Source organism: Corynebacterium pacaense, from assembly GCF_900169525.1.
Taxonomy (GTDB): domain Bacteria; phylum Actinomycetota; class Actinomycetes; order Mycobacteriales; family Mycobacteriaceae; genus Corynebacterium; species Corynebacterium pacaense.
In genome coordinates, this window is the sequence record NZ_LT821239.1 from 1,045,580 (window position 1) to 1,160,578 (window position 114,999).

At 63.3% G+C, this 114,999-nt stretch carries 102 protein-coding genes, 4 tRNA genes and 1 pseudogene (2 of these 107 only partly in view); 66 read left to right on the plus strand and 41 right to left on the minus strand.

Annotation, left to right across the window (positions count from 1 at the left end; all coding sequences use genetic code 11):
* The 7 genes from pglZ to B7E02_RS05040 form a co-directional block, all read right to left on the minus strand.
* Positions 1 to 703, minus strand: partial view of a BREX-1 system phosphatase PglZ type A gene (gene pglZ / locus B7E02_RS05010; protein ID WP_080793628.1) — the start only. Its footprint begins 1,793 nt before the window's first position; the window shows 703 of its 2,496 coding nt (coding positions 1-703); the start codon lies at positions 701 to 703; its stop codon lies off the left edge, out of view.
* Positions 700 to 2,184 carry an AlbA family DNA-binding domain-containing protein gene (locus tag B7E02_RS05015; protein WP_080793630.1) on the minus strand — a complete coding sequence of 495 codons (1,485 nt, stop codon included), beginning with the start codon at positions 2,182 to 2,184 and terminating at the stop codon, positions 700 to 702. The genes pglZ and B7E02_RS05015 overlap by 4 nt, the downstream gene beginning before the upstream one ends.
* 68 nt (positions 2,185 to 2,252) lie before the next feature.
* Entirely contained in the window at positions 2,253 to 5,771 is a 3,519-nt protein-coding gene (gene pglX, locus B7E02_RS05020) for a BREX-1 system adenine-specific DNA-methyltransferase PglX (RefSeq protein WP_080793632.1), read from the minus strand.
* 12 nt (positions 5,772 to 5,783) lie between these two features.
* The gene (gene brxC / locus B7E02_RS05025; protein WP_245802167.1) at positions 5,784 to 9,323 is read right to left on the minus strand and encodes a BREX system P-loop protein BrxC; all 3,540 of its coding nucleotides are present in this window, start codon (positions 9,321 to 9,323) and stop codon (positions 5,784 to 5,786) included.
* Positions 9,320 to 9,919: a DUF1788 domain-containing protein gene (locus B7E02_RS05030; RefSeq protein WP_080793636.1), complete on the minus strand. Its 600-nt coding sequence runs from the start codon at positions 9,917 to 9,919 to the stop codon at positions 9,320 to 9,322. The genes brxC and B7E02_RS05030 overlap by 4 nt, the downstream gene beginning before the upstream one ends.
* The gene (locus B7E02_RS05035; RefSeq protein ID WP_080793637.1) at positions 9,916 to 10,536 is read right to left on the minus strand and encodes a DUF1819 family protein; all 621 of its coding nucleotides are present in this window, start codon (positions 10,534 to 10,536) and stop codon (positions 9,916 to 9,918) included. The genes B7E02_RS05030 and B7E02_RS05035 overlap by 4 nt, the downstream gene beginning before the upstream one ends.
* Positions 10,537 to 11,385: 849 nt before the next feature.
* Positions 11,386 to 11,458 (minus strand) — tRNA-His (locus B7E02_RS05040).
* A gap of 246 nt (positions 11,459 to 11,704) precedes the next feature.
* Between B7E02_RS05040 and B7E02_RS05045 the strand changes: the two genes are divergently transcribed.
* The 6 genes from B7E02_RS05045 (at position 11,705) to B7E02_RS05070 (ending at position 19,711) form a co-directional block, all read left to right on the plus strand.
* Positions 11,705 to 14,536 (plus strand): AfsR/SARP family transcriptional regulator, encoded by a 2,832-nt coding sequence (locus B7E02_RS05045; RefSeq protein ID WP_080793639.1) that lies wholly within the window; start codon positions 11,705 to 11,707, stop codon positions 14,534 to 14,536.
* A gap of 101 nt (positions 14,537 to 14,637) precedes the next feature.
* Positions 14,638 to 15,129: a DUF1453 family protein gene (locus B7E02_RS05050; RefSeq protein ID WP_080793640.1), complete on the plus strand. Its 492-nt coding sequence runs from the start codon at positions 14,638 to 14,640 to the stop codon at positions 15,127 to 15,129.
* A 38-nt stretch (positions 15,130 to 15,167) separates the two neighbouring features.
* On the plus strand, positions 15,168 to 16,328 hold the full coding sequence (locus B7E02_RS05055; protein ID WP_080793642.1) for an MFS transporter: 1,161 nt from the start codon (positions 15,168 to 15,170) through the stop codon (positions 16,326 to 16,328).
* 134 nt (positions 16,329 to 16,462) lie between these two features.
* Complete coding sequence (locus B7E02_RS05060) at positions 16,463 to 17,542, plus strand: hypothetical protein (RefSeq protein WP_143336648.1); 1,080 nt, start codon at positions 16,463 to 16,465, stop codon at positions 17,540 to 17,542.
* Between the two features lie 14 nt (positions 17,543 to 17,556).
* Positions 17,557 to 18,615 carry a hypothetical protein gene (locus B7E02_RS05065; RefSeq protein WP_143336649.1) on the plus strand — a complete coding sequence of 353 codons (1,059 nt, stop codon included), beginning with the start codon at positions 17,557 to 17,559 and terminating at the stop codon, positions 18,613 to 18,615.
* A gap of 46 nt (positions 18,616 to 18,661) precedes the next feature.
* Positions 18,662 to 19,711 carry a hypothetical protein gene (locus B7E02_RS05070; RefSeq protein ID WP_080793648.1) on the plus strand — a complete coding sequence of 350 codons (1,050 nt, stop codon included), beginning with the start codon at positions 18,662 to 18,664 and terminating at the stop codon, positions 19,709 to 19,711.
* Between the two features lie 47 nt (positions 19,712 to 19,758).
* Here B7E02_RS05070 and B7E02_RS05075 read toward each other — a convergent pair whose 3' ends face one another.
* Both B7E02_RS05075 and B7E02_RS05080 read right to left on the minus strand, forming a co-directional pair.
* Entirely contained in the window at positions 19,759 to 20,958 is a 1,200-nt protein-coding gene (locus B7E02_RS05075) for a benzoate/H(+) symporter BenE family transporter (protein WP_179129659.1), read from the minus strand.
* A 65-nt stretch (positions 20,959 to 21,023) separates the two neighbouring features.
* Positions 21,024 to 21,096: transfer RNA gene (locus tag B7E02_RS05080), tRNA-Arg, on the minus strand.
* Between the two features lie 143 nt (positions 21,097 to 21,239).
* Here B7E02_RS05080 and B7E02_RS05085 point away from each other — a divergent pair.
* The 5 genes from B7E02_RS05085 (at position 21,240) to B7E02_RS05105 (ending at position 27,162) form a co-directional block, all read left to right on the plus strand.
* Positions 21,240 to 23,378, plus strand: a complete 2,139-nt coding sequence (locus B7E02_RS05085; protein WP_080793652.1) for a bifunctional copper resistance protein CopD/cytochrome c oxidase assembly protein — start codon at positions 21,240 to 21,242, stop codon at positions 23,376 to 23,378.
* Between the two features lie 170 nt (positions 23,379 to 23,548).
* Complete coding sequence (locus B7E02_RS05090) at positions 23,549 to 24,091, plus strand: single-stranded DNA-binding protein (protein ID WP_080793654.1); 543 nt, start codon at positions 23,549 to 23,551, stop codon at positions 24,089 to 24,091.
* Positions 24,092 to 24,182: 91 nt separating this feature from the next.
* Positions 24,183 to 25,853, plus strand: coding sequence for an energy-dependent translational throttle protein EttA (gene ettA, locus B7E02_RS05095; protein WP_080793657.1), 1,671 nt, complete (start codon positions 24,183 to 24,185; stop codon positions 25,851 to 25,853).
* A 218-nt stretch (positions 25,854 to 26,071) separates the two neighbouring features.
* Positions 26,072 to 26,533, plus strand: a complete 462-nt coding sequence (locus B7E02_RS05100) for an acyl-CoA thioesterase (RefSeq protein ID WP_080793659.1) — start codon at positions 26,072 to 26,074, stop codon at positions 26,531 to 26,533.
* Positions 26,534 to 26,535: 2 nt separating this feature from the next.
* A complete protein-coding gene (locus B7E02_RS05105) occupies positions 26,536 to 27,162 on the plus strand; it encodes a DUF8185 domain-containing protein (RefSeq protein WP_080793660.1) in 627 nt (208 codons plus the stop codon).
* On the opposite strand, the gene B7E02_RS05110 is transcribed toward B7E02_RS05105, so the two are convergent.
* Together B7E02_RS05110 and B7E02_RS05115 are read right to left on the minus strand one after the other, a co-directional pair.
* On the minus strand, positions 27,159 to 27,566 hold the full coding sequence (locus B7E02_RS05110) for a globin (protein WP_080794441.1): 408 nt from the start codon (positions 27,564 to 27,566) through the stop codon (positions 27,159 to 27,161). The two genes, B7E02_RS05105 and B7E02_RS05110, sit on opposite strands and share 4 nt — an antisense overlap.
* A gap of 11 nt (positions 27,567 to 27,577) precedes the next feature.
* Complete coding sequence (locus tag B7E02_RS05115) at positions 27,578 to 28,597, minus strand: mechanosensitive ion channel family protein (protein WP_080794443.1); 1,020 nt, start codon at positions 28,595 to 28,597, stop codon at positions 27,578 to 27,580.
* Positions 28,598 to 28,680: 83 nt separating this feature from the next.
* On the opposite strand from B7E02_RS05115, the gene B7E02_RS05120 reads away from it, so the two are divergent.
* From B7E02_RS05120 to B7E02_RS05140, 4 genes are all read left to right on the plus strand, one after another.
* Positions 28,681 to 29,460, plus strand: coding sequence for an ABC transporter ATP-binding protein (locus tag B7E02_RS05120; RefSeq protein ID WP_143336650.1), 780 nt, complete (start codon positions 28,681 to 28,683; stop codon positions 29,458 to 29,460).
* Between the two features lie 106 nt (positions 29,461 to 29,566).
* A complete protein-coding gene (locus B7E02_RS05125) occupies positions 29,567 to 31,264 on the plus strand; it encodes an FAD-dependent oxidoreductase (protein ID WP_080793664.1) in 1,698 nt (565 codons plus the stop codon).
* Positions 31,261 to 31,536, plus strand: coding sequence for a metal-sensitive transcriptional regulator (locus tag B7E02_RS05130; protein ID WP_080793666.1), 276 nt, complete (start codon positions 31,261 to 31,263; stop codon positions 31,534 to 31,536). The genes B7E02_RS05125 and B7E02_RS05130 overlap by 4 nt, the downstream gene beginning before the upstream one ends.
* A gap of 318 nt (positions 31,537 to 31,854) precedes the next feature.
* Positions 31,855 to 33,018, plus strand: a complete 1,164-nt coding sequence (locus B7E02_RS05140; protein ID WP_080793670.1) for a cystathionine gamma-synthase — start codon at positions 31,855 to 31,857, stop codon at positions 33,016 to 33,018.
* 3 nt (positions 33,019 to 33,021) lie between these two features.
* Here B7E02_RS05140 and B7E02_RS05145 read toward each other — a convergent pair whose 3' ends face one another.
* On the minus strand, positions 33,022 to 33,756 hold the full coding sequence (locus tag B7E02_RS05145; protein ID WP_080793671.1) for a TetR/AcrR family transcriptional regulator: 735 nt from the start codon (positions 33,754 to 33,756) through the stop codon (positions 33,022 to 33,024).
* Positions 33,757 to 33,891: 135 nt separating this feature from the next.
* Here B7E02_RS05145 and B7E02_RS05150 point away from each other — a divergent pair, with 135 nt between their 5' ends.
* Entirely contained in the window at positions 33,892 to 34,608 is a 717-nt protein-coding gene (locus B7E02_RS05150; protein ID WP_080793673.1) for an SDR family oxidoreductase, read from the plus strand.
* Here the strand turns inward: B7E02_RS05150 and B7E02_RS05155 are convergent.
* Entirely contained in the window at positions 34,559 to 35,263 is a 705-nt protein-coding gene (locus tag B7E02_RS05155; RefSeq protein WP_080793675.1) for a DedA family protein, read from the minus strand. The genes B7E02_RS05150 and B7E02_RS05155 overlap by 50 nt on opposite strands.
* A 113-nt stretch (positions 35,264 to 35,376) precedes the next feature.
* Positions 35,377 to 37,326: an FAD/NAD(P)-binding protein gene (locus B7E02_RS05160; protein ID WP_245802168.1), complete on the minus strand. Its 1,950-nt coding sequence runs from the start codon at positions 37,324 to 37,326 to the stop codon at positions 35,377 to 35,379.
* A 189-nt stretch (positions 37,327 to 37,515) separates the two neighbouring features.
* Here B7E02_RS05160 and B7E02_RS05165 point away from each other — a divergent pair, with 189 nt between their 5' ends.
* From B7E02_RS05165 to crtI, 7 genes are all read left to right on the plus strand, one after another.
* Positions 37,516 to 39,255, plus strand: coding sequence for a TIGR04028 family ABC transporter substrate-binding protein (locus tag B7E02_RS05165; protein WP_080793679.1), 1,740 nt, complete (start codon positions 37,516 to 37,518; stop codon positions 39,253 to 39,255).
* Complete coding sequence (locus B7E02_RS05170; RefSeq protein WP_080793681.1) at positions 39,256 to 40,197, plus strand: ABC transporter permease; 942 nt, start codon at positions 39,256 to 39,258, stop codon at positions 40,195 to 40,197.
* A gap of 3 nt (positions 40,198 to 40,200) precedes the next feature.
* Positions 40,201 to 41,052 carry an ABC transporter permease gene (locus B7E02_RS05175; RefSeq protein ID WP_080793682.1) on the plus strand — a complete coding sequence of 284 codons (852 nt, stop codon included), beginning with the start codon at positions 40,201 to 40,203 and terminating at the stop codon, positions 41,050 to 41,052.
* 5 nt (positions 41,053 to 41,057) lie between these two features.
* A complete protein-coding gene (locus B7E02_RS05180) occupies positions 41,058 to 42,704 on the plus strand; it encodes a dipeptide ABC transporter ATP-binding protein (RefSeq protein ID WP_080793684.1) in 1,647 nt (548 codons plus the stop codon).
* Positions 42,705 to 42,722: 18 nt separating this feature from the next.
* Entirely contained in the window at positions 42,723 to 43,964 is a 1,242-nt protein-coding gene (locus B7E02_RS05185) for an alkylhydroperoxidase domain protein (RefSeq protein WP_080793685.1), read from the plus strand.
* An 85-nt stretch (positions 43,965 to 44,049) separates the two neighbouring features.
* Positions 44,050 to 44,913: a phytoene/squalene synthase family protein gene (locus B7E02_RS05190; protein WP_245802169.1), complete on the plus strand. Its 864-nt coding sequence runs from the start codon at positions 44,050 to 44,052 to the stop codon at positions 44,911 to 44,913.
* On the plus strand, positions 44,910 to 46,415 hold the full coding sequence (crtI, locus tag B7E02_RS05195; protein ID WP_080793688.1) for a phytoene desaturase family protein: 1,506 nt from the start codon (positions 44,910 to 44,912) through the stop codon (positions 46,413 to 46,415). Before B7E02_RS05190 ends, crtI begins: the two co-directional genes overlap by 4 nt.
* A 53-nt stretch (positions 46,416 to 46,468) precedes the next feature.
* Here the strand turns inward: crtI and pepN are convergent, their stop codons facing one another.
* On the minus strand, positions 46,469 to 49,057 hold the full coding sequence (pepN, locus tag B7E02_RS05200; protein WP_080793689.1) for an aminopeptidase N: 2,589 nt from the start codon (positions 49,055 to 49,057) through the stop codon (positions 46,469 to 46,471).
* 171 nt (positions 49,058 to 49,228) lie between these two features.
* Here pepN and B7E02_RS05205 point away from each other — a divergent pair, with 171 nt between their 5' ends.
* From B7E02_RS05205 to B7E02_RS05215, 3 genes are all read left to right on the plus strand, one after another.
* Positions 49,229 to 49,849: a DsbA family protein gene (locus tag B7E02_RS05205; RefSeq protein WP_080793691.1), complete on the plus strand. Its 621-nt coding sequence runs from the start codon at positions 49,229 to 49,231 to the stop codon at positions 49,847 to 49,849.
* A 15-nt stretch (positions 49,850 to 49,864) separates the two neighbouring features.
* Positions 49,865 to 50,101 carry a hypothetical protein gene (locus tag B7E02_RS05210; RefSeq protein ID WP_080793693.1) on the plus strand — a complete coding sequence of 79 codons (237 nt, stop codon included), beginning with the start codon at positions 49,865 to 49,867 and terminating at the stop codon, positions 50,099 to 50,101.
* 95 nt (positions 50,102 to 50,196) lie between these two features.
* Positions 50,197 to 50,667 (plus strand): ribose-5-phosphate isomerase, encoded by a 471-nt coding sequence (locus B7E02_RS05215; RefSeq protein ID WP_080794445.1) that lies wholly within the window; start codon positions 50,197 to 50,199, stop codon positions 50,665 to 50,667.
* A 66-nt stretch (positions 50,668 to 50,733) separates the two neighbouring features.
* Here the strand turns inward: B7E02_RS05215 and B7E02_RS05220 are convergent, their stop codons facing one another.
* The gene (locus B7E02_RS05220) at positions 50,734 to 51,579 is read right to left on the minus strand and encodes a hypothetical protein (protein ID WP_080793695.1); all 846 of its coding nucleotides are present in this window, start codon (positions 51,577 to 51,579) and stop codon (positions 50,734 to 50,736) included.
* Positions 51,580 to 51,787: 208 nt separating this feature from the next.
* Positions 51,788 to 52,024 carry a helix-turn-helix transcriptional regulator gene (locus B7E02_RS05225; RefSeq protein WP_080793697.1) on the minus strand — a complete coding sequence of 79 codons (237 nt, stop codon included), beginning with the start codon at positions 52,022 to 52,024 and terminating at the stop codon, positions 51,788 to 51,790.
* Positions 52,025 to 52,417: 393 nt separating this feature from the next.
* Between B7E02_RS05225 and B7E02_RS05230 the strand changes: the two genes are divergently transcribed.
* The 5 genes from B7E02_RS05230 (at position 52,418) to B7E02_RS05250 (ending at position 55,646) form a co-directional block, all read left to right on the plus strand.
* Positions 52,418 to 52,492: transfer RNA gene (locus B7E02_RS05230), tRNA-Gly, on the plus strand.
* A gap of 192 nt (positions 52,493 to 52,684) precedes the next feature.
* Positions 52,685 to 52,758 (plus strand) — tRNA-Pro (locus tag B7E02_RS05235).
* A 103-nt stretch (positions 52,759 to 52,861) separates the two neighbouring features.
* Positions 52,862 to 54,220, plus strand: coding sequence for a trigger factor (gene tig, locus B7E02_RS05240; protein ID WP_080793699.1), 1,359 nt, complete (start codon positions 52,862 to 52,864; stop codon positions 54,218 to 54,220).
* Between the two features lie 169 nt (positions 54,221 to 54,389).
* The gene (locus B7E02_RS05245) at positions 54,390 to 54,989 is read left to right on the plus strand and encodes an ATP-dependent Clp protease proteolytic subunit (RefSeq protein WP_080793701.1); all 600 of its coding nucleotides are present in this window, start codon (positions 54,390 to 54,392) and stop codon (positions 54,987 to 54,989) included.
* A 30-nt stretch (positions 54,990 to 55,019) separates the two neighbouring features.
* Positions 55,020 to 55,646, plus strand: coding sequence for an ATP-dependent Clp protease proteolytic subunit (locus B7E02_RS05250; RefSeq protein WP_080793703.1), 627 nt, complete (start codon positions 55,020 to 55,022; stop codon positions 55,644 to 55,646).
* 47 nt (positions 55,647 to 55,693) lie between these two features.
* Here B7E02_RS05250 and B7E02_RS05255 read toward each other — a convergent pair whose 3' ends face one another.
* Positions 55,694 to 56,911, minus strand: a complete 1,218-nt coding sequence (locus tag B7E02_RS05255; protein WP_179129682.1) for an acetyl-CoA C-acetyltransferase — start codon at positions 56,909 to 56,911, stop codon at positions 55,694 to 55,696.
* Between the two features lie 6 nt (positions 56,912 to 56,917).
* Complete coding sequence (locus B7E02_RS05260; RefSeq protein WP_143336651.1) at positions 56,918 to 57,688, minus strand: IclR family transcriptional regulator domain-containing protein; 771 nt, start codon at positions 57,686 to 57,688, stop codon at positions 56,918 to 56,920.
* Between the two features lie 28 nt (positions 57,689 to 57,716).
* On the opposite strand from B7E02_RS05260, the gene B7E02_RS05265 reads away from it, so the two are divergent.
* Both B7E02_RS05265 and B7E02_RS05270 read left to right on the plus strand, forming a co-directional pair.
* Positions 57,717 to 58,460 carry a CoA transferase subunit A gene (locus B7E02_RS05265; RefSeq protein ID WP_080794447.1) on the plus strand — a complete coding sequence of 248 codons (744 nt, stop codon included), beginning with the start codon at positions 57,717 to 57,719 and terminating at the stop codon, positions 58,458 to 58,460.
* A complete protein-coding gene (locus tag B7E02_RS05270; protein WP_080793710.1) occupies positions 58,460 to 59,098 on the plus strand; it encodes a CoA transferase subunit B in 639 nt (212 codons plus the stop codon). The genes B7E02_RS05265 and B7E02_RS05270 overlap by 1 nt, the downstream gene beginning before the upstream one ends.
* Here B7E02_RS05270 and B7E02_RS05275 read toward each other — a convergent pair.
* Positions 59,067 to 60,170, minus strand: coding sequence for an SGNH/GDSL hydrolase family protein (locus tag B7E02_RS05275; RefSeq protein WP_080793711.1), 1,104 nt, complete (start codon positions 60,168 to 60,170; stop codon positions 59,067 to 59,069). The two genes, B7E02_RS05270 and B7E02_RS05275, sit on opposite strands and share 32 nt — an antisense overlap.
* Before the next feature lie 129 nt (positions 60,171 to 60,299).
* On the opposite strand from B7E02_RS05275, the gene clpX reads away from it, so the two are divergent.
* Together clpX and B7E02_RS05285 are read left to right on the plus strand one after the other, a co-directional pair.
* The gene (gene clpX / locus B7E02_RS05280) at positions 60,300 to 61,577 is read left to right on the plus strand and encodes an ATP-dependent Clp protease ATP-binding subunit ClpX (RefSeq protein WP_080793713.1); all 1,278 of its coding nucleotides are present in this window, start codon (positions 60,300 to 60,302) and stop codon (positions 61,575 to 61,577) included.
* Positions 61,578 to 62,510, plus strand: a complete 933-nt coding sequence (locus B7E02_RS05285) for an AEC family transporter (RefSeq protein ID WP_080793715.1) — start codon at positions 61,578 to 61,580, stop codon at positions 62,508 to 62,510.
* Here B7E02_RS05285 and B7E02_RS05290 read toward each other — a convergent pair.
* Entirely contained in the window at positions 62,507 to 63,271 is a 765-nt protein-coding gene (locus B7E02_RS05290) for a TetR/AcrR family transcriptional regulator (protein WP_080793716.1), read from the minus strand. The two genes, B7E02_RS05285 and B7E02_RS05290, sit on opposite strands and share 4 nt — an antisense overlap.
* Positions 63,272 to 63,676: 405 nt before the next feature.
* On the opposite strand from B7E02_RS05290, the gene B7E02_RS05295 reads away from it, so the two are divergent.
* A complete protein-coding gene (locus B7E02_RS05295; protein WP_080793718.1) occupies positions 63,677 to 64,648 on the plus strand; it encodes a malate dehydrogenase in 972 nt (323 codons plus the stop codon).
* Positions 64,649 to 65,211: 563 nt separating this feature from the next.
* Here B7E02_RS05295 and B7E02_RS05305 read toward each other — a convergent pair.
* Together B7E02_RS05305 and B7E02_RS05310 are read right to left on the minus strand one after the other, a co-directional pair.
* Positions 65,212 to 65,883: a MerR family transcriptional regulator gene (locus B7E02_RS05305; RefSeq protein ID WP_080793722.1), complete on the minus strand. Its 672-nt coding sequence runs from the start codon at positions 65,881 to 65,883 to the stop codon at positions 65,212 to 65,214.
* A gap of 44 nt (positions 65,884 to 65,927) precedes the next feature.
* The gene (locus B7E02_RS05310) at positions 65,928 to 67,376 is read right to left on the minus strand and encodes an Hsp70 family protein (protein ID WP_080793724.1); all 1,449 of its coding nucleotides are present in this window, start codon (positions 67,374 to 67,376) and stop codon (positions 65,928 to 65,930) included.
* A 283-nt stretch (positions 67,377 to 67,659) separates the two neighbouring features.
* On the opposite strand from B7E02_RS05310, the gene B7E02_RS05315 reads away from it, so the two are divergent.
* The 3 genes from B7E02_RS05315 (at position 67,660) to B7E02_RS05325 (ending at position 72,289) form a co-directional block, all read left to right on the plus strand.
* Entirely contained in the window at positions 67,660 to 70,368 is a 2,709-nt protein-coding gene (locus B7E02_RS05315) for a valine--tRNA ligase (protein ID WP_080794449.1), read from the plus strand.
* 86 nt (positions 70,369 to 70,454) lie between these two features.
* Positions 70,455 to 71,867 carry a bifunctional tetrahydrofolate synthase/dihydrofolate synthase gene (folC, locus tag B7E02_RS05320; protein WP_179129683.1) on the plus strand — a complete coding sequence of 471 codons (1,413 nt, stop codon included), beginning with the start codon at positions 70,455 to 70,457 and terminating at the stop codon, positions 71,865 to 71,867.
* Positions 71,864 to 72,289 (plus strand): DUF4233 domain-containing protein, encoded by a 426-nt coding sequence (locus B7E02_RS05325; protein WP_080793729.1) that lies wholly within the window; start codon positions 71,864 to 71,866, stop codon positions 72,287 to 72,289. The genes folC and B7E02_RS05325 overlap by 4 nt, the downstream gene beginning before the upstream one ends.
* Before the next feature lie 13 nt (positions 72,290 to 72,302).
* Here the strand turns inward: B7E02_RS05325 and B7E02_RS05330 are convergent, their stop codons facing one another.
* On the minus strand, positions 72,303 to 72,683 hold the full coding sequence (locus tag B7E02_RS05330) for a GNAT family N-acetyltransferase (protein ID WP_080793731.1): 381 nt from the start codon (positions 72,681 to 72,683) through the stop codon (positions 72,303 to 72,305).
* Positions 72,684 to 72,720: 37 nt separating this feature from the next.
* Here B7E02_RS05330 and B7E02_RS05335 point away from each other — a divergent pair, with 37 nt between their 5' ends.
* Together B7E02_RS05335 and ndk are read left to right on the plus strand one after the other, a co-directional pair.
* Complete coding sequence (locus B7E02_RS05335) at positions 72,721 to 73,035, plus strand: hypothetical protein (RefSeq protein WP_080793733.1); 315 nt, start codon at positions 72,721 to 72,723, stop codon at positions 73,033 to 73,035.
* A 48-nt stretch (positions 73,036 to 73,083) separates the two neighbouring features.
* Entirely contained in the window at positions 73,084 to 73,494 is a 411-nt protein-coding gene (ndk, locus tag B7E02_RS05340) for a nucleoside-diphosphate kinase (protein WP_080793735.1), read from the plus strand.
* Between the two features lie 47 nt (positions 73,495 to 73,541).
* Here the strand turns inward: ndk and B7E02_RS05345 are convergent, their stop codons facing one another.
* The gene (locus tag B7E02_RS05345; protein ID WP_080793737.1) at positions 73,542 to 74,273 is read right to left on the minus strand and encodes a hypothetical protein; all 732 of its coding nucleotides are present in this window, start codon (positions 74,271 to 74,273) and stop codon (positions 73,542 to 73,544) included.
* A 196-nt stretch (positions 74,274 to 74,469) separates the two neighbouring features.
* Between B7E02_RS05345 and B7E02_RS05350 the strand changes: the two genes are divergently transcribed.
* From B7E02_RS05350 to rpmA, 3 genes are all read left to right on the plus strand, one after another.
* A complete protein-coding gene (locus tag B7E02_RS05350) occupies positions 74,470 to 77,232 on the plus strand; it encodes an Rne/Rng family ribonuclease (protein ID WP_080793739.1) in 2,763 nt (920 codons plus the stop codon).
* Between the two features lie 209 nt (positions 77,233 to 77,441).
* Entirely contained in the window at positions 77,442 to 77,747 is a 306-nt protein-coding gene (rplU, locus tag B7E02_RS05355) for a 50S ribosomal protein L21 (protein WP_006768275.1), read from the plus strand.
* A gap of 35 nt (positions 77,748 to 77,782) precedes the next feature.
* Entirely contained in the window at positions 77,783 to 78,049 is a 267-nt protein-coding gene (gene rpmA, locus B7E02_RS05360) for a 50S ribosomal protein L27 (protein WP_080793741.1), read from the plus strand.
* Between the two features lie 41 nt (positions 78,050 to 78,090).
* Here the strand turns inward: rpmA and B7E02_RS05365 are convergent, their stop codons facing one another.
* Positions 78,091 to 78,705, minus strand: coding sequence for a hypothetical protein (locus B7E02_RS05365; RefSeq protein ID WP_080793743.1), 615 nt, complete (start codon positions 78,703 to 78,705; stop codon positions 78,091 to 78,093).
* A 64-nt stretch (positions 78,706 to 78,769) separates the two neighbouring features.
* On the opposite strand from B7E02_RS05365, the gene B7E02_RS14350 reads away from it, so the two are divergent.
* A complete protein-coding gene (locus B7E02_RS14350) occupies positions 78,770 to 78,907 on the plus strand; it encodes a hypothetical protein (protein WP_179129660.1) in 138 nt (45 codons plus the stop codon).
* 29 nt (positions 78,908 to 78,936) lie between these two features.
* Here the strand turns inward: B7E02_RS14350 and B7E02_RS05370 are convergent, their stop codons facing one another.
* From B7E02_RS05370 to B7E02_RS05380, 3 genes are all read right to left on the minus strand, one after another.
* Complete coding sequence (locus B7E02_RS05370) at positions 78,937 to 79,848, minus strand: dioxygenase (protein WP_080793745.1); 912 nt, start codon at positions 79,846 to 79,848, stop codon at positions 78,937 to 78,939.
* Positions 79,849 to 79,907: 59 nt separating this feature from the next.
* A complete protein-coding gene (locus B7E02_RS05375) occupies positions 79,908 to 80,984 on the minus strand; it encodes a maleylacetate reductase (protein ID WP_080793747.1) in 1,077 nt (358 codons plus the stop codon).
* A gap of 88 nt (positions 80,985 to 81,072) precedes the next feature.
* On the minus strand, positions 81,073 to 82,551 hold the full coding sequence (locus B7E02_RS05380; protein ID WP_080793749.1) for a sugar porter family MFS transporter: 1,479 nt from the start codon (positions 82,549 to 82,551) through the stop codon (positions 81,073 to 81,075).
* A 497-nt stretch (positions 82,552 to 83,048) separates the two neighbouring features.
* Between B7E02_RS05380 and B7E02_RS05385 the strand changes: the two genes are divergently transcribed.
* From B7E02_RS05385 to B7E02_RS05405, 5 genes are all read left to right on the plus strand, one after another.
* Complete coding sequence (locus B7E02_RS05385; RefSeq protein ID WP_080793751.1) at positions 83,049 to 84,596, plus strand: IclR family transcriptional regulator; 1,548 nt, start codon at positions 83,049 to 83,051, stop codon at positions 84,594 to 84,596.
* 189 nt (positions 84,597 to 84,785) lie between these two features.
* Positions 84,786 to 85,868 (plus strand): Gfo/Idh/MocA family protein, encoded by a 1,083-nt coding sequence (locus B7E02_RS05390; protein WP_245802170.1) that lies wholly within the window; start codon positions 84,786 to 84,788, stop codon positions 85,866 to 85,868.
* Between the two features lie 97 nt (positions 85,869 to 85,965).
* Complete coding sequence (locus tag B7E02_RS05395; protein WP_080793754.1) at positions 85,966 to 86,826, plus strand: sugar phosphate isomerase/epimerase family protein; 861 nt, start codon at positions 85,966 to 85,968, stop codon at positions 86,824 to 86,826.
* A gap of 95 nt (positions 86,827 to 86,921) precedes the next feature.
* A complete protein-coding gene (iolG, locus tag B7E02_RS05400; RefSeq protein ID WP_080793756.1) occupies positions 86,922 to 87,941 on the plus strand; it encodes an inositol 2-dehydrogenase in 1,020 nt (339 codons plus the stop codon).
* An 11-nt stretch (positions 87,942 to 87,952) separates the two neighbouring features.
* The gene (locus tag B7E02_RS05405; protein WP_080793758.1) at positions 87,953 to 89,038 is read left to right on the plus strand and encodes a Gfo/Idh/MocA family protein; all 1,086 of its coding nucleotides are present in this window, start codon (positions 87,953 to 87,955) and stop codon (positions 89,036 to 89,038) included.
* Between the two features lie 11 nt (positions 89,039 to 89,049).
* Here the strand turns inward: B7E02_RS05405 and B7E02_RS05410 are convergent, their stop codons facing one another.
* On the minus strand, positions 89,050 to 90,972 hold the full coding sequence (locus B7E02_RS05410) for a solute carrier family 23 protein (protein ID WP_080794450.1): 1,923 nt from the start codon (positions 90,970 to 90,972) through the stop codon (positions 89,050 to 89,052).
* A gap of 142 nt (positions 90,973 to 91,114) precedes the next feature.
* On the opposite strand from B7E02_RS05410, the gene obgE reads away from it, so the two are divergent.
* The 14 genes from obgE to B7E02_RS05480 all read left to right on the plus strand — a co-directional run bounded on the left by obgE (position 91,115) and on the right by B7E02_RS05480 (position 104,522).
* The gene (gene obgE, locus B7E02_RS05415) at positions 91,115 to 92,620 is read left to right on the plus strand and encodes a GTPase ObgE (protein ID WP_080793760.1); all 1,506 of its coding nucleotides are present in this window, start codon (positions 91,115 to 91,117) and stop codon (positions 92,618 to 92,620) included.
* Between the two features lie 213 nt (positions 92,621 to 92,833).
* Complete coding sequence (proB, locus tag B7E02_RS05420) at positions 92,834 to 93,943, plus strand: glutamate 5-kinase (protein ID WP_143336701.1); 1,110 nt, start codon at positions 92,834 to 92,836, stop codon at positions 93,941 to 93,943.
* Between the two features lie 60 nt (positions 93,944 to 94,003).
* On the plus strand, positions 94,004 to 94,918 hold the full coding sequence (locus B7E02_RS05425; protein ID WP_080793761.1) for a D-isomer specific 2-hydroxyacid dehydrogenase family protein: 915 nt from the start codon (positions 94,004 to 94,006) through the stop codon (positions 94,916 to 94,918).
* Positions 94,919 to 94,937: 19 nt separating this feature from the next.
* A complete protein-coding gene (locus B7E02_RS05430; protein ID WP_080793763.1) occupies positions 94,938 to 96,236 on the plus strand; it encodes a glutamate-5-semialdehyde dehydrogenase in 1,299 nt (432 codons plus the stop codon).
* Between the two features lie 46 nt (positions 96,237 to 96,282).
* The gene (locus B7E02_RS05435; protein WP_143336654.1) at positions 96,283 to 97,251 is read left to right on the plus strand and encodes an alpha/beta hydrolase family protein; all 969 of its coding nucleotides are present in this window, start codon (positions 96,283 to 96,285) and stop codon (positions 97,249 to 97,251) included.
* A 19-nt stretch (positions 97,252 to 97,270) separates the two neighbouring features.
* Positions 97,271 to 97,903 carry a nicotinate-nucleotide adenylyltransferase gene (gene nadD, locus B7E02_RS05440; RefSeq protein WP_080793767.1) on the plus strand — a complete coding sequence of 211 codons (633 nt, stop codon included), beginning with the start codon at positions 97,271 to 97,273 and terminating at the stop codon, positions 97,901 to 97,903.
* Between the two features lie 166 nt (positions 97,904 to 98,069).
* Complete coding sequence (gene rsfS / locus B7E02_RS05445; RefSeq protein WP_080793769.1) at positions 98,070 to 98,543, plus strand: ribosome silencing factor; 474 nt, start codon at positions 98,070 to 98,072, stop codon at positions 98,541 to 98,543.
* Between the two features lie 10 nt (positions 98,544 to 98,553).
* Positions 98,554 to 99,264 carry a histidine phosphatase family protein gene (locus tag B7E02_RS05450; protein WP_080793771.1) on the plus strand — a complete coding sequence of 237 codons (711 nt, stop codon included), beginning with the start codon at positions 98,554 to 98,556 and terminating at the stop codon, positions 99,262 to 99,264.
* Between the two features lie 15 nt (positions 99,265 to 99,279).
* Positions 99,280 to 100,104, plus strand: coding sequence for a DegV family protein (locus B7E02_RS05455; RefSeq protein ID WP_080793773.1), 825 nt, complete (start codon positions 99,280 to 99,282; stop codon positions 100,102 to 100,104).
* A gap of 64 nt (positions 100,105 to 100,168) precedes the next feature.
* The gene (locus tag B7E02_RS05460; RefSeq protein ID WP_080793774.1) at positions 100,169 to 100,801 is read left to right on the plus strand and encodes a ComEA family DNA-binding protein; all 633 of its coding nucleotides are present in this window, start codon (positions 100,169 to 100,171) and stop codon (positions 100,799 to 100,801) included.
* Positions 100,798 to 102,444, plus strand: coding sequence for a ComEC/Rec2 family competence protein (locus B7E02_RS05465; protein ID WP_080793776.1), 1,647 nt, complete (start codon positions 100,798 to 100,800; stop codon positions 102,442 to 102,444). The genes B7E02_RS05460 and B7E02_RS05465 overlap by 4 nt, the downstream gene beginning before the upstream one ends.
* Positions 102,445 to 102,457: 13 nt before the next feature.
* Positions 102,458 to 103,426 carry a DNA polymerase III subunit delta gene (holA, locus tag B7E02_RS05470; protein WP_080793778.1) on the plus strand — a complete coding sequence of 323 codons (969 nt, stop codon included), beginning with the start codon at positions 102,458 to 102,460 and terminating at the stop codon, positions 103,424 to 103,426.
* 11 nt (positions 103,427 to 103,437) lie between these two features.
* On the plus strand, positions 103,438 to 103,848 hold the full coding sequence (locus tag B7E02_RS05475) for an ankyrin repeat domain-containing protein (RefSeq protein WP_080793780.1): 411 nt from the start codon (positions 103,438 to 103,440) through the stop codon (positions 103,846 to 103,848).
* Positions 103,845 to 104,522, plus strand: coding sequence for a LysE family translocator (locus B7E02_RS05480; protein ID WP_080793782.1), 678 nt, complete (start codon positions 103,845 to 103,847; stop codon positions 104,520 to 104,522). The genes B7E02_RS05475 and B7E02_RS05480 overlap by 4 nt, the downstream gene beginning before the upstream one ends.
* An 88-nt stretch (positions 104,523 to 104,610) precedes the next feature.
* Here B7E02_RS05480 and rpsT read toward each other — a convergent pair whose 3' ends face one another.
* Both rpsT and B7E02_RS05490 read right to left on the minus strand, forming a co-directional pair.
* The gene (gene rpsT, locus B7E02_RS05485; RefSeq protein ID WP_080793784.1) at positions 104,611 to 104,874 is read right to left on the minus strand and encodes a 30S ribosomal protein S20; all 264 of its coding nucleotides are present in this window, start codon (positions 104,872 to 104,874) and stop codon (positions 104,611 to 104,613) included.
* A gap of 189 nt (positions 104,875 to 105,063) precedes the next feature.
* On the minus strand, positions 105,064 to 105,648 hold the full coding sequence (locus B7E02_RS05490; RefSeq protein ID WP_080793786.1) for a type II toxin-antitoxin system PemK/MazF family toxin: 585 nt from the start codon (positions 105,646 to 105,648) through the stop codon (positions 105,064 to 105,066).
* Between the two features lie 202 nt (positions 105,649 to 105,850).
* Between B7E02_RS05490 and lepA the strand changes: the two genes are divergently transcribed.
* Positions 105,851 to 107,698, plus strand: a complete 1,848-nt coding sequence (gene lepA, locus B7E02_RS05495) for a translation elongation factor 4 (RefSeq protein WP_080793788.1) — start codon at positions 105,851 to 105,853, stop codon at positions 107,696 to 107,698.
* 62 nt (positions 107,699 to 107,760) lie between these two features.
* On the opposite strand, the gene B7E02_RS05500 is transcribed toward lepA, so the two are convergent.
* From B7E02_RS05500 to B7E02_RS14640, 4 genes are all read right to left on the minus strand, one after another.
* The gene (locus B7E02_RS05500) at positions 107,761 to 108,630 is read right to left on the minus strand and encodes a hypothetical protein (RefSeq protein WP_143336655.1); all 870 of its coding nucleotides are present in this window, start codon (positions 108,628 to 108,630) and stop codon (positions 107,761 to 107,763) included.
* 269 nt (positions 108,631 to 108,899) lie between these two features.
* A complete protein-coding gene (locus B7E02_RS14630; protein ID WP_080793792.1) occupies positions 108,900 to 109,625 on the minus strand; it encodes an IS5 family transposase in 726 nt (241 codons plus the stop codon).
* Positions 109,588 to 109,776, minus strand: coding sequence for a hypothetical protein (locus B7E02_RS14635; RefSeq protein WP_245802125.1), 189 nt, complete (start codon positions 109,774 to 109,776; stop codon positions 109,588 to 109,590). The genes B7E02_RS14630 and B7E02_RS14635 overlap by 38 nt, the downstream gene beginning before the upstream one ends.
* Before the next feature lie 9 nt (positions 109,777 to 109,785).
* On the minus strand, positions 109,786 to 109,983 hold the full coding sequence (locus tag B7E02_RS14640) for a transposase (RefSeq protein WP_245802172.1): 198 nt from the start codon (positions 109,981 to 109,983) through the stop codon (positions 109,786 to 109,788).
* Between the two features lie 331 nt (positions 109,984 to 110,314).
* Here B7E02_RS14640 and B7E02_RS14495 point away from each other — a divergent pair, with 331 nt between their 5' ends.
* Complete coding sequence (locus tag B7E02_RS14495) at positions 110,315 to 110,545, plus strand: hypothetical protein (protein ID WP_218672376.1); 231 nt, start codon at positions 110,315 to 110,317, stop codon at positions 110,543 to 110,545.
* Positions 110,546 to 110,669: 124 nt separating this feature from the next.
* On the opposite strand, the gene B7E02_RS05515 is transcribed toward B7E02_RS14495, so the two are convergent.
* The 5 genes and pseudogenes from B7E02_RS05515 to B7E02_RS05535 all read right to left on the minus strand — a co-directional run.
* Positions 110,670 to 110,873 carry a cold-shock protein gene (locus tag B7E02_RS05515; protein WP_080793794.1) on the minus strand — a complete coding sequence of 68 codons (204 nt, stop codon included), beginning with the start codon at positions 110,871 to 110,873 and terminating at the stop codon, positions 110,670 to 110,672.
* A 128-nt stretch (positions 110,874 to 111,001) separates the two neighbouring features.
* Positions 111,002 to 111,719 (minus strand): annotated as a pseudogene (locus B7E02_RS05520) (IS6 family transposase).
* A 247-nt stretch (positions 111,720 to 111,966) separates the two neighbouring features.
* Positions 111,967 to 112,881, minus strand: coding sequence for an NADP-dependent oxidoreductase (locus B7E02_RS05525; protein ID WP_003859104.1), 915 nt, complete (start codon positions 112,879 to 112,881; stop codon positions 111,967 to 111,969).
* 56 nt (positions 112,882 to 112,937) lie between these two features.
* Positions 112,938 to 113,366 (minus strand): cupin domain-containing protein, encoded by a 429-nt coding sequence (locus tag B7E02_RS05530; protein ID WP_080793796.1) that lies wholly within the window; start codon positions 113,364 to 113,366, stop codon positions 112,938 to 112,940.
* Positions 113,367 to 113,422: 56 nt separating this feature from the next.
* Positions 113,423 to 114,999, minus strand: partial view of a heavy metal translocating P-type ATPase gene (locus B7E02_RS05535; RefSeq protein ID WP_080793797.1) — the 3' portion only. It continues 301 nt past the right edge of the window; only the last 1,577 of its 1,878 coding nucleotides appear in the window; the start codon falls outside the window, past its right edge; it ends in the stop codon at positions 113,423 to 113,425.

Below are 114,999 nucleotides of genomic sequence, written 5' to 3' on the forward strand. Positions count from 1 at the left end.
TGTTGCGTAGAGCTCCGGGTGTGTCTGACGCGAACCCATTGATTGCCTGCCGAAACATCCACAACACGAAGTCATCCACGCTGGGCTCGCCTACTTCGTACCCGTATATCTTGGCAACACCGGCCCAGTAGAAGCCTTCGAGCGACTGCTCGGCCAACGCGTCGTATCTGGTGTGTGCACCGAGCGAGTTCTCGATCAATAACGTGCGAGTGAGTTCCAACATGCTGTGCTCGCGCTGACCCAGCACTACAGCAGACATCTTCGCTCGTAATTTGTCGGCATCATCGTCAGCCGTGAGCATGGCCTTGAGGCTCTGGACTCGTTTGGCGGCACGGAAGAACTTCTCGTGCTCCCGCACTACCCCCTCGATCCCGCTACCGTTGAGACCGAGGTCCTGGCTCACGAGCGCGGTTCGATCAGCAGTGAAGACCCCGTAGGCCAACTCAAGATCTAACAGCCAGTTACCAGTATCTGGAGGTAAGGGGGCGCCTCGGTAAAGAAGAAATCTGCCTAATGGCTCTTCGTGGAGCACTCGGTTCTTCACGGCATATTCGTTGTTCTCCACTCGCACGATTGTGACGCCGTTGAGATCGAGTGCATCAAGCTCGTTGACATACTCACCGTTGGCGTCGTGCCAGAAGACGAGACGCTGTGACTCGAACCTTTGCTCCAGGTGAGGCTGAACAGAATTGAGTGAACTCATTCGGTATTCTCCTGTGCACCAAGAACAACAAGGCCTTGCTCTGTGATCACGTATCGTTGATTCTGACTGTTGGGTTTGTCGGGATTAGTACGTGCCAAGTGGCCTGCTTCGATAAGAGGGAGTATGTGACGGCGATAATTTCCGTATGCGTCAGACAAATTGATGCCAGCGAGCAATTCCGAGCGCGACATCGGTCCGCTCGAAGCTAGAGTGAGCAGCGCCAAAGCTTGCTCACCTACCTTACTCACTTGCTCATTCACTTGCGCACTCACTTGCTCACTTGGCGTGCTATTTCGGTACTTCGCATCGATACCATGACCCACGTCCGGTGCATGGGATGGTAGGTAGATGGTGAACCGGAGTCGATCCATGACTTCTTCAACTCGCGGTTCAGGCAACCCAGCCGCCGCGATCTGGTCGTAGACGCGCTGGACGCCGGTGCCCCATTGCTCCATGATCCCGGCCTCACGGAAAATACGCGCGAGCGAAGGGTTCCGCAGCCGGGAGGCGCGCCGCATCGACTCCACCGTCATCCCCGGCAGGAGCAAGCCAGGACTGTCAACCTGGATGCGGTCATCGTGAAACCCCACCCGGATGGGCGTCCCGCGCTCGGCATAGCTGGCATGTACGAGAGCATTGACGACGACCTCGCGGATCGCCTCGACGGGGATTGAGTAGGCGTCGCGCCGACGTACTTCGCCGAACACGGCGGACTTGTAGGCGTGCTTGAGGAGGAATTCCATAACCCGATCCACAGCAAGCGGCATCGGTCCGTGAATCTCGGTCTGATCGAAGATGTCGGTTCCACTGGGACCCCGTAACCGGCCGCACTGGACCCACGCGGACGGTAGGAATCGCGTGGGAGAGGGGCATGCGGCAAGGAGGCCCGCATACGTTGGGACGGTCTCTTCTCCTTGCTTGGCTGCGAGCCCGAGCGCGACAAGATCATCGGCATCGGTACTGCGCCCGCGTAGTTCCGACAGCGTCTTCAGATCGAGATCTTCGAGCGAGGCTCGTGGCTCAGGTAGGTCTTCGAATGCCATACCGCGCGCGTTGCGTTCAAGTTCTGCCACCAAGGCAGGGTCGGCTTGGCGTGTCGTCGATCCCAGACGGACATAGACTCCGTGCTCGGGACCCTGATCGGTCATGAAGTGCGGACGACGAGTGCTCAGAGGCACGTCGACGACGAGGATTGTCGCTTCGCCAATGCTTAAGAGGTCGATGGCCGGGACCAGCTGCGGTGAGATACGATCCGTGATCAGACTGCTAATCCGTTCTTCCTCTGCGAGGGGGTCGCTTACACCGACGACAGTACCGTCGTCGTTTACTCCGATGCCCAAGCGGCCACCGGCGGAGTTGGCGAACGCGACAATCGTGCGGAGTGGTTTCGTTGGTGACGACAGGTCACGCTTGAATTCCAGTGTCTTTCCTTCAAGTGCGCGCACCCGACCGCGCTCATCCAACTCAAACTCTCCAGACATAGATGGCCTCCACCGAATCTCGTCCTGGCGATTTGACAATCTCATTGTTCATCGAAGCCAACTTGACCTCAGCCACCGGTAGCTTCCAACCCAGGGATCTTCTTTAGAGCCGGGTAGAACTTGGGATAGTTGACCTTAACTCCATCATCGAGGTCAATGGCGACCTGCTGAGACGCTAACGGGTAGAGCACGTCATGCTCGTACTCGCTGAGCTCCACCAGCACCTTTCGAAGCCGCTCGGCTTCCTTCAGCGCCGCTGCCTTCTCGCGAGGCGTACCCTCCCCGGCGGCGAGACGCTCCTGGTGCTGGAGGTTCGCCTCCAGTTTCGACTCGAACTCGCGCAGGTACTCGTTCAGCACGGTTGAGACCGTGGACGGCGTGTAGCGGTGCATGTAGATCAGCGCATTGAACGATCCCTTCGGGCTGGAGAACAGCCAGTAGATCGGACGCTTCTTGTACCGCTTGACGTGATCGTCGTAGAACTTCGACCGGCCCGCTCGGGTGATGAAGTACTCCCGGAGCGACTTGACTCCGAGCGACTCCTGAACGAAACGCAAGTTGTCTTCGAAGTGTTGCTCTCCGAAGGCCACTCGCAGGAACTGACGAAGACGCGCCACGATGTCGTCCTCGAACCAGTCGCCATCGACGATCGGGAGAACGTTGTCTGCATCGGGCACGAACGACGGCGCCGACACCTTCGCGATGTAGTCCTGAGCCGTTGCCCCCTGGTCAGCGAGGATCAAGCCCGGCTTGTCGAGGCTGTACCGGCCGAACATACAGCCGACTGCGTAGGAGACGAGGTCTTCGATAGCAGACGCACGACTCATGTCCCGGTACTCCGAGTCGCTCTTCCCGCTGCCGAACCGGAAAATAGGATTCAGGTCGAGTGTGACTTGGTTGATCGACACCGACGTATCGACCTCGCCAATGAGACCCGTAGCAACCGCGACCACCTCATTGTTCGCAGATGCAAGCCGTCTGAACTCTTGCGTGAGCAGGCTGGACTCGTTGAAAAGGTCAGCTTCGAAGGCCCCGAGGAGCCCAGTGCCAGAACTCGCCAATGGCGACCCCGCGAAGTCCCAGCATGTCTCCTGACGCGCTTCGTCCTCCTTTGCGATATCAATCAATCCCCTGACAACGCCCTCGTCCCCGCCCGGCACATTCGGAAGTCTCGAAAGATCGCCGGTTTGAAACTCGATTGTGGGATTCAGTGCTCGCAAGAGATACGAAGCGGAGCTCGATGCGAGGTATCCCAAGCTGGACAGGAGCGATCCGCCGTCCGAGAAGCAGGAAGACCCCTTGGCGTCGAAGATAAACCCGGGCTCCGAGTATCGGATTGAGAGTGAAGTAGAGCCAGTAGCAGAGTAGGTGAGCGACTCTTGAAAGTAGCGCGCCCGACTTCTCGGTGTAGCTCGGCCCGTCGCGAGAATCTCTCGACCATCGTCTTCCCAGTTGACGTAGAAGTCTCTATTTCCAAACCAACTGCGTGCGCCGCCACCCTTGTTATAGGGGAACCAGCGGCGCCTGCTCTCAACTGCTTCGGATACAGATCGCGCGCTATGACAGGCCCGGCTCTGTGAGACCTCGAACCATCGCCTAATGAAGCGCTCGTTGTCGCCGGTAGTCATGCCGCCAGTAATGTGGAGTTCGTCTCCGAGTGACTTGTGCTCAGCAAAGAGGTTCCGCGCCGCCGGCGACAACCAATAGGCCACGGGCATCCCTGGGACTATCGACAGATCGAACGCATCAACCTCGTAGCGCCGCCCATCGGATGATTCCCCGGCGGCGAGAGATCGTAGGGTAGACGACTTTGCTGCTTCGTTGCGTCCAGCGGTCACGTCCAGGTAGACACCTTGTTGCCGTGGGCGCGCACACCTTTCGAGAACGATCGCGGCCGTCTGAACGATCTCGCCAGAGATCGTGTCAAATGCGCTAGCTCCGAGATGCGCGAGTGTCGCGATGGTTCCGTTAGCCAGGATCAATTCTCGTAGGTTCGCGTAAGTCGAGAGAAACATCCAGGACTGCATGGCGACGAGCGCGGCATAGCCCGAGGGGAGAGCAAGGCTCACACTCCGTTCCAAGAACATGGCGTACAGGTCGGACTTTGAGAACGGGTAGGTCTGCTTGCCGAACGCCGAGAGTGCTGCGCCCATGCTCTTGTTGCCCATGTAAGGAGGATTGGCAACCACGACGTGATACCGACGGCTCAGGTCTTCGGCCTGCCGCACCGTGAGCGCTGCGCGCCCCAACAGGTCGACTTTCAGTATGTCGTCAGCAGCGTCAAGTGTCTGAAGACGGCGCGCGAGCCGGACGGCCAACCCAGGATCGGGCTGAATGAGCGATCCAAGGGTGTCTGCGTCGGCGAACTGGTTCCAGAACAGCTCCTCTTCGTGCTTGTCGCCATCCTCGGTGACAAGGTAATCGAGCTCGTCAGGGCTGAACGAGATCGGTTCGAGCACGCAGATGTTCGGCCTAGCCTGCTTACTAAAGAAGGTGCGCTGCTTGGCGCGTGCCTTCATCGTGAGGGCGAAGGCCGCGAGGGCGCCTGCACGCGGGTCGATCTCAACGCCGTAGAGGTTGTGCGTAAGGATCAGGTCAGGAATCTCGGAGGGCGCGTAGCCTTCTTCCTCGTAGATCGCGTAGAGCAGGTCGAAGGCATACGTAACCATGTGGCCTGAGCCGCAGGCCGGGTCGATGATCTTCAGTTCCTCTGGGCTGCTGACCTTGAGGAAGTCTGTCTCCTCATCGAGAGGAGCGATGTAGTAGTCCATCTGGTCGATGAGCCGGGAGGAGGGGTGGTTGAGCATCCAGAGGCGCCCGAGGGAGTTCTCGACGAGGTAGCGGACGATCCAGTGTGGGGTGAAGAGCTGGGTCGCGCCGGGAATCTCGGCCGCGCTGGCCTTCTTTCCCTTCTTAAATCCGGCGAAGACCTCGGCTTTCCGCTCGGAGATGTAGAATTGGTATAGCCACCCGATGACCTCTACATCTTGGCAAACATTTTCGGAGAGCACCGCAGCAGCCTTGGCGAGGATCGAATCTGCGGCCAGGAGGTTCGCGGGGATGAGGAGTTCGGTGTAGTTGCCTTCGCTTTCGAACATGAACGGCATGGAGTGATTCCAGTAGCGGCAGTACTCGGCGAGCAGCAGCGTATAGGCCTCACCTTGGCCGTCGGAGCTAGGACGGGTTCCGTCGAGGAGACCGGTTACCCGCTCGCGGGTGCGCTTGCTGCTGACGACAGCGGGGTCGATGCTGCCACGCTTGGCATCTGCAAGTATCTCCGGCTGTCCGGTCTGTTGGCCGTGAGCTGGTGAGACCACGCCAACACCGGTGTAGCCGTTAGCGTCCATGAACCGCAGCGCAATGATTCGGTTGAACCAGGTGTAGGCGACTTTGTCGGCGACAGCATCTTTGCCTTTTACCCCACCGCCAGCAGCCGCAATGTCGCGTTCGAGCAAGTTTACGGCGACGTGGTTCTCAACTCGCTCAGATGACGCTGGCGCGAGCACGGCGGTCAGGCGGGCGCTGACCTGGGTGATCAGCTCGCGTCTGGCCCAAGTAGCGAAACTCTTCAGAGGTGCGGTTTCCATGCGTGTGATCTCCTAAAGCGCTATGCGCTTGTCGTCATTGAGAGCTCGGATAAAGGCCGTGCGCAGCGCATCGAGGTAACGGTCGACGTCCTCCTCGGTTTCCAGGACGCCGTGGATACCTTGTGCGTTGATGCTCTTAACCGAGACAGTCTGTTTTCTGACCGGTGCCGGGATCGGCTCATCATCGTTGTTCGTGTGACTGCTGCGGGGAGAGGCGGCGAGCTGGTCGAGGAAAGCGGGGTAGGTGTGTTCTTCAAAGGTGTTTGCGATCTCGCGGATGACTGCGATCTGGCTCTCTCTGCCGATTCGGTTGAGAACTGCGCTGACCTTCTGGGTCACACCGTGCTGCGCTTCGTGGGTGGCATCGAGATAGATCGTGCTCGTCTGCAGCGGCTCCCAGCGGGAGTCGATTTCTAGAGTCGCTTCGTCGCGGTTTGCCACGATAACTTCGTCGATACGTTCCTGAAGTTCGATGGCGGCAGCCTTGAGCTTGGTCATCCGGTTGCCTCGGAAGGCCTGCGGGTCGGCGAGGAACTGAGAAACCTCAAGGCTGCTGCCAGAGGGCAGGTAATTCAAGTTGCTCGCGTTGCGGGCGAGAAGCTCAGTTGCCTCGTCGTAGATCTTGCTCTGCGCTCCACCGAGGAATGCCTGGATAGGGTCGATGACGTCGCTCTTCGCATCGAGCAGATCGTCAGCGATCGCGAATTCGGTCAAGTACCAGTCATCGGGTTTGCCAACAACGGACTCCAGCAGCGCGATCGGCGCTTCGAGCTGGGCCATGAATGGATACTTCGAGCTGTTGATGCGCGCCTTGAGCTCCGCATACCTTGTGCGAAGCCGTTCGCTGGTGTGCCGGGCAAGTTCGAGCGGGTCTTTAGGCACAGCAGGTTCGTCGAAGAAGTCCGTGCAAAACGCTCGCAGTGCTGCGATCTTGCGCTGGTCGAATGTCTTCTGCGGAGCGACGATGAGGTGGGAATGCTTCTGCGTGTTGCGTAGTGCGGAAGCGATCTCGCTGCGCTTGAGCGTATTCGAGTCGACGGTGAGGGTGATCTTCGACGTGCCGACGAGCCAGGCTGTGACGCACTCGATGGAGATGAGGTCCCAGCCGTAGGGCTTGGCCTGGAAGTGTTCGACGATCTTCTTGACGGTGACTTTCTCGCCGAGTCGGTCTCGTTGCAACAGGTACGACAGCACCTCGTCTGCAGGTGCCGCGAGTACATGGAGCGAGGCATCGTCGATTGCAGTTCCGTCCAACAGCGTGGGCTGGTCGGGGTTGGCGAACCCGGCTACCTGCTGCTCAGAGTAGGTGTGCCCGTCAAGCAGGCTTAGCTGGGTGTAGGTCCGAGAGACGAGGTCCTGGAATCCGTCGGAAACCCGCGTGATAGCATCCTGCGATGCCACGCTGAGGTCCGCAGCATTGATCACAAGATTGGCATGCCCTACAGCACGACGAATACGCTCGGCTAGTTCCTTCTCACGCTGAGCGTTTTGGCTCGCCTTCGTGCGCAGAATCTGCTCTTCTATCGGCGACAGTGAGCTGGTCTGCTTGCGTTTGGTGTACTTCTCGGTCTTGATCAGCAGCCGCAGGTCGGCCAGTACCCGGTCGTCGGGAGCGAGGATTACACGGAGCTCGTCTTTGCCTGCCGAGTGCATCCGAATCTCTTCTGGTCCGTAGGGATACTCGGGAGTAATGAAGTGCAGCGAGAGTTCGCGCTGCTTGCCGAATACCTGGTCATCGAGTTGGAATCCGAAGGGGAAGTCCTGCCCGTTCTTGGCGTAGCGGAGCTTGGATGTCTTGATGACATCGCTGGACAGAATCTTGTTCAGTCGGCCGGAAACCTCCGAGGAGTCGATCTCGACGTTTTTGATCTCTTCCTCAATTACCTGCTCTTCGTTGGTCAGGTACTCGTAGACGTTGCCATTGCGCTGCACGTAGGTCTGCGTTTCTAGTAGCGTTAGCGCTTCCTGGACTTGCTTGGACAGTCTCGGTAGATCGAGCCCGAACCGTTGGTAGACCAGTACAGTCAAATTACGCGGAGTGGCCTGGAAACTCTCCACATATTTCACCAGGAAGAGCGCCTTGAGTAGCCGCACTGCGAGCTTGGTGTTCGAATAGTCGCTGTCGGGGAGGTCACGCTCAGCGCGGTCGATCGAGCGCTGTGCCGCGGATTTCAATGAAGCACGGATACCGGCGAACATCGCGTCGAAAGTTGCCAAAGACCCGATCTCGACGTCGCCAATGTCTTTGGCGACCTGTTGGACGACGCCAAGCATCGAGCGTTCTCCGACGGAGCTGTTACGGCCCTCAAACACGTTGTGGTCGGAGATACCCTCGATTGCGGCCTGAAATAAGGGAAACTGGTAGCTCACGAATGGATAAATGCCGACGAAGTGATCCTCGTCCGTGAAGTTGCGGTAAGTTTTCCCGCCATCAACGAAGTCGAAAAGGGTCCTAAAATTTGCTGATTCCTGAGCATAGACCGCTTCGAGGACCTGTGTACCTTTGTCATTCTTTTCCAACAGGCGTTTGCGAATGACCTCTTCAACGTCAGCGGAGGTGAGTTTCACACGAGTCTTGAATCGCGCCTGAATTTTCGAAAAGTCATTGCCTTGCTGTTTGGTGCGGTCCCCAACAACCTTGTCCATGTCTTCTTGCGAGGTCACGAACACCCAAGCCCGTCCACTGCATTTCGTGTTCAACGACTCGACAATCGTCTGGAGGTTCAGCATCAGGTGAGTGTTGGAACCGATGAACTGTCCGACCTCATCGACGAAGAAGTTTAGCCGGTAGCCAGCAGGCTGCTTGTCCAGCCAGTCGCGAACTTCGTCCGCGAAGTCTTCAATCGACACTGAGTATGTGTCTTGATAAGTCTTCAGGATGTCGGGCGCGGTCGTCACATCCACTCCGGTGATCTGTGCGTAGGCTTCGTTGACCTGGCGGCGCACGGTCGGGAGAGTGAAGCTCGGCCGACGCTCCACCCAGTCCCTGCCCGACACCTCAAAGAAGGCGTCTTTGAATTCCTCGAGCTGGCCTTCGTCGTCGAGCTGTCGCTCGAACCGGGCGATATGGCCCTGGTCGCCGTAGTAGCCGCGGGACTCGTCGAAGACCTTCACAAATACTCGCAGTAGGGCGTCGGTTTGGTCCTTGCTGATCAACGTTGCCTTTTGGTCGATGTTGAACAGCAGGCTCTTGGCCGGGATGCGGTCGGCTTTGTCGAGCAATGGCGGCAAGAACGCGTCCGCTGTTTTGGCATGGAAACTCTCCGAGACACGTTCCCGAGGGAAGCTGTCGCCTTCGACATCGCCAAGTAGGTGCGCCAGCATCTTCAACAGATGTGACTTACCGGAGCCGAAGAAACCCGAAATCCACACGCCGTTCGCATTTGAATAATTCGTGTACGCCTCAAGCAGTAATTCAAGTCCTTTGGCGGCCTCGTTGGTCAGGACATATTCGTCGACCTCAGTTCCGAGGTGGTCAACGTCGTCGGCTTTGATGACGCCCTCGATGGGACGTTGTACATCCTTAGCGAAAATCTCGGTGAGCTGCATCATGGTTCCTGTTCCAGAATGTTCTTGGCGCGGTAGTACTGGTCATCTTTCAATCTGCCGAACAGTACTAGCGATGAGCCGAGCGTGTCGGACTGTTCGTAGCGGCCGGGAAAGAACATGAGCATCGGCCGACCCACTACAACGCTCTGCAAGTTGTTGAGCACGTTGTGGGACCGGATATAGGGGAAGACCTCGCCGATCCCAGTCAGAAAGACGATGTCGGTCTCGTCGTCAGCAAGTCGTTCTCGGATCACCGGAGCCAGTTGCTGCTGTGGATTGAGCATTGACTGAAGCATCTCGGTGAATTCGGACTTGTCCAGTTCGGGCTCGACCTCAAGCACTTCGTCCCAGTCGCCGCGCTGCTTGAGTATGTCGACTGAGAGGTCGTAAAGGTTGATCTCGCGTACCTCGATGCCCCTACTTGCCAGGCGATTCTTGACCCGCTTCTTCGCCTTGGCCACATCGAGAGCATGCTCCGGCTCATAGGGGTAGATGAAGAAGGGGACCTCGTTCGACAAGCCCTCCATCTTCAAGAAGCGCTCGCCGCTGAGCACCGCGAACAGATGCTCTTCTTGGCGAGAAAGCTCATCGGTCGTCACAATGACACCGCCTTGTCTTCATGGGTGGGGAGGTAGCGAAGATCACTCGGCAATTGAGCATCCAGTGCATCCCAGACACGTTTGGACAAGGCCGCGTTGACGATCTCGCCGTCAATAAGCAGGCTGGCCTCGGTCAGCATGCGAAACACCGTCGATCGAAGTTTCTGCAACGTCGAGTACTTCACTTCTTCGAGCTCTGGGTGCCACAGCGTCTTTTCACGAACGAAGCTGTCGAAGTCGTCGTAGCTTAAGGTGGGCGTGAGCAGGAGGAAGCGCTCGCGCACTACATCCTCAGCGAAGTCACCTATGAATGCGTAGCGACGGCACGCTGCGACCCACATCAGGTGCCCACGTTCGCTGGGGCTGGCGTCTTGCAGTAACTCCAGCTCGGAGTCCGTAAGGACCGCCAAACGCTGGGCAACCTCGCGTGCCAGCCGGAATCCGGAGGAGGCTGTTCGCGCCTGAAGCATGTTCTCCGAGCGGAGCCGGCTTCGGACTAGGTTCCAGTCACGAGCTTCCAGGAAGAGCGGTACGACGATCACCGCCTCCCGAGTCAGGAGGGCACCGCTGGTGAATGACAGGGCATATCGGTCAAATCCCTGAGATGTGGCGCTCATCTGGTGCCTCCTTCCGGTTTGTGGGCAGTGAATCAGGCTATTGGGTGCTACCGACAGAATGCCAGTGGTGGCTAAGAATGGACGAAGCGTTCACCCAAGTGGGGCTGGTACGGAGACGGTGGGAGCACCGTCTTTCCGTCCACAATCGTCGATCTTGATGGCTTGGAACTACCAGAGGCATCAAACCTTGTGGGCGGGTAAAATCTGTTCAGCGATCCAGAGGTCTGCATTTTTTTGACCTTGAGATTGGCTGCGACATCGTCTGTTGGCATCCACGGCTCAGCCACGATGGTTCTCCCTCACTCGATGGCCCAAGCAGGCCGACACTAAAATTATGTTATCGCTTGGGACTCAGCGAATTCCTACTACCCCGGATCACCGGCGTGGCTGATGCAGCAAGTTCACTCAAGATGATCAGTGTGCCATGACCGAATGCGTGGACCAAGGCGCCTTTCGCTTAAAAATTACCGCTGAACTTGAGATTCCGCTCGTCACTGCAGCCGGATCGGTTCTGCGTTACCGGTAGGCGCATCTATACGCAGGGCAAAACCTCTCCACCCGGCTCAACCCGAACCTTTAGCACTAATTGAGCAATGAGGATTGCTGAACCAGGGATGCTATTTGTCGGTGATGTTGTGGCACATGAAAACTGGCCACAGTCTAAAGACTGTTTTCGAGGCTATCAGTGGTCATTTGAAGAGGGGAATCTTCTAAACTGTGATCCACAGGCAGAGGATTCTTAGTCTCAATTTGCCGCTCGTGCCGGTCCCATCACGATAAAACAAAGTCAGGTATGAACAGTAGTCGAAGTTAAAACCTCGATCACACGCTCATACCTGACTTACTCGGGGTGGCTGACGGGGCTCGAACCCGCGACACCCAGGATCACAACCTGGTGCTCTACCAGCTGAACTACAGCCACCATTGCCGCAATAACGTGCGTTACGCAGCACGTGCAATGTTAGTGCACCGGTGCTAGATTGAACAAAACAGCAGGTAGTTGCTTCATTTTGCGAAACCGATTCTCGGAGAAATCTCTGTCGTGGGCGATGGGGGCGCAGGCGGAGGGCGTCGCAAAGCAAGAGGCGAAAGACGGTGGGGCAGGAGGCTCCGTACCACGGGAAGAAATTGCTGTTCAGCGCGTATGCAGGAGTGCTAATCTGAGCCGGTGAACGTGCGGATCCGGGACCTTGGGCCCGTGGAGATTGTCGTCGATGGTGAGGCGATCAAGCTGGGAAAGCGTCCGCAGGCTGTCCTGGCCGTTCTCCTGTCGCGGCTCAATGAGCGCGTCTCGGTGGAAGCTCTGATGGAGGCGGTGTGGGGGGAATCTGCCGCGCGCGGTTCGCAATCGACACTGGAGAGTCACATCTGGCGCCTGCGTCAGCTCCTGGAACCCGGTCGCGATCGCACGACACCGCCGACGGTGCTTGTCACCGAGCCGGGAGGTTACCGCCTGGTGCTCGCCGCCGAGCAGGCCGATTCTCTGAGGTTTGTCAGTCTTGCCGAGAGCTCCCTGGCCCTGCTGCGCAGTGATCCTGTACGCGCCCTGCGCCAGTCCACCGAGGCGCTGGAGCTGTGGAGGGGAACCCCACTTGGCGACGCCGCAGACGCATGGTGGTCTGCGGCCACCGTCGGACGCCTGGTCGAGCTGCATGAACAGGTGCGTATCCGCAGGGTCGCGGGTCTGCTGGCTGTCGGTGAGGCGGAGGAGGCTGTGGTGGAAACCGGCATTCTCATCCGTGAGCTGCCTCTGAATGAGGAGGTATGGGCGCACCGGATGCTCGCACTGTACCGAGTGGGCCGCCCGGATGACGCGCTGGCAGCTTACCGGCAGGCCAGGGCTGCTTTCCTCAATGAACTCGGCCTTGAACCGGGAACCGAACTGCGCGCTCTCCATCGCCGGCTCCTTGACCGAGATGAAGGCTTGCGCGGGCCCACCCGCCGGGCGCGGCAGGCTCCGCACACCGTGGTGCTGCCGCGCAGGCACAACGTACTCATCGGGCGCGAAGCGGAAGTATCAGCATTGACCTCCATGCTCACCACCGATCAGCTGGTCACCATTGTCGGCCCGGCTGGGTGTGGCAAGACGAGCCTGGCCATCGAGGTTGCCCGCACGGTGGCTCCGAGCTTTAGCGACGGTGTGTGGTTCATCGATCTGGCTTCCATTGACGATGCGGACCTGGTCGGCGAGTTAGTGGCTTCCACGCTGGGAATCTCGGTTGGAGGTTCGGGCGACGCCGTCGAGCAGCTGCGGGCCTATACGAGTGAGCGGCAGATATTGCTGCTGCTTGATAACTGCGAACATCTCGCCGAATCGATTCATTCGCTGTGCGGAGAAATCCTCAGCAGCGAGTCATCTCTGCACGTGGTGGCGACCAGCCGCGAACCCCTTGCTCTACCCGGCGAGATTCTCTGGCCTTTGTCTCCTCTTTCCACGCCTGAAGTGGCGGGAGCGTCTGAATCAAGTGCATTGAAGCTCTTCATGGCCAGGGTGCGTGAAGCCGATCCCACCTTGGCGATCGGTCAGGAGGAACGGGTGTGCGCGGTGGAAATCTGCAATGCTCTCGACGGACTTCCCTTGGCGCTCGAGCTGGCGGCGGCCCGGGTGCGCACCGCCTCCCTGGACGAGGTGCGTCGCCAAGTGGAGAGCAATCCGGGGAGCTTGCGGCGACTCGGAAGGGGAATGCGCGAACCGGTCACCCTTCATGCCGTCATTGAGGGAAGCTACCGCCTGCTTAGTGAGCCGGAACGGCTGGTGCATCGCAGATTGTCGGTGTTGCGTGGCACCATCACGCGCCGATGCGCCGCTGAGGTGGCAGGCTTTGACCCGCTTTCGCCCGAAGAGGTCGAATCGATACTGGAGTCCCTGGTCAATCGGTGCATGCTCCATGTCGCCCGGTCCACTGAACCCGGGGTGGAATCGACCTTCCGCCAATTGGCCACCGTGCGGGCCCATGCCACCATCACGCTGGAGCAGTCAGGGGAGCGGGACGACGCTGTGGAGTCGCGGCACCGATGGCTGCGTGCCATGCTTGATCGACGGCCGAGGTCGGGACATGCCGATGCTGGCGGGTGGTACCGGACCTTTGACAGGGATTTCGGCAGCGTGCGTGAATCGCTGGAGACGCTGCTGGGGGATGAACCCGACGCCTTCGCGTACTTTGTGCTGTCGCGTATCACGAACTTCTGGTATTACAGCGCCCGGATGATCGAGGCGCAGCGATGGCTGCAGACTGCGATCCGGGTGGCTTCTCCTGGAGACGCGGATCCGATCGATCTGGCGATTACCACACTCAGCCTGGCGGGCAACTATGAAATGGCGGGAAGGAAGGATCTGGCTGAGCCGCTCCTGCGCGCAGGAATGGGAAACCTCTGCCACGTGCCCGGTGACCGCAGGGAAGACGTGGCAGATTTTCTCATTTCCACCGCTCTGACCGGCGCTTTGCACAATGACTTCGCCATGGTTGCCGATGTCGGGATCAGGCTTCGTGCGCTGGCCGACGAAGGTCCTGCGGACTTCGCCCTGATGGCAGAAGCGGTCGAGTGTTTCGCTGCGATGCCGCATACCCCGTTGCAGGAGAGCATTGAGATGGCGATCGACATCCACCGGCGAGCAGAGGACGCCGGTGTACTTCTCGCTGTGTGGGTGTGCTGCATCATCGGGGCCACCCTCTCCGTGCCCTATGGGGACCCGGAGAGCGGATTGGAGTGGAATCGCCGGATGACCACCGTGCAGCTTCTCCTCGGAGCGCGCCTTGAGGCGATGCCCATCGAAGGGCAGGCCTATCTCATGGCCGCCAGCGGCAGACACCGTGAGGCGGTGGCACTGTTCGCCGCATCGCAGGAGCAGAGCAGGCGCGCCGGGATCGGGTGGCCCAGCAGAAAGTACACGCAGGAGTTTCTCGACAGATCCCGGGCAGCGCTCGGTCCTGAAGAAGCCGAGTCCGCATGGTCTGAGGGCCTGGTCATGACAACGGCGGAGGCTCTCGGCCTGGACTAGAAGCTGATCCACTCCGATTGGATCAGTATTGGAACAGGCAAGCGCACTATAGCGCTACCGGGATCGTCCCGGTTCCAGTCCACGGAAAGGTGGGGTCCGTCATGTCCCCGTTTGAACTCGTCGGCATCCTGGCGCTGACGACCTACGCCATCTACCAGCAGACACGCCAGCATGAAGTCGTGGCCGCGACACGTTTCAAACTTCCCCTGATCTATGGAGTAGCAGGACTTGTGCTCGGCGGGATTCATCCACCCCAGACACGTCTCGCGGCCATCTTTCTCATCATCAGTGTCGTGCTGAGCCTGGTGGTTGGACAGATTCGCGGACGCCTGACACGGCTCTGGGTCGAAGAAGGAAAGGTCTACAGCAAGGGCACCGTTCTTACGGTCGGTCTTTTCCTCGGCCTGATCGCATCCAAATTCGTTCTGGGAACCGTCGCCTATTTCCTCCATGCCAGCGAAACGGGCGGATTCGGTGAAATCCTCATCATGCTCGCACTGATGATGATGATTCAGGCGGAGCTGATCCATCGCCGGGCCGGGGCGCTGCGCTCAACCATCCCCGCCACGCCCGTCGCAACGCTCGTTCCGTGAGCTTCGGCGCCCATAGCGAGCAACTGTGCAGGGCGGGAATGAGACCGCGGACGGCGGTTCTGATCGCGGCGTCCGCCGGCATGTCCGTGCTGGTGCTCGATTCCTCCATCGTGGGCACGATGATCCCCACGATGAGCGATGAACTGGCACTCAGCCCGCGGGATCAGACCTGGATGGTGGCCTCCTATCTCCTGAGCCTCGGAATCTTTCTGCCCTGCGCCGGCCCGACTGTGGATTACCTCAGTCCCCGGCGCTCCTTCCTGTGTGGATGCCTGGGCTTTGCCATCGCCTCCCTGGGATTGAGTACGGCCAGTTCAGCGACGGAGCTGATCATGTGGAGAGCCGTCGCGGGACTTGCCGCAGCGGTACTGATGCCCGCGAGCACCGCCCTGGTCGCCCTCACCCATCCCGATCAGCGCACCAGGGCGATTGCAGTGGTCACCGGGTTGGGGCAGACATCGGCGGTGATCGGCCCCGCTCTTGGCGGCGTGCTGGCGCAGTGTGTCACCTGGCGGCTCGGCTTCGGAGTGGGCGTTCCGGTCGGGTTGGCGGCGATGCTGATCGTCGCGGGCACGCGTGCCGGTGCACAGGCCTCGCAGCCCCCGGCCTCTGCACCGGTTCGAGCGGGCAGTTCCCGCAGGAGGGCGGTGCTCCCGCCCTTCGTCGTGTTGGCCGGCCTTGGTCTGTCCATGACCATCGCCACCGTCTACGGGGCATCCGAGGTGCAGCGGGCGCTGCACCTGAGCCCCACCTCGGCCGGCTTGTCACTGCTGCCCCTCATCCTGGCCATGCTCGCAACAACGCTCGTACTCACCAGATCCCGGTTCTCACCCGCTCCGCGGCGCAGTGGCGTGGCAGGAGCATCATCCATGGCGATGGGTCTGATGATCATGTCCGGGGGCTTTGCCTGGGGAATGCTTCCGTTGACCATCTTCGGCATGGTGCCTGTCGGATGCGGTATCGCGTTGCTGATGGCGCCCATGACCGCATATGCCCTGTCGCTGTACCCCGAAGGCCGCCAGGGACGTGCCGCTGCATGGTGCTCCACCGGCCGTCAGCTGGGAGGAGCTCTCGGAGTTTTCAGCTTTGCGGTCGTGTCCTCGTCATGGGGAAGCTCAGCGGGATTTCTGCTCGCTGGTGCCGTGATGCTGGCAAGTACCGCAGTCGCCTGGAGGATCCCGCGCGGGGTGCAAGCTTAGCTGCCCGGGCCGATGCTGCATTGGAGCGACCGTTGGAGCGGTTTTGGAGCGGTGCCGGAGATGATCTCCCATACCGGTTGCACCGGTTCAACATCAGGGTCCATGGGGGCTCGGAATTCGATGAGAGGAAGTACATGACTGTTCGAAGGATTGCGCGGTTCTGCGCACTGGGCGCCGTCACCGTCACAGCGGTGATGGGCATGACTGCGGGCACCGCCGGAGCTGTTGGTTCCAGTGCGGGCAGCTCCACTGTCAGGGATCATCTGCTGGGGAAGACGAGCCAGGGGATTCACATCTACAACAACACCCTGGGGAACATGGTGCTCACCGGTACCGGCGGGGACAGCGCAGGACATCAACCGGTGGGCGAGACCCTGCTTCCGGGCAGCGGCTACCACGATTTCGAGGTCGTGTTCCGTGCGGCGAAGAAGACCACGGACTGGGCCACCTATGACCTATATGATCCCGCAGGGGTCAAGATCGGCACCGCGACACTGCAGATGAGCGTCGATGCGATAGCTGATACCTCGGCGAAGGGAACCTTCACCGCCCTCGATGGGTCCGCCCTGCCGCTGAAGGTGTCCAGCTACAGTGATGGATTCCAGGTCGTGAGTAATTCGAGCACGCCGATCATCGTCGACGCGCAGTCGTCGACGGCGGCGGCACTGGTTGCCAACTACTGCGACAAGGCAGGGACAGCCGCGACCTGCACCTTCAACCCGACGAGCCGGACATCTGGCAACCGCGATGCGCTGCTGGCACAGGCCTATACGCAGGCGAATAGTCCCACGTCCGGCACAGTATCTGTGACCAGCGGCTATGATGCATCCAGCTCAACGAGCTGGTCGGTGACGGTATCCGCGGACACCGAAATCGGCGGGATTTTCGACGCGGGCATCGAGGGCACGTACGGCAGGAAGGCGACATGGACGAACACCTTTGATGCAGGTGTCTCGGAGCCGGTTGCCCCCGGATACACCGGATACATCTGGGGTTCGGTCCCGGTGACCATTTATCAGGGAACGATGAACGTCAAGCTCGGAAACTCCGCGTACCAGATCGTGAATGTTTCCCTGAATACCCCCGACTCGAGCCGGGGCATCAGCGAGTTCCGATGGGGATCGTGGCTGGGCAATGATCCCCTCAACAGCCCGGATTCTCCGCCGTCAACCGCGCAGGCGGTCAATCCATCTTCAGATAATCGTGCACGTTGAGTCAGGGAGAAACCATGAGTATTCACGCAATTGTGCGCCGCGGCGCAGTGTGTGCCATCAGCGCAGTCGCACTGATCGGCATGACGGTGGGACCGGCGACCGCGGTCGGCTCCAGTGAGGGCAGTTCCGCTGCCAGGGACCATCTGCTGGGCAAGACCAGCAAAGGCATCCATATCTTCAATAACACGCTCGGAAAAATGGTTCTCACCGGCACAGGTGGGGATAACGCCGGGCACCAGCCGGTGGGCGAGACGCTCCAGCCGGGAGTCGGATACCACGATTTCGAGGTGGTGTTCCGGGCAGCGAAAAAGACAACGGACTGGGCGAACTACGACCTCTACGATGCGGCGGGGAACAAGACGGGGACCGCTGTTCTCCAGATGAGCGTTGACGCCTTCGGCGATACCTCAGCAAAGGGAACCTTTACTGGCCTCAATGGCTCCGCGCTGCCGTTTACCGTCTCGGGGTACAGCAGTGGCTTCCAGGTGGTGAGCACCAGCTCGAACCCGGCTACGTACCAGGCCAATGATCCCATGGCCGCGAACATCGTCGATTCCTTCTGCAATAACCCGAGTACCACCTACACCTGTACGTTCATCCCTGGTTCCCGGGCTCCTGCAACACAGATGAAGCTGCTGGCCACCTCCTACAACAAGCCGGGTGGAAGCAATGAGCCGAGCAGCCTGAGCATCAGCAGCGGGTACAAGGCATCCTCTTCCGACACCTGGTCTGTCTCGGGGAGCATCAAGATCGGGCTCGAGGGGGTGTTCAGCGCCGGGATCAAGACGACCTACGGTGAGGGAACGAGCTTCGAGAACACCTTCACCGCCTCGGAGGCCATTGAAGTGGACCCCGGCTACACCGGATACATCTGGGGCAGTATTCCTGTCACCACTTTCGCCGGAACGATCCAGATCAAACTCGGCGGCTCCACGTACTCCGTGCAGCAGGTCCAGGTCAACACCCCTGATGCCTCGCGTCCGATGAGCAGTTTCCGTGCCGGTACCTGGGCAGGGGAGGACCCCCTCAACAGCCCTGACACCCCACCCGATGACGCGGTGGCACTGCCATGATTCGGCTCCATCTCAACACAACAACGATCCTCGAGGAGAATCAGCAATGAAAAGCATCACACGGGGAAAGCTGGCGGCCTCAATCGCGACAGCCGGGATCATAATACAGCTGGCGGCACCCGCCGTCGCAGCCCCGGTTCTCTCCAGCGACCTTGTCCAAGGCTCGTCGAGTTCATCGGGCGGTGGCCTTGAAGGGATTCCCAAGTCGAGCCTGAGCATTCCGCTCTACAACAACAGCCCCTATGTGATGGTGCTTCGCAGTGTCAGCGGCGATAACGCCGGTGTGCCGCAGCCCGGAACCATTCTGGATCCCGGCCAGGGATATCAGGACTTTGAGGTGGTGTTCCGAGCTGCGAAGACAACCACGGTCACCGCTGTCTATGACCTCGTCGACACCACCGGCATCAACCGGGGAAGCGCCACGATCAAGTTGTCGGTGAACGCCATGGGTGCACGCTCGGTCAGCTCCTCCTACAGTGCGGGGGTCGGACTTCAATCCAATTATGTCGGCAATGGCGCCTGGGAGGTGGAGAGCTCCACGCACACGGAGCAGACAATCGACGCCACCGATGCCCAGGCGGCGACCCTCGTGCAACGGTTCTGCACCAGTACGAACAATTCGGCGAGCTGCGCCTTCAAAGTCAACACAAAGGCCCCTTCAACCCAGGAAAAACTGCTGGCGTCGGGATATATGCTCCCCGGAGACGGCGAATCCGGGAGTGTCTCCCTGTCGAGCGGATATGAATCGGAGGTGAGCGTGACCACGGGAACCAGTGTGAGCGCAGGGTTGAAGCTCGGAGATATTCTCTCGGCCTCGATATCGGAGGACCACGAATCCGAGCTGTCCTTTTCTGAAGTGTTTCATGCAGAGCAGGAGGTGACGGTGGCGCCGGGGGACACCGGCTACATATGGGGAGCTGTCCCGATGATCACCTACACCGGAGCAATGACGATCAACGTCGGCAACACCACGTGGACGATCAACAACTTCGCGGTCAATAGTCCCGACATCCACACTCCGCTTTCTCGCTTCACCACCACGACCTATCACGGTGACTACCCGATCGGGCGTCCGGATTCCCCGCCCGCCTCATGATCCGATCCCCTGCAACAATGCGCTGAACACCGCCACGGCCGACCGGATCAACCCCCGGCGCCCCGACGGCGGAGACGTCCGCTGGAGGTGAGATTGATCAGCAGGGACATCAGCACACCGGCGACAAGGGCCCAGAATGCGGCACCGATTCCGGCGAACACCGCCCCCGAGGCCGCGACCAGGAAGGTCACCACCACCGGCAACCGCAATTGCGTTTCGGCCCAGGCGCCCTGCACGGCACCGCCGAAGGCACCCAGCAGAGCGACGCCCGCGACCGCCGCCAGCAGCCCAGCGGGTGCGGCACCGGCAAGCGTGACCACGGCCGCGGCTGACACGGCGAGCACGATGTAGCTGGCCCCGCACCACACGGCGTTGAGCCAGCGGCGTTCCGCGGCGACCCCGGTCTCCGGTGCGGCGGCGAGGGCCGCGGAGATCGCCGCGAGGTTCACCGAGTTGCCGCCGAAGGGTGCGGCGAGCAGGCTGCCCACCCCGGTGGTCACCAGCGAGTCGCGCCAGGGGGCCTGATAGCCGTAGCTGCGCAGCACCGCAACACCCGGAAGATTCTGCGATGCCATGGTCACCACATAAAGAGGCAGGGCGATGCCCACGATGGCGCCGAGGCTAAACGTCGGTGCGGTGAGCTCGATCGAGGGCACCATGTCGCCGGCGTGAACCTGCGCCCCGGAGGACGCCAGGTGAACGCCCACCACCATCCCCGTGGCGAGGAAGGCCAGGGGAACCGCCCATTTCGGCAGGAGGACAATCCCCAGCAGCCAGACGATCAGTACCGGGGCGACCGCCGCAGGGGATTCCTCGAGCCCCGTCACGGCGCGCAGACACAGCGGGAAGAGCACGCCGGCGAGCATCGCCTGGGCGATAGGTGCGGGGATGGCGGAGGCCAGACGTCCGAGGGCGGGCCATAGACCGGAGAGCAGGAGGAGGACGGCGCAGATGATGAATGCACCCACCGCGTCACCGAAACCGCTTGCCGACGCCCCGGCCGTACCGAGCACCGCTCCACCCGGGGTGGACCACGCCGTGGTCACCGGGACACGGTGACGCAGTGCCAACCAGAGCGTCGATAAGCCGACCACGACACACAGGGCGAGCAGGCCGCTGGCCGCCTGGCCGTCGGAGGCACCGACGGCGCGCAGGCCGGTGAGGATCACCACGAAGGAACTGGTGAATCCGACGATTGCGGTGACGATACCGGCTGCGGCCGATGCGGCGGTGGATGACTGGTTCACGGTTGATGCTCTCCAGGATCCAGCGCAGGAATGTCTGTCCTGCGACCTTGAAAAATTCGGATGGGTGCCCCCGATTGGATTCGAACCAACGACCATCGGATTAGAAGTCCGGTGCTCTATCCACTGAGCTACGGGGGCCGGGACGGCTCCGCCGGCAACGGCTTTCAGCACCGCGCCAACAACTATCGTCCGATTGGGAACTTTACCGTACACCCGGGTTGGGCTGCCAAATCGATCCGCCAACTATGGTTGCACCGGTGCCGGGAGTTAGATTAGGGGGCATGGATGAGCAGGCCGAAGTCGGAAGCCCGGGTGGCGGATCCGTGCCGATTCAAAAAACGGTGCCGGATCAGGAACGCAACGATGGCTCGACGGTGCGGCCCACCTGGCCCTTGTACCTCCTGTTCCTTCTTGTCGCGGGTACGGTCGGGGCGTGGATATCCTGGGGTTTTCTCTCCGGTTCCCTGGCGGCCCTGGGCATCCCCTACCCGGGCGCCTTCACCACGATCAGCCTGCCGTTCTTCCGGGCCGTGGGCTGGATGCTCGCGGCCCTGTCCGCGGGCAGCTTTCTGGCCTCCACCTTCCTCATCGGACCCCGCACCGTCGACGGGCACAATGACCTCCGTCGTGCCGCCCTCAACGCCGACGGCAGCATCGCGGCCAGGACCGGTGCGGTGGCGGCGGTCTGCTTCGGACTCATCGCACTGCTGATGATTCCGCTGGTCTTCTCCGATGTCTCCGGCCAACCCTTCTCCGTGGCGGTCCAACCGGCATCGTGGCCCATCGGCCTGGAGCAGCTCGCCGTTGCCAGGGCCTGGTTGTGGAGCGCGGTGTTCGCCTTCATCGTGGGACTGCCCGGCCTGTTGAGCAGGCACTGGATCACCCAGCCCCTGCTGCTTGTCGGATCCTTCTTCATGGTTGTCCCGCTGGGCCTGGAGGGTCACTCCGCGTCCGGTGGTGACCACGACTACGGGACGAACTCCCTGCTCTGGCACCTGGTGTTCATGCTGCTGTGGGTCGGTGGGCTCATGGCACTGATCGCGCACTGCCGTCGACTCGGCCCCAACCTCGATCTCGCGGTCAGCCGCTACTCGAAGATCGCGTCCTTCGCCCTCTTCGGAATGGCGATGTCCGGAGTGATCAACGCCGCGGTCCGGATCCAGTGGTCGGACTGGTTCACCACCACCTACGGTCTGCTCGTCGTCACCAAGATGGCCGGGGTCATCGTCCTCGCCGGCCTCGGTCTGCTGCACCGCGTACTCACCCTGCCCAGGATCGCGAGGGACCCATCCAACTCCCGGCTCTTCGCGCGACTGGCGATCGTGGAGGTGCTGGTAATGGCCGCGGTCACCGGAATCGCGATCTCGATGGGACGCACCCCTCCACCGCCACCGCGCAACCCGGATCTGTCGGTGATGGCCATTGAGATCGGATACGCCCTGGAGAAGCAGCCGACCCTGTCCAATGTCTTCACCATGTGGCGCTTCGACATCGCGCTGGGAACCATCGCCATCCTCCTCGCCGCGGCCTATCTCCGCGGCCTCTACCTCCTGCACCGCAGGGGCAAACGATGGAGCCACCTGCGCACCTTCTGGTGGATGCTGGGCTGTTTCACCCTGGCGGTGACGGTCTCCTCGGGTATCGGTATGAACATGCCCGCGACCTTCTCCATGCACATGGTCGCCCACATGATCCTGTCCATGGTCGTGCCGGTGTTCCTGGTTCTGGGTGCACCGCTCAACCTCATCCTGGAGGCCGTCGATCCGGGGGAGCCCGGGCGGCCCGGCCCCCATGAATGGGTACTGGCGATGGTCAACAACCCCCTGATGAACTTCATCATGCATCCCGCGGTGAACACCGTCCAGTTCATCCTCATCTTCTATTTCCTCTACCTCACCCCGCTCTACGAGCTCATGGTCTCCGAGCACGCCGGGCACCTGATCATGAACTTCGTGTTCGTGATCTCCGGATACGTCTACTACTGGGAGATGATCGGCCCGGACATCAAACCCGTCGAGCGGACACACATCTCCCGGCTCGCCTGGCTGGTCTTCTCCATGCCCTTCCATCTCTTCTTCGGCGTCTACCTGATGCAGCTGAGGGATATCCTGGCCGAGGACTTCTACCTCAGACTGGATCTGCCCTGGGAGGTCGATCTCGCCTATGATCAGCTCGTCGGTGGCGGCATCGCGTGGGCATCGGGGTCCTTCCCGCTGATCATCGTCTTCGGCTATCTGTTCCGGGGCTGGTTCAAGGAGGAACGCGTCAAGGAGCACGCCTATGAGAAGCGGGCCGCTGAAACCGATGACATTGATATGACGGAGTACAACGAGATGCTCTCCAGGATCAACCAGGGGCACGACCCCCAGGAGGACTACTTCAACTCCGAGTTCGGGCCACCGGGGTCCGGCAAGGATTAGGCCCTCTCCCGGCGGGCGCGGTCAAGCGGCCACTGTCGGATCACCGCCGATCTGTGGATGGAGTGGAACCATCCACAGAACGGCGGTGGTGCTGTTTTACGGCAACCGGATTTCCTGTCACACTTCGCGGTGAACGACCATCCACAACGAAGAAGGGCCAAGGACATCCCATGCAGAACAACCCGATCACCATCACCGGCAGAATCACCCACGATCCGATCTTCGATAAGGCGAAGGGGCACGGCGTGCTGAAGCTGCGCGTCGCCTCCTCCCGTTCCTATTACAAGGGCGATACCTGGCACAACATCGACCAGCTCTACATCGATGTGGAGGCCTGGGGCAGACTCGCCGTCAACGCCCACCAGTCGCTGGTGCGGGGCCTGCCGATCATCGCGCACGGCGTGCTCTACCTCAGCCAGTGGACAAGCGAGAACAACGAGCGGCGCAGTGCCGTCCGGCTGCGGGCCATCAACCTCGGCATCGACATGAACCAGCACATCCTCGGTTTCCGGGAGACCAGGGAGAGCACGCTCAAAATGCCCGACGGCGTCACCGTCCCGGAGGATCGCTTCGATGACTATCTGCCCGAGGAGGGGGAGGGGGATACCGGCCCCGGGAGGGACACCGGAGAAGATTCCGGGCATGAGGCCGGACAGGCCAGGGAGCTGGCACCGCTGGGTGCGGCGGGACAGTCCGAGAATCCCCCTTACTAGGACCGCGCCCACGGGTCCCCATTCTGAACCTGCTCATGTACCCTTTAAGCCTGAAGTCACTATCACGCAATTTCGCATTTAAGGGGATACATTGGGCGAGTTCATCTACACGATGAAAAACGTGCGTAAGGCCATCGGAGACAAGGTCATCCTGGACAATGTCACCATGGCTTTCTACCCGGGCGCCAAGATCGGTGTCGTCGGACCCAACGGTGCCGGTAAGTCATCGATTCTCAAGATCATGGCGGGCCTGGACCAGCCCTCGAACGGTGAGGCCTTCCTCGATCCGGGTGCCACCGTCGGCATTCTGCTGCAGGAGCCGCCACTGAACGAGGAGAAGAACGTACGCCAGAACGTCGAGGAGGGGCTCGGCGAGATCTTCGAGAAGAAGCAGCGCTTCGATGCCATCGCCGAGGAGATGGCCACCAACTACACCGATGAGTTGATGGAGGAGATGGGTGCGCTGCAGGAGGCACTCGACGCGGCCGACGCCTGGGAGCTTGATTCCAAGATCGAGCAGGCTCTCGACGCACTGCGCTGCCCTCCCGGCGATGAGCCGGTGACCCACCTCTCCGGCGGTGAGCGCCGCCGGGTCGCCCTTGCCAAGCTACTGCTCTCCGAGCCCGACCTGCTGCTGCTCGATGAGCCCACCAACCACCTGGACGCGGAGTCCGTCCTCTGGCTGGAGAAGCACCTGGCCGATTACAAGGGCGCGGTCCTGGCGGTCACCCACGATCGCTACTTCCTCGATCACGTCGCGCAGTGGATCTGTGAGGTCGACCGCGGCAAGCTGCACCCCTACGAGGGCAACTACTCCACCTACCTGGAGAAGAAGGCCGAGCGTCTGGAGGTCTCCGGAAAGAAGGACCAGAAGCTGCAGAAGCGGCTGAAGGACGAACTGGCCTGGGTCCGTTCCGGCGCAAAGGCCCGCCAGGCCAAGAACAAGGCCCGTCTCGCGCGCTACGAGGAGATGGTGGCCGAAGCCGAGAAGTACAAGAAACTCGACTTCGAGGAGATCCAGATTCCGACCCCGCCGCGCCTGGGCAACAAGGTCGTGGAGGTCAAGGACCTGGAGAAGGGCTTCGACGGGCGCGTCCTGATCCGAGATCTCTCCTTCACCCTGCCGCGCAACGGCATCGTCGGTGTCATCGGTCCGAACGGTGTGGGTAAGTCAACGCTGTTCAAGACGATCGTCGGCATCGAGGAGCCGGACTCCGGATCCGTGGAGATCGGTGAGACGGTCCAGCTGTCCTACGTCGACCAGAACCGCGAGAACATCGACCCTGAGAAGACGGTCTGGCAGGTCGTCTCCGACGGCCTGGACTACATCATCGTCGGTCAGAATGAGATGCCCTCGCGGGCCTACCTCTCGGCCTTCGGTTTCAAGGGTCCGGACCAGCAGAAGCCGGCGAAGGTGCTCTCCGGTGGTGAGCGCAACCGCCTCAACCTGGCGCTGACGCTCAAGCAGGGCGGAAACCTGATCCTTCTCGATGAGCCCACCAACGACCTCGACGTGGAAACCCTTGGCTCGCTGGAGAACGCGCTGCAGAACTTCCCGGGCTGTGCCGTGGTCATTTCGCACGACCGTTGGTTCCTCGACCGTACCTGTACCCATATCCTCGCCTGGGAGGGCAATGTCGCCGAGGGCCAGTGGTACTGGTTCGAGGGCAACTTCGAGGATTATGAGAAGAACAAGGTGGAGCGCCTCGGTGCCGATGCGGCGCGTCCCTCCCGCGTCACCCACCGCAAGCTGACCCGCTAAGGTCAGGGTCCAGCCCCCCGGCCCGCACACCTTCACGGTGTGCGGGCCGGGGTCGTTGATCGGCGTCCGCACCCGCCGCGGACCGGGTGTGTGGTGGTGGGGGCGTCGATAAGCGGAGGTGCGGCGCGTAACCTCGATGAAGTAGGCAGGTTCGCCGAGCGCAGGTAGAATGCTCCGAGACGAACGAAACTTTTTCCAGAAAGAGGCCAAGGCACGTTATGGCAGCCAGCGATGAGCAGGACACCAGGTCAACCCATATCAGCGAGGTGGATCTCCGGTGGTCCGACTTTGACCGATTCGGGCACGTCAACAACGCCGCATTCATTGAGATTGCGCAGGAGGCGCGTCTGGCTTTCGCGGAGGACCAGTTCCGCGAGCGCGGTTATGAGATCCCCGCGGTGTTCGTGCGCCATCTGGAGGTAGATTACCTGCGCGCCATTCTCCCCGACACCACGAAGGTGGTCGTGGAGACCCTTGTCACGCGACTGGGTAACACCTCATTCACCACCCGCCAGGAGGTCAAGGACCGCACCGGACGGGTGTGCTGCGTGGTCGAGTGCGTGCAGGTCACCGTCGATCTCCAGACGGCGACCCCGCGTGCGATCAGCAAGGTCGAGCGCAAGGTGCTCTCCAGGGTCGCCGAATCCTCGATCCGGGACAATGACGTGCTGGACAGTTAGAGATGGAATCTCTCTCGATTATCTCGGGTGGTCAGGGGCTCAGGGCACTGCTCGCACGGGCGGTGGGTCTTGATGCGACGGCCAGCGCGCGCTTCCGTCAGCTCGATCCGGACACCGTGGACATCTTTGTCACCACGCCGTTCACAGTCACCGCCTCCCGCCGGATCCTGGGTGCGGCGGGCCGCGACGGCGCCGCCGTGGGCGCCGCGGACCTGCTCGAGGCCCTCCGAGAGGGAAGAAGGGACATCGGCCCGGCCCGCGACGCGAGCTGGCCCGGTTCCCTGCCGCCCGTCGGAGGTTTCACGCTTGTCGACGTCCTGCCCACCCAGGTGGTCCGGACCCTTGCGGATCAGGGGCGGGCACTGGCCCGCCAGTTCTCCGGTCCCCTCGGACCACCCTCCTCGCTGATGGATCAGGAGGTCATAGCCGTCGACGGCAATGGACGTGAGGCCGCGATCCCGATGCGGATGGTGTTCACCTGCACCTCCCTCGGCCTGATCCCCGGTCTTGATACCCCCGAGGACATCCCGCGGCACCTGCGGGTGTCCACCAACGGCCGCTGGACGCGAATCGACGCACCCTTCGGCAGTGTCTACCATTCCTCCGGGCTCGGCCTCAGCATCTCCTAGGTGAGGTCGTGCGGATCGGGGTTGGAATTGATCAGCATGTCCGCCACCCGCTGCATGTGTTCCCACATCGCCTCGCGCTGTTCCGCGCGCAGCGTCGTCTCATCCACCTCGGCGATCGCCACCGACATCAACTGCAGCCACCTCTGCGCGGCTGTCACCCCGATCGGGAAGTGGGCATGGCGAAGACGCAGCCGCGGATGTCCCCGCTGCTCGGAATAATCGGTCGGGCCACCCCAGTACTGTGCAAGGAACATCCGCAGGCGATCCCGGGCGCCGTCCCAGTCATCCTGCGGGTACATCGGGCCCAGGATGTCGTCGGTGCGGACCTGATCATAGAAGCGCTCAACGATGCGGGAGAAGGTCTCCTCGCCCCCGACCGCATCATAAAAACTCTGCTGGCTCATGAATCCCAAGTCTATGCCCCGTCGGTGCTCTTTCCATCATGGAAGCCCGTCCGCAGGCCGCCGATTCCGTTGGGGTAGGGCGTTGTCACGCCCTCGCGCTGCATATCGGCCATGATCCTGGCGTAGACGTGACGCTGGATCTTCGCCTGGTAGCCGGGCAGCGTCTTGATCACGACGCGGAAGGAGAGGTAGTCCGGCTGAAAATCGGTGATCCCCTTGACCTCGGGATCCCCCAGCACATAATCGCGTACCTCCGGTTGCCTGACCGCCTCGCGCAGTGAGGTCTCGATGACCGACCACGCCTTCTCCGTGTCATTGGACAGCCCGACCGGGATCTGGACACGGACGATGGAGAAGTCACCGGAGAGGTTACCCACGCGCAGTATCTCACCGTTGCGGATGTACCACAGGGTGCCGTCGATGTCGCGCAGGGTGGTCACCCTCAGGCTGATGTCCTCGACCTCGCCGATGATGCCCTCGCCGACGTCGATGGTGTCACCGACCCCGTACTGATCCTCGACCAGCATGAAGATGCCGGAGAGGAAGTCCTTGACCAGCGATTGCGCGCCGAAGCCGAGGGCAACACCGGCGACGCCCGCGGAGGCGATCAGCGGCGCGACATTGACGCCGAGAGTGGTCAGTACCGCGAGTACCGCCCAGGTCCACACGAAAATCGCGGCCGCGGATCTGCCCACCGCGCCGAGGGTGCGGATCCGCGACTGCCGGCGTTTCTCCCGGGAGCGACGCATGATCCTCGCCTCCTCGGGGATCTCCGGCGGAGTGTCCTGCGCCCTGGAAAAGGGTGGTTTGATCAGCTTCGGCGGCGCCATGGGGGACTTCACGCCCCTGGCCACGGCCCTGTTTATCAGCTTGCGCAGCAGCCAGTGCCCGATCAGTGCCACCAGGATGGTCACGGCTATGGAGACGGGTTTGTCGATGAGCCAGTCCCGCGTCGCCGGGTTGTCCCACCAGGAGGACACGTCCGCGGTGAGGTCCGTTGTGGATGGTGTGGAGGTAACTGCGATAATCATCCCCGTCCACGCTACTGAGGATTCGGCCGTCTCGCCCGGGGACATTCCGGAAACCGGGGTGCGACGGGAGTATGCTGCCCTCCATGAGCGATAGCCTGATCCTTCACGATGTCACTGTTCGTCGCGGTTCGAAACTGCTGGTAGAGGACCTGAACCTGAGGGTTGCCAGGGGTTCGCACTGGGCGGTGCTCGGGCCCAATGGTGCGGGCAAGACGACGATGCTGAGGATCGCCGGTACCTGGCTGTATCCCTCTGTGGGCACCGTTGATGTTCTCGGATACCGTTTCGGCAGGGTGGATGCCCGTGAGCTGCGCCGACGTATCGGCTATGTGGACCCGAAGCAGCGCCTTGACGATATCTCCGCCTGGGAGGCGGTGCTCTCCGGCATCACCGCATCCAATGGTGTGCTGCCCCGCTGGACCGCGACACCGGAGCAGCAGCGGCGCTGCCGGGAGGTGATCGAACTCGTCGGGATGACGGACAGGTCTGCCAGGAGGTGGTCTGAGATGAGCCAGGGGGAGAAGGCGCGCACGCTGATCGCCCGTGCCCTGATCACCGAACCGGAACTCCTGCTGCTCGACGAGCCGAGCACGGGCCTCGACCTCCCCGGACGCGAGACGCTGCTGAGGGTCATCGACACCCTCCGCGCCGATCTGCCCACGCTGACCTCGGTGATGATTACACACCACGTCGAGGAGATCGCCGCCTCCACCACGGATGTGCTCATGCTCAAGGATGGCCGCGTCCTGTTCGCCGGTCCCGTTGCCGAGGTGCTGACGGCTGAGAACCTCGGTGCGCTCTATGACATGGACGTGCAGTTGGAGCGGGTGCGCGGACGCTGGTTCGCCTTCGGTGCCGGGTAGCCCGGAAGGGGGTGCCGGGGAACCCTTGTTCCGTGAATACCCCCCGGGGTATATTGGGCGATGTAGCAACAGCGCTGCATTCCCGAGTTGCAAGGAGAGGTCCGGGATGAAACTGGTAATCGTGGGGGGAGTCGCCGGCGGAATGAGTTGTGCCGCCCGTGCCCGCAGGCTCGATGAGGGGGCGGAGATCATCGTGCTCGAGCGTGGTGAGCACGTCTCCTTTGCCAACTGTGGTCTGCCGTACTACGTCGGCGGTGAGATCGACGAGCGTGAACGACTTCTCGTCCAGACCCCGGGAAGTCTGCGCGACTCCCTCAACCTGGACGTGAGAACCGGACACGAGGTCACCGCCCTCGATGCGGATGCGAAGGAACTGACGGTGCGCACCGCCACGGGCGAGGAGCGCATCGGCTATGACGCACTGGTTCTCGCACCCGGCGCAAGGGCCGTCCGCCCGCCGATACCGGGACTGGACTCACCGCGGGTGACCACCCTGCGCACCGTCGAGGACGCGGTTGGGCTGCGCGAACTCGTCGAGCGCGGAGCCGGGCACGCGGTTGTTCTCGGGGCCGGATTCATCGGGGTCGAGGCGGCGGAGGCACTCACCCTGGCGGGGGTGCGCACCTCCCTGGTGGAGTTGGGCGATCACGTTCTGCCGCCCCTCGATACCGAACAGGCCCGGCTGGTGACCGACGAGCTCGTCCGGATCGGGGTCGAGGTGCACACCGCCGTGGCGGCGCGGGAGATCATCCCCGGCGCGCAGGGGGACACCGTCGTGCTCTCCGACGGCCGTCGCCTGCCCGCCGACCTGATCATCCTTGCCACCGGGAACCGTCCGGACACCGCGGTGTTCGAACGCGCCGGGTTGGCGTGCGAGCGCGGGGCACTGCTTGTCGACGCCACCGGCAGCACCTCGGTCCCCGGTGTGTGGGCCGTCGGCGACGCCACGCTGAGCATTGACCCCGTCACCGGTGCGGGACGGCCGGTCGCGCTTGCGGGTCCGGCCAACCGGGCCGGCCGTCTCGTCGCCGATTGGATCCTCCGGCCCGCGGGTGCACGGGAGCTGCCCCCACCGCTGGGTACCGCGATCGTGAGGGTCGGCGGGCTCACCGCCGCCCTCACCGGAGCCAACCGCGACGCCCTGGACCGTGCCGGCGTGCCGGCGACCACCATTCATCTGCACCCCAACCAGCACGCGGGCTATTTCCCCGGAGCCAGCCAGATCCATCTCAGTGTTCACCTCGATCCCACCAGCGGGCGAATCCTCGGTGCACAGGCGGTGGGGCGTGACGGCGTGGACAAGCGCATTGACGTCCTCGCCACCGCGATCCGCGCCGGGATGAGTGTCAGCGACCTCATCGATCTCGATCTCGCCTATGCACCGCCCTACGGGCAGGCCAAGGACGCGGTGAATCTGGCGGGGATGGTCGGCTCGAACGTGGTCGAGGGCGTTCTCACCCTCTGGGATGCCAGGGATCTCGACGAGGTTCGGGCGAAGGCGCTGATCCTGGATGTCCGCACCGATGCGGAGGTGGCCACGGGAATCATTCCCGGGGCCGTCCACATCCCGCACACCCGGTTGCGGGATCGACTCGGGGAGGTGCGCGAGGTGGCCGCCGGACGCCCGGTGCGGGTGATGTGCGCCTCCGGGGTGCGTTCGGCCATCGCCCACCGGATTCTCGTGCAGTCCGGGTTCGACTCGGCATCACTGTCCGGCGGAATGCTCAGTCTGCGCGCATTCCTGGGCGACCGTGCCCCCGGAATTCTCCGAAGCGCGCAGAAGAAGGAGCAAATGATCTCATGAGTGTGGACAACAGGGACGCGCAGCGCAGGATTCTCAACCGGCTCCGCCGTGCCCGGGGTCAGCTTGACGCGGTGATCTCCGCGGTGGAGAACCAGGCACCGTGCAGGGATGTGATGACCCAGCTCTCAGCGGTCATCCACGCGCTCAACCGTGCGGGGTTCGTCGTGGTGGCCACGGCGATGCAGGAATGCATCGCCGACCCGGACGCCGCGGAGGAGCGGGACGGACTGACCACAGGGGAGCTGGAGAAGCTTTTCATGAACCTCGCCTGAGTGCGGGACTGAATCCTGGAAGGGGATAACAATGTGTAGAGCGGTAACGTGCGGGGTCTGTGGGAAAACCACCTGGGCGGGATGCGGTCGCCATGTCGAGGAGGTGATGGCCGGGGTGCCCACGGCGCAGCGGTGCCAGGGGCACGCGGACACCGGGCGCAGGGGGTTGTTCGCCGCCCTGTTTTCCAGGGGAGGAGACGGGAATCCGACTGCATAAAAATGCGCGGCCCGTTGTCGATCACTGGACAGCTTGGTCTAAGGTGGCAGTGGGTCACTATGACCCTGCGCCACCTCATGAAAATCAGGAGTTGATCAACCTTGTCCAGTGCCCCGAAGAATCAGGGATTCTCCACAGCCTCCATCCACGCCGGATATGAACCGGATGAGCTCTACGGGTCGATCAACACCCCGATTTACGCATCGACAACCTTTGCGCAGAATGCACCGAACGAGCTGCGCCACGGCTACGAGTACACCAGGGTGGGCAATCCCACCATCACCGCACTTGAGCAGACCGTCGCAGCGCTCGAGGGCGCGCAGTACGGTCGGGCCTTTTCCTCCGGCATGGCCGCCACCGACGTGCTCTTCCGGATCCTGCTCAAGCCCGGTGCCCATATCATCTTGGGAAACGACGCCTATGGCGGAACCTTCCGACTGGTGGATACGGTGTTCACCGCCTGGGGCGTGGAGTACTCGGTCGTTGACACCACCGACGTCAACCAGGTCAGGGAGGCGATCCGGGAGAACACCACCCTGATCTGGGTGGAGACACCGACCAACCCCGCGCTGTCGATCACCGACATCGCCGCGGTCGCCGAGCTGACCGAGGGCACCAACGTCACACTCGTGGTGGACAACACCTTCGCCTCTCCCTACCTGCAACAGCCTCTTGAGCTCGGTGCCCACGCCGTGCTGCATTCCACGACCAAGTACATCGGCGGGCACTCCGATGTGGTCGGTGGCATCGTGGTCACCAATGACGCGGCCCTCGATGAGGAACTGCTCTTCCTCCAGGGTGGTGTCGGCCCCATCCCGGGTGTGTTCGATGCCTATCTCACGGCCAGGGGTGTCAAGACCCTCGCGGTGAGGATGGAGCGGCACTGCGACAATGCGGAGAGGATCGCCGAGTTCCTCGACTCCCGTGCGGAGGTCTCCCGGGTTCTCTACCCCGGCCTCGAATCACATCCGGGGCACGAGGTGGCCGTCAGGCAGATGCGGCGCTTCGGAGCGATGATCTCGGTGCGTTTCGCCGGTGGTGAGGAGGCCGCGAAGAAGTTCTGCACCTCGACAAGGCTCATCTGTCTCGCGGAGTCCCTCGGCGGCGTCGAGTCGCTGCTCGAGCATCCGGCCACCATGACCCACCAGTCCGCCGAGGGCTCGCAGCTGGAGGTTCCCAGGGATCTCGTGCGCATCTCCATCGGAATCGAGGACATTGAGGATCTCCTCGCCGATGTGGAGCAGGCCCTGGACCAGCTGTCCTGATCCCTATTTCGCCAGTAGGGTCTCCACATAGGCGATGCGTGCATCGACCATGTGGTTGAAAAGCTCATCGGGGGAGGAAACTGATTCCCCCAACGCCCTCCGGCTCAAGGGGGCCTCCACATCGGGGTGGGAGTCCAGCCAGGTCTCGGGGACGGGCTGGAAGATGTCGGGCCCGCGGTGCCCCGCGGGGGAAACGTAGTTGAAATCCGATGTGAGCACGAAGCTGAAGAGATCGCTAATCATCATCTCGCGGACGATCGTCGCCTCCTTGAGGCTGAGACCGATCTCGGTGAAGAAGGTGAGTGTCTTCTCCGTGGCGGCGATCCGCAGCGGCGAGCCGCCCTCGGGGGTGATCTGCTCATCGAGTTCCATCAGCAGCACACGCGGATGTCTGCCGAACTGGGCGCGCAGCGAACTCCAGAGCTCGTGAATCGACTCCCGCCAGTTCCCCGGATCGAGATCGGGAAGCTCAATCTCCGCGATCATCTTCACCCAGACGCGGTCGATGATGTCCTGGCGGTTGGTGACGTGGTTGTACAGTGCGCGGGGAGTGACTCCCATTTCGCGGGCGAGTCGGTTCATGGTGACAGCGGAGAACCCCTCACGGCCGGCGATCTCGAGCGTGCGATCGACAATGGATTCAACCGTGAGAATCCTCTGGGTCGGTCGTCCGGGACGGCGGCCGCCAGCTGGTGAAACGGCTGGGTCGGCGAAGCTCTTCACTGTTTCGCTTGGCATGCTTAAGAAGCCTACGCTTCTCTGTTGATGAACTCCACAAATTAGCTGATGTGGCAACAAAGTATTTTCAGATGGCGGACCACTTATTTATTTACAATGGTCAGGGTCCATTCACAGGAAAGGAAACCGCATTCAATGAGCAAGCCGATAGCAGTGGTCACCGGGGCAACCGGTGGCATGGGAGTCGAGATCGTCCGCGAACTTTCACAGGATCACACGGTCTATGCACTCGGAAGAAATGAGGCCGTCCTGGCCGATTTGGGGAAGCTCGACAACGTCCACGCGCTGGGCACCGATGTGGTCGCGGATCTCCTGGACGGAGGGGGCGTCGAGAAGCTCGGTTCCCTCCTGGACCTCGGGCGCGTGGACGTCCTCGTCCACGCAGCGGCCATCGCGCAGCCCTTCACCGTCGAGTCCTCGACCGTGGAGGACTGGCGTGCCCACCTCGATCTCAACGTGGTTGTCCCCGGTGAACTCAGCCGGCGGCTGCTTCCCCAGCTGCGGGCGGCGCAGGGGCTGGTCATCTTCATTAACTCCGGGGCGGGCAGCGGGGCGTTTCCCGGGAACGTCATCTACGCCGCGAGCAAACACGCCCTGCGTGCGCTGGCGGACGCCTTCCGGAAGGAGGAGGCCAACGGCGGGGTGCGGGTGAGCACCATCAGCCCGGGTCCCACCGATACGGCGATGCTGCGTGGACTCAATGATTCAACGGATGAAGAGTACAACCCCGAGCTATACATCGATCCGGTCGAGGTTGCCAGGGCGATCCGCTTCGTGGTCCGGGCGGGCAGCTCGACCCAGATCACGAATGTGGACGTACGTCCACGGGTTGAGCTGGCTGATCGGGAGTAGGGGAGAGCAGCTTCCGGGCCACACCGATGATGCCGGGCAGGACCGAGACGAACACGATCGCCAGGAAGATCGCCTCGATGTTGTTGCGCACGAAATCGATCTGACCGAGCAGCGCCCCGAGCCCGACCACACCGGCGCCCCACATGATGCCGCCGATGACGTTGAAGGTGAAAAAGGTCCGGTAGCGCATGCCCGCCATGCCGGCGACCAGCGGGGCGTAGGTGCGCACAATCGGAACGAAACGGCACAGGATGATGGTGACGGGGCCGTGGCGGTCGAAGAAGGCCTCGGTCTGGGTCAGGTAGGCGCGCTTGAAGAAACGGCCGTCGGGGCGGTTCTCCAGGTAGGGGTGGAACTTGTGGCCGATCCAGTAGCCGACCTGATCGCCGAGGATCGCCGCCAGCGGGCAGAGGATCATCACCAGCCACAGCGGGGCGAAGGGATCAGGCTGATTCGCCAGCAGTCCGCCGGTGAACAGCAGGGAATCCCCGGGAAGCAGCGGAAAGAGCAACCCCGACTCGATGAAAACGATCACCAGCATCGCAGGTAGGATGAAGTCACCGAAGGGGCCGGATCCGGAGAGCAGGTACATGGGATCCATCCAGGACGGGCCCAGCGCCAGTGTGCTCACAGAATCTGCGAGAAAAACAGTCATACGCGCAACGATACTCCGGGCGCGCCCCATTTCCCCCAGCCGCTCAGCCAGCTGCGCTGAAAGTCACAGGCCGCTGTCAGTGGCGCGGGCGGGAAGGGGGCGACCCGGCCGAATCAGCGGATCAGCCCGACGACCCGCAGCGCATCGAGTGCGGTGCGGTCGGTCTCCTGGAGCATGAGCGGATCGGTGCCCGGCATCGGTGAGATCGTGGTGTCCGCCATCTGCGCATAGGTGGGGATACCTATCAGATGCACCCTCGGGTCGATTCCACCATCGGCATGGACGATCCGCCGCGTGCCGGGGTCAACCTCCGGTGAGCCGGACGGCGCCGCGGTTCCATCGGCGGTGTGGTGGCAGAAGGGCCGCGTTCGACCGGCCTCCTCCAGCGACAGGGCCAGGGGATCGCGGGGGCAGCGGGCGTCGGGGTTGTGCATCCACGCATCGACGAGAACCGTCGACTGGAATGGCTGTTCACCCGTGGTGGGTGTGGTGATCCGCCATACCGCGCCATCCCCGATGTCCTGGACGCTGAGCTGCGGATCGGCCCCGGCGAAGGAGGCGAATCCCGCATCGACGAGGGCGAGCAGCTCCCTGGTGCGGAACAGCGGCGGCCCGGAGCCGACCATCTGACCGATCGACATCACTGCGGCGAAGCGGTTCCTGCGGGACTCGTAGGTGAACCGGCCCCCGGCTCCGAGGATGCTGCTGGGCTTGCGTGAGGCGGAGATGGACCACAGGGCGGATTTCAGCGGGCTGTCCCACGCCTCCACCGCGTTGGCGATATCCACAGCCAGGCTGGAGGCGATCCGTGCGGTCAGCACCTCCACCGGTTCCCGCACGCCCTCGAGCGGATGCTCCCAGGCGTGGAGATCGAAGACCTCGGTGCTGTGCGCGGCGAGTGCGAGCGGGATCCCGTCGACCGGGGTGGAGTCGATGACGCCGACGATCTGATCCAGGGAGGTGATGATCGCTTCGGGCCGGACCCGGGCGAGGGTGGTGTAGAAGGCCTCGTGGGCGTCGCGGGCCACCGCCGGCCACACCTGGGTGTCGTAGTCGATGCCGGCGGGGGTGGGCGATGCAGACCCCAGCTCCGCGATCACGGCGTGCAGCCGGGAGAGCTTCGCCGCCGGTGGCAGCGAGCCGTACTCGGACTTGGGCAGATAGGGGTATCCGCGCCGGGAGGAGATCAGGAAATGGGGTTCGCGTCCGGAGGGCTCATAGCGCAGCCCGGAGCGGGTCCGGGGATCCTCGTGGAAGATTCCGCCACGGTTGATGGTGCACAGCGCCATGATGTCGAAGAATCCCATGCCGAGCCCGCGGACGAGCACATGGGCGCCCTCCGGGATGTCCGCGGCGTTCTGCTCGACGGGATTGCCCGGGCGCACCCACACCAGTTCCGGATGCCGCTCCACCGCCTCCGCCAGCTCCTCCTCCTCGGCGTTCGGTGCCGGTGTCTGCCATCCGACCGCGAGAATGGTGGTGTCCGCTGTGACCTCCGTGGCGTCGTCAAGCGTGATGATGTCCCTGTCGCCCTCGCCGCGCAGTCCCACGGCCCGGGACCGGTGGATCACCACCTCGACCCACTCGGGAAGCAGCGCGAGTGCGACGTCGAGGACCCAGCGCAGGTAGGCGCCGTAGAGGGCGCGCGAGGGATTGGACCAGGGCAGTGAGCGTGCGATCTCCGGGGTGAAATCCTCCACCAGAGAGGTTGCGGGAGGAAAGGCCTCGAAGAGTTCCACCGCGGCCGGGGCGATATCGTCCGGGGCATCGCCACGCGCCATGCGGATCCATTCATACTGCGTGGGACCCTCGACGACCGGGGCGTGCACCGAGGAGCCGGGCTCGGTGAACAGCGTCACCGCACCGGCGTAGGTGTTCATGCACAGGGTGCGGGTCTGATCGGTGCGCCAGATTCTGCCCGCGCCCACCTCGGAATCCTCAATCAGGTGCAGTGTCAGATTCCCGGCGGGGGCGGAGCGCAGCGCCGCGGCGATTCGCTCGATGATGGAGATCCCCCGGGGGCCGATGCCCACGATCGCAATGTCCGCTGACTGGCTGCTCACTTGAAAACTCCTGCTCGTCGACATCAACCATCCCTGACAGACTGTGCTGTCTAGGTGGATGATACTGATTAGTCTAATATTGTGACATGTTTCAGTGAATAAATTAGCTGATCCGGAAAGCATTAGACGAATCCTGGGAGGAATCCTCAATTGTTTGCTAAGCGTACGCGTGGCAACGCCCATGAAGGGGTGGGTGGACCGAGCCGTCGATCAGGACGCACCGCTCGGTACACCCGCGTGGCGGGGGCGGTGACGGCCGCGCTGACCACCCTGGCGCTCCTGGCGGGCTGCGCCTCCTCCGCCGATGAGGACCGGAAGGGGAACTCACTGACATTCCTCGAGCCGCAGTTCTTCTCCACCCTCTACCCGCCGTCGGCGGGGTTCTATCCCAACGGCGGCGTCGTCAACAACATCGCGGACCGCCTGCTCTACCAGGACCCGCAGACCCTGCAGCTCAGCCCATGGATCGCCACCGAACTGCCGCTGGTCAATGACAACGCCACCGAATTCACCTTCACCATCCGCACCGACGTCACCTACTCGGATGGAACGCCGTTGACCGCAGAGAACGTGGTGAAGAACTTCGATCTCTACGGCAAAGGGGCCAAGGATCGCCGGCTCACCGTCTCCGAGCAGATCACCAACTATGACTACGGCGAGGTGGTGGACCGGGACACCGTCCGCTTCCACTTCACCGAACCGGCACCGGGCTTCGCCCAGGCCACCAGCTCCTTCAATGCGGGCCTGTACTCCGATTCGACCCTCGATTTCGCCAATGAGCAGTTCGCACCGGGCAACGCCACCAACATCATCGGCTCCGGTCCCTTCGTAATCACCGCGGAGACACTGGGCACCAACCTGACCCTGAGCGCCCGCGAGGACTATGACTGGGCACCTCCCGCCCGTGAGCACCAGGGAAGGGCCAGGCTCGATGAGGTTGATTATGTGCTCGCCGGTGAGGAATCGGTGCGCATCGGCGCGCTCGTGGCCGGCCAGGCCGACATCGCCCGTCAGATCGAGGCACCGGTCGAGGCTCACCTCTCCGATGAGGGCATCAACGTGGTCTCGGCGGCGACAAACGGTGTTAACAACAGCTTCAACTTCCGTTTCAAAAACCCCATTCTGCAGGACATCCGCGTCCGCCAGGCCCTGATCCACGCAATCGACCGTGAGAAGATCATGCGGGTGCTCTTCAGCCCCTCCTATCCGCTGGCCACCTCGGTGCTCGCGCGCAACGCACTCGGATACAAGGAGCAGGTAAACGCCTACGTCCACGACGTCGACGCCGCACAGCAGCTTCTCGACGCCGCCGGCTGGACCGTCGGCGAGGACGGCTACCGGAGCAAGGACGGCACCCCGCTGGAACTGACCTTCAACGAGGCACTGCCCCAACCCCGCTCCCGCGAGGTGGTCACCATGGTCCAGGAGCAACTGGCCGAGATCGGCATCAGAGTCAACCTCAATCCAGGTGACCAGGCCGCCCAGGACGCAGATTCCAAGGACCCCTCCAAGATCCAGGTCCGGCATTCGATGGTCGGCCGCGCCGACTATGACGTGCTCAAGTCGATGTACTACTCCAGCAACCGCAATGAGCTGCTGAACATGACCATGGACGGCGATCTCAAGGACATCGGCGATCCCCACCTCGAGGAGCTGCTCATGGCGATCGCCTCGAGCCCTGATGAGAATGACCGCCGGGCGGCCTCCGCCGCGGCGCAGGACTACATCACCGAACAGGCCTATGTGCTGCCGCTGTTCGAGGAACCCGTCGTCTACGGTGTGCAACCCCACGTCCGCGGATTCAATCCGGATGTCATCGGCCGGCCGAGCTTCTACGAGACCTACCTCGACTTCTCCGATCAGCAGCCCGGCGCCGACCCGCAGGCGGCCGGGGACAATGACAACGCAACACGAGAAAAGGAGGACTAGATGGGCACCGCAGAAATACTACGCCGCATCGGCCAGGCACTCGTGGTGCTCCTGGTCACCTTCACCCTGGCCTTCATCCTGCTGTCCGCACTGCCCGGGGATGCCGTCACCGCACGGTACTCGAGCCCCGACCTCGGACTGTCCCCCGAGCAGATCGAGGAGATCAGACAGTCCTACGGGGCCGACGAAACCCTGTTGGCACAGTACTTCCACACCCTCGGTGGCTTCCTGGTGGGCAATTTCGGGTACTCCGTCCAGACCGGCACCGCCGTCTCGACGATGATCGCCGAGGCCCTCCCCGGCACCCTGGCACTGGCGGTTCTCGCATTCGCGCTGGCGGTGATCCTGGCGCTGGGTATCTCCATCCTGGCGACCCTGGACCGCTTCGCCTGGATCCGATCGGTCTTCCAGATGCTGCCTCCGCTGTTCATCTCACTGCCCAGCTTCTGGCTCGGCATCATCCTCATTCAGATCGTCTCCTTCCGTCTCGGCTGGGTCCCGGTGATCGGCACCTCCACGGCGCAGGCACTGATCCTGCCCACCATCACGCTGTCCGTTCCGATCGCCGCCCCACTGGCACAGGTGCTTATCCGCTCCATCGAGGAGGTCAAGGGCCAGCCCTTCATCGCGGCGGTCCGGGCGCGCGGCGCCGGGGAGATGTGGGTTTTCTTCCGCAACATTCTGCGCAACGCACTGCTGCCCACACTGACCATCGCCGGCATTGTCTTCGGTGAGCTCGTCGGCGGCGCGGTGGTGACCGAGGCCGTCTTCGGACGCGCCGGCATCGGTGCGATGACGGTCGCGGCCGTGGCCAACCGCGATATGCCCGTCATGCTCGCCATCGTGGTCATCGCCGCCGCCGTCTATGTTCTGATCAATCTCATCGTCGACCTCCTCTACCCGGTCCTCGATGCCCGTCTGCGCCGCAGGGAAAGGGCATAAGCCATGACCAACACCACCATCGCCCCGAAGAAACCCGCAACCGGACGCCGCCGCTACTCGGCGAACCTGTGGACCCGCCCCGGCACGGTCATCGCACTTCTCGTCCTCGGCACCGCCGTTGTCATGGCCGTGCTGCCGGGTCTGTTCACCTCCCAGAATCCCTACAGCGGTGATGCCACCGCGCTGCTTGGCCCGAGCGCCGAGCACTGGTTCGGTACGGATTCGGTGGGCCGCGACCTCTACAGCCGGGTCGTCTACGGCAGCAGGGAGACCCTGCTCGGGGCACTGATCGCCGTGCTGGTCGGCCTGGTCGCGGGCACGCTGATCGGTCTGATCGCCGGCACGCGGCGGGGAATCGTGGACACCGTGCTCATGCGCGTGGTTGATGTGCTGCTGTCCATCCCAGCGCTGCTGCTGTCGCTGTCGGTGATCATCCTGCTGGGCTTCGGCACCATGAACGCGGCCCTCGCGGTCGGGGTCACCTCGGTGGCCACCTTCGCCCGCCTCGCGCGGTCCCAGGTGCTCACGGTCGCCGGCTCCGATTTCGTGGAGGCGGCCTACGGCTCCGGCGGAACCCAGACCGAGGTCCTCTTCCGGCATGTGCTCCCCAATTCTCTGACACCGGTGCTCGCCCTCGCCGCGCTGCAGTTCGGCTCCGCCATTCTCCAATTGTCCGTTCTCGGCTTCCTCGGCTACGGTGCCCCGCCGCCCACGCCGGAATGGGGTCTGCTCATCTCCGACGCCCGTGACTACATGGCCACCTCCTGGTGGCTGACCATCCTTCCCGGCCTGGTCATCGTCATCGTCGTGCTCTCCGCGAACTATCTCAGCCGCATCATCCAGAAGGAGGTCTAGCAACGATGAGCACTCAGCCATTGCTGCAGATCGAGGATCTCGTGGTGTCCTACGGCACCGCGAAGGGCCTGGTCCACGCCGTCAACAATGTCAGCCTGGAGGTCCATCCGGGACAGGTGACCGCCATCGTCGGCGAATCGGGGTCGGGCAAGACCACCACCGCGCAGGCGGTCATCGGTCTGCTCGCCGACAACGCGGAGGTGGACTCGGGGGACATACGCTTCCAGGGCAGGTCGCTGGTCGGTCTGAGCCCGAGGGAGTGGGCGGGGATCCGCGGCGCCAGGATCGGTCTGATCCCGCAGGATCCCAACAACTCACTCAACCCCGTCGCCACCATCGGCGCCTCGGTGGGGGAGGGACTCGCGATTCACAAACGCGGAAACGCGGCGGAACGCAAGCGCCGCGTGATTGAACTCCTGGACCGCGTCGGCATAGACAATCCCGAGGTGCGCTACAGGCAGTACCCCCACGAACTGTCCGGAGGCATGAAGCAGCGAGCCCTGATCGCCGCGGCCATCGCCCTGGAACCGGATCTGATCATCGCCGACGAGCCGACCTCGGCCCTGGATGTCACGGTGCAGAAGATCATCCTCGATCTCCTCGAGGACATGCAGTCCGAACTGGGCATGGGCATCCTCTTCATCACCCATGACCTCGCGGTTGCCGGCGATCGCGCCGACCGCATCGTGGTGATGCGCAAGGGTGAGGTCCGGGAGTCCGGTTACGCCGCCGCGGTGCTCACCGATCCCAAGGATCCCTACAGCAGACAGCTGCTCGCCGATGCCCCCTCGCTGACCATCGGTGACATCCCCGCCCGGGTTCCGGCCGTGGATCCGGCGATTGCCGCGGAAAAGGGGCCGTTGCTGGTGGTGGACAAGGTCAGCAAGGAATACGCCCGCGGCAACTCCGATCCCTTCCGCGCAGTCGATGAGGTTTCATTCACCGTGCTGCCCGGAACCACCCACGCGGTCGTGGGGGAGTCCGGCTCCGGCAAAACCACCATCGGGCGTGCGATCTCCGCCTTCACCGACCCCACCTCCGGGTCAATCACCATCGGTGGCACCGAGGTGACCACCCTCGGCAGAGCCGAGCGGCGGGAGCTGCGCAGGAAGGTGCAGCTGGTATACCAGAACCCCTACTCCTCGCTCGACCCCCGTCAGACCATCGGCGCCACCATCGGTGAGCCGCTGCGCAACTTCACCTCTTTATCGAAGCGGCAGATAGCAGGGAAGGTCGAGCACTACCTGGATCTGGTGGCACTGGACCCGCAGCTGGCCTCCCGGCGCCCCAGCGAACTCTCCGGCGGTCAGCGCCAGCGGGTGGCCATCGCGCGTGCGATGATCCTCGAACCCGAACTGGTGGTCTTCGACGAGGCCGTCTCCGCACTCGATGTCACGGTGCAGGCGCAGATTCTCCGGCTGCTCGATGAGCTCCAGCGCGAGCTCGGTCTGACCTACGTCTTCATCTCCCACGACCTCGCCGTGGTACGAGAGATCTCCGATACCGTCTCGGTGATGAGCCACGGCAGGCAGGTCGAATCCGGACCGACCTCCGAGGTTTTCAACAATCCGCGGACCGACTTCACCAGACAACTCATCGACGCCATCCCCGGTTCGCGCTACCGTGGTGGGGATCTCAACCTTGGTCTATAAATAGGAGTTGTTCATTACATGCCCGATATCATAGATATGCTGGTGGGCGCGGATCTTCCCGAGCTGCGCGATAACCGACCCCAGGCCCGCGACAACGCCCAGAAGAGCTTCGAGGCGCTGCTCGAGCCGACCGACCCCGGCACCTTCACCTTCGGAGAGCGCTACGCCGTGGCCACCTATGTCTCCGGTCTGCACCGCTTCGACCCCGCCGTCGACCTGTATTCCGAGCTGCTTCTCGACGACGCCCCCGCCCACCTGGCCGCCGCGGTCACCGACGCCATCGGGGCGGGCCTCTCGGCCGGTCCCTACGGGACCTACCGCGAGCCCGGCCTGGCAGCGGAATCACGTCCCGGGGGTTCGCTGCGCAACGACGTCGACAAGCTCGGTGGGCGCCTCGCCGCGGCCTTCGACTACGCACACCTGCTGGTCTTCCACCCCCGCGATTCCCGCCCGGAGGTCCTGGGAAGGCTCTCGGCCGCGGGCTGGAGCGCCGATGACACCGTCTCCCTCGCGCAGCTGATCAGCTTCCTGACCTTCCAGCTGCGTGTCGCATACGGACTGCGTACCCTCAACGGCGAGAACATCGAGGTCACCGACTCCGCGAGGTTGAGCATCCCCGAAGCGGAGTGGACGCTCTCGGACGCAGGCTTTCCCATCACGACCTATCCCGCGCTCAACCGCCCGGAGCGTTTTGTCAACCACGCGCTGGGTTGGCGGCCGTGGGTGCCGCCGCTGGACAAGGCAGATCTGACAGCGGAACAGATGGACTCGCTCATTCAGCCCGAGCGTGCCGATATGCCCTATTTCCGCCTGCTCGCACGGGATCCGAGAGCCTTGAAGGCGCGCACCCTGACCGATCTGGACATCTTCTTCAACACCGAGGGCGAGGGTATCGGCCGCGCCGAGCGTGAGCTCGCCGCCACCGTCACCTCGCGTTTCAACGGCTGCGTCTACTGCGCCTCGGTGCACGCCGGACGTGCCGAGGAGGAGTCGGGGAGGACGGATGACATCAACGCGCTCATCGAGCAGGGTGTGGATGCCGATCTCGGCTCCGATCAGTGGAACGCCATCCGGGATGCGGCCCGTGCACTGACCCGCACCCCGATGCGCTTCAACCGCGAATCCATCAGCTCCCTGCACGGGGTCGGATTCACGGATCTGCAGATCGTCGATCTGATCAACTCCACGGCCTTTTTCAACTGGGCGAACCGACTCATGCTCTCCCTTGGGGAGCCCGAGGTACCCTGGCGCTTCCTCTAGGGTGCGGCCCCCAACCGTCGCCGACCCCGCTTTTTCCTCCCCATCCCCAAGGCGGTAGAGTGACTTGGGTGGATGGGAGGTTGATGTGCCAGGTCAGAGCGAGTTTCTAGAGCGCTTCACCCGGATGAGCAGGCGTTCGGCCGCCGGCGTCATCTCCACATATTCCACCAGTTTCACCGTGGCCAGCAGATTGCTCTCACCACGGATCCGCCGGGATATCGAGGCGCTCTACGCGGTGGTGCGCATCGCCGATGAGATCGTGGACGGCACCGCCGCCGCAGCCGGCTGCACGCCGGGGCAGGTGCGGGGCCTCCTCGAAAACTACGAGGAGCTCGTCCTGGGATCGCTGGGATGCGGTTTCAGTGCCGACCCGATCGTGCACGCCTTCGGGGCCACCGCCAGAGCCTGTGACTTCGACCCGGGGCTGTTGCGTTCCTTCTTCGCCGCGATGCGCCGGGATCTGACCAGGCAGGTCTACGATCCGCGCGAGCTGGGGACCTACATCTATGGCTCGGCCGAGGTCATCGGATTGCTGTGCCTGGACATCTTCCTGCGTGAAACCGACACCTCCCCGGCCGACCGCGCGCGCATGGAACAGGGGGCCCGCAGGCTGGGTTCGGCGTTCCAGAAGATCAACTTCCTGCGCGACCGTGCGGAGGACGCCCAGCTGCTCGGCAGGACCTACCTGCAGGCGGTCGGTGAGGAGGGTAAGCAGGAGCTGCTCCTTGACATCCGTGCGGATCTCGACGCCGCCCGGGCCAGCATCCCGCTGCTGCCCCTCGGCGCGCGGGCGGGCGTGCGGGCGGCAACCGAACTCTATGACCGTCTGCTCGAACTCATCGACGGTGCTCCGCTGGAGGAGCTGAGTTCCACCCGCATCCGGGTTCCAGCATCAACCAAGGCCGGTCTCGCGGTGACGGCCGTGTTCAAGGAGGTTCTCCGAAGATGAAGGTAGCCATTATCGGTGCGGGAGTGGCGGGACTGGCGACAGCTGCCCTGCTCACCCGCGAGGGACACGAGGTCGACATCATTGAGCAACGCGGGGAGGTGGGCGGACGCGCCGGATCCTTCGCCTCCCAGGGCTTCCGCTGGGACACCGGGCCCAGCTGGTACCTCATGCCCGACGCCTTCGAGCACTTCTTCCGGCTCTGTGGCACCTCCACCGAGGAGCAGCTCGAGCTGGTCGACCTGAGCCCCGCCTACCGCATCATCGATGAACACGGTGAGGTCGTCGATGTCAGGACAGGGGAAGCCGAGGACCTCTTTGAATCCAGGGAGCCGGGGGCCGGACAGCGGCTGCACGTCTACCTCGACTCCGCATCCCGCATATATCAACTGGCCATCGACGGCTTTCTCTACACCACCTTCAGTGATTTCAGCCCCTACTTCACCCTCGACATGCTGCGCCGGATCCCACAACTGCTCGCCAGCCTGTGCACATCGCTGAAGGTGAAGGTCAACACCACCTTCTCCGATGTCAAGCTCCGCCAGATTCTCACCTATCCGGCGGTGTTCCTCTCCACGCATCCCGAGAGCACCCCAGCGCTCTACCACCTGATGAGCCACACCGACCTGGTTCAGGGCGTGAACTACCCGCTCGGTGGGTTCGCCGCGGTGGTGCGCAGCCTCGCCGCGCTTGCCGACGCCTCCACCGTCCACCTCAACACCGAGGTGACGGGAATACGCACGGAGGGCTCCCGGGTCACCGGGGTGGACACCGATTCCGGATTCATCGCCGCGGACATCGTGGTCAGTACGGCGGATCTGCACTTCACCGAGACCCGGCTGCTCCCGGAGCACCTGCGCACCCTGCCGGAGCGCAGGTGGGCGCGGCGCCAACCGGGTCTGGGTACCGTGCTGATCCTCGCCGGCGTGCGGGGCGAGCTTCCCGAGCTGCTCCACCACACCCTGTTGTTCAGCTCCGACTGGGACGATGATTTCCGCACGGTTTTCGATGCCACCTCGGGTGCCTCCGAATCCATCTACATCTCAAAGACCTCCGCCACCGACCCCGGGGTCGCCCCCGAGGGACACGAGAACCTGTTCATCCTGGTGCCGGTGCCCGCCGAGGTCTCGCTGGGACACGGTGATCTCCATGGCCGGGCGGACGGACAGGTCGAGGCGATCGCCGAGGCGGCGCTCGCCCAGATAGAGCGCTGGGCGGGAATCCCCGACCTGCGGGAGCGCATCGTGGTCTCAAGGACCATCGGGCCCGCCGATTTCGCGGATCAGTACAACGCCTGGTCGGGAGGGAGCATCGGATACTCGCACACTCTCGGCCAGTCGGCCTTCCTCCGTGGCTCGAACAGATCGGCACGGGTGGACGGGCTCTACTACGCCGGCGCGACCACGGTGCCCGGGGTGGGTGTGCCCATGTGTCTGATCTCCGCGGAGAACGTGGTCAAACGCCTGCGCGGTGATACCACCATCGGCCCCCTCGGCACCGACTGAACACCCGGGATCCCCCGGGGTCGGGGACACCGGTTTACGGCCGCGGTGGGTGCTCAGCTGGCGTCGACCCTGCGCAGGCGCAGGGCGCGGGCCACGCGATCGCGTTCCTCGCTGACGATACGTGCCAGCCCGGTCGCGTGATCCCGGCTGAGGAAGAGATCGGCGCGCTCGAGTCCCGCGGCTGAGATGTCCCACGAGGGGTAGATGCCGGTGAGCGTGCGCAGCGCCATCTCACCGGAGAAGTCCGCCCACACCCCATCGGCGATCTCGAAGAAGCGCTCATTGAAGGGCTGGAGGAGCTCCCCCGACCCGGTGAAGGTCAGTCCCTCGATCTTGTGGCGCGACTCCAGGTTGCTGAGGCGATTGTCCAGGGCCGTGACCTCGGCGTAGACGGTGGCCTTCACCTCGGCGGTGGGAATCGCGGCGAGGGCGCGCAGCGAGGCCACGTATGAGGAGGAGGACCTGTCCCTGATGAGTTCCTCGGCGACGGCATCCTCGGGATCATCGATGTCCCCGTGGGCGATCAGGGCGGTCAGTGCCCACCAGCGCAGGTCGGAATCGACGGTGAGGCCGTCGATCCGGCCGTCGAGAAGCTGACGGAAGAACTCGGCCGCGGCGTCGTTGAGCCTGACCTTCGCCAGAGCCTGGATGAAAGCGAGCTGGGTGTCCGAATCGGGTTCGGCCTCCCGCGCACCGTCGAGAAGGGCGGTGGCGAGAAGATCGTTTCCCTTTGTCCGTGCCCATTCCGGGTCGGCGTAGTTGCGTACCGCGGAGGCGGCCTGCATGAGGATGCGCTCCAGCACCGCGATCTCGGTCTCGGCGCGGGCACCGCGGGCGACCAGCGCCACGAAGTCCCGGGCCTTCATCTCGCCCCCGCGGGTCATCTCCCAGGCCGCGGACCATGCCAGTGTTCGCGGCATGGGATCGGCGAAGCGGTCGATGTTGCTGACGATGAACTCCAGGGAGTCACCATCGAGACCGAGGAGCGCATAGGTCAGATCATCGTCGTTGACCAGAACGAAATCCGCCTGCTCGACACCGACGAGCTCGGCGATGCTTGTCGACGTCCCCTCCACGTCCACCTCGACGCGGTGCGTGCGGGTGACGGTGGCGTCGGCAAGCGTGTAGAGACCCACCGCGATGCGGTGGGTGCGCAGGACCTCGCCCTCCTGCACGACGGCGAAATCGGTGTACCGACCGTCACTGACCTGGAAACGCGCCGAGAGGGTGTTGATGCCCGTGGTCTTGAGCCACTGATCCGCCCAGTTGGACAGGTCACGTCCCGATGAGGCCTCGAGGGCGGACAGCAGATCGTCGAAGGTGGCGTTCCCCCAGGCGTGCCCGGCGAAATGGCGGCGGACCCCGGCCAGGAACTCCTCACGGCCGACGTAGGCCTGCAGCTGCTTGAGTACGGAGGCCCCCTTGGCGTAGGTGATGCCGTCGAAGTTCTGATCGACGGTCTCGATATCGTAGCCGTCGGAGAACACCGGGTGTGTGGAGGGCAGCTGGTCCTGCTGGTACGCCCAGGACTTCTCCACGTTTGCGAAGGTCACCCAGGCGGTGTCGTACTCCGTCTCCTCCGCCTGGGAGATGGCCGCGGACCAGGTGGCGAAGGACTCATTGAGCCACAGATCATCCCACCACTGCATGGTCACCAGATCGCCGAACCACATGTGCGCAAGCTCGTGGAGGACGGTGTCCGCGCGGCGCTCATAGCGGTAGCGTGTCGCCTTCGAGGAGAAGATGTATTCATCCCGGATCGTGACGGCACCCGCGTTCTCCATGGCCCCGGCGTTGAACTCCGGGACGAAGATCTGGTCGTACTTACCGAAGGGGTACGCGACCCCGAAGTTGCGGTGGTACCAGTCGAAGCCCTGTTTGGTCTCGGTGAACAGGCGCTCCGCGTCAAGGTGGGGGGCGAGGGAGCGACGGCAGTAGATCCCCAGCGGAACCGTGAGATCGGTGGGCTGATCGGAGGGGGTCTCGGGGTGGTGGTGGAGCGTGCCCGACCAGGTGTCGACGATCTCGTGGTAGGGACCCGCGCACACCGCCACCAGGTACGTGGACAGGGGATAGTCGATGCGGGAGACGTGGGTGTCAAAATCTGGATTCTGGGAGGAGACGGTCTGCTCCGCATTCGAGATCACCCTCCACCCCTTCGGTGTCCGGATCGACAGGTCGTAGGTGGCCTTCAGATCAGGCTGATCGAAGCAGGCGAACATCCGCTTCGCGTCGGCGGTTTCGAACTGGGTGTAGAGGTAGATCTCATTGTCTGCCGGATCGACGAAGCGGTGCAGGCCCTCTCCGGTGCGCGAATAGGGGATGGTCGCCGCGACCCGCAGCGTGTGCTGGCCGATGGTCAGACCCTCCAGGAGCAGTCCCGGGGTGTCGTCATATCCATCGGTACCGAGGGTCACAGCCGCATCGCGGATGCTCTCATTGTCCAGCCGCACCTCGTCGACGGTGGCGGCGCGGAGGTCGATGAAGGTGTCCCCCTGCTCCCTGACGGTGAAGGTGGCAACGGTGGTTGAACTGAAGAACTCCTCTCCCATGGTCAGATCCAGGGAGACGTTGTAGTTGTCCACCTTCAGCATCTGTGAGCGTTGCGCGGCTTCCTGCCTGGTGAGGTTGGTTGATGTCATCTGAAGCTCCTTGATGCGGGGGTGTTGTGGACGAGATTCCCTCCGGCCCGGGGCGCCTTACCCCTCCGGAATGAGTTTCTTCGATGACACCCACGATAGTTCCGGCCTACGCTGGAGTGCCACGTAGCATCGGCTATGAGTTCGGTACGGAGAAGAGAAAGAGAACAAGCAATGCCCGAAAAGGTAACACTCTGGTTTGATACCACCTGCCCCTTCTGCTGGGTCACCTCGCGATGGATCAAGGAGGTGGAGAAGGTGCGGGATGTCACCGTCTCCCTGATCCCGATGAGCCTCGCGGTGCTCAATGAGGGCCGGGATCTTCCCGAGTCCTATGCGGAGCGAATGAAATCAGCGTGGGGGCCGGCACGCGTGTTCGCGGCGGTAGCCACCGAGCACCCGGAGAAGCTCGACGCCCTCTACACCGCCATGGGAACCCGACTGCACAATGACGGGCGCGCCCGGGACGCCGTGGGCTACGGCGCGAACAACGCCGTGATCGAGGAGTCGCTCGCGGAGGTCGGACTGGACGCATCACTCGCGGCGGTCGCCGACACCGATGAATGGGACGGGGCGCTCAGGGCGTTCCATCAGAGCGCCATGGATGAGGTCGGCGATGACGTGGGCACCCCCGTGATCAAGTTCGGGGACACCGCCTTCTTCGGTCCCGTGCTCACCAGGATCCCGCGTGGGGAGGAGGCCGGAGAGATTTTCGATGGCGCCATCAAGCTCGCCGCCTACCCCTTTTTCTTTGAGATCAAGCGGTCTCGTACCGAGAATCCGCAGTTCGACTAGGCAGGAGGAGCGACCGTGCTCAGCACCACCATCACCGCGTGCATAATCGCCCTTCTCGGAGGTGCGGCGGCCTACTACAGCTGGAATGACAACCGGACGTTGTCGCTGATAGTGGCGGTAGTCGCGACCCTCTCCGCCGCCGTGGCCGTGGTCGCGGCGTTCCTCGGGGCCGTGATCATGATCTTCCGGCTCATTCCGCTGCTTCTCCTGTTCGGACTGCTGTGGCTGCTGTGGAGGAGGTTCGCTGATTAGGTTCCGGCGGCGGTGATGGTGGAAATCGGGTCCCCACCCCCGAAATCACTTAACTGGTGATGGAGGTGGTGCCCGAACCCGTTAGACTTGACTCCATGCGCGTATACCTTGGAGCTGACCACGCTGGATTCGAGACCAAAAATGCAATCGCTGAGCACCTGAAGGCCCACGGCCATGAGGTGATCGACTGCGGTGCCCACACCTACGACCCGGACGATGATTACCCGGCCTTCTGCATCGAGGCGGCAAGTCGCACGGTCAACGATCCGGGGTCGCTCGGCATCGTGCTGGGTGGTTCGGGCAACGGTGAGCAGATCGCGGCGAACAAGGTGAAGGGGGCGCGCTGCGCTCTCGCCTGGTCCGTGGAAACGGCCCGCCTGGCACGGGAACACAACAACGCCAATCTCATCGGCATCGGTGGCAGGATGCACTCCACCGAGGAGGCACTCGAGATCGTGGACGCCTTCCTCGATCAGGAGTGGAGCAACGCCGAACGTCACCAGCGCCGTATTGATATCCTCTCGGATTATGAACGCACCGGGGTCGCTCCGGTTGTCCCCAGCTAGATATCACAAAAAGGGGAAAAGGGCAGTTCGGTTGAACTGCCCTTTTCCCCTTTGGTGCACCGTGATCTAGAAGTCGAAGTCGAAGCCGCCACCGTCGAAGAAGCCGCCACCGTCCCCGCCACCGTCACCACCGAAGAATCCGCCGCCGTCGCCGCCTGCGTCCCCCATGTCGCCGCCTGCGTCCCCCATGTCGCCGCCGTCTCCCATGTCGCCGCCGCCGTCACCGCCGTCACCGGCGGCTCCGAGTCCATCCTCATAGCCCTGCCCGTACCCGTCCTCGAATTCCTGACCGGAGTAGCCGACGCCGGCCATCCCGTTGAAGAGTGCGGAGAACATGAACACCGATCCCGCGGTCCAGATTCCGGTGCGCAGGGCGGATGCCCACCACGGCTCGGAATACCAGCCGGCGGGAACCGGCCTGCCCGCGACGTTGCCACCGGGGTAGTAGTTCGGGGTCTCATCGGTGGCAACCGGGGATGCGGTGATTGTGCGACCGTCCTGGTCGATGGTGCGCTTTTCCGAGACGCGTCCGGCGTTGCGCTGTCCCTCCAGCGGAGGAAGCTCGGGACCCGCGGGCATACCCATGATCTCGCGGGCGGCGTTCATATAGTGCAGGCCCTCGAGTGCGGATTCCCGGGCGAGCTCCGCCTGGCGTTTGGTGGTCGCGGTGCCGATCTGCGAGGAGGCGGCGGTGTATCTTTCGGATGCATCCGCGATGGCCTGGGTGGAGGCGGCGTCGCTGCCTGCGAGGGTGAGCACCTGGGAGCTCAGCCGTTCGATCCAGCGCCGGGCATCGGCCTGGGCGTCCTCGAACTCCCGCTCCTCCCGTTTCTTGTTGTTGCCCCCGGAGATCCGGCTGGCGATGAACACGCCACCACCGATGACGATGGCGATCAGAAGTAGGCCTTCCACAGTTTCTTCAACTCACTCAACAGTGTCGCGTACCGGAACGAGATTCCGGCCTCATTTGTAATGTCAAGCATTCAACGGTCATGGAGGATTCAAAGTTCCCTGGGAGCGATCCGTGGCATGGGGAGAAGAAAAACCGGTGGCCCCCCAGTTCGGAGGGCCACCGGTTCAAACTTAAGGAAATATAAGAAAATCTCAGGACTAGGCTCTCTTAGAGAGCTCCCACTGAGGTTAGCCCCTTGTTTCCCGCTGCCCTCTCCTCGACCCATTCCCTGATGTTCTGTGAATCCCAGAGTGTGAGGCCGTGGAGTTTGGATACGGGCTTCGGTGCACGTCCGCGGCCGGCGTAGCTGGTAAAAGTGCCGCGGGCGGTGCCTGAGAAAGCTGCGCACTCGATGGCGGTCCAGAGCTCTCTTCCTGTTTCTTCATCGATGATCTTTGGCTTCATGCATGCTAGGTTACGTGAGAATACCAACAGCTGTCGAAAAGGCACTTAATAAAATGTGTGCAAACCGGTGTACGGCCCCATTATCCCGGGAAAAATTGTATTTAATGAGCGTGACCACTGTATATATGTGAACGTTTATTAATAGCGTGGCGGGCGGTTTGGCTGCGGTTTTTGGTTCGGCGTCGGAGTCGCAGGGCGGTAGCTTAAAATTAATTAGTAAAACTTTAACAGTTGACCGGAAGGTGTTCGGACCGCTTCGAACTGCCCCGTCGATGGGGGGCGAATGCCGGCGTGGCTCCGGTTCCCGGATCGGTGGTGTGGCCAGCGAATTTTTCAAAGTCGGGGGCGTCAGCTAACATGTTGATGCAGCGGCCAGCAGGCACGGGCCGCAAGGGGAATGTCGTATAATGGCTATTACCTCAGCCTTCCAAGCTGATGACGCGGGTTCGATTCCCGTCATTCCCTCCATTGCTTCGCGGGGTCCGTTTCACACGGGCCCCGCGTTTTTCTTTTCCGGGTCCAGGGGGAGGGATTGGGTGCGGGGACGTGGATGTAGACTCTGCAACTACGGGCATGCGGAACGAATCCGGCAGGGTGGTTTAACACCATCCGAAGGTTGTGTTGTAGTATCAACCCGGTTCGTTGTGAACAAAAGAATATCGGGGCGTGGCGCAGCTTGGTAGCGCACCTGCTTTGGGAGCAGGGGGTCGCAGGTTCAAATCCTGTCGCCCCGACTTGAGTACAAGCCCGGTTTCGGACGATTGACATCGGCCGGGACCGGGCTTGTTTCAGAACCTGACCTATTTTCAACCCCCGATCATTCCAGGAGATTTACTCGTGAAGAGTTCCGTCGAGCAGCTGAGCGAAACCCGTGCAAAAATCACCGTTGAGGTATCGTTCGACGACCTCAAGCCGGAGATCGACCAGGCCTACGCCGCTCTCGCGCAGCAGGTTCAGATCCCCGGTTTCCGCAAAGGTAAAGCTCCGCGTCAGCTGATTGACGCCCGCTTCGGCCGCGGCCCGGTGCTCGAGCAGGTTGTCAATGACATGCTGCCCAACCGCTACGCGGAGGCCATTGAGGAAAACAACATCAAGGCCATCGGTCAGCCCGAGGTTGAGGTCACCCGAATTGAGGACGGGGATCTGGTCGAGTTCACCGCCGAGGTCGATGTCCGTCCCGAGATCGAGCTTCCGGACTTCGCCGAGATCTCCGTTAAGGTCCCCGCGGTCCAGATCGACGATGAGGCGATCGACGCCGAGCTGGAGACCCTGCGGTCCCGCTTCAGCACCCTCAAGGATCACAACCACAAGCTGAAGAAGGGTGAGTTCGCCACCATCAACCTCAGTGCCTCCGTCAACGGCGAAAAGATCGATGAGGCGACCACCGAGGGGCTGTCCTACGAGGTCGGTTCCGGCGATCTGATCGACGGCCTGGACAAGGTCCTGGTCGGGATGAAGACCGGTGAGTCCGCCGAGTTCACCACCACCCTCGCCGGTGGCGATCACAAGGACGAGGAGGCGACGGTCACCGTCGAGGTCACCGCGACCAAGCAGCGCGAGCTCCCCGAGCTCGATGACGAGTTCGCCCAGATGGCCTCGGAGTTCGACACCATCGAGGAGCTGCGCGAGTCCGCGGCCAAGGACGTCGAGGCCCGTGTGAAGAATGAGCAGGCCTCCAGCATCCGCGACGAGGCTCTCAAGGCTGCACTGGAGAAGGTCACCTTCGCGCTGCCGGAGTCCATCGTCACCGAGCAGGTCCATTCCCAGCTGCACCAGCTGCTCGGCCAGCTCGCACATGATGAGGCCGCGCTGACCTCCGCCCTGGAGGCTCAGGGCACCACCCGTGAGGAGTTCGACGCGGAGAACCGTGCGAACGCCGAGACCGCCGTTCGCACACAGCTCTTCCTGGATGCACTCGCCGAGGCCGAGGAGCCCCAGGTGTCCCAGCAGGAGCTGACCGATCACATTCTGTTCACCGCACAGAGCTATGGGATGGACCCGAACCAGTTCATCTCGCAGCTGCAGGAGTCCGGTCAGATCGCGAACCTGTTCTCCGACGTGCGCCGTGGCAAGGCACTGGCACAGGCCATCTGCCGTGTCAGCGTCACGGATTCCGAGGGCAATGAGGTAGATGCCTCCGTCTACTTCGGTGATGATGACTCGGATGACTCCGAGGACGGCACCGACGAGGCATAAGCCTTCCCCGTCCGGCCCGGCAACGTCTGTTGCCGGGCCTTTGCCATGCTCACACGCTTTTCGACGCTGATAGCGAACAGAAGCGGTGCGGCGGAAATACGCGGGTAGTCTGGTGACATTGAACCTGATGGAACCTGATTGAACAAGAATATAGGAGTTGAATTTTTTCATGAGCGACATTCAGATGAACTCCGGCGGAGCGGGGCTCAACCTCGGAGATTCCGTCTATGAGCGACTTCTGCGCGAGCGCATCATCTTCCTGGGTACCCAGGTCGACGATGAGATCGCCAACCGCCTCTGCGCCCAGATCCTGCTGCTGTCCGCCGAGGACCCCACCAGGGACATCTCCCTGTACATTAACTCCCCCGGTGGTTCGGTGACCGCGGGCATGGCCATCTACGACACCATGAAGTACGCTCCCTGCGATGTCGCCACCTACGGCATGGGCCTGGCGGCGTCGATGGGGCAGTTCCTGCTCTCCGGTGGCACCCGGGGCAAGCGTTTCGCGCTGCCCCACGCCCGCATCATGATGCACCAGCCTTCCGCGGGTGTCGGTGGCACCGCCGCGGACATCGCGATTCAGGCGGAGCAGTTCGCGCAGACCAAGCGGGAGATGGCCGAGCTTATTGCGGAGCACACCGGCCAGACCTTCGAGCAGGTGACCCTCGACTCCGACCGTGACCGCTGGTTCACGGCCCAGCAGGCGAAGGATTATGGAATCGTCGATCACGTCATCGAGCACGCCACCGGCGGCTCGGTGGGTAATTAAGGCACACGAGAACTAGAAGGAGATATTTCAATGAGCAACGGATTTCAGATGCCTTCGTCGCGTTACGTGCTGCCGTCTTTCATCGAGCAGTCCGCGTACGGGACCAAGGAGACCAACCCCTATGCGAAGCTGTTCGAGGAGCGCATCATCTTCCTGGGAACCCAGGTCGATGACACCTCCGCCAACGATGTGATGGCGCAGCTTCTCGTCCTTGAGGGCATGGACCCCGATCGTGACATCACCATGTACATCAACTCTCCCGGTGGTTCCTTCACCGCGCTGATGGCGATCTACGACACCATGCAGTATGTGCGCCCGGATGTGCAGACGGTCTGCCTCGGGCAGGCCGCCTCCGCGGCTGCGGTGCTGCTGGCGGCAGGTGCACCGGGTAAGCGCGCGGCCCTGCCGAATGCGCGTGTCCTCATCCACCAGCCCGCAACGCAGGGGACCCAGGGCCAGGTCTCCGATCTGGAGATCCAGGCCCGCGAGATCGAGCGCATGCGCAAGTTGATGGAGAACACCCTCGCCTTCCACACCGGCAAGACCGCGGAGCAGATCCGGATCGACACCGACCGTGACAAGATCCTCACCGCCGCGGAGGCGGTGGAGTACGGGATCATCGATTCGGTCTTCGATTACCGCAAGCTGAGCCGCTAGGGTTCACACGGGGAAGGGGCGGAGGTGGGAACCTCCGCCCCTTCCCTTTATTCCGCCGGCTCCCCCTCCACCACCGCGGCCAGTCCCTGGCCACCGCCGATGCACATGGTTGCCAGCCCCAGCCGTGCATTCTCGCGCTGCATGCGGTGGGTCAGGGTGACCAGCATCCGGGCTCCGGTGGCGCCGACGGGATGGCCGAGGGAGATCCCGGAACCCTGCGGGTTCAGACGGGGATCCTCCGCGTCGATGCCCCATTCCTCCAGCACCGCCAGGGTCTGCGCGGCGAAGGCCTCGTTGAGCTCGAAGGCGTCGATGTCGCCGAGACTGAGCCCGAGGCGTCCGAGCACCTTCCTCGTCGCCGGAACCGGCCCGATGCCCATCGTCTCCGGATCGACCCCGGCCACGGCCCAGCCGCGCAGCGTGGCCACGGGGTGGAGTCCGAGTTCGACGGCCCTCTGACGGGTGGTCACGATCACCGCGGCGGCACCGTCGTTTTGCGTCGATGCGTTCCCCGCGGTCACCGTGCCGCCCAGCACCGGACGCAGTGAAGAGAGCTTCTCGACGCTGGTGCCCTCACGGGGCCCCTCATCCACGGTGACCACGGTCGCCTCAGCGCCCCTGCGGGCCGGGGGCACGGTGACCGGTACGATCTCGGCGTCGAAAAGCCCGCTTTTCGTTGCCGCGACGGCACGCTGCTGGGATGCTGCGGCGAGCCGATCCTGCCGCTCCCGGCTGATCCCGAACTGCTTCTGCAGGTTTTCCGCAGTTTCGATCATCCCACCGGGGATGGGATGGTTGCAGCCGCCAGCTGTCTCCCTGGCCTCGGTCAGCCGGTCGCGCAGCGCCAGGTCACCGGCGCGGACTCCCCAGCGGATATCGCTGCTGACCGTGAACTCGGTGCGTGACATCGATTCCGCACCGCCGGCGATGATCAGGTCCGCGGCGCCCGCGGTGATGTGGGCGGCGGCCGTGACGATCGCCTGCAGCCCGGAACCGCAGCGCCGGTCGAGCTGCATGCCGGGCACCGTGGCGCCGAGCAGCGAGTTGAGCGCAACGACGCGCCCGAGCGCCGGTGCGCTACCGTTCGGCCCGCCCTGGCCGAGGATGAGATCGTCGACGTCCGCCGGACGCAGTCCGCTTCTTTCGACGATCGCATTGACCACGGCGGTGGCCAGGTCCTCGACGGGGACGGACCGGAACACACCGCCGAAACGGCCGACGGGTGTGCGCAGCGGTGAGCAGATGACAATGTCCATTGTGTGAATCCTTCTTCAATAGGAGGCAGCGAGATCGGCCGAAATCGCGTGTGCGGTGGTGATCAGGTGGGGGAGGAAATCATCGAGGATCTCCCCGACGGTGTGGGAGGCGGACTGGGTGGACAGGTTGATCGCCGCTACGGTCCGGCCACCGCCGTCGACCACGGGTGCCGCGAGGGAACGCAGGCCGGGTTCCAGCTCCTGATCCACCAGCGCCCAGCCGCGTTCCCGCGTGGCCGTGATCTCCTCCAGCACCGATGGCGGGGTGCCCAGTGCGCCGAGCTCATCATCGCCGAGCCCGGCGAGCAGGACGCGGCCCATGGAGGTGGTGAAGGCGGGGAAGCGTGTGCCTATGGTGATATTGACGGTCATGATGCGGCGCACCGGAACCCTGCAAACATAGGTGATCTCCGTGCCGTCGAGGACCGACATGGAGCTGGATTCCCCGACGTCCCGGGACAGCAGTTCCAGCCGGGGCTGGGCGATGGCGGGCAGCGTGAGCGCCGAGAGGTAGCTCGATCCCAGCTCGAGAACCCTGGGGGTGAGCTGAAAATGCGGGCCCGTGGACACCGCGTAGCCGAGCTCGACGAGGGTGTGGAGGAAACGTCTGGCGGTGGCACGTGAGAGATCGGTGGCCGCTGCGACCTCGGAGAGCGTCTGGGCCGGCGAGCCGGCGCTGAAGCTGCGGATCACCGACAGCCCCCGTGCGAAGGACTGGACGAAATCTGATGACGGTTCATTCACGGGCGCCGACCCCTTCTGTTCGCTATGCGAACTCTTGTACATCTAGTGAACTCAGGTTAGCATGTTCCCCATGATTGACAAGACCTATTCATCCACGGCCGCAGCGGTGGCCGATATCCCCGACGGTTCCTCCATCGCCGTTGGTGGATTCGGCCTCGTGGGCATCCCGACCCTCCTGATCAACGCGTTGCGCGAGCAGGGGGCGGGCGATCTGACGATCATCTCCAACAACTGCGGAACCGACGGCCACGGCCTCGGCCTGCTCCTGGAGGCCGGCCGCATCTCAAAGACGATCGGCTCCTACATCGGTTCGAACAGGGAGTATGCACGTCGCTACCTGGAGGGGGAACTCACAGTCGAGTTCACCCCGCAGGGCACCCTGGCCGAGCGCATGCGCGCGGGCGGGGCTGGTATCCCCGCCTTCTACACCACCGCGGGGGTGGGGACGCAGGTGGCCGAGGGCGGACTGCCGCAGCGCTACAACACCGACGGATCCGTGGCGATCGTGTCCGAGCCGAAGGAGACCCGCGAGTTCGACGGGCAGCTCTATGTGATGGAGGAGGGGATCCGCGCGGACTACGCACTGGTCCACGCTCACACGGCCGATCGCTTCGGGAACCTGGTCTTCTACAAAACCGCCCGCAACTTCAACCCGGATGCCGCCATGTGCGGTGCCGTCACCGTCGTCCAGGCAGAGCATCTCGTCGATGAGATAGACCCGGATGACATCCATCTTCCGGGCATCCACGTCAACCGCGTGGTCCATGTCGGGCCGCAGGAAACAGGAATCGAGAACAGGACGGTGTCGAGCTGATGCCCTGGGATCACAATCAGATGGCGGCCAGGGTCGCCAGGGAACTCCGCGACGGACAGTACGTCAACCTCGGCATCGGCATGCCCACGCTGATACCCGGACATCTTCCGGACGGACTCGAGGTGATCCTGCACTCGGAGAACGGGGTCCTCGGGGTCGGCCCCTATCCGACCGAGGAGCAGCTCGACCCGGAGCTGATCAACGCGGGGAAGGAAACAATCACCGTCAATCCGGGCGCCTCCTACTTCAGCTCCTCGGACTCCTTCGCCATGATCCGTTCCAGGTCCGTCGACGTCGCTGTCCTGGGTGTCATGGAGGTTTCCCGGTACGGCGACCTGGCGAACTGGATGATCCCGGGCAAACTGGTCAAGGGCATGGGCGGCGCGATGGATCTGGTGCACGGGGCCGAGAGGATCATCGCCATGACCGATCACGTCACGAGAAAGGGAGCACCCAAGATCCTGCGCGAGTGTCGCCTCCCGCTGACCGGGGCGAGGTGCGTGGACATGATTGTCACCACGCACGCGGTATTCGACGTGGATCCGGTCGAGGGTCTCACCCTCATCGAGTGCGCCGAAGGCGTCAGCGTCGAGGAGCTGCGGGATATCACCGAGGCTGATTTCCGAACCGTGCGATGAGGCGCTGCGCGATCAGCGCATGCGAGGCCTCGTCCGGGTGCAGGTTATCCGGCAGCGGGGCATCGCCCCGCGTATACAGGCTTGAACCATCGATGTAGCTCAGATTCAGGTCCCCGCGCCTGTCCACGTATTCCTCCAACACCTCACGCACCGTCTCCAGGGTCAGGCGGCCAAGGTCATCCGGTTCACCTGTGGCAATGAACCTGATCTGTCCACTGCCGAAAGAGGAGGTGTCAAAGGCGCCTGGACCAGGGGTGCGCTCATGGATGGGGCAGTGGAACGGGGAGATGATCGTGATGGGTGTGGTCGGGTGGCCGTCCCTGATGGTGCTGAGAAAACCATCGACGGCAGCCTCCAGACCACGGCGGCGCATCACGTCACCGTTGACAATGTTGATTCCGATCTCGAGGGTGATCAGATCCGCCGGGCTGTCCCTCAGCAGTCTGGCCATGAATGGATCGAGCATCGCGCTGCCTCCGAAGCCGAGGTTGCGCAGGTTAAGGTCCCGGCTCCGTGCGAAAAGGGCCGGCCATGTCATTGAGGGGGATGCGGCGTTTGATCCCTGGCTGATGGAGCTTCCGTAGTTGATCCACACCGGGCGGGTATCCGTGACTGTGCGCAGTGGGGCGTCGCCGTCCAGGGAGATGATCTCGATTTCCTCATTGTGCGGCAGCCAGAACTCCACCAGCTTCTCCGCATCTGAAAGACCGTCCACGGTGGTGACCTGGGGCTCTCCGAGGTGCCGCTCCGTGGCGCCCGTGATGAAATTGATCTCCGTGGTCTCGCCCCCGGAGGTCGGTCCGGACAGCGCGGGGGAGCCGTCGACAAGCACATCGATCCTGCCGCCCGGCCTTCCTGAATCCAGGTAGACCACCCTGGTGGAAAACGTGCGGAGGGTGATGCTCGTCGCGGTGGTGCGGCAGACGACACGCACGCCCGACGGCTGGCGTTCCATCGAGCTAAACTGGGAATCGCAAAAGCGTTCCACCAATTCACTATTGAGCCTGTGCGGGCGAAGGCCCCTGTCGGTGGTCTCGATCTCGGTTGCACCGTGGACAAATTCGGGATTCATTGGTCAGAGAGTACCGCTTCGCGGAGTCGAGGGCGGAAACGCTAGGATGGAACAACCCATTACCAATGTTGTTGGTTAGAGTTGTACGCAGTAAATCTTTTCAATCGTGGAAGCGGGTCTCACAGTCTCATGGCACGTATGCAGGAAAGCGCCGATCTGCTCAAATGTTCCTTCTGTGGGAAGAGTCAGAAGCAGGTTAAAAAACTCATCGCCGGTGGTGCCGTCTATATCTGTGACGAGTGCATCGAACTGTGCAATGAGATCATCGAGGAGGAACTCGGTCAGGCACAGGAGCAGGAGGAGCAGGCAAATGAGCTCCCCAAGCCCTCTCAGATCTCCGCATTCCTGGACAAGTACGTCATCGGTCAGGATCAGGCCAAGCGCATCCTCTCGGTGGCCGTGTACAACCACTACAAGCGCCTCCGTGTCCAGGAATCGATCGGCCGACGCCGCAAGACCGACGAGGACACCGAACTGATCAAATCCAACATCCTTATGCTCGGGCCCACCGGTTCCGGAAAGACCTACCTCGCCCAGACCCTGGCGAAGCTGCTCGACGTCCCCTTCGCCATCGCGGACGCCACCTCCTTGACCGAGGCCGGATACGTGGGCGAGGATGTGGAGAACATCCTGCTCAAGCTGCTCCAGGCCGCCGACTTCGACGTCGAACGGGCCCAGCGGGGGATCATCTACATCGACGAGGTGGACAAGATCTCCCGGAAGTCGGAGAACCCCTCGATCACCCGCGACGTCTCCGGGGAGGGTGTGCAGCAGGCACTGCTGAAGATTCTCGAGGGCACGGTCGCCGCCATTCCCCCGCAGGGAGGGCGCAAGCACCCGAACCAGGATTTCATCCAGCTCGACACCACCAACATCCTCTTCATCGTCGCCGGAGCCTTCTCCGGACTGGAGAAGGTGATCGGGGATCGCCAGGGGTCAAAGGGCCTGGGCTTCGGCGTGGACGTGGCCTCCAAGAAGGATGCCGATGTGGTGGATATCTTCAAGGATGTCCGTCCCGAGGATCTGGTGAAGTTCGGTCTCATCCCCGAGTTCATCGGTCGGCTTCCGGTGGTGGCCACGGTGACCAACCTCGATCAGCATTCGCTGGTGAAGGTGCTCACCGAGCCGAGGAACTCCCTGGTCAAGCAGTACGAGCGTCTTTTCGAGATGGACGATGCCACCCTGACCTTCACCGAGGACGCACTCGAAGCCATCGCCGATCAGGCGCTGGAGCGCAAGACCGGTGCCCGCGGGCTGCGTGCCATCCTCGAGGAGATCCTGGTGCCGATCATGTATGACATTCCCGATCGCGAAGATGTCGCAGAGGTGATCATCAATGCGGACGTGGCCAACGGTAAGGCGGAGCCGGAGCTGATCCTGCGCCCTGCTGAGGAAAAAACCGCCTAGATGCAGGGTGTGCTCACCGGCTTTGCCATCATTTTCGCGGTGATTGCGACCGGTTACCTTCTCGCGCGCACCGGAGTGATCAACGGGGACCGCGAGAGGCTGGTGCTCAACCGGATCGCCTTCTACGCCGCCACCCCGGCACTGCTGTTCACCGTGGTCGCCGAATCCGACCCGGCCCAGCTGCTGTCCCCCGTGATCGTGGTGTCATTTCTTGCCACCCTGCTCACCGCGGCTGTCTACTGCGTGGTCTCCGTACTGTTCTTCCGCGCCGACCTGCCCCGAACGGCGATCGGCGCCGCAGCCTCGGCCTATGTCAACTCCAACAACATCGGCCTGCCGGTGTCCATGTACGTTCTCGGCACCGGAGCCTATGTCGCGCCGGTCCTGGTGATGCAGATGGTTGTTTTTGCACCGCTGATCCTGGCGGCCCTCACCTCCGGTGGGCAGGGGCGGTCGCGGGCGTCGAAAAGCTGGGGTGCACTCAAGGGATCACTGTTGAGCCCGATCGTGCTCGGCTCCATCGCGGGTCTGTTTGTCTGCCTCAGTGGCGTGCGTCTGCCCGCGGTCGTGATGGAACCCGCCGGTATCCTCGGTGGCGCCTCCATTCCCCTGATCCTGATCAGCTTCGGGGCATCGCTGCCGGCGACGAGGGTGCTGACCTCCAGAGCCGATCGCGCCGGGGTCCTCACCGCCACCGGCATCAAGATCGCGGTCATGCCGGTGCTCGCATGGCTGATCGGACTGGGGGCGGGACTCAGTGGAGATCAGCTCTACGCGGCGGTGATCCTCGCCGCACTGCCCACGGCGCAGAATGTGTACAACTATGCTGCGACCTATCGCAAGGGTGAGATACTCGCGCGGGACACGGTGTTCCTGTCAACCTTCCTCGCGCTGCTCAGCATGCTGGCGATCGCGCTGGTGTTCGGGCGCTAGGACTCGAAGAGATCGGTATCGAAGCCGTAGACGGCATCGGTCGAGGCGGATTCGGTGTCATCGGTGTCCTGCGTGAGATAGCTCGCCGAACCGTTGTTGGGCAGATTCGCGGTGAGGAAGGCCAGGACGGTGTCTACCACCATGCGCTTCATCCCCGCCGTGTTCGCATCACTGGTCAGGTCCACACCGTGGAGGTTGAGCAGCGTGGATCGGTTGGAGAGACGGAAGTAGCCGAGGGAGGAGATGAGAACCAGTACATCCTCCGCGGAGATTCCCGGGCGGAACGCCCGGGCGTCCTGGCCGAGCATGAGCAGCTTATCCAGGTTCAGCAGCACATTGGAGTGATCGTTGAGAGCCGCGGAGCCCTCCACCCCGGCGAAACCGTGGAGATTCTCCATCAGCAGCATGCGCACGGCATCGGGGTGGCTGATGATCTGGTTGTACACGGCCTCGACGATCTTGCGCACACCCTCGACCGGGACCGCGGAATCGAGCTGCATGGACTCCGCTGTGGGGCGGAGCTGCTTGAGCGCGTAGGTCAGGGTGGCGATGTAGAGACCCTTCTTGTCACCGAAGTGATAGTGGATCATGCGTTTGGACATCCCCGACGCCCTGGCGATCTTCTCGAGCTTGGCATCGTTGAAGCCCTGGTGGGCGAAGAATTCGAGAGCGGTGACAACGACATCTTCGGGGGTGGCAGTATGGGTTTCCCCGCCATCGCCGGAGACCGGAGTGTCTGACTCGAGGTCGGAAGGAGCCATGAGTGAGAACGATCCTTTCAATTGGCGGGGAAAACGACGCTTCGGGGGCGGTTCTACCGGGTTGGGATGCGATGACAATCGTGTCGGGGGCGGAGTGAAAAAGGTAACATCTTGCGAACCAATCCAACATACACTAACAAAGAGTGCCCGATATCCTGAGTAAATGCTTGGATATCGAATCCCCTCCGGCCCGCCCCTGATGTTTCCGCAGGAAACGGGTACATGATTCCACCCGTCGGGGGTAGTCTTTGCTGTCACTGTGCAGCACACGGGCATCCCGTAAACGGTGGAAGGTTGGGCCGTGCGTGGATACGATGGGGGACAAAGTGATGCTCGCTGCAGGATACGGGTTGAAGTCGGCCGCATTACTTTCATGTTGGACACCACCCCCCGAGAGGAACGTTGATGAACTCCCCGAAAAAGATTGCCGTTACCGGAGCCGCCGGACAGATTGCCTATTCACTTCTCTGGCGCATCGCCAACGGCGATGTCTACGGGGCGGATACCGCGATCGAGCTGAGCCTCCTGGAGATCCCCGAGGCCGTCGGTGCAACCCAGGGTGTGGCCATGGAGCTCTCCGACTCGGCCTTCCCGCTGCTGAAGAACATCACCATCACCTCCGATGCCAATGAGGCCTTCGACGGCGTCAACGCGGCCTTCCTGGTCGGAGCGAAGCCCCGCGGCAAGGGCGAGGAGCGGGCGGCGCTGCTGGCCAACAACGGCAAGATCTTCGGCCCCCAGGGCCGGGCCATCAACGATCACGCCGCGGACGACGTCCGGGTACTGGTGGTGGGCAACCCCGCCAACACCAACGCACTGATCGCCGCCTCGGCGGCCCCCGATGTCCCGGCCTCACGCTTCAACGCGATGATGCGTCTGGATCACAACCGTGCGATCTCCCAGCTGGCGGACAAGCTCGGTAGGGACTCCGTGGACTTTGAAAATGTGGTCGTGTGGGGAAACCACTCCGCCACCCAGTTCCCCGACATCACCTACGCCACCGTCGGGGGCAAGAAGGTAGCGGACCTGGTGGACCACGACTGGTACCTCAACGAGTTCATTCCGCGCGTGGCCAAGCGTGGCGCGGAGATCATCGAGGTGCGCGGCAAGTCCTCCGCGGCCTCCGCGGCCTCCTCCGCGGTCGATCACATGCGCGACTGGATCCGGGGCACCTCGAAGTGGTCCTCTGCGGCCATCGCCTCCACCGGCGCCTACGGCATCCCCGAGGGCATCATCATCGGTCTGCCCACGGTCTCCCGCAACGGGGAGTGGGAGGTCGTCGAGGGCCTTGACATCAGCGATGCCCAGCGGAAGCGTATCGACGCCAACGTCGCGGAACTCCAGGAGGAGCGCGCGGCCGTCAGCGACCTGCTGTAAGTAACACCGGGTTATCCAACCAAACCCTCGCCCGTTCCACCCGTTGGGTTGGGGGTTTGCGCCATGGCCCGGCGAACCCCGTTGCCTCAGTGGGGATGCAGCGAATGGTCACATTGGTCCCTTCTGGGATTCCCATCATCAGCGTTCCATCTGAAATGCTATGTGACTCTCGGTCGAAGGCGAGGTCGATGGTAGCGCTGAGGATCTCATCATTGCGCAGAACGAGCACCTGCCTCCGCCCGCTCCGGAGAATCAGGTGGGTGTCGGTGAGAAGGTGCGGATAGACGGCTCGACGCAGTAAGAGCGACCATACCCAACACAGTGAGTACAGGGACAGAACAAGGAGGATCGCCCTTATCCGCCAAGAGTCGACCAGGAGCTCCACCGCTCCCACCTCGATGGCTGTGGCCGCTGTCAGCGCAATGGGGGTGCTTAAGAGCCCCTGGTTGCGGTAAGTGCTGTGCTTCCCTGCGGAACATCGGTCAAGCCCCGCAGCCCCTTCCAGAGGTCGGCGAACATATCGATCTCGGCATGCACAGTTTTCCCGGCTAAGGCAACAGGGTTCATAGCATTCTCCGAAGAAGTGCCGCCTGGGAACGCGATACCGCCAAATCCTCTATGGTCAACGGCATGGTCCCCTTCGCCAAGGGGACATCGGCAAGGTATCCCAGGGGAGCCAACTGCAGATACTCTGTTATAAGTGCATCCTCCGAGGTTGATTCTAGTAGTTTCCAGATGCGGAGGCTACGCAGTGTTGCATCGATGGACTTAAGTGACTGCAGATTTCCCCGGATGCGTTCCCAGCTTTCATGTGTCGTCACATCGGATAGCGCCATGAGTTGGAGCATGGATAGCTCCTGCCTGATCAAATCTGCGATGTCCTCGTTGTGCTCGGCTAATTCCACGAAGATCCGCGCGATATCCGTTGGTACACCCATCGTGGTGGTCATGAGTTGGCGCAGCCGGTCCCGTTGAACCGTCAGCTTCTCGATCTTCTCCCCCAGCGAATCCAAGGCATCGCGAAGAGCAGAGGGGGATCGGTCTCCTGTAGCGGAGAGTGGCACCCCCGCCTGAACCAGGGCCCGTATCCGGAGGGTCTCGAGGATATCGTCCACTGTGTACTCGCGGTAGCCGGATCCCGTGCGCCGCGGTTCCGGTAGTGCCCCCACCTCGTGATAGTGCCTGATCGCCCTGACGGAGCAGTGTGCTGCTCGGGCGAGTTCACCGATTCTCATACTTCGAATTATCAACCCTCACGCCGCGTAAGAGTCAAGAGGTCCTACCCGGTGTGTTCCACCGTGACCCCGCCCTCCACCGAGATCCTGATCGAGGCGATGCCGTCGGCGTCGACGGTGATGGTCTCCTCGACCTCCGGCCCGTCATAGCTGGCGATCGGAACATCAACATCACTGATCGAGGGGTCGAAGGGGACCTTCACCTCCGCCAGCAGTGAGATATCGCCGGGAAAGCCCTCGGCATCATCGATGGCGGAGTACTCGACGAAACGGAACCAGCCGATGTTGTGGGCGGCCCGGTAGCGACGGGTGACCTCCACGGGACCGCTGGTGTTCGGGGGGATCAGCGGATCGAAGCTGACCGACTTTCCGCCGTCCTGCTCGCGGAACACACCGATGCCCCGCGACAGCCTGTCGCGCAGGTGGAACCCGGAGGTCGGGTCCGCGGCGATGGCCAGGCCCACCGCGGTGGAACTGGCGGGGTAGGGCGAGCGATGGACCCGGTGGCCGAAGCGTTCTCTCAACATCCGGGGGACCAGCGGCAGGGAGGAGGCGCCGCCGACGAGGTAGATCCCGGCGATGTCGGATTCCCGCAGGTCCTCGCCGACAAGCGGACTCATTGCCTCCAGTGTGCGTTCCACCAGGGGTGTCGCAGCCTCGTAGAAGGTGGTGACAGGGAGGGTGACATCGGCGTCGTTAAGCATCAGCAGGATGCGCCGTGACTGCGGAACCAGCGCCTCCTTGGCGGTGCGCGCCTCGTCGAGGAGGGTGCGTTTCGCGCGGGCGCCGAAGGCGTCGTGGGTGCGGCCGGAGGCCCGGAGGGCGCAGGTGGCGAGGATCTCATCGAAATCGTCTCCGCCCAGTCGTGAGATCCCGAGCGAGCCGAGCACCTCGTGGTGTTTGCCGTCGACACGGATCAGGGAGGCGTCGAAGGTTCCGCCGCCGAGATCGTAGACGATGATGGACTGGCGTTTCGAGTTCAGGGTGCGCGCATGCCGGTGCGTGTACTCGAAGGCCGCGGCGCTGGGTTCATTGACCAGACCCAGGACTGTGGCGCCCGCCTCCGAGAAGGCGGAGAGGGTGAGCAGGCGTTGGGCGCTGTGGGCGTTGGCGGGGACCCCGAGGACGACCTCGGGGACGGAACTGTCGCCGAGGTCGCGCTGGTAGGACTCGAGAATCCGGAGGACATGGCGGGCGAAGGCTCTCAGAATCTCTCCCAGCGGTCGCGTCTCGCCCCCCAGTTTGACGGGCGTGAGAGCCGTGACGGCCCGGTCGCTCATCACCCGTTTGAAGGAACGCGTCAGCGTCGGATTGTCCGGGCGTTTCATGGCATCCCACCCCGCGACGATCTGGCCGTCCTCCAGGGCAACCACCGAGGGGATGAATTCGTGGGAGTCGCCGAGAGAATCCTCGACGTTCACGGTCGGGTAATTGCCGCGGTCCACCGCTGCCGCGATGGTGCGCGTCGTTCCTACATCGATGCCGAATCGCATGGTCTTGACCCTAGCAGCATTTCCGGTGGCTGCAGGTCTGGGAAACGGGGAGTCACGGAGGAATAATCCGATCCTGGGTGGGAGAGGGTGAAACGGTCGGTTCCGGGGCAACTGCCGCAGTCCGTGCGCGGTGCCGAAGGGGGTGCGAGGGTGGCGGGGCGGCTTCGGTTCCCCTGCACACTGCGGAGTGGCATTGCCCTTCCTTCGTGCCCGAGGTGGTGCGTGACCGCCGCCGGTGGCGGGGTCTGACCTGCGTATAGAAAGAGGTGCTGCAGGGGTTATGATGGTCAGCGTGACTGAGCAGACTACAGAGAGTAACCACGACCGCGCAGACAAGTTGCCCAGGACCTGGGACCCGAAGGCGGTGGAGGCCGAGCTCTACCAGGGTTGGGTGGATGCGGGCTACTTCACGGCGGACCCGACCAGTAAGAAGCCCGGTTACTCGATTGTTCTGCCACCGCCGAATGTGACCGGTCAGTTGCACATGGGCCACGCTCTCGACCACACGCTCATGGACGCCCTCGCCCGGCGCAAACGCATGCAGGGCTTCGAGGTGCTGTGGCTGCCCGGAATGGACCATGCGGGTATCGCGACCCAGAGCAAGGTCGAGGCCATGCTCAAGGAGTCCGAGGGCAGGTCGCGCTACGACTATGACCGTGAGGAGTTCATCGAAAAGGTCTGGGAATGGAAGCGCAGGTACGGCGGCACCATCACCTCACAGATGCGCGCCATCGGTGATTCCGTCGATTGGTCGCGCGAACGCTTCACCCTGGATGAGGGCCTGTCGAAGGCGGTCCAGACCATCTTCAAGAAGCTTTACGACGCCGACATGATCTACCAGGCGAACCGTCTGGTGAACTGGTCACCGGTTCTGGAGACCGCGGTCTCCGACATTGAGGTGGTGTACAAGGACGTCGAGGGCGAGCTGGTCTCGATCCGCTACGGCTCACTCAATGATGATGAACCCCATGTCATCGTCGCCACCACGCGCGTTGAGACGATGCTCGGCGACGTCGCCGTCGCGGTCCATCCCGACGATGAGCGGTACCGCGATCTGGTGGGCACCACCCTGCCGCACCCCTTCCGTGGGGACCTCACACTGCAGGTCATCGCGGACGACTACGTTGATCCCGAGTTCGGTTCCGGTGCCGTGAAGATCACCCCCGCCCATGACCCGAACGACTACGCGATGGGCCTGCGCCACAACCTCGACATGCCGGTGATCATGGACAAGACCGGCCACATCGACGGAACCGGAACGCAGTTCGACGGACTCTCCCGTGAGGAGGCCCGCGTCCGGGTCCGTGAGGCACTGGCGGAGCAGGGTCGCATTGTCAAGGAGGTCCGCCCGTACATCCACTCTGTCGGGCATTCCGAGCGCTCCGGCGAGGCCATCGAGCCCCGGCTCTCGCTGCAGTGGTGGGTCAGGGTTGACGAGCTCGCCGCCATGTCCGGTGACGCGATCCGGGAGGGCGACACCACCATTCACCCGAAGTCGCTGGAACCGCGTTATTTCGACTGGGTCGATGACATGCACGACTGGTGCATCTCGCGGCAGCTGTGGTGGGGTCACCGCATCCCGATCTGGTACGGACCCGACGGCGAAGTCATCTGCGTCGGTCCCGATGAGCAGGCACCGGAGGGCTACGTCCAGGATCCCGATGTCCTTGACACCTGGTTCAGCTCCGCACTGTGGCCCTTTTCCACCATGGGCTGGCCGGAGCGGACCCCCGAGTTGGAGAAGTTCTACCCCACCTCGGTCCTGGTCACCGCCTATGACATCCTGTTCTTCTGGGTCGCCCGCATGATGATGTTCGGCACCTTCGCCGCGAAGACCACACCGGAGATCCTCGGCGAGGGGAGAAACGGTCGCCCCCAGGTCCCGTTCACCGACCTCTTCCTCCACGGACTGGTCCGCGACGAGCACGGAAAGAAGATGTCGAAGTCGCTCGGAAACGGTATCGATCCGATGGACTGGGTGGACAACTACGGCGCCGACGCGCTCCGGTTCACCCTGGCACGGGGAGCCAACCCCGGCGTCGATCTCCCCGTCGGTGAGGACTCCGCGCAGAGCTCCAGGAACTTCGCCACCAAACTGTTCAACGCCACCCGCTTCGCGCTTATGAACGGGGCCGTCTCCGAGGGACTGCCCGAACGCAGCACCCTGACCGACGCGGACCGCTGGATCCTCGACCGGCTCGAGCAGGTCCGCGCCGGGGTGGACAGCTACCTGGACGATTACCAGTTCGCCAAGGCAAACGAGGCGCTCTATCAGTTCGCGTGGAATGAGTTCTGCGACTGGTACCTGGAGATCGCCAAGGTTCAGATTCCCCGGGAGGGGACAACCGAGCGGGGAGAGACCACCAGGAGGGTGCTCGGTCATGTGCTCGACGCGCTCCTGCGCCTGCTGCACCCCGCGATGCCCTTTGTCACCGAGGTGCTGTGGAAGGCGCTCACCGACCGCGAATCGATCGTCGTGTCCTCCTGGCCCAGCATCGCGGACACCAACGGTGGCGCGGAGGTTGACACCGACGCCGAGCGCCGCATCACCGATGTGGTGAAGCTTGTGACCGAGATCCGCCGATTCCGTTCGGATCAGGGTGTCAGGCCCTCCCAGAAGGTTCCGGCGCGTCTGGATTTCGCCGCCTGCGATCTCGTCGATCTCGAGGACGCGGTTCGTTCACTGGTGCGCATCGAGGAACCCTCCGCCGATTTCCAGGCGTCGGCTAGCCTCGAGGTTCGTCTGGGTGCCGCGACCATCACAGTCGAGCTGGACACCTCGGGCACCGTCGATGTCGCCGCCGAGCGCAAGCGGCTGGAGAAGGATCTTGCCACGGCGGAAAAGGAGCTCGAGACCACCGGGAAGAAACTGGGTAATGATGCCTTCCTTTCCAAGGCCCCCGATGCGGTCGTGGACAAGATCCGCCACCGTCAGCGGATCGCCAGGGAAGAGGTCGAAAGAATCTCGAAGCGACTGCAGGAGCTGAATTAGTGTCAAAGAATGAGGAAGGCGAATTCGGGGATCTCAACCTCAACGAGGCCGGGCTCACCCTGCCGATCGACCTGGCGGGGGAGACCATGCCGCCGGCACCGGTGGAAATCGACCCGCGGGATCTGGCGGAGCTGGCCATCGTGGAGGCCGAGCTCGACGAGCGTTGGCAGGAAACCAACATAGACCCCACCCTCAGCAGAATCTCCTATGTGATGGATCTGCTGGGCCGTCCCCAGGACACCTTCCCCTCGATCCACGTCGCCGGCACCAACGGCAAGACCTCAACCACCCGGATGATCGAGTCCCTGCTGCGTGCCTTCCACCGCCGGACGGGCCGCACGACCAGCCCGCACCTGCAGCTGGTCACCGAGCGTATCGCCATCGACGGCCGGCCGATCCACCCGCGGGACTTCATCCGGGTCTATCACGAGATCAAGCCCTATATTGAGATGGCCGATGCACGCTCCCTGGCCGAAGGTGGTCCGAGGATGAGCAAATTTGAATGCCTGATCGCCATCGCCTACGCGGCGTTCGCGGACGCACCGGTGGACGTGGGAGTCATCGAGGTCGGGCTCGGCGGCCGCTGGGACGCCACGAACGTGATCAACGCCCAGGTCGCGGTGATCACCCCGGTGGGCATGGATCACACCGACAGGCTGGGTAACACCATCGCCGAGATCGCCGGTGAGAAGGCGGGGATCATCAAGGCCCGTCCGATCACCGATGATGTCATCGACCCGACCGAGAACATCGTCATCGTGGGCAGGCAGGAGCCGGAGGCGATGACCGTGATTCTGCAGCGGGCCGTCGAGGCCGACGCCGCGGTGGCCAGGCTGGGCACGGAGTTCGCGGTGGTGGATTCGACCATCGCCGTGGGGGGTCAGCAACTGACGCTCCGGGGTCTCGGCGGAGAGTACACCGACATCTTCCTGCCGCTGTCCGGTGCACACCAGGCCGAGAACGCCGCCACCGCGCTGGCCGCGGTCGAGGCATTCTTCGGGGCCTCGGCGGAGCGTTCACTTGATATCGATACCGTCAGGGAGGGCTTCGCCAGTGTGGAGTCGCCCGGTAGACTGGAACGGATGCGCTCGGCGCCGACCGTGTTCATCGACGCGGCGCACAATCCCCACGGGGCGAAGGCGCTCGGTGCCGCGCTTGATCGTGACTTTGAGTTCCGGAGACTGATCGGTGTCCTGGGGGTTCTCGGGGACAAGGATGTCCGGGGAATCCTGGAGAACCTCGAGCCGTATCTCAACGAGGTGGTGTGCACCCAGACCACCTCGGAACGCGCCCTGGATGCGTATGAGCTCGCCGAGTACGCCCGCGAGATCTTCGGCGATGAGCGGGTCCATGTCAGCGAGACCCTCCCCGGGGCGGTCGAGCTGGCGATCGAGTTGGCGGAGGACACCGACGTCCAGTCGGGGTCGGGTGTGGTGATCACCGGTTCGGTGGTCACCGCGGGGCAAGCACGTACCCTGTTCGGAAAGGAACCGGCATGAACAAGCGCGATGAAGCTGTGGAGTACGGCCCCCTCGGGCCGGGACACGAACCCGTCAAGGACCCGATGAAGGGCATCAGGGGGGTGATGGCGGGAACCCTGGTCATGGAGGCCATCACCATTGCGCTGGTGCTGACGGTGATCCTGCGTGTCGACGAGGGTGCCTACTGGACCACCTTCAACTGGATGTACGTTTCGGGGCTGGCCCTGGCTATGTTCATCGCCGCGTTCCTGCAGCGCCACAGCTGGTCCATGTCACTGAATGTCGCACTCCAGGTACTGGCTCTCGGAGGCTTCCTTGTCCATCCGTCGATGGGTATTGTGGCCATCATCTTTATCCTGGTGTGGCTCTACCTGCTGTACCTGCGCTCGAATCTCGTGGCGAGGATGAAGCGCGGTCTGCTGACCACCCAGCACATGTGAGGCGGGGGAGCGCTCAGTTCAGCCCCTTGTCCGGGATCACCCGATCCTCGATCCAGGCCCTGTCGAGATCGGTGGCGTCGCGCCAGGAACCCGCGTAGCCGTTTCTCTCAATGTAGCTCTTGACGAAGGGGCACACGGTGACCACGGTCAGGCCGGTGGGCAGGGTGTCACTGAGCGCCTCGCCGACGAGGATGGAGGCGAGTCCGCGTCCACCCAGTTCCTCGGCGATCTCGGTGTGGATGAACAATCGCTCATCATTGTCGTCGGTGGTTCTCGTGATGTAGTCGGCGAAACCGGCAGGTCGGGAGTCCCCGGGGTAGGAGATCTCGTAGCGACCCCGCGACTCATTGTTGGTAACGATGACTTCATTGTCGTTTCTGTCCAATAGGCTCATGGCCCCACTCTAGGCAAAGCTCGGTAAATTGGCACCCATGCGAAAAGCCCAGTCCCTCATCCCCTTCTCCGTCGCCGCCGTACTCTGCGTTGTCGCGCTGATCGTCCGTTTCGCCGGCGCACCGATGATCGTCCCCGTCCTGTGCCTGATCATCGCGGCGATCGCCCTGTTCATCGGTCTCCGCAACCGCGCTGGGACGGTGGACCAGCCGGTGGTGTTCACCGCGGAGCAGGTTCAGAAGCTCCGGGAACTCAAGGAACGCGGACAGGAGAGCGCCGCCATCCGGCAGGCGCAGCTGTGGAGCAGGGGATCATCGGCGGAAGCTGTGGCCGAGGCGGTGCGGAAGCTCTAGGAGGGTTGAGCGCGACAGGCCGGAAGCGGTTGGGTAGAATCTCACCTCATGACTGAACGCACCCTCATCCTGATCAAGCCGGACGGCGTCGCACACGCACACGTCGGCGAAATTATCGCCCGCATCGAACGCAAGGGCCTGAAGCTGGCCGCCCTGGATCTGCGCGTCGCCGACCGCGAGACCGCCGAGAAGCACTACGAGGAGCATTCCGACAAGCCGTTCTTCGGTGAGCTCGTGGAGTTCATCACCTCCGCGCCGCTGATCGCGGGCATCGTCGAGGGCGAGCGCGCCATCGATGCATGGCGCCAGCTGGCCGGTGGCACCGATCCGGTGTCCAAGGCGACTCCAGGCACCATCCGCGGCGACTTCGCACTGACCGTCGGTGAGAACGTTGTCCACGGTTCCGATTCCCCGGAGTCCGCCGAGCGCGAGATTTCCATCTGGTTCCCCAACATCTGATCACCACGCCTCAGGCCACCCGGCCCGGAAAGGATTCTTTTCCGGGCTCATCTGCCCGCGGAGAGCTCCTTCATCAGGACCACACCCTTCTCGGTCAACTCCACAAAAACCTTCCCCGGATCACCGCCCGCCATGATGGCGGAGCGTGAGATGATACCGCGTTTCTCCAGCGGTGCGACAACAAGGTGGATCTCCGCGACGGGGCGCTGCAGCACCCGTGCCAGCTGACGCGCCATCACCCGCGTACCGTCAATGGCGCCGTGGGCCAGCAGCGCGCGGATCAGCCTGCGGACCTCCGGCCTGTCGATCGCATCCAGATCAGGGGCGTCCACCGAATCCAGGGACGCCCGGGCGAGGATCATCCGCACCCGCTCCCTCGACCGGCGGTGTGCAAGTGTGGACATTCTCGAGGCGGAATAGACCACGGACAGCCCCCAGACGCCGCCGATGAGTGCGGCGCCGGCGGTCGGCGGCAGGGTGATCACAGTATCTAAGGTGGAGGCATCCACCGCCAGCACCGTGGCGGGAGCGATCAGCTGGACCACGCCGCGTTTCCTGTCGCCGTCGGTCACCGGTCCCAGCTTCCAGGAATCGATGTCCCTCGGCGCATTCCTCAGGGGTGGCAACAGTGCCAAGAGACCGAGTGCGAGCACAGCTCCCGCCAGCCAGGGTGAGGACGACTCCATCAGTGCACGGCCGAGGGCGATGAGCAGTCCCGCGGGAATGTACTGCCACACCGGTGCGGGCCGCGAACCGGATCGTCTCTCAATATCGTCCATGTTTCCGGAGAGTATCAAAGACCAATACGGGCACGGTCCCTAATCTGTGGAACAATGGCGTACAGGACATTTTCGTCATTGTCTGTGAGTTTTTGCATCTATGCCCACGGTGAGCGTTCCTGTGCGGCGGCGGCAGTGAGACATCCTGCCAGCGCCCGGGTCAGCGCTGACCACTACAAAGAAATAGGAGTTAGCCTTGGTTTCAAAGAAGGCAGCAAGTACAACAGTGGAACCCTCGGCCATTCTGGCCGCAGATTTCGACCGCTCCCAGCTGGGCGCTAAGACCAGGGTTCACTACCTGGCCAAACAGCTCGGACTCACCTCCAGGGACCTGGTCCTCGCACTGGACTCGATCGGGTTGGTCAAGGTCGCCCAGTCCAGCCTGAGCCTGGAGGAGGCCACCAGGCTTCTCGACGCCCTCTCCGCACCCGCCGCCGATGTCGATGCACCCGCGGAACCGGTGGAGAAGATCCGCCGGCGCGTGGAGAAGAACGTGGCCAATGAGATCCACCAGATCGAGGAGAAGGTCGACCGCGAGCTGGAGGCCGCGGTGGAGCTGGTCGTCGAGGATGATGAGCCGCTCGAGGACGTCGAGCCCGAGATCACCCCGGCCCCGGAGGTGACGGTGAAGACCCCGATCTTCGTCGCCCCCACCGTCGAGGAGGATGTGGAGGAGACGGAGACCGAGGCGCCGACGGAGCGATCCCAGCGCAAGCGTCGGGGACGCCGCGGCACCGGCCGCGGCCGTGGCCCGGAGACCTCCACCGAGGCTCCCGAAGAGGCCGCCACAGAGGCGGGCGAGGAGAAGGCGGAGGCGTCGACAAGCATCGAGGAGCCGATCGGCATCAAGGGGTCCACCCGCCTCGAGGCCCAGCGCCGGCGGCGTACCGAGATGCGTGAGGAGAGCCGCAAGAAGCGCCATGTGGTCAGCCAGCAGGAGTTCATGGAACGCCGTGAGTCCATGGAACGCAGGATGGTGGTGCGCGAGCGTTCGCGGCATGATCATCAGGGTCTGGTCACCCAGGTCGGTGTGATCGAGGATGACAGGCTCGTCGAGCAGTTCGTCACCTCGGATTCGCAGATGTCCATGGTGGGCAACATCTATCTCGGTCGGGTGCAGAATGTCCTTCCGAGCATGGAGGCGGCGTTCATCGACATCGGCAAGGGCCGCAACGGCGTGCTCTACGCCGGTGAGGTGGATTGGAAGGCGGCCGGACTCGGTGGCCGTGGGCGTCGCATCGAGCAGGCCCTGAAATCCGGTGATCAGGTTTTGGTCCAGGTGACCAAGGATCCGGTCGGGCACAAGGGCGCACGGCTGACCACCCAGATCTCGCTGGCCGGACGCTATCTCGTCTATGTCCCCGGGGGACGCAGTGCCGGTATTTCACGCAAGCTTCCCGGGACCGAGCGCAAGCGTCTCAAGGAGATCCTCGGACGCGTGGTGCCAGCGCACGGCGGCGCGATCATCCGCACCGCGGCGGAGGGTGTCTCGGAGGAGAACATCGCCGCGGACGTCAACCGGCTGCACACCCTGTGGGAGCAGATCCAGAAGCGTACGGACAAGGAGAAGAACACCCGCGGCTCCACACCTGTGATCATGTATGAAGAGCCCGATATGCTGGTCAAGGTCATCCGGGACATCTTCAATGAGGATTTCCTCTCCCTGATCGTCGACGGGGACAGGGCGTGGAACACCGTTCGCGCCTACATCCAGTCGGTCGCACCCGATCTGGTCAGCCGCGTCGAGCACTTCGACCGTGAGGCACACGGGGGAAGCGACGCCTTCGAGGCCTTCGGACTGAACAAGCAGATCGAGGAGGCACTGTCGCGGAAGGTCAATCTGCCATCGGGCGGTTCCCTGATCATCGACCGTACCGAGGCGATGACTGTCATCGACGTCAACACCGGCAGGTTCACCGGACGCGGCGGCAACCTCGAGGAGACCGTCACCCGCAACAACATCGAGGCCGCGGAGGAGATCGTCCGCCAGATGCGGCTGCGCGATCTCGGTGGCATGATCGTGGTCGATTTCATTGACATGGTCCTGCCCGAGAACCAGGAGCTCGTTCTCCGTCGTCTCAATGAGGCCCTGGAAAATGACCGCACCAGGCACCAGGTCTCCGAGGTGACTTCGCTGGGGTTGGTGCAGATGACACGTAAACGCCTCGGCCCCGGTCTTCTGGAGACCTTCTCCGTCGAATGCGAGCAGTGCGGGGGACGCGGCGTGGTGGTCCAGGAGGACCCGGTGGACAACGTCGACGCCCGTGTGGAGGCCAAGGCCGAGGAGCGCAGCCGCAGGCACAAGGATCAGCCGCGGGATCCCGCGCAGCACCCGATGGTTGTCGCAATGCAGGATCTCGTGGAGGAGCACGATCTCGACCATGAATTCGAGGAGCTCGCACGATCGGTGATCCTGGACGATGACGGGGATGTGGCGGAGGATATCGCCGCGATCGCGGCCGCCGCCGTGGATATCGCCAATGACGAGGACCCGGACGAGCCCTCCGGCTCGGACTATGTCTCCGACTATGATCAGCGTCTGGCCGAGTTTGAGGCCAACCCCCGTCGTCGGCGCGCCACACGGGGCAATTCGCGCTCCGATCACGCCCCGCAGCAGTCTCAGCCCCCGGTCGAGGAGGTTGTCGTGGAGGAGACCCCCGTGGAGGAGGTCCCGGTGGTGGTTGCGCGCAGCAGGAACCGGCGCCGTGCGGTGCGACGCACCAGCGTGGTGGCCGCACCCCCGGTCACGCAGACCGCGGCACCCGTGGCACCCGCGACGAAGGAGCCGGCATCGGAGCATGCTTCTCGACGCCGACGCCGCCGCGTCGTCCGGGTAAATCCAGCGGAGTCCGTCACCTCGACCGCGACGCAGCGCCCCGCGGCCGAGCGACCCGCTGAGAACCCGGGCGGGAATTCCGGTGGTCAGCAGAAGGGTCGGCGCCGCAGGAGTCGTCGCTGAGCGCGGTTTGTATTCGTGCTGGCTTTAGGGGTAGTCTTGGACAGTCGCTGTTTTAGGCTGTGTCCGCAAAGTCCATGAGCCCTAACCTGGCGAATGTGTGCGTGACGGGGCCACTCCTGGTTTCCTGCGCCTAAAACGCAATGTAAAACATAAGTCCATTCAGGTGCGTGAAGTGCCTGAGCCGAGAATCAGATAAGGGGTAGCCCTCTATGTATGCGATCGTCAAGACCGGCGGAAAGCAGTACAAGGTTGCCGAAGGTGACCTCGTTAAGGTCGAGAAGATCGAGGGTGAGCCCGGTGCATCCGTGGCTCTCACCCCGGTTCTGCTCGTCGATGGCGCCGATGTGACCACCGCCGCTGATAAGCTTGCCTCCGTCAGCGTCAACACCGAGATCGTCGAGCACACCAAGGGCCCGAAGATCAAGATCCTGAAGTACAAGAACAAGACCGGGTACAAGAAGCGTCAGGGACACCGTCAGAAGCTGACCGTCCTCAAGGTCACCGGAATCAAGTAACCTTAAGTTTTTCCTTGTGAAGGAGGGAAATCCACATGGCACATAAAAAGGGTGCATCAAGCTCCAGCAACGGTCGTGATTCCGAGGCGAAGCGCCTTGGCGTGAAGCGATTCGGCGGCCAGCAGGTCAGCGCAGGCGAGATCCTCGTGCGCCAGCGCGGCACCAAGTTCCACCCGGGCGAGAATGTCGGTCGCGGTGGCGACGACACCCTGTTCGCCCTGAAGACCGGTGCGGTCGAGTTCTCCACTCGCCGCAACCGTCGTCTGGTGAACATCGTTGAGAACGAGGCCGTTGACGCCTAGGTCAACCTGGAAAGGCCCTGCTCTGTGAGCAGGGCCTTTTCTCATGCCGGGCGCCAGTCCACGGTGTCGGGGTCAGCGCGGGAGAACCAGGCGTCGATAAGCTCGATGACCTCGTTGAGGGTGCGCACCTGCGTCGACCGGGTGGGGCCGTCGGCGCGTTCTACCAGCCAGGATTTGTCCTGGTAGAGAGTCTGGATGAAGTGTGTGTCATCCCGGGTGACACGGAGATAGGGCAGCGTGCTGTCCTTGAGGCGGAGCACCTCCATGAGCAGGTGCGGGAGGCCGAAGGCCGAAAAGCCGGGGGAGAAGACCTTCTCGGTGCGCACCACCGCATCCGTGTCCTCATCGCCGAAGACGATGATGAGATCCGCGTTCATGTCGGCAAGACCGAGACCGTACTCGATGGCGGTGTCGGTCAGCCACCCGCGGACGGTCTCCGAATCATCGTAGGAGGTGACCACGTAGAGGCAGCGATCGCCACTGAGCTGGACATCCACCGGCACCGGGGCCGTGCGCCCGAGTCCGGCGGCAAGATCGGTCAAAAGCGGGGAGGATCTCGGTGTGGCGAAATCGATGCGCTCGGTCAGGGGGGACTTGGAGATACGCGCGTTACCCGGATCTCCGTCGGTTTCAAAGAGGATGAAATCGTAGCTCATGGTGAACCAGTGTAGATCCGGGTAACCTTGGTGCTTTCACAGCCCTAATCGGAAGCGGGAATACATGTCAGTGGTGGGAACAGGTCAGTTCTTCGGCTCACCCGAGGAGGAACGCGAGAAGCTCCTCCGCGAGCTGATGGAGCAGAAGCAGAGCCGGGGTGACGGGGACAGCGACGGCGGGGCCGAGGGCGAGGCCGAGTAGAGGGGGAGCTCCCCGGCCCTCCAGGGTGGCTAGACCGTATCGGGTGCCAGCACGATGTCGAAGTGTGCCTTCGTCCAGGTTCGGTCGCCGATGTCACGACCGTCCGGGGTCGGGCTGCCCGCGGGCTGCTGTTCGAAGCTCTTGATCAGGGAATCCTTGACGCCGAAGACGGTGTCGCCGATCTCGAGCTGCGGGTCTCCCTCGACGAAGATGTGGGTGACCAGCGCGCGGTAGCTGGCGGCGGTGACCATGAAGTGCAGATGCGCCACACGCATCGGTGATCGCCCGACGGCCCGGAGCATTTCACCGACGGGACCGTCGTAGGGGATGGGGTAGGGGACCGGGGTCACACCCCAGAAGCGGTACCGTCCCTCCGCATCGGAGTACAGGTGGGCGCGCCCGGCCATACGACCGTCGTCATACTGGACATCGTAGAGACCGTCCTCGTCGCATTCCCACACTTCAATGCGGGCATTGGGAACCGGGACGCCGTCGGTGTCTGTGACCGTTCCCTCCACCCAGGCCGGTTCACCGACCGCGCCGAAGGTGATGTCGCCGCCGAGTGGCACCTCGGGGGCGTCATCGAGGAAGAAGGGTCCGAAGACCGTCGCCTCGGTGGCATCCTTGTAGGCCTCGTTGTTGACCGCGATGGTCTGCATCGAGGCTCCGAGTGTATCGGACAGGAGAACAAACTCCTGGCGCTTGTCATCGGTGATGTGTCCGACGCGGGTCAGGAACTCGATCGCCGAGCCCCATTCCTCCTCCGTCAGGCGGACATCCCGGATGAAATCGTGGAGGTGGACCACCAGTGACTGCATGATCTGCTTCAGACGGGGGTCCTCACAGTTGTCGAAGGACTCCACCACCCGTTTGACCAGGTCCTCCTCGACCCTGTGCTGCTGGGCGGTGATGTCCCGGGTATCCGGTGTCGACTGTGTCATTTCTACCTTTCCTTGAAGTACCGGGGTCACGTCAGTGCCCGGGGTGTGTGGGGGTGTGTCTACCCAAGCGTTGCGGGGTCGTCTCCATTGAGCGCCGCGGTGAGCAGTGCGGTGATGTTCTCGGCGGTTACCTCCCGCGGATTGTTCGCGGGGACCTTCTCCAGAATGATCTCCGCGGCCTCCTCGATGTTCTCGGGGCGGAATCCGTAGTCGCTGAGCTTCTTCGGGGCGTCCAGCCTCCGCCGGAGGTTCTGCAGCCCCTCCAGGGCGGTGTCCGAACCGAACGCCGCCGCGATGCGTTCCTCGGCCTCCGGTGCTTCGGGGGAGTTGAATGCCAGCACGTAGGGGAGGATGGTCGCATGCGTCTGGGCGTGGGGCAGGTCGAATGTCCCACCCAGTACGTGGCAGATCTTGTGGTGCAGCCCCGAGCCCGCGGAGGCGAAGGCAACCGCGGAAAGATAGGCGCCGTAGAGAGCCTGGTCACGGCCGCTCCGGCTCTGGGAATCCTCGAAAATCTGCGGAAGTCCGGCTGCAAGGGCCCTGATTCCCTCCGCGGCCAGTGCGGAGTTGATCGGGTCGGTGTTCGGCGCCCACATGGAATCGATGCAGTGGGCAAGGCCGTTGAGTCCGGAGGCCACCGACATGTCCACCGGTAGTGAGAGTGTGAGTTCCGAGTCGTAGATGACGGTCTGCGGAAGGACCCGGGGATCGACTCCGGTGGTTTTTCGGCTGGCCTCGGTCAGACCCCAGACATTGGTTGCCTCGGAACCCGCGTAGGTGGTCGGGACCGCTATGATCGGGATCCCGGTGGTCAGTGCGATCGCCTTGGCCAGCCCGGTGGTGGATCCGCCGCCGATGCACACGAGCAGGTCGATGCCCCCGGCCTCCGCGATCTCACGTGCCCTGTTCGCCGACTCGATCGGCACGTGCATGACCACATCGGAGTGCCACACCGCGACGTCGATCCGCGCCGCCACCTTTCGCGCGATCGCCTCCTCCCGCTCACCGGCGATGACCATGACCTTCTGCGCGCCGCGATCGCTCACCTCCTGGGCGAGAAAGGCCGGTGACTGGCCGAAGCCGAATAGGACCTTCTGTCCAAGGGTTTCGTGGGAGAAATTGAGAGTTGTCCGCATAATGTCCTTCTTCTCGGAGTTTCTGTCCCCGGTAGTCGAGCCCCGGGGGATTTTCGGTTGTTGCCATTCGCCGATTGTATTGTCGCGTCTATGCTCGCGACCGGTTGAAGATCTCCCCGCTGAAGATTCCCTCCTCGAGGTCCTCCAGGGAGCGGCCGCGGGTCTCGGGGACCATGGTGGCCACGAAGGCGAGAGCCACCACACCGACCACGGCGAAGATGATGAAGGTGGAGGTGATTCCCACCCCGGAGACGAGGGAGGGGAAGGTCAGCGCCAGGATTCCGTTGGCCGTCCAGCCGAAGAACACCGAGACGCCGATTCCGGTGCCGCGCAGCTGCTGGGGGAAGACCTCCGCAAGCCACACCCACACCGCGACATTGAGGAAGCTCTGCATTGACAATACGAAGCCGATGACGAGCACCAGGATCACGTAGGGCCGCAGGGCGTTGCCCTCGGGCAGCACCGAGGCGAAGATCGCGATGAGCACATGGAAGGTGGTGGTCAGGGACAGGCCCGCGACGAAGGTGATCCGTCGGTCCAGACGGTCCATGTTGCGCAGGGCGAACAGCCCGCCGAGAACCGCGACGACACCGAAGGCGATGTTGGCGATCACGGACTGCTCCTCGCTCATTCCCGATTCCTCGAGAACACGGACACCGTAGTACATGATGGCGTTGATGCCGGTGAGCTGCTGGGCCACGGCAACGCCGGTACCGATGAGAATGATCCGGACCAGCCACTTGCTGGAGATGATCTCCTTGAGGGTGAAGCGGTTCTTCTTGGCGCCGGCGTGGTCGACGGCGGATTCCTGGATCTCGAGGAGCTCGGAGTGTGCCCGCTCCTCGGTGCGCACCGTCCTCAGGATGTCCAGGGCCTCATCCTCACGGTGGTTGTTGACCAGCCAACGCGGGGATTCCGGCATCCGCAGCATGCCGATGAACAGTGCGATCGCGGGAAGGGCACAGACCGCGAACATGATCCGCCAGAGTCCGGTGATCACCCCGTGCAGCGTGACGGCGATGATCGCGTTGATGACGAAGGCGGCCAGCTGTCCGGACACGATCGCGAGCTCGTTGCGCCCGGTGATCGATCCGCGAATCTCATAGGGGGCAAGTTCCGCGAGGTAGACCGGAACCACCGTCGATGCGCCACCGACGGCGATGCCGAGCAGGATCCGACCGAAGACCAGGAAGGAGAAGCCGAGGACATTGAACTGGCCGAGCTCACCCGCAGGGGCGGTGATGACGAAGATGGTGCCCACGAAGAAGAGGATGGAGAGCATGATGATGGTCGGCCGACGTCCGATGGCATCGGAGATGCGGCCGGCGATGAGTGCCCCGACCGCGGCGGCGAAGACGAGGGAGCTGATGACGACTCCGAGCTGGAGCAGATCCAGGCCCATTTCGGTGGCCATATGGCCCTCGGCACCGTTGGTCACACCGGTGTCATAGCCGAAGAGCAGGCCACCGAGGCAGGCCACCAGCGAGATCTGGCCGAGGCGTCGACTCTGCTTCTTGCCCACGGGGGCCGCATTCTTGATCGTTGGGGGTGATTTGGTATCGGTCATTGTCTTTTCCTTTGGATTATCAGTGGATTATCAGTGGAGGACTGGTCGGAGCATTGAATCGGGTGCGGATCCGGTGCGGGGTATCTGGATTCTGGTTTCGGTGTGGCATCCAACGCTGGTGGTGCAGGTGCCTGCCGTAGATGTTGTGATCTGCAGGGTGCGAGGCGGTGAGTCTCTGGCGTTCTGGAGCTGGTTGCGCGAAATGACTCCTGCCGCGCTGTCCAATGGGCGAGCCGGTGATGGTGTGGGCTGCTGGGCGACATGTTGTGCGATGAGGCTCCAGAACTCGTGGAGTTGGATTCTCCTGAGTAGTGGCAATATCCTCACCTATCGGACAACATGTTCAAAGAGTATCATAACCTTTAGAGAATTAGTGGTCCACATTACTAATTTCTTTCAAAGTAACCTGAGTCTGTCCCCATGGAAACGAGACTGACGTCTCTTCATCGCGATGGCCGGCAGGATATGGTTAAGCCCGGAAAGGGGAGCTAGCACCCATGATTGTGATTCAACTGATCAAGAAGGCCGCCGCGCTGATCGATGAGCTTGCCCGCGGACCCGCCACGCCCGCGGAGCTGTCCAAGGCCCTCGATGAACCGAGATCATCGATCTATCGGATCACCTCCTCGCTCGAGGATGCGGGATTGGTGCGACAGGTCGGCGATGGACGTTTTGACCTCGGCCCCGCGATTCTGCGACTCGGGGACTGTGCGGTATCCGTGCTGATAGATCGACATGAACTGCGTTCCCAGCTGGGCTGGATCCGCGATCAGCTGGGATTGAGCGCCTACTTCGCAGTGCTGTCCGGTGAGCGCATCACCTGTCTGGACCTGGTGGAGGGCACCGATGTCGATCTGCTGCATCTGGTTCCGGGGACCAGTCTGCCCAATGACGCCGGAGCGATGTCGCGTGTGCTCTGGTCCCACGCCTCCCCCGCGGCCGGGCGTCCCACCTCACGGTTGGCGGTGTCCACGGCCGGTATCGAGGTGGCTGCGGATCCCTCGCCCGGGTGGAGCATGGATGACGGTGAGCTCAACGAAGGTGTGGCCAGCGTCGCCGTTCCCGTGATCACCGCAGGCGGCGAGCTGGTGGGTGCGGTGTCGGTGGCCGGTTTGCGGGACCGCGTGATTCCCTATGAGGAGACCATCCGCAGGATTCTCGCGGTGGCGGCGGGCAACATCGCCCACCTGCGCACCAGTGTGCCCCCGTCCGTCGAACCCGGGGACACCGCCGGCCCCGCAACCGACCGTGGGGAGCGGAACCCCTCGGTGATTGCCAAGGCCGCGCACCTGATGGCGATACTTGAGCGGAGGTACACCGCCACCCCCTCCGAGCTGGCGGAGCTGCTCGGTGAGCCGTTGAGCTCGGTGTATCGCCTGCTGGCCACGCTTGTCGACGCCCAGTGGATCGAGCAGATAGAACCCCGCGGGGGTTACCGCGTGGGGCTGCGAATGCTCACCCTTGCCGAGGATCTTCTGCGGCGGACGGACATCCGCCAGCTCGCCGCACCCGTTCTGCGCGATCTGCATCGCCGGACGGGGGAGACGACCTTCCTGTGCATCCGCAACGGCACCAGGGCGGTGTGCATCGAGCGTCTGGACGGTATCAGGGTGAACAGCCGGGTTCTCCAGCTGGGGAGCTCACTTCCGCTGCATATCGGAGCGGCTCCCCGCGCGCTGCTCGCCTTTGACGCCACCGGGCTCCGGGAGGACTATGTCGCCTCACTTATGGAGGGGGTCGAGGTGTGGCGGGGTGAATCCTCCCGCGCGGAGATTCTCGAGGAGCTCAAAAGGGAGCGTGACCAGGGATTCATCCTCAGCGACAACAATGTCACGCCCGGAATTGCCGCAGTCGGTGTGCCCATCTACAACCACCGGAGCGAGGTGATCGCATCGCTTTCCCTCAGTGGTCTCAGGGAGGTGATCCTGGACGAGGGGAGGGAGGGGGACTCCATTGTCTCGCTGGTGTATTCCGGGGCCAGGGGGATCTCGGCGAAGCTCGGCGCACCGGTGGCGGACCTGTATGACGCCGTGGTAGTCGTCTGAGGAAATGTGTTTCAGATCATGAGTTGACCTTTGGAGCGGTCCATGTCATTATTGAGACACTTGTCCGGTGAGTAGATATTTTCGCTTGCCGGCGGGGCCACCTTCCTCCATGACGGAGCCTCCACTCCGGAGGAACGGGTGGGGCATCAATTTCAGCGCGGGTACAACTCGCAGGACAGGAGACTTGCTTTGAATCCGATCGTCGTAGGGCTTCTCGGAATCACACACCCCCATGCCTCAGCCCGTGTGCGGGCCCTCCGGGAGATTGACGGAGTGGAGGTCGTGGCCGCCGCGGATACGGATCCCCGGCTCCAGTACTTCGTGGACAAATACGATCTCGAGGCCCGGAGCATCGAGGACGTCCTCGGTGATCCACGTATCAACGCGATCATGGTCCACTCCAAGAGCAAGGACATGGTCAGCCACGCGAAAAGGGCGATCGCAGCCGGAAAGTCGGTGGTGGTGGAGAAACCGGGTGGTGGAAACGTCGAAGACCTGGAGCAACTCCTCGCAGCCAGCGAATCGGCGGACCCGTCCCTGGTGGTCCAGGTCGGCTACAACGTCCGTCTGGCCGGATCGATCACCCGGGCGAAGGATCTGCTCGAATCCGGACTCATCGGTGACATCGTCAGCGTTTCCGCTCGGGGTTCCGCCCTGGTCGGTGAGCACCTGACCGAGCACCTCAATCAGCCGGCGGACATGGGCGGAGTGCTGTGGATCCTCGGGTGCCACATGCTTGATGCGATGGTCAGCGTCTTCGGTGCTCCGGAGTCGGTGAATGCCAGGGTGCACAAATCCCCGCGCCTCTCGGGCGAGAACAGCCGGGAGGACTCCGCGGCCGTGCTGTTGAACTACCCCGACTACTCCGTGTCCTTCAGCTTTGACGGCCACGACTCCCTCGAATGGTTCGAGAGCTCCCGGATCACCATCTACGGCACAAGGGGAATGATCGAGGCCGGCGTTCTGCCGCAGCGACTGAAGGTCTATCTCGACGAGGCGCGTGACGGCTGGCCCGCAGGTTGGAGTGAGTGGACGGAGTCCTACTTCACCCCACCCTTCGCCCGCACCGAGTCCAACAAATTCTCGGAGCTTCCCGAACTGGAGAACATCAGCAACTTCCGCACGGAGATGCGCGGGTGGGTGGACTCCATCCGCGAGGGAGCCGAGAACCTCGCCCCCGTCTCGGATGCGCTGACCGTCGCCCGCATCGTCGAGGCCTCCTACCGCTCCGAAGAAAACAGGGGCGCCTGCGCCGACATCCCCCGCCCGTAGACCCCGATCCCCACGGCGTAGGCGACGCCACCGACAAGAAATGCGACCCCGCGTTCAGCCGGGCGCACGAAACACAATCACGAACAGAAGGAAACCCATGACCCCGAAACTCATCGCCTCCTGCTGGACCAGCGCAGGAGATGCCGCACCCGGACGCGGAACCGAGATCAGCCCGGTGCCACTGGAGGAGAGAATCAACCTTGTCGCGCAGACCGGCTGGGCGGGCATCGGCCTGGCATGGGCCGATCTCGTGGAGGCACGGAACTCGATCGGTTATGAGGAGCTGCGCCGCCGGATCCACGCCGCGGGCATCGAACTCATCGAGGTGGAGTTCCTCGACAACTGGTGGACCACCGGAAACGAGCGGGAGGTGTCGGACAGGTCGCGCCGGGAGCTGTTTGAAGCGGCCCGCGCCCTTGATGCAATTCACATCAAGGTGGGAGCGGGAACGGTTGAGGGGGAGATCCTCCCCCTCAACGAGATCGCCGGCCACTTCACCGATCTCGCCGCGGAGGCCCAGGATGCAGGGATCAAGCTGGCTCTGGAGGCGACGCCCTTCTCCCACCTGCCGACGATCCGCGAGGCCGTTGAACTGGTCACCCGCGCGGACAACCCCGCAGCCGGACTGATGGTTGACATCTGGCACACCTCCAAGGTCGGCATCGGCCACCGCGATGTCTGGAAGATCGTCCCCCTCGAAAAGGTCCATGCTGTGGAGATCGACGACGGATTCTTTGATTCCCTCGGCACCATGTTCGAGGAGTCATCGAACCGCAGGGCGTACTGCGGCGAAGGCGAGTTCGATACGGCCGACTTCGTGCAATCCACCATCGACGCCGGGTGGACCGGGCCCTGGGGGGTGGAGATCATCTCCGACGAACACCGCAACCTGCCCGCGGCCGAGGGAATCAGGCGGGCCTTCGACACCGCCGCGGCGAGCTTCCCCGCCGGCGTGTAGCGGCCACGCCGGACTCGGGCATGAAAACCCCGGGCATTCAAAACAGTATTAACACCCATCACTTTCATTCAACTGTTCAGGAAGGCAGGAGTGCGATGTCCGCACCCACACCGGTTCGCATCGCCCTTTTCGGGGCGGGCCGAATAGGCCATGTTCACGCGAACAACATTTCCGCACTACCCGATGCCGAGCTCGTCGTCATCGCGGACCCCTTCATCGATGGTGCGCGGGCACTGGCCACCGCGACGGGTTCCGTCGCGGTGGCCAGCCCCGAGGAGGTGTTCGCCAGGGAGGATATCGATGCGGTGGTCATCGGTTCACCGACAAACACCCATGTTGATCTGATCACCCGCGCCGCCGGCCGCGGCCTGGCGGTGCTGTGCGAGAAACCGATCGATCTCGATATCGCATCCGTACGCGCCTGCCAGGAGAAGCTGGGCGACCGTGCCTCGCAGGTGATGCTGGGATTCAACCGGCGCTTCGACCCCTCCTTCGCATCCGTTCAGCGACGGGTCGCCGCCGGCGAGGTGGGAAAACTCGAACAGCTGATCATCATCAGCCGGGATCCCGAACCCGCCCCCCGCGGCTACCTCGAGACATCGGGGGGAATCTTCCGGGACATGAGCATCCACGATCTGGACATGGCACGATTCTTCGTCCCCGACATCGTGGAAGTTACAGCGACCGGCTCGAACACCTTCAGCTCCGATATCAGGGAACTGGGTGACTATGACACCGCCACGATCACCCTGAGAGGCGCGAACGGCGAGCTGATCACGATCATCAACTCACGTCACTGCGCCTTCGGATACGACCAGCGCATCGAGGCCTTCGGCTCCGGGGGCATGCTCTCCGCCGGCAACCGCGGGGAAACCACGGTACAGAAGTTCGACGCAGCGGGAACCGGCCAGGCCGATGTCCATCTGCCCTTCTTCCTCGAGCGTTACGCACAGGCGTACCTCGAGGAGCTGAAGGCCTTCGTCGCCGGCATCCGCAACGGCACCGGCTTCTCACCGGGCTTTCACGACGGGGTCGCGGCACTGGAGCTTGCCGACGCCGCCATCACATCAGCCGACACCGGCACCACACAAAACACCGAAAAAGCAAGGGTTTAAAGGAGAAAACAATGACAAAACTGGTATTCGGGCTGGTTGGAGCCGGCCGTATCGGAAAAATGCACCTGAAGAACGTTGCGGAGATCCAGCGCATCGTCGCACCGCAGGGCATCGAGCTGGAGGTTGTCGTCGCCGACGCCGTCCCGGAATTCGCACACGCGGCGGGCAGGGAACTGGGACTGCGATCGGTCGACTCCCTAGAAGAGCTCCTGGGGATCGGACTCGACGGTCTCTTCATCACCACCTCGACCTCAACGCACCCCGGGATCATCCGCGCCGGGCTCGAGGCAGGGGTCCCGATGTTCTGCGAGAAGCCGGTCACCGGCAACGTCCCCGACTCCATCGAGATTCTCCGCGACATCGAGGCGGCGGGTGGCGTGGTCCAGATCGGACACCAGCGCCGATTCGACGTCGGCTACATCGAGGCCAAGAGGCGTTTCCAAAGCGGCGAGCTGGGCTGGCTGCACTGCCTGAAGGCCGTCTCGGGTGATCCCTTCCCCCCGCCGGTGTCCTACTGCGCCACCTCCGGAGGACTCTTCCGCGACGTGTCCGTCCACGACTTCGATATCATCCGCTGGCTCACCGGACAGGAGATCGTGGAGGTATTCGCACGCGGAAGCAACAAGGGCGATCCCGACATCGGCGCCGTGGGCGACGTGGATACCTCGCTGGCTCTGCTCACCCTTTCCGATGGAACCCTGGCCAGCGTCGCGGCGACGCGCTACAACGGGGCCGGATACGATGCGCGCCTCGATGTCCTGGGCTCCAGGGACTCCGTTGTCGCGGGACTGGATGAGCATTCGGCCCTCACCTCGGCGGAACCGGGCGTTGACTTCCCCTCCGGGACCAGCTACCCGACCTTCGCCGAGCGATTCTTCGAATCCTACAAGAAGGAGTGGCTGTCCTTTATCGATCTGGTCCAGGGAAAGATCGACAACCCCTGCACCCCCTTCGACGCGGTTGCGGCCGCCCTCGTCGCCGATGCCGCACAGCTGTCCCTGGCGACGGGCGAGGCGATCGCGGTGCCCTCACTGCGTGAGGTCCTCGACGGCAGCGCCGAGCCCCTGCCGGTCCAGGAGCTCGTCGTCCGGGTCTGACACCCCCGCACCTACTGCCCGAGGAACTCGGACTCGGTGAACTTCCGGTCGAAGGCGGTGCGGGCGGGGTTGGCGTCGGAGAGCAGAATATCGAAACGATCATTGGCGATCTCGACGATCTCCCCCAGTGCCTGCCTGTGTTCCTGTTCAGTGGAGTTCTCCAGGCGGCGCAGGCCCGCGGCGATCACGTCATCGACGGTGTCGGTGGTGGTGAAATAGCTGACGAAGGGCATGCCGAAGCGTTCGCGGTACTCCTCGTTGACTGTGATGAGCTTCGCTCGGTCGACATCATCGAGGGTGTCCAGACCCAGCGACCCCCGGTCCCTCGAGATCTCCGCCGCCTCGGACTCGGAGGCCAGGAGCAGCTGCGCCATGTCGGGGTAGTCGTGGATCAGCTCCTCACGGCGTTCCGTGGGGGCGGTCAGCACCGCAATCTGAATTGCCTCGCGCAGCGCGGTGACATTGGCGAAGGGGCGCGATTCCCAAGCTGTTTCCAGCGGCCAGGTCTTGCTGTTGAACAGTGACGTGAAGGTTTCTACGAACTCCCCCCTGTCCATGGCATTGACCTGATCCAGGGTGAGCGCATCACCTGCGGCCGACGTTGCAATGTTTCCTCCGGACTGGCGTCCGACATGGAAGAAGAGCAGGTTGAGAAGTATCGCGGTGATCGCACCCACGGACATTCCGGAGGAGACGAAGATCCGCGCCCACTCCGGGAAGGCGCTGGCGATGTCCGGGCGGAAGGTCACCAGCATGGCCAGTCCGAGAGCGGAGGTCACGATTACGGAGTTGCGGTTGTCGGAGAGATCCGACTTGGCGATGGTCTGCAATCCCACCCAGGCGACGTTGGCGAACAGCGCCAGTGACGCCCCGCCGAGCACGGGGGAGGGGATCGAGGCGACGATGGCGCCCGCCTTCGGAAGCACACCGAGGATGATCATGAACACCGCGGCGGTGGCCGCGACATAGCGTGACTTCACACCGGTGATCCGCACCAGGCCGACATTCTGCGCGAAGCAGGTGTAGGGGAAGGAGTTCATCACACCACCGATGAAGGTGGACAGGCCGTCGGCGCGCAGGGCGCGGGTGACATCGGAACGCCGGGTGCGTTTGCGCACGATCTCCCCGGTGGCGAACACATCACCGGTGGTTTCCACCATCGTGATGATCATGACGATGATCATGGAGAAGATCGCCACCACATTGAACTCCGGTACGCCGAAGTAGAAGGGTGTGGTGATGCCGAAGGCCCCGGCACTGCCGACCTCTGAGAGGTTGGCATCGTCAAGCAGCAGTGCCACGGCGGTGCCGCCGACCAGGCCGAGGAGCACAGCCAGGGTGGACAGGAAGCCGCGGAGGAACCGCTGCGCCAGGATGATCACGGCCAGGGTGCCGAAACCGTAGGCGAGGTCGCGCGCAGCGGGCACCCCCTCGGCGTAATTGACAAAGTCATTCGCCGAGACCGACAGCAGCGAGGTGCCCATTACCAGCAGCACCGAGCCGGTGACCACCGGTGGGAAGAAGCGCAGGAAACGGGCGAACACGGGAGCCGCGAAGAAGGTGAAGATGCCGGCGACGATCACGGCGCCGTAGATGGCGGGAAGCGACTCCACCCCGCCCGCGCCGTCGGTCACGCCCAGACCGATGGCGATGATCGGGGCGACGGCGGTGGTGGTCACGCCCTGGACGATCGGCAGGCGCACACCGATGTGCCTGCCGACGCCGAGGGATTGGATCAGGGTTGCGATGCCACAGGTGAGAAGGTCGGCATTGATCAGGTGGATGGTGGTCGCCGCGTCGAGGTTCAATGATTGCGCGATCAACAGGGGGACAATGACGGCACCGGCATAGAACGCCAGGACGTGCTGGAGCCCGAGGGCTGCGAGTTTGGGGACCGGGGGAATCTGATCCACGGGATGGGTGTGGGTGGTCACGGCGCTTCTGTGGTGTCCCTTCATCATCGATATTCAGTTGCCCAACATTCTCCTCTTTTTGACAGCGCCGGCAAAATGGGAGAACCCCGGTGGTAGGCTCATGGGACGTTATCGTATTTTGAGCAGGAGTGACACCGAATTTATGAACCGATTTATTGACCGCGTCGTGCTCCACCTCGCCGCTGGCGATGGTGGCAACGGCTGTGTCTCGGTGCACCGTGAGAAGTTCAAGCCCCTCGGTGGTCCCGACGGCGGCAACGGCGGACACGGCGGTGACATCATTCTCGAGGTCAGCGCACAGGTTCACACCCTCCTCGACTTCCACTTCCATCCGCATGTCAGGGCCAAACGCGGTGCCAACGGCGCGGGCGATCACCGCAACGGAGCCCGCGGCGAGGATCTCGTTCTCGCCGTCCCTCCGGGAACCGTGGTGGTCGATCACAAGGGTGAGACCCTCGCCGATTTGACCACCGTGGGCATGCGCTTCATCGCCGCCGCCGGTGGCATGGGCGGGTTGGGAAATGCCGCACTGGCATCGAATGCGCGCAAGGCCCCCGGTTTCGCCCTCCAGGGCGAGCCCGGTGAAATGCGGGATCTGACCCTGGAACTGAAATCCATGGCTGACGTGGGGCTGGTGGGATTCCCCTCCGCGGGCAAGTCCTCACTGATCTCCGTGATGTCGGCGGCCAAGCCGAAAATCGGTGACTACCCCTTCACCACACTGCAGCCGAACCTCGGCGTGGTCAATGTGGGGGATGAGACGCTGACCATGGCCGATGTTCCGGGTCTGATCCCGGGGGCTTCCGAGGGCAAGGGGCTGGGACTGGATTTCCTCCGTCACATTGAGCGTACCTCCGTCCTCGTCCACGTCGTTGACACCGCATCGATGGACCCGGGTCGCGATCCGATCTCCGACATCGAGGCCATGGAGGCCGAGCTGGATGCCTACCAGTCCATCCTCGACGAGGACACCGGGCTCGGCGATCTGCGCCAGCGTCCCCGCGTCATCGTCCTGAACAAGGCAGATGTTCCCGAGGCCGCGGAGTTGGCGGAGTTTCTCAAGGATGATCTGGAGCGGCAGTTCGGCTGGCCGGTGTTCATCGTCTCGGCGGTTGCCCGCAGGGGGCTGGACCCGTTGAAGTACAAGCTGCTGGAGATTGTCCAGGAGGCCCGGAAGAGGCGTCCGAAGGAAAAGGTCGAGCAGATCATCATCAAGCCCAGGGCCGTCGATGAGCGCCGCGCACCGGAGTTCACCGTCGTCACCGATCCGCAGATCCAGGGTGGATTCCTGGTGCAGGGCCGGAAGGTCGAGCGCTGGATCGTTCAGACCGACTTTGAAAATGACGAGGCCGTGGGCTACCTCGCGGACCGGCTGGCGAAGCTGGGCGTCGAGGATGCCCTGCGGAGGGCCGGAGCGGAGGTCGGAGCCGCGGTGACCATCGGCGGGGTGACCTTCGAATGGGAGCCGATGACCTCTGCTGGTACCGATCCGCTGCTGACCGGACGTGGCACCGACGTCCGTCTCGAGCAGACCGGCAGGACATCCGCGGCCGAGCGCAAACGTGCCTCACAGGTCCGCCGTGGTCTCATCGATGAATTCGATTATGGCGAGGGTGAGCAGGCCGACAGGGAACGCTGGCAGGGCTAGCGCGTATACGATGAAAGGGCTATGACTCAATTCTCCGAAACTGAGACCCCTGAAAGTGTGAGCCTGCGGGACAACCTACCGTCCCCGACCCAACTCGCCCCCGTGACCGGGCTGCCGGTGACCCCGTACAGCCAGGAGGCGAGTCGGGGGGCGGCGTTCCCCGCGCCCTCGCCGGGTGCTGTCGAGGGACCCGCCTTCGGCCATGAATCCGAGATGCGTCAGCGCATCGCCCACGCCAAACGCGTGGTGGTCAAGATCGGCTCATCCTCGTTGACCAGTGACGACGACGGGCATACCGTGGATCCGAACAGAATCAACACCATCGTCAACGCCCTGCAGGCACGCATGGAGGCAGGATCTGATCTCATCGTCGTCTCCTCCGGCGCCGTCGCCGCGGGCATGGCCCCGCTCGGGCTGCACACCAGACCGGTGGATCTGGCCACCAAGCAGGCCGCCGCGGCGGTGGGTCAGGTGCACCTGGCCCACCAGTGGGGCCGTTCATTCGCGCGCTACGGCCGTCCGATCGGGCAGGTGCTACTCACAGCCGCCGATGCGGGCAAACGCGATCGCGCACGCAACGCCCAACGTACCATCGACCGCCTCCGCTTCCTGGGTGCGGTACCCATTGTCAATGAGAACGACACCGTTGCCACCACCGGCGTCAATTTCGGCGACAACGATCGATTGGCGGCCCTGGTCGCGCACCTGGTCAGTGCGGATGCCCTCGTTCTGCTCAGTGACGTCGACGGGCTCTTCGACAGGAACCCCAGCGACCCCGGCGCACGCTTCATCTCCGAGGTCCGCGATGGAAACGACCTCAAGGGTGTGATCGCCGGCGACGGCGGAAAGGTGGGCACAGGCGGAATGGCGTCGAAGGTGTCCGCGGCCCGACTCGCCTCCCGCGGAGGTGTGCCGGTGCTGCTGACATCGGCGGCTAACATCGGACCGGCACTCGAGCACGCCGGGGTGGGTACGGTGTTCCACCCGAAGGACAACCGCCTGTCCGCCTGGAAGTTCTGGGCCCTCTACGCGGCTGACACCGCGGGCAAGCTCCGACTCGACGAAGGTGCGGTGCGGGCGGTGACCTCGGCCAGGAAGTCACTGCTGGCGGTGGGAATCACCGAGATCATCGGGGATTTCCAGGCCGGGGAGATCGTGGAGATCCTCGGACCGGAGGGGCAGATCATCGGACGCGGCGAGGTCAACTACAGCTCCGATGAGCTGCGTCCGATGCTTGGATACCAGACCCAGGACCTGCCGGACGGCATGCAGAAACCGGTGGTTCACGCCGACTATCTGTCCAATTACGCCAGCAGGGCCTGACGGCCCTCCGGAGTCGCCCCGGCTGCTGTCAACACGATCATCCCGGTGTAGGTTGGTTGCATGAAATTCATCATGTATCCGCACAAATGGACCGAAACCATCGCCGCCATCGAGGCCGCCGGGCACGAGAATGTGGATCGTCTGGATTCCGCGGAGCTGCTGTTCTTCAACGGATCCGCACCGGAGTTCCCCGATCTGCCGGAGAGTGTGAAGATCGTCCAGACCGCAATGGCGGGCATTGACGCGCTGGTGGACAAGGGCGTGGTCAACACCCGGATTCGCTGGGCGAACGCCGCCGGGCTCTACTCCGATACCGTCGCCGAATCCACCCTCGGTCTCCTGCTCGCGCAGCTGCACGGACATGTCGCGATCACGCGGGCGAGATCCTGGAGCGTCCGCGACCGGGTGGAGCGTTCCGTCGACTGGCTCTACGACCACAAGACGGTGGCCGTGGTCGGCGCCGGGGGCATCGGGACGAGATTGATTGAAATGCTCGCGCCCTTCAACGTCAAAACCATAGCGGTGAACAACTCCGGTCATCCCGTTGCGGGGGCGGACGAGACCTTCGCGATGGAGGATGCCGGACACATCTGGTCGGAGGCCGACTATTTCGTCCTACTGATGCCCCTGACCGAAAAGACGCGCGGCATGGTCGATTCCGGGATTCTCGCCAGAATGAAACCCACCGCCGTTGTGGTCAACGTCGGCCGTGGGCCGCTGGTGGTTACCGAGGACCTCGTGTCCGCGCTCGAGGACGGCACCATCGCCGGTGCCGCCCTCGACGTCACCGACCCAGAGCCGCTGCCGGACAACCATCCGCTGTGGAACATGGACAACGTGGTGATCACGCCGCACACCGCCAACACCAGTGAGCGGATCCGAGCCCTGACCGGCGCACTGACGGTGCGAAATATCGAACTCTTCGAGGCGGGGGAGAAGATGTCCACCGAGGTCGACGTGGAGGAGGGCTACTAATTGGCTAGACTGGGCAATCATGAGTTCCCAGACGAGTTCCACTGAACAGATCCGAGATCAGGAGCGCGCCGAAGTTCTGGAGAAGGCGCGCACTGCCAAAACAGTCGCACCCGAGATCGCCATTCTCGGTTCGGCGCAGAAGAACGAGGTCCTCCTCCGGGCGGCTGACATCCTCATCGAGCGTGCCGGGGAGATCATCGCCGCCAACGCCTTGGACATCGAGGACGGACGCCGGAACGGGATGGAGGAGTCGCTGATCGACCGTCTCGCGCTGGACCTGTCCCGCATCGAGGGCATCGCCGGCGGTCTCCGCCAGGTCGCCTCACTCAATGATCCGGTCGGTGAGGTGCTGCGCGGACACGTCATGGACAACGGCATCCAGATGCGCCAGATCCGGGTGCCCCTGGGTGTGATGGGCATGGTGTACGAGGCCCGCCCCAACGTCACCGTCGATGCCTTCGGTCTCGCCCTGAAGTCGGGCAACGTGGCACTGCTGCGCGGTTCCTCGACCGCGGTGCACTCGAACGGGACGCTGGTGTCAATTCTCCAGGATGTGCTCGCCGATGCCGGCCTGCCTCGGGAGGCGGTGCAGCTGCTGCCCTGTCAGACCAGGGACTCCGTACAGGATCTGATCACCGCCCGCGGTCTCGTCGACGTGGTGATCCCGCGCGGAGGTGCGGGGCTGATCAACGCAGTGGTCACCAACGCGACGGTGCCGACCATTGAAACGGGCACCGGAAACTGTCACTTCTACATCGACGCCGACGTCGATCTCGAATCCGCGATCGCCATGCTGCTCAACGGAAAGACCCGACGCTGCAGTGTCTGCAACGCCACCGAGACCGCGCTGCTGGACGCGGCGCTTCCAGAAAAGGACAAACTGGTCGTCGTGCAGGCGCTTCAGGCCGCGGGAGTCACCGTTCACGGGCTTGTCGACGCCCTGGGCGCCTTCGGGGCCACCGATGTTGTGGCGGCCACCGAAACCGACTGGGATTCCGAGTACCTCTCCCTCGACATCGCGGTCGGCATCGTCGACGGCGTCGATGGTGCGATAGCCCACATCGCCAGATACAGCACCCACCACACCGAGGCGATCGCCACCAGGAACATTTTCACCGCGCAGCGCTTCGCTGATCGCGTCGATGCGGCGGCGGTGATGATCAACGCCTCAACGGCCTTCACCGATGGCGAGCAGTTCGGGATGGGCGCCGAGATCGGTATCTCCACCCAGAAGCTTCACGCCCGCGGCCCGATGGCGCTGCCGGAGCTGACCTCCACGAAATGGATTCTCCAGGGTACCGGCCAGATCCGCCCCTGATTCCGGGGCTGGCGCGACAATTGACAGTCCGATAACTTAATCTCCCATGAGAATGAAAATCGGCGCGGTCATCATCGGCACGTGTACCGCGGCGGTGGCACTGTTCCTTTCCGCACCCGCGGCGCGGGCCACTGATGCCGCCGCCGTGGCCCCCGCGGAGATCGTGGACCCGTGGAATGACGATTACATCCCCATCCATCCCGACCGGGACCCCGATCTCTACCGCGCCGTCTTCGATCCGCCCCAACCGGGCGAGTGCCCCGCCGTGGTGGTCATCGCAGCCAGGGGGAGCGAGCAGAACACCCAGATCCGTCCCACCCGCTACAGCCCCGAAGCGCCCTGGACCTCGAACGGATTCGAGGAGAAGGTGTTCAAGTACCTGTTCAGACAGCTGGAGGCGGAGCACCTGAGGAGCACAGGTGAATCCCTGATGAAGGATGTCTACGTCATGGGCCTGACCGACAGGGAATACCCCGCCTCCTTCCCACTGCGCTCCCCGGGCAGTTCGGCGATCGAATTCCCGGTGTCCGTCAGCAGCGGACGCGCGAGCGTCGTCGACGCCGCGGACCGCTTCGAGGATTCCACCGGCTGCACACCGAAATACCTGCTGGCCGGATACTCCCAGGGAACCCTCGTTGTCGGGGACCAGGCGCAGGACTTCATCGACCGCGACCAGTACGTGGGAACATTTCTCTTGGCCAATCCGGCGCAGTACCCCGGTGATCCCTCCATCGTCGGTGCCGAGCCGATCAGTTCCGGGCTCACCTCCTCACTGGGTCTGCCGAGGAACAGGGACGAACACACGATCAGCTACTGCCGGATCGGGGACATCGTCTGCGACTCCTCGCCGGGACAGTTCCTTGTCGCCGGTTCAACCGCACTGTCCTCCGCCGTAATTCCGGCACGCAGCAACAGCGGCAGCAGCCACACCCTGTACTTCACCGAGGACGACCGCTACGACAAGGAGGTCCTCGACGCACTTGCGGGGTGGATCGTGCAGGCCCGCGAATCCTGAACGGATATACTTCCCATCCATGACACCCACCCGCATCGGAATCATGGGAGGAACCTTCGATCCGATCCATCACGGACACCTGGTCGCAGGTTCCGAGGTTGCCGCACGATTCAGTCTTGATCTGGTGATCTTCGTCCCCACCGGCCAGCCCTGGCAGAAGACCGAAAGGCAGGTCAGTCCGGCTGAGGACCGCTACCTGATGACGGTGATCGCCACCGCATCGAATCCGCGCTTCACCGTGTCCAGGGTGGACATCGACCGCAGCGGCGACACCTACACCATTGACACGCTCAATGATCTGCGTCGGCAGTTCCCAGAGGCGGAGCTGTTCTTCATCACCGGCGCCGATGCGCTGGCCCGGATCGTCACCTGGCGTGACTGGGAAAAGATGTTCGAGTTGGCGCACTTCGTCGGCGTCACCCGCCCCGGATACGAGCTTGACGGCGATATCATTCCGCAGATTCACAAGGACCGGGTGTCGCTGGTGGAGATCCCCGCGATGGCGATCTCCTCGACGGACTGCCGCGCACGTGCGGAGGAGGGGCGTCCGGTCTGGTACCTGGTGCCCGACGGGGTCGTGCAGTACATCGCCAAACGGCAGATGTACCGACCGGGTGGAGCGGATGGGTCGATGGATCCCACCGGATACTGATCTTCCCGGTGCAGTGCCCGTGTTCCGCCTAAAAGTAGGTGATTGAGGGTGCTTCATGGAAAACTGGGAAGGGTTGGCAACGGCGACGAGTGCCGGTTGCCGGTTTCCCGCGGAAACGGAGTAGGTTTTCGTGGGGGACCTCCCCAGAGCAGTGTTAAGGAATTTTGTGTCTGCAAACAATGAAGCTATCCGCCAGGCCACGATCGCGGCCAGGGCAGCGGATGAGAAGAACGCCGAGGACATCGCCGTTCTGGATGTGTCCGAGATGCTCGCCATCACCGAGATCTTCGTCCTGGCCTCCGCCGACAATGAGCGTCAGGTGTCCGCGATTGTCGAGGAGATCGAGGCCGACATGACCGATGCGGGCCTGGAACCCAAGCGCCGTGAGGGAAACCGCGAGAACCGCTGGGTGCTGCTGGACTACGGATTGATCGTGGTGCATGTGCAGCGGCGGAGTGAGCGTGAATTCTACGGACTCGACCGCCTCTACCGCGACTGTGCGCTCATCGATGTCGAGGGCATCGAAACCATGCAGCGCCCCGAGTCCTGGTCCGATGAGGTGGATATCCGCACCCTTGATTCCATCGATGATCTACCGCCGGTCCCCGCAGAGTACGAGCCTGATTTCGAAGAGCAGTAAAGAAGGACCAATGACCCGACGTTTGATTCTGCTCCGGCACGGGCAGACTGACTACAATGCGACCTCACGGATGCAGGGCCAGCTCGACACCGGCCTGTCCGAACTCGGCCGGAGGCAGGCCGAAGAATCCGCGAAAGTTCTGGCGAACCAGAACATCACGCACGTATTCAGTTCGGATCTGTCGCGGGCTCGCGACACGGCTCAGGCCGTGGCCAGGCTTATCGACGCCGAGGTTGTCACGGATCCGCGTCTGCGGGAGACCCACCTGGGTGAGTGGCAGTCGAAGACCCACCGGGAGATCGACACCACCTTCCCCGGGGCGCGCGCGCTGTGGCGCCACGACCCCCAGTGGTCCCCGCCGGGAGGGGAATCCAGGGTGGAGGTGGCGCGCCGGGCCAGGCAGTTCGTCGATGAGCAGATGATCGGACTGGAGGACTGGGACAACTCCACGGTGCTCATCGTCGCCCACGGTGGGACCATCAATGCCCTGACCTCGAACCTGTTGGCTCTCTCCTTTGATCAGTACCCCATGTTCTCCGGGCTGGGGAACACCTCCTGGGCGCAGCTGACCGCCCGCCCACGCTACTACCCCGGTAGCGAGAACCCCGAGGACGATCTGAAGAATACCGCCGTGACCATGGCAGGTCCGATGTTCAACCCTTCCAATGTTGATGATGCCCAGTGGTACCTCGACGGCTGGAATATCAGCGTAACAAGCTAGTTCCAGGAGGACACAGTGGCTGTTCGCATTATCACCGATTCATCGGCGTGCCTACCTGAAGAGGTGGCCGATGAACTCGACATCACCGTGATCAACCTCCACCTGATGCACAACGGGGAGGAGCGCTCCACCTCGGGGCTGTCCTCCCTGGAGCTCGCGGCCGCCTATGCCCGCCAGCTGGAGCGCGGTGGTGACGCCGGGGTCCTCGCGCTGCACATCTCCAAGGAACTGTCCTCGACCTGGTCCTCCGCGGTGACCGCCTCCGCCGTCTTCGAGGACGGTGCCGTCAGAGTGGTTGACACCGGATCTCTGGGAATGGCGGTGGGTGCGGCCGCCATGGCGGCCGCGAAACTGGCGAAGGAGGGCGCCTCCCTGGAGGAGTGCTACGACATTGCCGTCGATACGCTCCAACGTTCGGAGACGTGGATCTACCTGCACCGCATCGATGAAATCCGACGCTCGGGGCGGATCTCGGCGGCCACGGCGGTGGTGTCCGCGGCGCTGGCTAACCGGCCGATCATGCGCGTTCACGATGGCAGGGTGGAGTTGGCGGCGAAGACGAGAACGCAGTCGAAGGCCTTCGCCAAACTTGTGGAACTGGCGCAGATTAGGGCCCACGGTGAGCCGGTGTTCGTGGCCATCGCGCAGAACGAAGCGAGAGAGGCCGCGAAATCCCTGCAGCAGCTGCTGGAGGATTCGCTTCCCGAGGGGTCCAGTTTCATGGCCGTCGATGTCGATCCGACGCTGTCGGTGCATTCAGGTCCCGGTGCCATAGCGGTCTCCGCGGTCTTCTCCTCGCCCGCCGATGATTCATCCACAGGCAGGCCCACGGGAAAGTAGTTGTCCACAGGGTGCGCGATACCCTGCTTGGCGTGGTGCCTCCGCAGGCCTAGCGTCTGCAGACATGAAAGACATCTCCTCCCGCATCGCCGAGTTGACCCGTCCCACGGGGACCGAGGACCTGCTCAACGTGAGCTATCCCGAGCCCCGTCTGAGAATCGGTGTCAAGCATGCCGTGATTACCGCGGCGGCGGTTGCGGCGCTGGCGCTGGGGTGGTTCCTGCTGAGGCAGGACACGGAGCCGGTGGCCGCGTCGGCCCTGGTCGCGGTCGCCCCCGAAACGGAGATCGTGGTATCCGTGGTCGGTCATGTGGAGAAACAGGGCGTTGTCACCCTCCCTGCTGATGCCAGGATCGCTGATGCACTCACCGCAGCGGGTGCCCTCCCCGACGCGGATCTGGCCTCGGTCAACCTCGCCCAGAAACTCGGTGACGGCCAGCAGATCGCGGTGTCGAGGGTGGGCGAGGCCGACGGGCAGGGCGCAGGCCCCGCTGCCACCGACCCCGGGTTGCTCTCACTCAACGGCGCCGATTCGACACAGCTGCAGTCCCTGCCCGGGGTGGGGGAGAAGACCGCGGCCGCGATCATTGCGCACCGCGACAGCATCGGGGGATTCACCTCGGTGGAACAGCTTATGGAGGTCAAGGGGATCGGACCCGCGAAGTTCGCTGAGATCTCACCGCAGGTGGCGCCGTGAGGGAACTGCGACTCGTGCCCACGGCGCTGCTGACCTGGGCGGTGGTGCTCTCGGTTGTGCTGAGCCGTTCGTGGATGATCGCCACCCTTGTGATCCTGGGGGCCGTCCTGGTCTGCGCGCTGCTGGGGCAGTGGGGGCAGGCCCTGGTCGCCACCTCCATCCCGCTGTGCGCCGGGGCGATCGCCTACGCGCGGGTACGGATGGCCGCCACCACTCTGGAGGGCGAACTGGTGGGCAGCGTCGGCTCGGTGCGCCGACTCGATGGCGGACTGTCCATCCTCCAGCTTGAGCTTCCGGGTTATCCGGTTCCGGTTCCGCTCATGCTCAGGGGTGGCCACGAGGTTGCGCCGGGCTCGGTGATCGCGGTGGCGGGAAGGATCAGCCCCAGTGAGCGACCCGGGGTCGGGGAATGGATCCTCAATGCCAGCTCGGTCGAGCATCTGCAGGATCCCTCCGGGGCCGCGGCCTGGAGCAATCATGTTCGTGACAGCTTCCTGACCACGGTCAGGCAGCATGTCGGGGAATCCTCGCAGGGGCTGGTCCCCGGGATGGTGCTCGGTGACACCCGGCTGCAGAGTACCGCGGACGCCCAGATGTACGTGGATACGGGGCTATCCCATCTTAGTGCCGTGAGCGGGGCGAACGTTGCCATCGTGACCGCCTCCGTCATGGTTGTGCTCAGCCTGCTCACCCTCGGGCCCCGGGTGCAGATCGGCGGGGCCTGCCTGGCACTGGTCGTCTTCGTGGCTCTGGTGGGCACCGAGCCAAGTGTCCTGCGGGCGTCGGTGACCGGGATGGTGGGTTTGCTGGCGGTGCTCAATTCAACGCGCATGGAGCCGATTCACGGACTGGGTCTTGCCGTGATCGCCCTGCTGTTCTGGGATACGGATCTCGCCGTGCACTACGGCTTCGCCCTGTCGGTCGCAGCGACGGCCGGCATCGTCGCCCTCCACCCGCTGCTCTACCGGGCGTTGGCGCGGACCGGGCTGCCGGACATCCTGGTCAGGGCCCTGGCCGTGGCGGTGGCGGCGGATGTGGTGACACTGCCCCTGGTGGCCATGATGGCGGGGAGGATTCCCCTGGTCTCCGTGCTGGCCAATGTGTTGGCCGCACCCGCGGTGCCCCCGGTGACCCTGCTTGGTCTGTTCGCGGCGCTGCTGACACTGCTTCCCGGTTCCCTCGAGGTGGTGCCCCTGAGCATCCTCGAACCCTTCACATGGTGGATCCACCAGGTGGCATCTCGGTGCAGTACCCTTCCGGGGGCCTCTCTGGAGATTCCATCCGGGTGGACCGGCCCGGTCTGGGTGGTGGTGGGGTGCGCGTGGCTGGTGCTCGCCATCCACTACGGCCACGCACGGTGGGTCGTCGCAGTGGCGCTCATGGGGGCGGTGGTTTCCTGGAATCAGACCCGACTGCCCCCGGTGGTCGATCCCTCGGAGTTGAACCACGTGGTGGTGGACACCGTCGAGGAGGCGGTGGACGTGGGGACGGGTGTGGAGCTGATCGTCGTCCGGGAGGGTGGGACCGCCGCGGATCGGCCGACGGTGACCAGAGCGGGCATCCCGGTGCTTTTTCCCAACCGTGACGGCCCGGTCACGCTGCACACCGACGGAACACAGCACGCCGCGGACAGGCGATTCTAGGCGATGTGGCACGATGGGATCCGTGTCTATTTCTCCCGTACATCTCATCCTCGGCGAGGATCCCTTTCTCGCCGACCGTGCACGTCAGGGCGTCATCGCGGAGATCAGGGGGCAGAGCACCGATGGGGCCTCGCTGCCGGTGACGGAGATGCGGGCCGGCGACGTGCAGTCGGGGGAACTCGCGGAGCTGCTCTCGCCCTCGCTCTTCGGAGAGGACCGTGTCGTTGTGCTCACCAACATGGACGAGGCGGGGGCGGAACCGGCTGATCTCGTGCTCAGGGCCGCACTCGATCCGGCGCCCGGGATTTACATGGTGATCATCCATTCCGGCAAGGGCCGCACCAAGGCGATGGTTCCCAAACTCAGCAAGATTGCCAGCGTGCAGCGCGCGGACAAGCTGAAGGAGCGCGAGCGGCCGGCGTGGGTGCAGCAGGAGTTCCGGAGTCAGGGTGTCAAGGTAACCCCGGACGTGGTCCATGCCCTGCTCGAGGGGGTGGGCTCGGATCTGAGGGAGTTGGCCTCGGCTGTCAGTCAGCTGGTGGCCGATACCGGAGGTGACGTCACCGTTGAGAAGGTGCGCGCCTATTACGTCGGTGTCGCCGAGGTTTCCGGTTTCGACATCGCCGATCTCGCCTGTGCCGGGCAGGTTTCCAAGGCCGTGGCAAGTACCCGGAGAGCCCTGCAGCTGGGCATCGGGCCCGTTTCGCTGGCTGCGGCGCTGAGCATGAAGGTGGGGCAGATAGCGCGCCTCTACTCCACCCGCGGCCGAATCGACTCCGGTTCGCTCGCACGAGAACTCGGGATGGCACCGTTCATTGTGGAAAAGGTTGCCAAGCAGGCGCGCACCTGGTCGGGGGAGGCCGTCAGCGACGCGGTGATCCTGATGGCGGATCTGGATGCCGCGGTGAAGGGACAATCGGGCGACATCGAGTTCGCCATCGAATCCGCGGTGCGGAAGGTGGCGGAGCTGGCGCGCAGGTAGACTCTTCATCCATGAATGATCCACGGCTTCCCGATGACGTCCAAGAGCTGGTGACCAGGCTGTTCGGTTACGCGCGCGAGGGAGGCGCGGAGGCGGCCGCCCAATTGGCGGGCTATATCGACAACGGTGTGGATGTTGACATCATGAACCAGGACGGCAACACACTGGTGATGCTCGCCGCCTACAACGGGCACACCGATGTCCTGGGAGTTCTTCTCGACCGGGGCGGAGACGTCAACCGGCTCAACGACCGGAACCAGTCCCCGCTGGCGGGTGCGGTGTTCAAGAAGGAGGATGCGGTCATTGACCTGCTGATGGACCACGGCGCGGATCCCCTGGCAGGCAGGCCCAGCGCGCTGGACACAGCCGTCATGTTCGAGCGCCCCGATCTGGTGGCCAGATTCGAATCTGAACGGCAGTGACCTGGGGTGCGCTGGGCACCCTGATCCTGCTCAACGTTGTGGGAAGTCTGTCACCCGGCCCCGACACCTTCTTCATGCTGCGCCTGGCAACGCGCTCCCGCGCACACGCCCTCGCGGGGATGGCGGGAATCATCACCGGCCTGGCCGTGTGGGTGTCCCTGACCGTGGTCGGTGCGGCGGCACTGCTGTCGTCCTATCCCTCGATTCTCGGACTCATCCAGGTGGTGGGGGGCAGCTACCTGTGCTCGATGGGGGTCAGGATGGGGACCTCCGCGTGGGCGGAGCTCACCAGGGCGCGGGCCTTCGGTTTCGGGGAAGGTGCGCGACCCGTACCGGATGCCCACGGGTCGCTGGGGACACTGCGGCAGGTATACCGGCAGGGAGTGGCCACCAACCTGTCCAACCCGAAGGTGGTGATGTATTTCGCCGCGATCCTCGCTCCGCTGATGCCTGCCCATCCGCGGCCACTGCTGGCCATCGGGTTGACCCTGCTGATCCTTGTTCAGACGGCGGCGGTTTTCGGCACGCTCTGCCTTGTAGTGTCCACGGAACGGGTGAGAAAAGCGGTCCTCAGGGCCGGGCCGGTGTTCGATTTGATCGCGGGCGTCGTGTTCACCGGTGTCGGAGCGACGCTTCTGGTCGAGGGCGCGGAGTATCTCCTGCGGTTGTGGTGAGCGGATCATCCGTCCCGGTTCCGTGGCCGCCCGGGAAGTGGAAAAGACTCCCCACCGTGTGCGGTGGGGAGCCTTTCGAGTCCGGGTTCTAGGCGATGCTGTTGACTGCCTTGGCCAGAGCGGACTTCTTGTTGGCGGCGTTGTTGCGGTGGAAGACACCCTTGGAAACGGCCTTGTCCAGGGTGCGGGAGGCCACGCGAAGCTGTGCCTCGGCGGCGGCCTTGTCACCGGCCTCCACAGCGGCGCGGGTCTTGCGGATCTCGGTGCGGACGGCGGAGCGCACAGCCTGATTGCGCAGGCGGGCCTTCTCGTTGGTCTTGATCCGCTTGATCTGAGACTTGATGTTTGCCATTGAAACTTACCTCTTGAACTTTCTGGTTAAAGTTGTGAACAACCCATTTCCGTCACGGTTCCCGCGGCTGCTGCCGCTCGGTGAAAACTGATGCGAACCCAAGGTCCTGTCCGCTATCGGTTGACACGTGCCCGGAAATGGGACAACAGCGTTAAAGATTATCACCGGACGCTGGCGGGAACAAAACCGCTAGGCCCAGTCAAAGTCGTTGCGCAGGCGGTTGGCCACCCGTTCGAAGCGGCCGCGGGGCAGGACGATGCCCTGGCGGCGGATGTCGAGTTCGGATGCCTCGAGGATGCGGTCGAGGCGGACCCAGCTCTGCCGTCCCCGTTCATCCCAGGCGCCGGCGCCGATCTCCATCCATTCCTCCTCCATGCGGTGCTCGGGGTTGCAGGAGATGATCAGGCCGAGGATTGTGTTGCGATTTCGTCCCACCACCACCATCGCCCGTTCCTTCGGCGGGTTGTGGGGTCCCTCGGTGGGTACCCAGATCCAGACGACCTCACCGGGGTCGGCCTGGCCGTCCATGTCGGGGGCGTAGAAGATCGGACGCGCCATCGACTCCGTGGGTGCGACGTTGACGTCGGTCGCGCGGTGGTGGGGCCTGGTGGCATCGTCCGGCTCGTCGCTTGTCACGATTCCCAGTCCGTCGCGGATGGTGGCGAGGGAGTTGTCCACCTGGCGGCGCGGAGGCTGGGTGAGAAACCGGAGGACCCGCGTGAACACGCCGGGGCGGGAGCCACTGCTTCTTCGACGGGCCAGTGTGGAGCTCATTTTCTCACCTTCAAGCAGTAGTTCCGGGGCGTTCATGCCCCTGTGTAACCATTCTGTGATGTTGTGGGAAATATCGCAAGGGGTCCCCGGGAAGTTACGTCCAGGCAGGGGTGGGCTTTGTGCTGCTCGAGCATGTTTAACACCAGTAGCGCACTCAGGTAGAGTGAGCAGCGTTATTGAACCGAAGGGACCTTGCACGCATATGGCGGAGAAATTTGCAGAAAAGACGTTTACGGATCCGTCGAGGATTCGTAACTTCTGCATCATTGCCCACATTGACCATGGAAAATCGACGCTCGCCGATCGTATTCTGCAGCTGTCCAATGTTGTGGATGCGCGCGACATGCGCGATCAGTACCTGGACAACATGGACATCGAGCGTGAGCGTGGCATCACCATCAAGGCGCAGAACGTGCGTCTGCCGTGGATCCCGCGGAGTGGCACCCACCAGGGACAGGAGATCGTCATGCAGATGATCGACACCCCTGGTCACGTCGACTTCACCTATGAGGTCTCCCGGGCACTCGAGGCCTGTGAGGGTGCGATCCTGCTTGTTGATGCGGCCCAGGGGATTGAGGCGCAGACCCTGGCCAACCTCTATCTGGCGATGGAGAATGATCTGGAGATCATTCCCGTGCTGAACAAGATCGATCTCCCCGCCGCCGACCCAGACAAGTTCGCCCTGGAGATCGCCAATATCGTCGGCTGCGAGCCGGAGGATGTTCTCCGCGTCTCGGGCAAGACCGGTGTCGGTGTGCCGGAGCTGCTGGACAAGGTCGTCGAGCTGATCCCCGCACCGACCTCGACGGTTGATGCGGATGCCCCGGCGCGCGCGATGATCTTCGATTCCGTCTATGACACCTACCGTGGGGTGGTCACCTACGTGCGGATGATGGACGGCAAGCTCGTACCGCGGCAGAAGATCCAGATGATGTCCACCGGCGCGACCCATGAACTGCTCGAAATCGGAATCGTCAGCCCCACACCGAAGAAGTGCGCGGGTCTCGGCCCCGGCGAGGTGGGCTACCTGATCACCGGCGTCAAGGATGTGCGTCAGTCAAAGGTCGGCGATACCGTCACCTGGGCGCACCACGGAGCGAAGGAGGCGTTGAAGGGATACGCGGAGCCGAAGCCGATGGTCTATTCCGGTCTCTTCCCGATCTCGCAGGCTGATTTCCCGGACCTGCGCGACGCGTTGGAGAAGCTTCAGCTCAACGATGCCTCCCTGACCTATGAACCGGAAACCTCGGTGGCCCTCGGGTTCGGATTCCGGTGTGGATTCCTGGGATTGCTGCACATGGAGATCACCCGCGACCGCCTCGAGCGCGAGTTCGACCTCGATCTGATCTCCACCGCACCCTCGGTGAACTACCGCGTCGTGGACGAGACGGGGGAGGAGCACCGTGTGCACAACCCCGCCGACTGGCCCAGTGGAAAGCTCCGCGAGGTCTACGAGCCTATTGTCAAGGTCACCATCATCGTGCCCACTGAGTTCGTCGGTCCGACCATGGAGCTGTGCCAGGCGAAGCGTGGACAGATGGGTGGAATGGACTATCTGTCTGAGGATCGCGTCGAGCTGCGTTATGTCATGCCGCTCGGCGAGATCATCTTCGATTTCTTCGATATGCTCAAATCCCGCACAAAGGGATACGCCTCACTCAACTACGAGGAGGCGGGCGAGCAGCTCGCGGATCTGGTGAAGGTGGACATCCTGCTCCAGGGAGAGCCGGTGGACGCCTTCTCCGCCATTGTCCACCGTGACAATGCGCAATGGTACGGCAACAAGATGACCGTGAAGCTGAAGGAGCTGATTCCCCGTCAGCAGTTCGAGGTCCCGGTCCAGGCCGCCATCGGATCCAAGGTCATCGCCCGCGAGAACATCCGTGCCCTGCGCAAGGACGTCCTGGCGAAGTGCTACGGCGGCGATATCTCGCGTAAACGCAAGCTCCTGGAGAAGCAGAAGGCCGGAAAGAAGCGGATGAAGAACATCGGTTCCGTCTCCGTTCCCCAGGAGGCCTTCGTGGCCGCCCTGTCCACCGACGAGGCCTAGATTCCGGGCCCGGAGGCGGACGCTTCCCCGTGTGAGGGGGGGGCGTCGACACGCAAGGGACGTCAGTCCGTGGCGTAGGGCGAGGCCCCGCCGGAGGTTGAGATCGGCGTGAACCACCAGGTGAAGTCGGTTTCCAGGGATTCGAGGCAGTCGCGGTGGGACTGCTGGTACAGGGCCTGCATCGGGAGGTCCTCGAAGAGGATCGATTCCAGGTTCTCCCGCCACTTCTCCGGCACGGGGAGGGCGTACTCGCGAGCGTAGAACTCGGCCTGGCGGAACAACAGCCGGGTGGCCAGCGCGTGGGCTAGCGTTGCGGGGCGGCCCAGTCCCGAGGACAGGGATCGGGAGACATCGAGGATCGCGGTGAGAAAACGCCTTGCGAACTCGGCATCGTAGTGTGCGGCGAAGCGTGCGGGAAGCTCCGAGAGCACGAGGGTGCCCTCGAGGGAGAAATCGGGATGGGTTACCAGTTCCAGATCGTAGAAGGCGTCGTCGGTCAGCGCCCTCGATGCCTGCCAGAGCAGGCCCTTGAGCAGTGAGTAGCGGACAAGATCCCGGTCCGCGGCATCATCGGGGACAAGGCCCGCCACCTCGGTTGATTTTGCCAGCAGGTAGCTCACCTCGAAGGGATTTCCGGCGGCGGAGTCATCCTCGGGCGGGAGCACGACCTCCTCGACCCGGGCCACCGTCGTGGAGGTCTTGACCACCTTGATCACATCGGCATTCTCCGGGGAGACCCGGGGATCGAGAATCATCACCAGAGCTGCATCAAGGTCGGTGCGAAGGGTCTCGGAGACCTGATCGGCCTCTGCGCGGGGGAGCAGCCGCCGTGATTCGCGGAGTGCGGCTTCGTGGACTGCCTCCCGATCCGGAAACTCGACCTCGAGGGTGAGCGTGGCGGTTGCCTGGAACATCGTGGACCGAAAATGCATGCCTAGCAATTTAGACGCACAGCGGCGAAATGCAATCTCGAGCGCCACTGTGCGGACATTTGGGCACCATCAAGGTGTGGTCGCCTCGCCGCCAATTCGGAGAGCGATATGGATTGAAGGCCCCAGGGACGCGGGAAACCCCCTTGATGGGGGTTGAATGCGGGATGAAACGGAGAGAATCCACAAGCATTCGGAGGAAATCCACTCTGGCTCATAAGAGTTTGTTATTTCTCTCACAAGAGCAGAAGTGGCTCCATCCACGGCTGGAACTAGTGGAAAAATTTCTGCAGCGCGGGAATCCGCTCGAGGAGGATCTTCCAGAAACCGCTGAGTGCGGCCAGGAGTGCGGCCATGACCGACTGTGCAGAGGAACCGTTCTCTCCCGGTCCATCACAGCTGTCCGAGGTGGTGGACTGGGCGGAGCGAAGGCTCGCGCCGTCGCTGACGGAATCATCGGCCCACAGGTAGCTGGTGTAGGGCGTGTCTTGTAAAAGGTTGAGCCACGCGATCACTCCGTTGAGGACAACTGCGGCCCGGTACACGATCGCGAGCTTGTCATACCGAGTCGCGAGTCCTCGCCACTGTTTCAACCGGCAATAGCCACGCTCGATCACGTTCCTTCCCCGATACTTCTCCGCATCAAACTTCGCAGGCCTGCCGCCCTGCATGCCGCGCCGCTTCCGATGCCCCTGCTGATCACGAGGTTCGGGGATCACCGCTTCGATGCCACGCCTGCGCAAGTACGCCCGGTTCGCCCGCGAGGAGTACGCCTTGTCGCAGAGCGCGGCATCGGGCCTGGTGCGACGGCCGACCCGCACTTGTTCCATGAGCGGGATGAACATCGGCGAGTCACCATCTTGTCCCGCTGAGCAAATCGTCACCAGCGGCAGGCTGCGCCCATCGACGAGCTGATGTGTTTTCGTTGACAAGCCGCCCCGAGAACGGCCGACTGCGTGGTCAGGCGGCTCGGTCAGCGGATTCTTGTAATTCGATATAGCCCTTTTTTACGCGTTTGGTGTTGGTCGCGTGCTGATGCGCACGAGCGATCGTGGAATCCACCGATACCGACCAGTCGAGCAGGCCCTCGCGGTCTGCGTACTCGTGCAGACGCGCTTGCGCCCGATCCCAGACACCATCGTCGGCCATGCGCCTATGCTACGCCCAGACCGTTTGCCAAGGCCCGAAAGCATCAGGAAGGTCTCGCCACGCGATCCCGCATCGATACCGGTAAATGATCCCCTCGACCATCAGTCGGGCGTCGGCGAACGGGCGGCCCTTCTTGCCCGTGGGACCAGGCAACAAATCAGCAATCAGTGTCCATTGGTCGTCTGAGAGGAGCTGGAATCGAGACATACCTCCACGATCTCAGCTCCCACAGAATTCATTTGCAAGACACGCCCTAGGACTGGCAGGATGTGGCGCAAATGAAACCCCGGAGCCTGTAACTAGTAGTAGCGAGGTCACTGCTACGACCTCGGAGGAGGCCGCGACGACCACGAGTAGTGAGGCGGCGGCGAAGTCTGTCGTAAAGGAACCGATCGTTGAGGAGCCCTACGCAGAGCCCGCACCAGTCGTCAAGGAGGCCTATGCCGCGCCACAGATCCCTCCTTTTATGAGACCTGAGGATTTTGACCCTTACGGGCCTCCAAAGTTCGTCGAGTGTTGGGAAAGTAACGCAGCGGTCATGTCGGACGGTTCGATTGTCACCGACACGGTGAACTGCGCACCGGACCCTGCCCCGTCAGCGGTCGGACCTTACGGCAGTCCCCCGCGCGCGGACGGATGTGTCGGCCCCGCTGCTGTGTGTGGTTACTACGATGAGTACGGCAATCCGATCTGGTTCGACAAGATGACCGGCGAGACCTCCCCGCGTTACTACGACGAGTACGGCAATCCCACGATGGAGAGCTACTAACCTCCGTCGCTAGCGATCTTCACGAGGGTGCTGATGTAACGACCACTGGCAACCGCCCCTGGCCCGAAGATGAGAAAACCGCCACACCCGAAGGCGAGGCGGTTCTTCTTACCGATCGATTGGCTTAAAGCGGGCGAACCTGCTGAGCCTGGGGGCCCTTGGTACCCTCGCCGACCTCGAACTCAACCTGCTGGCCCTCTTCAAGGTTACGGAAACCGCCACCCTGAATCTCGGAGTAGTGAACGAAGACGTCCGCGGATCCATCGCTAGGGGCGATAAAGCCAAAGCCCTTCTCGCCATTGAACCACTTCACAGTTCCCTGTGCCATATCTTTTACCTTTTCCTGATGAGGTGATGCTACGTTCGCCAGCATGATTCGGTGCTGTTGCAAACTTCAGGCGGAGAGCCGTGACGACCCAGTCTTCATCCTCTGATGCTCGCTGCGGGTCGGCGTTCTCAGGCAGCCTCGAACACCCGGCTGACGATCACCGCATCCGGGTTCGGTTGCCCGTGAGGTCAAACATCGCGCCCTGGCCTTTCCGTAATGAGTGCATCGCTTCCATCCCTTTCAACGTCCGGTACGCCGAGGTCCGGTTTTTGAACGCCCCCTTCGGTCCGAGGATCCGTTTCAGCCGCCCATGATCTCCTTCAATGACGTTATTGAGGTATTTCACCTGCCGGTGTTCCACGGTCTGCGGGCAGATTCCCTCTGACTTCAACTCGGCGATTGCCCTGGCCAGGGAGGGTGCTTTATCGGTGTTGATCACCCGCGGGGACCCGGTTATCGTGTTCGACCTCAGGGTCTTGGCCAGGAAACGTTTCGCTGCGGCGACGTTCCGCTTTGGGGACAGGTAAAAATCCAGGGTCTGGCCACCGGCGGTGATCGCCCGATCAGAGGTAACACCACCTGCCGCCGACCCGGATATAGGTCTCATCCACCCGCCAGGAACTGGCCTGCCAGTCAGGTACCTGCCGGTACCACCGTGTTTGCTTGTCCAGCTCAGGGGCGTATTTCTGGACCCAGCGGTGAGAATCGTGGTGTGATCGACCGGCACGCCCCGCTGAAGTCATCATTTCCTCCAGATCGCGGTAGCTCACCCCGTAGCGGCAGTGACCTGCGCACTGCCCACAGGATGATGTCACGGGGGAAATGACGACCGGAGAAGGTACCCATGGCTGTGATTATTTCACGCCTGTCTTCCTACTGCCCCAACTTTGCAACAGCACCCCGAAATTCATCATCAGACATACTATTGGGCGCCATAGTTTTGAGTTTATTGGCAAGAGTTAAGACTGGGGTGTTTTCACCTGAGCATTGGGGCGGGGCAGGTCACGCCCCGCCGGGACTACCTCGATACCGACGGGGATGACCGGAGCTCGTGTCGTGGCTTCTGGCCGCGGTGCGTGCGAGTGGTGGTCGATCAGGCTGCGGTCATATCAATCACGATTTTGCCGGTGGCGTGGCCGTCTTCAACCACGGCTAGTGCCTCCCCGGCCCGATCGAGGGGATACCGGCTGGTGACCTGCGGGTCAACCAGGCCGTATTTGATCACATCGGTGATCTTCGCCATCGCCTCCGGGGTTCGCTCCAGGCCCACTCCACCGAGTTCTGCGGCGGTAGCCGGATCAACGGCAGAGATGAGATGGGAGGGGTCGGTGACCAGTCCGGCGACCTCGCGCAGTGCCTGCCCGCCGACCAGGTCGACGATGAGGTCGACTCCGTCCGGGGCTAGGTGGCGGACCCGGCCGGCCACAGCATCCCCCGACGGGATGAAGGTGGCACCGGTGGCTTCGACGACCTGGCGTTTAGCTTCACTGGCCACTCCGAGCACGGTGAACTTATGGACCCGACCGATCTGGGCGGCCATCAAGCCGACACCCCCACCGGCCCCGACGATCAGCAGAACCTGGCCGGGATCGAGCTCGATCTGGTGGGTGACATCATAAGCGGTCGCTGCGGCCACCGGGATGGTGGCGGCATCAGTGAAGGAAATCTCCTCCGGCTTGACCACCGCGTCGACCGCGGCGACTAGGGTGTCTTCAGCGAAGCCGCCGTAACCCGGGACGACTGGGCCCAGGATCTCCTGGCCGACGGTGAACTCCTCGACTCCGGCTCCGACGGCGGTGATCACGCCGGCGACTTCCTGGCCCATCGGGGCTGGCAGCGCCAGATCGGTGCCCAGGGCGCCGGAGCGGATCTTCCAGTCGACGGGGTTGACCCCGGCGGCACGAACGTTCACCGCGAGTTCTCCCGGTCCTGGTTGTGGGGCTGGACGGTCAATCAGCTTCTGAGTGTCAGGCCTATCGAAGATGTGGAACGCATATACCTTGGACATGGTTGTTCTCTTCTTTCTGTGAGTGGTTCTCGTAGGTGTCAGAGCCGTGATGGTGATCAGCTCTCCGGCGGGGTGTCTCGCCCCTCGGCTTCAGCTGCCTCCGCCTTAGTGCGGGTGGCGTGGGCGCTATCGACGGCGTGCTCGGGCGGGGAGTAGATCGTATAAAGCACCAGCGGTTCATCCCCGGTGTTGCGGAAGTTATGTCGGGCTCCGGCCGGCACGGCGCACTGGTCACCGGGTCCGATGAGATGGGTTTCGCCGTCGAGATCGGCCTTACCGGTGCCGGCGACAAACGTCAGGATTTGATCGGTGGTGTCGTGGACTTCCTCGCCGATCTCTTCTCCGGGTGGAATGGTCATCATGACGGTCTGGGCATGGTGACCGGTCCACAGCACCCGGCGGAAGTCCGGGTTGTCTGTGGCGATATCGGCGATGGTGAAGTGCTTAATGTTGTCACCGATGTGGAAATTTTTCGATGAAACCATGGTGTCCTCTTTCTTTCCTGCGGCACTGCCGCTGGTGGGGTGGCGGTGATGGTTGGTTATGTGGTGGCGGTCTGGTGGGTATCGGCGGCGGCCTTCTTGGCCGCGGCCTGCGGTTCCTTGAGGGTGGGGCGCAGCAGGAGCATCGCAATCGCGATGACCAGCAGGACGGAGGCCTCGTGGACGAGCATGCCAATCGACATGGTCACTCCACCGAGCAGGACACCGATCAGCAGGATCGTGACGGTGAGCAGGGCGATGCCGATGTTGACCCGCATCGTGTTGACGGTGCGCTTAGCCACACCCAGGGCGTAGGGCAGCCGCGGCAGCCGGTCGGCCATCAGGGCGATATCGGCGGTCTCGATGGCGGCAGGCGAACCGGCCGCACCCATCGCCACACCGATGTCCGCGGTGGCCAGTGCCGGGGTGTCATTGACACCGTCGCCAACCATGGCCACGACCCGGCCCTGCGCCTGCAGCTCCTTGACGATCTCGAGCTTGTCCTCAGGCATCAGTTCTGCCCTCACCTCGTCGACACCGAGCTCGGCGGCGACGTTGCGGGCCACTCGCTGCGCGTCACCGGTGGCCATGACCACGCGGATTCCCTTATCGTGCAGGGACCTGATCGCGGCCGGGGCGTCGTCACGGATGGTGTCGGCCACGGCGACGATGCCGATGGCTCGTCCGTTGACGCCGACGTACATGGCGGTCCTGCCCTGGTCATTGAGCTCGAGAATGCGGGTGTTATCCGGGGTGTGATCGAGCAGGTCGGCTGAGCCCACGGCCACGGTGGCACCGTCCACGTCAGCGCGGATGCCGCGGCCGGCGACCGGTTCGGCCTTTTCCACCATCGACACGGTCAAGCCCTTGTTCTCTGCACCTTGGATGATGGCCTCGGCCAGGGGGTGCTCCGAGGCGGTTTCGGCACGGGCGGCCAGGAGCAGTACGTCTTCGTCCGAGTAGGAGGGGTCGATGACCTCGACATCGGTTAAGACGGGCCGGCCGTTGGTCAGCGTGCCGGTTTTGTCGACGACCACGGTGTCGACTTTCGCGGCGGTCTCGAGGTATTCCCCGCCCTTGATCAGGACGCCGTCCTTGGCGGAGCGGCCGATGCCGGCGACGATCGAGACCGGGATCGAGATGACCAGAGCACCGGGGCAACTGATGACCAGCAGGGTCAGCGCCAGTTCGACGTTGCTGGTGATCAGACCGACGGCCAGGGCAGTGACCATCACACCGGGGGTGTAGTAGGTGGAGAACTTCTCCAGGAAGGTCTGGGTCTTGGCCTTGTCATCCTGGGCGTCTTCGACGCGGTGGATGATCTTGGCCAGGGTGGAATCCGAGCCGATGCCGATCGCCTCAATGCGCAGCACACCGGAGCGCAGCCAGGTGCCGGCGAAGACCTCGGAGTCCGCGGCCTTCTCGGCCGGGACGGATTCTCCGGTGATGGTGGCCTCATCGACCCCACCGTGTCCGGAGAGCACCCGACCGTCGACGGGGACCTGTTCGCCGTTGCGCACCAGAACGGTGTCGCCGGGGACAAGTTCCCAGATCTCGACCGTGTCAGGTTCCCCGTCGCGCAGGATGGTGGCGGTTTCCGGGGCGGCATCCACCAGGTCGGACAGGGCCTGGCGGG

What these genes read in the sequence shown, in the direction of transcription:
- B7E02_RS05015 (WP_080793630.1), bottom strand. Translation starts at nt 2,184, where the DNA reads ATGTCTGGAGAGTTTGAGTTGGATGAGCGCGGTCGGGTGCGCGCACTT.
- pglX (WP_080793632.1), bottom strand. Translation starts at nt 5,771, where the DNA reads ATGGAAACCGCACCTCTGAAGAGTTTCGCTACTTGGGCCAGACGCGAG.
- brxC (WP_245802167.1), bottom strand. Translation starts at nt 9,323, where the DNA reads ATGATGCAGCTCACCGAGATTTTCGCTAAGGATGTACAACGTCCCATC.
- B7E02_RS05035 (WP_080793637.1), bottom strand. Translation starts at nt 10,536, where the DNA reads ATGAGCGCCACATCTCAGGGATTTGACCGATATGCCCTGTCATTCACC.
- B7E02_RS05050 (WP_080793640.1), top strand. Translation starts at nt 14,638, where the DNA reads ATGTCCCCGTTTGAACTCGTCGGCATCCTGGCGCTGACGACCTACGCC.
- B7E02_RS05055 (WP_080793642.1), top strand. Translation starts at nt 15,168, where the DNA reads ATGAGACCGCGGACGGCGGTTCTGATCGCGGCGTCCGCCGGCATGTCC.
- B7E02_RS05060 (WP_143336648.1), top strand. Translation starts at nt 16,463, where the DNA reads ATGACTGTTCGAAGGATTGCGCGGTTCTGCGCACTGGGCGCCGTCACC.
- B7E02_RS05065 (WP_143336649.1), top strand. Translation starts at nt 17,557, where the DNA reads ATGAGTATTCACGCAATTGTGCGCCGCGGCGCAGTGTGTGCCATCAGC.
- B7E02_RS05070 (WP_080793648.1), top strand. Translation starts at nt 18,662, where the DNA reads ATGAAAAGCATCACACGGGGAAAGCTGGCGGCCTCAATCGCGACAGCC.
- B7E02_RS05085 (WP_080793652.1), top strand. Translation starts at nt 21,240, where the DNA reads ATGGATGAGCAGGCCGAAGTCGGAAGCCCGGGTGGCGGATCCGTGCCG.
- B7E02_RS05090 (WP_080793654.1), top strand. Translation starts at nt 23,549, where the DNA reads ATGCAGAACAACCCGATCACCATCACCGGCAGAATCACCCACGATCCG.
- B7E02_RS05100 (WP_080793659.1), top strand. Translation starts at nt 26,072, where the DNA reads ATGGCAGCCAGCGATGAGCAGGACACCAGGTCAACCCATATCAGCGAG.
- B7E02_RS05105 (WP_080793660.1), top strand. Translation starts at nt 26,536, where the DNA reads ATGGAATCTCTCTCGATTATCTCGGGTGGTCAGGGGCTCAGGGCACTG.
- B7E02_RS05110 (WP_080794441.1), bottom strand. Translation starts at nt 27,566, where the DNA reads ATGAGCCAGCAGAGTTTTTATGATGCGGTCGGGGGCGAGGAGACCTTC.
- B7E02_RS05115 (WP_080794443.1), bottom strand. Translation starts at nt 28,597, where the DNA reads ATGATTATCGCAGTTACCTCCACACCATCCACAACGGACCTCACCGCG.
- B7E02_RS05120 (WP_143336650.1), top strand. Translation starts at nt 28,681, where the DNA reads ATGAGCGATAGCCTGATCCTTCACGATGTCACTGTTCGTCGCGGTTCG.
- B7E02_RS05125 (WP_080793664.1), top strand. Translation starts at nt 29,567, where the DNA reads ATGAAACTGGTAATCGTGGGGGGAGTCGCCGGCGGAATGAGTTGTGCC.
- B7E02_RS05130 (WP_080793666.1), top strand. Translation starts at nt 31,261, where the DNA reads ATGAGTGTGGACAACAGGGACGCGCAGCGCAGGATTCTCAACCGGCTC.
- B7E02_RS05145 (WP_080793671.1), bottom strand. Translation starts at nt 33,756, where the DNA reads ATGCCAAGCGAAACAGTGAAGAGCTTCGCCGACCCAGCCGTTTCACCA.
- B7E02_RS05150 (WP_080793673.1), top strand. Translation starts at nt 33,892, where the DNA reads ATGAGCAAGCCGATAGCAGTGGTCACCGGGGCAACCGGTGGCATGGGA.
- B7E02_RS05155 (WP_080793675.1), bottom strand. Translation starts at nt 35,263, where the DNA reads ATGACTGTTTTTCTCGCAGATTCTGTGAGCACACTGGCGCTGGGCCCG.
- B7E02_RS05170 (WP_080793681.1), top strand. Translation starts at nt 39,256, where the DNA reads ATGGGCACCGCAGAAATACTACGCCGCATCGGCCAGGCACTCGTGGTG.
- B7E02_RS05175 (WP_080793682.1), top strand. Translation starts at nt 40,201, where the DNA reads ATGACCAACACCACCATCGCCCCGAAGAAACCCGCAACCGGACGCCGC.
- B7E02_RS05180 (WP_080793684.1), top strand. Translation starts at nt 41,058, where the DNA reads ATGAGCACTCAGCCATTGCTGCAGATCGAGGATCTCGTGGTGTCCTAC.
- B7E02_RS05185 (WP_080793685.1), top strand. Translation starts at nt 42,723, where the DNA reads ATGCCCGATATCATAGATATGCTGGTGGGCGCGGATCTTCCCGAGCTG.
- crtI (WP_080793688.1), top strand. Translation starts at nt 44,910, where the DNA reads ATGAAGGTAGCCATTATCGGTGCGGGAGTGGCGGGACTGGCGACAGCT.
- pepN (WP_080793689.1), bottom strand. Translation starts at nt 49,057, where the DNA reads ATGACATCAACCAACCTCACCAGGCAGGAAGCCGCGCAACGCTCACAG.
- B7E02_RS05205 (WP_080793691.1), top strand. Translation starts at nt 49,229, where the DNA reads ATGCCCGAAAAGGTAACACTCTGGTTTGATACCACCTGCCCCTTCTGC.
- B7E02_RS05215 (WP_080794445.1), top strand. Translation starts at nt 50,197, where the DNA reads ATGCGCGTATACCTTGGAGCTGACCACGCTGGATTCGAGACCAAAAAT.
- B7E02_RS05225 (WP_080793697.1), bottom strand. Translation starts at nt 52,024, where the DNA reads ATGAAGCCAAAGATCATCGATGAAGAAACAGGAAGAGAGCTCTGGACC.
- B7E02_RS05245 (WP_080793701.1), top strand. Translation starts at nt 54,390, where the DNA reads ATGAGCGACATTCAGATGAACTCCGGCGGAGCGGGGCTCAACCTCGGA.
- B7E02_RS05250 (WP_080793703.1), top strand. Translation starts at nt 55,020, where the DNA reads ATGAGCAACGGATTTCAGATGCCTTCGTCGCGTTACGTGCTGCCGTCT.
- B7E02_RS05260 (WP_143336651.1), bottom strand. Translation starts at nt 57,688, where the DNA reads ATGTACAAGAGTTCGCATAGCGAACAGAAGGGGTCGGCGCCCGTGAAT.
- B7E02_RS05265 (WP_080794447.1), top strand. Translation starts at nt 57,717, where the DNA reads ATGATTGACAAGACCTATTCATCCACGGCCGCAGCGGTGGCCGATATC.
- B7E02_RS05270 (WP_080793710.1), top strand. Translation starts at nt 58,460, where the DNA reads ATGCCCTGGGATCACAATCAGATGGCGGCCAGGGTCGCCAGGGAACTC.
- B7E02_RS05275 (WP_080793711.1), bottom strand. Translation starts at nt 60,170, where the DNA reads ATGAATCCCGAATTTGTCCACGGTGCAACCGAGATCGAGACCACCGAC.
- clpX (WP_080793713.1), top strand. Translation starts at nt 60,300, where the DNA reads ATGGCACGTATGCAGGAAAGCGCCGATCTGCTCAAATGTTCCTTCTGT.
- B7E02_RS05285 (WP_080793715.1), top strand. Translation starts at nt 61,578, where the DNA reads ATGCAGGGTGTGCTCACCGGCTTTGCCATCATTTTCGCGGTGATTGCG.
- B7E02_RS05290 (WP_080793716.1), bottom strand. Translation starts at nt 63,271, where the DNA reads ATGGCTCCTTCCGACCTCGAGTCAGACACTCCGGTCTCCGGCGATGGC.
- B7E02_RS05295 (WP_080793718.1), top strand. Translation starts at nt 63,677, where the DNA reads ATGAACTCCCCGAAAAAGATTGCCGTTACCGGAGCCGCCGGACAGATT.
- B7E02_RS05305 (WP_080793722.1), bottom strand. Translation starts at nt 65,883, where the DNA reads ATGAGAATCGGTGAACTCGCCCGAGCAGCACACTGCTCCGTCAGGGCG.
- B7E02_RS05310 (WP_080793724.1), bottom strand. Translation starts at nt 67,376, where the DNA reads ATGCGATTCGGCATCGATGTAGGAACGACGCGCACCATCGCGGCAGCG.
- B7E02_RS05315 (WP_080794449.1), top strand. Translation starts at nt 67,660, where the DNA reads ATGGTCAGCGTGACTGAGCAGACTACAGAGAGTAACCACGACCGCGCA.
- folC (WP_179129683.1), top strand. Translation starts at nt 70,455, where the DNA reads ATGCCGCCGGCACCGGTGGAAATCGACCCGCGGGATCTGGCGGAGCTG.
- B7E02_RS05325 (WP_080793729.1), top strand. Translation starts at nt 71,864, where the DNA reads ATGAACAAGCGCGATGAAGCTGTGGAGTACGGCCCCCTCGGGCCGGGA.
- B7E02_RS05330 (WP_080793731.1), bottom strand. Translation starts at nt 72,683, where the DNA reads ATGAGCCTATTGGACAGAAACGACAATGAAGTCATCGTTACCAACAAT.
- B7E02_RS05335 (WP_080793733.1), top strand. Translation starts at nt 72,721, where the DNA reads ATGCGAAAAGCCCAGTCCCTCATCCCCTTCTCCGTCGCCGCCGTACTC.
- ndk (WP_080793735.1), top strand. Translation starts at nt 73,084, where the DNA reads ATGACTGAACGCACCCTCATCCTGATCAAGCCGGACGGCGTCGCACAC.
- B7E02_RS05345 (WP_080793737.1), bottom strand. Translation starts at nt 74,273, where the DNA reads ATGGACGATATTGAGAGACGATCCGGTTCGCGGCCCGCACCGGTGTGG.
- rplU (WP_006768275.1), top strand. Translation starts at nt 77,442, where the DNA reads ATGTATGCGATCGTCAAGACCGGCGGAAAGCAGTACAAGGTTGCCGAA.
- rpmA (WP_080793741.1), top strand. Translation starts at nt 77,783, where the DNA reads ATGGCACATAAAAAGGGTGCATCAAGCTCCAGCAACGGTCGTGATTCC.
- B7E02_RS05365 (WP_080793743.1), bottom strand. Translation starts at nt 78,705, where the DNA reads ATGAGCTACGATTTCATCCTCTTTGAAACCGACGGAGATCCGGGTAAC.
- B7E02_RS14350 (WP_179129660.1), top strand. Translation starts at nt 78,770, where the DNA reads ATGTCAGTGGTGGGAACAGGTCAGTTCTTCGGCTCACCCGAGGAGGAA.
- B7E02_RS05370 (WP_080793745.1), bottom strand. Translation starts at nt 79,848, where the DNA reads ATGACACAGTCGACACCGGATACCCGGGACATCACCGCCCAGCAGCAC.
- B7E02_RS05375 (WP_080793747.1), bottom strand. Translation starts at nt 80,984, where the DNA reads ATGCGGACAACTCTCAATTTCTCCCACGAAACCCTTGGACAGAAGGTC.
- B7E02_RS05380 (WP_080793749.1), bottom strand. Translation starts at nt 82,551, where the DNA reads ATGACCGATACCAAATCACCCCCAACGATCAAGAATGCGGCCCCCGTG.
- B7E02_RS05385 (WP_080793751.1), top strand. Translation starts at nt 83,049, where the DNA reads ATGATTGTGATTCAACTGATCAAGAAGGCCGCCGCGCTGATCGATGAG.
- B7E02_RS05395 (WP_080793754.1), top strand. Translation starts at nt 85,966, where the DNA reads ATGACCCCGAAACTCATCGCCTCCTGCTGGACCAGCGCAGGAGATGCC.
- iolG (WP_080793756.1), top strand. Translation starts at nt 86,922, where the DNA reads ATGTCCGCACCCACACCGGTTCGCATCGCCCTTTTCGGGGCGGGCCGA.
- B7E02_RS05405 (WP_080793758.1), top strand. Translation starts at nt 87,953, where the DNA reads ATGACAAAACTGGTATTCGGGCTGGTTGGAGCCGGCCGTATCGGAAAA.
- obgE (WP_080793760.1), top strand. Translation starts at nt 91,115, where the DNA reads ATGAACCGATTTATTGACCGCGTCGTGCTCCACCTCGCCGCTGGCGAT.
- proB (WP_143336701.1), top strand. Translation starts at nt 92,834, where the DNA reads ATGCGTCAGCGCATCGCCCACGCCAAACGCGTGGTGGTCAAGATCGGC.
- B7E02_RS05425 (WP_080793761.1), top strand. Translation starts at nt 94,004, where the DNA reads ATGAAATTCATCATGTATCCGCACAAATGGACCGAAACCATCGCCGCC.
- B7E02_RS05430 (WP_080793763.1), top strand. Translation starts at nt 94,938, where the DNA reads ATGAGTTCCCAGACGAGTTCCACTGAACAGATCCGAGATCAGGAGCGC.
- B7E02_RS05435 (WP_143336654.1), top strand. Translation starts at nt 96,283, where the DNA reads ATGAGAATGAAAATCGGCGCGGTCATCATCGGCACGTGTACCGCGGCG.
- nadD (WP_080793767.1), top strand. Translation starts at nt 97,271, where the DNA reads ATGACACCCACCCGCATCGGAATCATGGGAGGAACCTTCGATCCGATC.
- B7E02_RS05450 (WP_080793771.1), top strand. Translation starts at nt 98,554, where the DNA reads ATGACCCGACGTTTGATTCTGCTCCGGCACGGGCAGACTGACTACAAT.
- B7E02_RS05460 (WP_080793774.1), top strand. Translation starts at nt 100,169, where the DNA reads ATGAAAGACATCTCCTCCCGCATCGCCGAGTTGACCCGTCCCACGGGG.
- holA (WP_080793778.1), top strand. Translation starts at nt 102,458, where the DNA reads ATGGGATCCGTGTCTATTTCTCCCGTACATCTCATCCTCGGCGAGGAT.
- B7E02_RS05475 (WP_080793780.1), top strand. Translation starts at nt 103,438, where the DNA reads ATGAATGATCCACGGCTTCCCGATGACGTCCAAGAGCTGGTGACCAGG.
- rpsT (WP_080793784.1), bottom strand. Translation starts at nt 104,874, where the DNA reads ATGGCAAACATCAAGTCTCAGATCAAGCGGATCAAGACCAACGAGAAG.
- B7E02_RS05490 (WP_080793786.1), bottom strand. Translation starts at nt 105,648, where the DNA reads ATGAGCTCCACACTGGCCCGTCGAAGAAGCAGTGGCTCCCGCCCCGGC.
- lepA (WP_080793788.1), top strand. Translation starts at nt 105,851, where the DNA reads ATGGCGGAGAAATTTGCAGAAAAGACGTTTACGGATCCGTCGAGGATT.
- B7E02_RS05500 (WP_143336655.1), bottom strand. Translation starts at nt 108,630, where the DNA reads ATGCATTTTCGGTCCACGATGTTCCAGGCAACCGCCACGCTCACCCTC.
- B7E02_RS14635 (WP_245802125.1), bottom strand. Translation starts at nt 109,776, where the DNA reads ATGGCCGACGATGGTGTCTGGGATCGGGCGCAAGCGCGTCTGCACGAG.
- B7E02_RS14640 (WP_245802172.1), bottom strand. Translation starts at nt 109,983, where the DNA reads ATGTCTCGATTCCAGCTCCTCTCAGACGACCAATGGACACTGATTGCT.
- B7E02_RS14495 (WP_218672376.1), top strand. Translation starts at nt 110,315, where the DNA reads ATGTCGGACGGTTCGATTGTCACCGACACGGTGAACTGCGCACCGGAC.
- B7E02_RS05515 (WP_080793794.1), bottom strand. Translation starts at nt 110,873, where the DNA reads ATGGCACAGGGAACTGTGAAGTGGTTCAATGGCGAGAAGGGCTTTGGC.
- B7E02_RS05525 (WP_003859104.1), bottom strand. Translation starts at nt 112,881, where the DNA reads ATGTCCAAGGTATATGCGTTCCACATCTTCGATAGGCCTGACACTCAG.
- B7E02_RS05530 (WP_080793796.1), bottom strand. Translation starts at nt 113,366, where the DNA reads ATGGTTTCATCGAAAAATTTCCACATCGGTGACAACATTAAGCACTTC.